Below are 114,608 nucleotides of genomic sequence, written 5' to 3'. Positions count from 1 at the left end.
GCGGCCACCGTCCGGCGCGGGTTGCGGCGCAGGTACTCGCCCTCGAGCCGGGCCATGCGCTCGTTGTGCGTACTGAGCGCGTCGTTCGAGCCGTGGAGCAGCGTTTCGTGCCGGGTGCGGTGGATCGTCTCCAGCTCTTTCATGAGCTGTTGGTCGTCCAACCTGCTGGGGTCGACTCCGGTCATGGTGGTGTCCCGCTCGTCGTGTTCGTTCATGGGCTTCGGGTACCCGCCCGGCAAGCATTACCGCACTGCCCCCGAGCGGCATCCGGGAGGGAACCCATGGATCTCGCCTTTCTGCATCCACTCTACGAACATCCGGGCCCCTGGGCCTCTGTGTACGTCGACGCCCCCCGCCCCACGGAGGACACACTCCACGAACGGCATCTCGCGGCGGTCGCGGTCGCCCGCGAGCTGTCCACGCAGGGGGCCGACGAGGAGACCTGCGTGGCCGTGCGGGAGGCGATCGAGGAACTGCGGCACTCGTCCGAACCACATGGCCGGGCCCTCTTCGCGCGGGCCGGCGAGGTCGTCCTGGACCCGGCGCTGACCAGGTCCCCCGAGGGCAGCCTGGTCCGCTGGGCCCCGCTGCCGCACACCGCGCCGCTGCTGGAGCTGGCCGGCGAGGACCCGGTGTGCGTGGTGGCGTACGTCGACCGCAAGGGCGCCGACTTCGAGCTGCGCGGGCCGCTCGGCCGGCAGGGCGCCGGTTCGGTCACCGGCAAGCAGTGGCCCGTCCACCGGACGAGCAGCTCCGACTGGTCGGAGCGGCACTTCCAGCTGCGGGTGGAGAACACCTGGGAGCACAACGCGGCCGAGATCGCCGACGCGCTCGCCGTCTGCCAGGAGGAGACCGGCGCCGACCTGCTGATCCTGGTCGGTGACGAGCGGGAGAAGCGGTCCGTGCACGAGCGGTTGCCGAAGCGGCTGCAGGGCCGGGTCGTCGAGGCCGAGCACGGTGCCGGCAGCCGGCTGCTCGACGAGGACGTGGAACAGGCCCGTGCCGAGCATGTACGGCAGCGCGCGGAGCGGGAGCTGGAACGGTTCCTCGCGGCCCGCACACCGGGCGACGACGGGCAGCCCGGAGCCGTGGAGGGTGTGCCCGCGCTGGTGGAGGCGGCACGCGAGCACCGTATCGACGCACTCCTGATCCGCCCGGACGGGCCGGATGCGCACCGTGAGGTGTGGGTCGGGGAGGACCCGGACCAGGTGGCGGTCCGCCGCACGGATCTGAAGATCCTCGGCGAACAGAACTCCTGGTCGGCCCGGGCGGACGACGCGCTGATCAGGTCGGCGGTGGCGACGGGAGCTCCGGCGCTCTCGGTGACACCGGCGAGCGAGGAGGCCCCGGTGGGCGGCCTGGGCGCCCTGCTGCGCTGGGTCTGAGGCGCCTCGGGCGGGCCCGGTGACCTGCGGTTACCGGGCCCGTTCCACGCGTCGCTCGTCCCACACCGGCTCCGCCGTCTCGCGCACCCGCCCGTCCGAACCGAAGACCAGGTACCGGTCGAAGGAGCGCGCGAACCAGCGGTCGTGGGTGACCGCGAGGACCGTGCCGTCGAAGGCCTCCAGGCCCTCCTGGAGGGCCTCCGCGGACTCCAGGTCGAGGTTGTCCGTGGGCTCGTCCAAAAGGAGCGCGGTGACGCCCTGGAGCTCCAGGAGGAGGATCTGGAAGCGGGCCTGCTGTCCGCCGGAGAGCCGGTCGAAGCCCTGCTCGGCCTGGCCGGTCAGCTCGTAGCGGCGCAGCCGGGACATCGCGGCGCCCCGGTCCTGGGCGTGCTCCTTCCAGAGGATGTCGAGAAGGGTGCGGCCGAAGAGCTCCGGATGGGCATGCGTCTGCGCGAAGTGCCCGGGCACGACCCGCGCCCCGAGCTTCCACTGCCCGGTGTGCGCCACGGTGGAGTCCCCCGCCAGCAGCCGCAGGAAGTGCGACTTGCCGGAACCGTTCGAGCCGAGGACGGCGACGCGTTCGCCGTAGAAGACCTCCAGGTCGAAGGGCTTCATCAGGCCGGTCAGTTCAAGTCCCGCACAGGTGACCGCCCTTACGCCGGTACGACCACCCTTGAGCCGCATCTTGATGTCCTGCTCGCGCGGCGGCTCGGGCGGCGGGCCGGCCTCCTCGAACTTGCGCAGCCGGGTCTGGGCGGCGCGGTAGCGGGAGGCCATGTCGGGGCTGTTCTCAGCAGCCTGACGGAGCGTCAGCACCAGCTTCTTCAACTGCGCGTGCTTCTCGTCCCAGCGTTTGCGCAGTTCCTCGAAGCGGGCGAACCGGGCCTGCCGCGCCTCGTGATACGTGGCGAAACCGCCGCCGTGCACCCAGGCGTCCGCGCCGGCGGGCGAGGGCTCCACCGACACGATCTTCTCGGCGGCCCGGGAGAGCAGCTCCCGGTCGTGGGAGACGAAGAGAACCGTCTTGCGGGTCTCCTTCAGCCGCTCCTCCAGCCAGCGCTTGCCGGGCACGTCGAGGTAGTTGTCCGGCTCGTCCAGCAGCAGCACCTGGTCCGTGCCGCGCAGCAGCGCCTCCAGCACCAGCCGCTTCTGCTCACCGCCGGACAGGGTCCGCACCTGCCGGAACTGCGCCTTGTCGTACGGCACCCCGAGCGCGGCCATGGTGCACATGTCCCAGAGCGTCTCGGACTCGTAGCCGCGCACCTCGGCCCAGTCGGACAGGGCCTGCGCGTACTTCAGCTGGGCGGCCTCGTCGTCGACGGTCATGATCAGGTGCTCGGCCCGGTCGACCGCCTGCGCGGCCTCCCTGATCCGGGGCGGCGCGACCGACACGAGCAGGTCCCGTACGGTCGTCTCGTCCCGTACGGACCCCACGAACTGGCGCATCACCCCGAGGCCGCCACTCACGGTGACCGTCCCGCCGTGCGGTTTCAGCTCGCCGGAGATCAGCCGCAGCAGGGTGGTCTTGCCGGCGCCGTTGGGCCCGACGAGGGCCACGACGGCCCCTTCTCCCACCCGGAAGGACACATCGCCGAGCAGTGCCCTCCCGTCGGGGAGGTAGTACTCGAGGTGCGCGGCTTCCAGATGTCCCATGGGGCGCATTGTCGGTGCGAGGGCGGGGCCTGGGCAAACGCATATCTCTCGACATACCCGCCACGGCATGAACCCCGACGCCGACCTCACGCTTCACCGCCGCCGTGAAGGCCGCGAACGGCACCCCGTGGGCGGCTGCGTCTGTCGGGCGTCGCACCGGGCACGCTCCGGTGACTGATTGCCCGTCAGTCCATATAGCAATACACGGGTCTCACCATTCGACATACGGGCGTACCGTTCCGTGTACCGACGGACAGGTCGAGAAGGGGAGCTCAGTCATGCCGGAATCGCAGGACAAGGCACAGGACAAGCCGCGGGAGACCGCCGTCTACACGCACGGTCACCACGAGTCCGTGCTGCGCTCGCACACCTGGCGCACCGCCGCCAACTCGGCTGCCTACCTACTCGGTTCGCTGAAGCCCCACATGAAGATCCTGGACATCGGCTGCGGACCCGGCACGATCACCGCCGACCTGGCGGCCCTGGTCCCGGACGGGCATGTCACAGGGGTCGACCACGCGCCCGGCATCCTGGACCAGGCCCGCGCCACGGGCGCCGAGCGCCACCTGACGAACGTCGACTTCGCGGTCGCGGACGTGCACGCCCTGGACTTCGAGGACGACACCTTCTGCGTGGTCCACGCCCACCAGGTGCTGCAGCACGTCGGGGACCCGGTGCGGGCGCTGCGCGAGATGAGGCGGGTCACCAGGCCGGGCGGATTCATCGCGGTACGCGACTCGGACTACGCGGCCATGACCTGGCACCCGGCCTCCGAGGGGCTGGACGACTGGCTGGACCTGTACCGCCGGGTGGCCCGGGCCAACGGCGGTGAGCCGGACGCCGGGCGGCGGCTGAAGTCCTGGGCGCTGCGGGCGGGTCTGACGGACATCACGGCGAGCTCCGGCACCTGGACCTACTCCACCGCCGAGGAGCGGGAGTGGTGGAGCGGGCTGTGGGCGGACCGCACGGTGGCCTCGGCGTACGCGCAGCGGGCCACCGAGGGCGGCCACGCCACGGCGGAGCGACTGCGGGCCGTCTCGGACGCCTGGCGGGACTGGGGCAAGAAGGACGACGGGTGGTTCTGTGTACTGCACGGAGAAATTCTGTGCCGAAAGGAAGTCTGAAACACAGATTCCGGGAAACTCGGAATGCAGGAGGTTCACATTATGATCGCCATCCTGCTCGTGCTGCTTCTGGTGCTGATTCTTTTCGGCGCCGGTTTCGCAGTGAAGATTCTCTGGTGGATCGCACTGGCTGTGCTGGTGCTGTGGTTGCTGGGGTTCCTGATGCGTGGGACGACATCGGCCGGAAGCAGGGGTCGTTGGTACAGGTGGTGACGTTCCCCGCGGAAGTCATTCCCGGGGAAGCAACGGTCCCAGCGGCCCGAGGTCCAGGTTCAGGTCCTCGGGCCGCAGTCCGTACCGCTCGCGCAGTTCGGTCATGCGGTCGTCGAGGAGCATCAGCGTGAGCCCGATCCGCTCCTCCTGCTCCTCGCTCAGGTCGCCCTCGTCGAACCGGCGCAGCGCCTGGCGCTCCATGAGCTGCCGCAGCAACTCCACGACGGTCAGCACGAGCTTGACCAGGTCCCGCTCGACCGTGTCGGGCTCCAGGTCCAGCCGGTTGCGTCGAGCCGTCACGACAACTCCTCCCACGGTGAGGGAACTTGCGCGTTGACCGAGCTGATCAGCGCGTTCAGGTCGATGCGCACGAGGTCGACGTCCGCGATGCGCAGGGTGATGTCCCCCGTGATGACGACCCCGCCGGCCAGCAGCCGGTCGAGCAGGTCGACGAGGGCCACCTCGCGGCGTTCGATGACGGTCACGGCTGCTGTTCCTCCCCCGCGAAGGAATAGGCCGCCCAGGGCCCTGTGAGTTCCACACGCATTCCCGGGACGTCGTCCTTGGTCCGGTCCACCATTTCCACGAATTCCTCGGACTCGCTGCGCGGCACAAGATAGGCGGCATTCAGAACATTCTGTCCTGAGGCCCCCGAAAGCGTGGGGTTCTGCGGGGCGTGCAGCCGCGCGTCCTCGGCGTAAGCGGAAAGCTTTTCGTGCAGCCGGGTCGCGAAAGCCTCCGCCTGCTGCCACATGTCCTCGTGCGAACGCACCCGCTCGCGCCGCTGCCGCAGATAATCCCGGCCCGAGACCGGCTTGGCCGACGTCTCGGTCGTCTCCGCACGGGCCGGGGCCGCCGTCTCGACGTACACCTTGACGCCCCACTCGACCCGGCCCTGAAGCCGGTCGAGGGTGCGCCGGAAGCCTTCCTCGCGTTCCTCGATCATCACCCGGACACCGCTGTCGTCACGGAAGACGGTGCCGAGCCGGAGCGGCAGCGGGGTGGTGACGACGGTGAGCGCGTCGATCACGCTCTGGTGCGCGCGCACGGTCCCGGTCAGCCACTCGAGGTCCTCCAGATGCCTGCGGAGCGGCTCCTCGGCGAAGTCCCGCTCCGGCACATGACTGACGACGGCCACCAGGCCGTGGTGGTGCAGCAGTCTGGGCGGGTCACCGGCCACCCCGGCCAGCTGGGCCTGCAACGGAGTGCCGAAGGGGCGGCAGACGGCGTACACGTACCGCAGTCCGGTCATGAACTCTCCTCCTCGGCACGACGACTGGGCTCCAGCTCCTCCAGGCGCGCGAGCCGCTCGCGCAACTCGGCGTTCTCCCGGGTGAGTTCGTCACGGCGGGCGCGGGTGGACAACGCCGGGTCGTCCTCCCACCAGTCGATACCCATCTCCTTGGCCTTGTCGACCGAGGCGACGATGAGCCGCAGTTTGATGGTGAGCAGCTCGATGTCGAGCAGGTTGATGCGGATGTCGCCCGCGATGACGATGCCCTTGTCCAGCACTCGCTCCAGGATGTCGGCCAGGTTGGCGCCGCTCCCCTGGCCGTACGGATCCGGGAGCCGGCTGGGCATGCTCATCGTCGGCTCCCGCCCTCGGCGTACTCGTATTCCTCTTCCTCTTCTTCCTCGGGCACGTCTTCCTCGTCCGCGGATGCCTCGGCGTCGGGCTCCTCGGCCTCCTCGTCGTACTCCTCGTACTCGTCCTCGGGCTCGCCCTCGTCCTCGGTCTCGTCCTCGGCGTACGGGCCTTCCTGCTCTTCCTCTTCCTCGGTGTCCTCGGCCCCTTCGGCGCCCTCGGACTCCTCCTCTTCCGCCACCGCGTCCTCGTGGCTCTTGACGACCTCGCCGTCCTGGATCTCGCCGCGCCAGCCGTCCTCCGCCTCTCCCTTGAGAGTGATGAAGCGGGCGAAGTGCTTCAGGTCCAGCCGGGCCCGGCGGCCCTGGGCGCGCCAGATGTTGCCGGTCTTCTCGAACAGGCCCTTGGGGTAGTACTCGATCACCAGCAGGACGCGGGTGAGGTTGTCGGCGAGCTTGTGGAAGGAGACGACGCCCTTGGCCGTGCCCTTGGCGCCCTCCGACGTCCAGTGGATCCGGTCGTCGGGGATCTGCTCGGTGGTGGTCGCCTTCCAGCTGCGGTTGGACCAGAAGATCTTCATCTGCCAGTCGGTGTGGGTGTCGTCGGCGCGGTTCGCGCTCTTGACGCCCTTCGCGAAGGTGGAGAAGTCCTGGTACTGGGTCCACTGGTCGTAGGCCGTACGCAGATCGACGCCGACGTCGATGAACTCGATGATCACCGTCGGCTTCTGGCCCGCGCCACCCTTGCGCTTGCCCTTGCCGCCGCCGAGGTTCTTCAGCGCGCCCACCACGTTGTCCTTCGCGCGGGTGGCTCCGACCTCCACCGCCGAGCGCAGCGGTCCCTTGTCCTGGGCGAGCTTGCGGCCGCCGTCGAGGGCGAGCTTGGCGAAGCCGGGGCTGTTGCCCTCGGCGATGTCGTTCAGCTTGCCGGTGGTCTCGCCCAGCTTGCGGCCGACGCCGACCAGCATGCGCTGGGCCTGCGCGGCGACGTAGTCCTGCAGCTCGGCCTTGAGCCGGTCGGCGGCCTCGCTGTGGGCCACGTCCGTGAGCGGGTTGTTCTTCGCCTTGTCGGTCGCGTTGCGGGCGGATCCGAGTGTCTCGGTCATCACTCACCGCCTCCCTTCGGCAGCCGGGACCGGGCGCCCCGGCCGGCTCCCCCGGCAGCGGTCGCCTTGTTGGCGGCCGTCTTCTTCGCCGTGGTCTTCTTGGCCGCGGTCTTCTTGCCGGCCGCGCGGCCCTGGCTCTGCGCCGTCTTCTTCGTGGGCGGCTTCCGGCCCGGCGCCTTCTGCGCGGACTTCTTGGCGGGGGCCTTTTTGGCGGGGGCCTTTTTGGCGGTCTTCCTCGCAGCGGCCGGAGCCTCGTCCTGCTCGTCCTCGGTCTCGTCCGCCTCGTCGTCCTCGTACTCGTCCGAGGGCTCCTCGTCGGCCTCGGCCTCGGTGTCCCCAGTCTCCTCCTCCCGGGCCTCCCCGTCGCCCTCGGACTCCTCGTCCTCGGAGACTCCCGGCACCTCCGGCGCCACGCCCGCGAGCTCGTCGCGGACCTGGGCGGTACGGCCGTGCAGCCGGTCTGCGATCGCCTCGATCTGCCGCTCCACCATGGCACCCGAGGCCGCCTTGCCGACACCTCGCAGGTCCTCGCGGAGCGTGTCCCCTATCTCCTTGAACTGCGGGTTCTTCAGCAGTTGCTGGGAGACCAGGTCGGCCAGCGCCTTGGGGCTCAGATGCATCCGCTTGCCGGCCACGAGCGTGCCGACGGCGAACGCCAGTTTCAGTTTCTTCGTACGTCCGAGGAGGTATCCGGCCCCTACGGCAAGGCCCAGTCCCGTTCGGTTCATCGCATCGTCCCGTCGCCAGTCCCCGCGCCGCCGCGCAGGCCGATCTCCAGTCGTTCGAGGAGTTCGTCCTCCTGTCGGTCGAATTCCTCCTCGTCGATCTCGCCCGCGTCGAGTCGCTCCTCGAGCTGGGCGAGTTCGGCCCGGACCGTCGCCGGGTCGTAGTAGAGACGCTCCGCTTCGTTCAGCACCTGTCTGATCACCCAGGCGCTGCCGCGCACCGGGGCGAACGGCAGCAGCAGCACCTCTCCGATGAGACCCACGGCCGCCTCACTCCTCCGCGTGGTCGATGCCGACCGTGGTGCCCGCGGGTTTGGCCGGACCGGGGTCGACGAAGCTGTACGGCGGCAGCGGGCCGTTGACGCGCAGGTCGAGGTGCGGATGGTCCTTGCGCAGCTGGTCCACCGCCTCCAGGAAGGACGCCGCCGCGTCGCGCTCCACGAGGAAGGACACGTTGGCGAGCCAGCCCGAGGACTCGGGGCCCACGCTGACCGCGTCGGCGACCGCTTCCAGGGCGCGCTGCACCTCGCCGGCGTCCTCGGCCTCGCGGGCCTTGACCGCGGCCACGACCATCTCGCCGAGCCTGAGGCGCTCGTCGTAACTGCCGCCGCCCGCCTTCCGGTTGGCCTCGGTCACGGCGCGGATCTCCGGGTTGTCGGACATCACGCGGTGCAGTACGGCCTCTTCGTCGTGCGTGGCCTTGACGTTGTACTCGACCTTGCCGTCAAGGGCCCTCAGTCGCTCCTTGTAGTGCTCGGAGCGTTCCGCGAGGACACCGGTGACGGTGCCGTCGTCAGGGGCGACGCTGCCGAACCGCATGGGCAGGATGCAGCCGCCCGCGCCCGCCTCGCTCAGGACGTTCTGGTGGGCGAGGAGATCACGGCGCTTGGGCCGCAGCCCTTCGGGGGCGTCGCTGACGATGGCCGCCAGATCGCCCTCCTTCAGCACCCGCACCGGAAGCGCGGGGTCGCCGACCCCTGCCAGGTCCTCGGGCAGCGCGGGGTGGGAAGCGGCGGTGATGCCGTACACGTACGTGCTCACTCCTCTTCCTCCTTCCGGCGCGAGGACGTCGCCTTGCGGGCTCGCGGCCTGGACTCCGTCTGGCCCTCCTCACGGGCCTGCTTGAAAGCACCGGAGATGGTCTCGGCGGCACCGGAGAGCGCTCCCTTGGACTTGCCGCGGGCGCCGGACTCGGTCATCTCGCCGACCAGGTCGGGCAGGCCGGGGTCCTTGCGCGGCCCGGCCTCCAGGTCCAGCCGGTTGCACGCTTCGGCGAAGCGCAGGTAGGTGTCGACGCTGGCCACCACGACCCGGACGTCGATCTTCAGGATTTCGATGCCGACAAGGGAGACCCGTACGAACGCGTCGATGACGAGACCCCTGTCGAGGACCAGTTCCAGAACGTCGTAGAGGCCGCTGGAGCCGCCTCCGCCACCGCTCTGTTGTGCCGGGACAACGGTCATGTCGACCGCGCCTCCTCTTCTGTGTGCTGGTGAACGGATGTCTGTGCGGTGGGGCGGCCTAACGGCCGCCCCGCCTGTGTGCGTCCGCGCGCCCGCGTTCATAACGGCGAACGCGCCGATATCCGGTGAGCTGTCCTTCCGGGTCGAGTTCGACCTGGTAGCTCGCCATCAGGCTCATCGTGTCGGGCACGCGGGGCAGCTCCAGGACCTCGATCTCGAGCGCCCAGCCGTCCTCCGTCTGTTCGAAGGACGACACGTTCTCGGCGGCCATGCCGATCAGCTCGGCCAGCTGGGTGCGCGCGTTGCGCAGCACCTCCATGGGATTCGGCCGCCGGTTTTCCGCCACGCGCTCTTCGGTGTCCTTTTCTGCCCCTTCGGGGGCACTTCGTGAATTCCGTGATTCCGATGAGTTTTTTGTGTTCGACATGGCACCTCTCACCTCGGGTGGCCGCTCGTTCCTTCGCCAAACCTTCAAGAGGGCATCAACGCGTTCAGCCTGCGCCGGGCGGGACCGAGGGCGCGCCCCTTGGCCATGACCCCGGCCCACGGATTGCTGCGGGCCTGTCCGACCGCGTCGGCGATGGTCCAGCGGCGAGCGTCCAGGCCCGGGTCGTCCAGCTGGTCCCAGGCCATCGGGGTGGCCACGGGAGCGCCGGGTTTCGCCCGTACGGTGAAGGGTGCGACGGCGGTCTGCGCGTAGGCGTTGCGCTGTACGTCGAGGTAGAGGCGGTCGCCGCGGTCCTTCTTCCGGGCGGCGGTGGTGAGCCGGTCGGGCCGGCCCGCGACCAGGGTGTCGGCGACGTCCCTGGCGAACTTCCGGACCTCGTCGAAGTCGTGCCGGCCGTTGAGGGGCACGATCACATGCAGCCCGCGCGAGCCGGTGGTCATCAGCGCCGAGGGCAGTTTCAGCTCGTCGAGCAGTTCCCCGAGCAGCCGGGCCGCCTCGTGGACCGCGGCGAAGTCGTCGTCCCCGGCCGGGTCGAGGTCGAAGACCATCCGGTCGGGCCGCTCGACGCTGGCCACCCGGGACAGCCAGCGGTGCAGGGTGAGGGAGGCCTGGTCGGCGAGGTACAGGAGAGTGGCGGTGTCGTCACAGACAGTGTGGCAGACGGTGCCGCCCTCCTTCGGCACCTCGACGCGGCCGATCCACTCCGGGTAGCTGTCCGGGGTGTTCTTCTGCATGAACCGGGGGCCGGTGACTCCGTCCGGATGCCGTTCCAGCATCAGCGGACGGCCCCGCAGGTGCGGCAGCATGAAGGGCGCGACGGACCGGTAGTAGTCGACGAGATCGCCCTTGGTGTACTCCTTGGCGCCGTCGCCGCCGGGGAAGAGCACCTTGTCCGGCCGGTGCACCTCGACGGTGCGCTTCCCCACCCGTACCGACCGTGTGTCGTCCCCGGTCACGGCACGATCGCCTGCTCCACCAGCAGCCGGCCGGCAGCCGCGATCGACTCGGCGTCTATGCCCGCGGCGTGCAGCTGCTCCTCGGGCGAGGCCGAGCCCGGCATCGTACGGACGGCCAGGCGCACCAGGCGCGGTACCGGCCGGCCGTCGGCGAAGGCGTCGAGGACGGCGTCGCCGAGACCGCCCTCCTCGCGGTGGTCCTCCACGGTCAGCAGACAGCCGGTGTCCTCGGCGGCCTGCCGCAGGGTGGCGCGGTCGACGGGCTTGACCGAGTACAGGTCGACGACCCGGACGCGGATGCCCTCCTGGTCCAGCGCCTCGGCGGCCTTCAGTGCCTCGTGCACGGTGACGCCCGCGGCGACGACCGTCAGCCGGTCGCTCTCGGAGGAGCGCAGCACCTTGCTGCCGCCGATCGGGAACTCCTCCTCGGGGCCGTAGATCACCGGGCTCTCGCCGCGACCCGTACGCAGATAGCGGATGCCGTCCAGGCCCGCCATCTCGGCGACCAGGTGGGCGGTCTGGTTGGCGTCGCACGGGTACAGCACGGTCGAGCCGTGGATCGCCCGCATCATCGCCAGGTCCTCCAGGCCCATCTGGCTGGGCCCGTCCTGCCCGATGGCGACGCCCGCGTGCGAGCCGACGAGGTTGATGCCGGCCCCGCTGATGGAGGCCATGCGCACGAAGTCGTAGGCGCGGGTGAGGAAGGCCGCGAAGGTGCCGGCGTACGGCACCCAGCCGCGCGCGGCGAGTCCCACGGCGGCCGCGACCATCTGCTGCTCGGCGATGTAGCACTCGAAGTAGCGGTCGGGGTGTTCCTTGGCGAAGAACTCGGTACGGGTCGAGTCGCCGACCTCGCCGTCGAGGGCGACGACGTCTCCGCGTCCGGTGCCGAGGGCGGTGAGGGCCTGCCCGTAGGCGTTCCGGGTCGCCACTTCCTCGCCGGTGTCCCAGCGGGGCAGTTCGAGGTGCCCTGAGCGGACGGCGTGCAGCATGCGGGCGGCCGGCGGCTCGTGCACCTGGACACGGAGGTCGCGTACGCCGCCGAGCTCCTCGATGGCGTCGTCGGCGTTCTTCAGCGGCTTCCCGTGCAGTCCCTCGCGGTCCTCGACGTCGGCGACGCCCTTGCCCTTGAGCGTGCGGGCGAGGATCGCGGTGGGCTGCCCCTTGGTGGACTCGGCCTCGCCGTACGCGCGGTCGACGGCGTCCACGTCGTGCCCGTCGACCTCGACCGTGTGCCAGCCGAAGGCCTGGAAACGGCGGGCGTAGGCGTCGAGGTCGTGGCCGTGCCGGGTGGGGCCGCGCTGGCCGAGCCGGTTGACGTCCACGATCGCGGTGAGGTTGTCGAGGTGCTCGTGACCGGCGTGCTCGGCGGCCTCCCAGACCGAGCCCTCGGCGAGCTCGCTGTCGCCGCACAGCACCCACACGCGGTAGCCGGTGCGGTCCAGCCGCTTCCCGGACAGCGCGATGCCGACGCCGACCGGCAGTCCCTGGCCCAGCGATCCGGTCGCCGTCTCGACCCAGGGCAGCTTGCGCGGCGTCGGGTGTCCTTCGAGACGGCTGCCGAGCTTGCGGAAGGTCAGCAACTCCTCGTCATCGACGACACCGGCCGCCTTGTACGCGGAGTACAGCAGCGGGGAGGCGTGGCCCTTGGACAGCACGAAGCGGTCGTTGCCGGGGTGTTCGGGGCGGTCGAAGTCGTAGCGGAAGTGGTTCGCGAGAAGTACGGCCATCAGGTCCGCGGCGGACATCGAGGAGGTCGGGTGCCCGGAGCCCGCGGCGGCCGATGAGCGGACACTGTCCACGCGCAACTGCTGGGCGAGTTCGACGAGTTCACCGGTGTTCATGAGTCTCCTTCTGCGGGGTCCGCATCGGTGCGCTTGACGGGTCCGGGGGCTTGAGCCGGCTCACCGTCGGGTTGGCTCTTGGCGGGTTCGGGGGCGGGTTGACTCTTGGCCGGCTCACCGCCGGGCTGGCTCTTGGCCGGTTCGCGGGCGGACTGGCTCTTCGCCGGCTCACCGCCGGGCTGGCTCTTGGCCGGTTCGCGGGCGGACTGGCTCTTCGCCGGCTCACCGCCGGGCTGGCTCTTGGCCGGTTCGCGGGCGGACTGGCTCTTCGCCGACTCACCGCCGGGCTGGCTCGTCGCAGGCTCGGGTGCCTTCTGCTCAGGCGACTTCTGTTCTGGCGCCGGGCGCTCTGGCGCCTCCTGCTCAAGCGCATTCCGCTCAAGCAACTCCCGCTCAGGCAGCCGCCGTTCAGGCGACTCCTGCTCAGGCGCCTGCCGCTCAGACGACTCCTGCCCAGGCGCATTCCGCTCAAGCAACTCCCGCTCGGGCAGCCGCCGTTCAGGCGACTCCTGCTCGGCCGCCTCGCGCGCCTTCGCCTCCGAGATCACCGCCTCGCCCGCGCTCGCCATCACCGTCGGCTCCCGCGCATCGGCCCGCTCTCCCGTTGGCTCCCGCGCATCGGCCCGCTCCACCGCCAGCTCCCGCGCATCGGCCCGCTCCACCGCTGGCACGGCCGGCTCGACCTGCCCCACCACCGGCTCCCCCCGCTCGGCCCGCTCCACCACCGGCTCCCCCGACTCGGCCCGCTCCACCGCTGGCACGGCCGGCTCGACCTGTTCCACCGCCGGCTCCCCCCGCTCGGCCCGCTCCACCGCTGGCACGGCCGGCTCGACCTGTTCCACCGCCGGCTCCCCCCGCTCGGCCTGCTCCACCGCGGACGCGGGCGGCGCGGCCCGCTCGGTCGGCCTCTGTCCCGGCCTCGTCTCCTGCTCCGTCGCCGCCCCGGGCCCGGAGCGTGCGTCGGCCTCCTGGCGTGCCTGTGGTCGTCCCGGGACCCGGGCCAGCTCCGGCGAGGCCGTGTCCAGCGGTACCGACCAGGACCGTACGAGGCCCAACTGGACGGCCTGGCGCGGGAGTACGGCGTCCAGCAACCAGTCGGCGGCGACCCGGACACGGTTGCCCGGCATCGCGGCGAGGTGGTAGCCGCGGGTGACCGCACCGGCCGCGAGGCCGGACAGCGGCACGCCCAGCGGGTTGGCGGCAGCCTTCACTCCGCCGAGGTCCACGACGAAGCCGAGGTCCCGGTGTTCGTAGGGGCGGCGCACACCGGCTCCCAGGGAAGCGGCGACGTTGAGGGCCGCCGTACGCCCCTGGCGCCAGGCGTGCTGCGCCGTCATCGGCGTGAACTGCCCCGGATTCTCCAGATCGGGCACCGCGGCCGCGTCACCGCACGCGAACACCTCGGGCCGCCCCGGTACTTGCAGGTTCGGATCGACGAGCAGCCGGCCGCGCTCCATGGGCAGCCCGAGCGATTCGGCGAGCGGATCGGGCCGTACGCCCACGCACCACACCAGCGACCGTGTCTCGACGAACTCACCGTCGGTCAGCAGCACTCCGTCCGGCGTGGCCTCCTTCACGGAGGTGCCCATCCGCACCTCCACACCCCGTTCCCTGAGCGTGCGGTCGGCGGTGCGAGAGAGGTGCTCGTCGAGTTCGGGCAGGACCCGCTCCGCGACATCGAGGAGGAGCCAGCGCGGCCGCATCCCCTTCCGCAGCGGATGCCTGCGCACCTGCGCGTCAGTGAACAGCTGCCCGTGCGCGGCGACCTCCGTGCCCGTGTAACCGGCGCCGACCACGACGAAGGTGCACCGCGCGGCGCAGGTCGCGGGATCGTCGGCGGCCGCGGCGAGCTCCACCTGCCGGGTCACGTGGTCGCGCAGATACAGCGCCTCGGGCAGTCCGCGGAAGCCGTGCGCGTGCTCGGCGACCCCGGGGATGGGCAGCAGTTTGTTGACGCTTCCTGCGGCCAGCACCAGCCGGTCGTAGCCGAGCGTGCCGCCGCCGCCCTCGGGGTCGGTGTAGTGGACGGTGCGTCCGTCCAGGTCGATGCCGTCGGCCTCGCCGAGCACCAGCCGCACCCGGGGCAGGGTGTCGGAGAGGGAGACGGTCACCCGCCGGGGTTCCAGGATCCCGGCGGCGACCTGGGGCAGCAGGGGCAGATACAGGAAGTAGTCGGTCGGGTTCAGCAGGGTGATGTCGGCCTTGCCGCGGGCCTTTCGGGACAGTTCCTTGGCCGTCCGGTACCCGGCGAAGCCGGCACCGACGATCACGATGCGGGGTCGACTCACGGTTCGCCTCCGGGGCTGTCGCGTACCTCGGGAGCCTTCCGCGTCCCCCTGGCCGGAGCACCCAAACGCCGGTTTCCGTACGGGCCGCCGGGTACTCGGACGAAGCCCCCAATTCATGGAGCCGACGGAGGTACCCCATGCCCGAATACGGCTATTTCCTGTCGTGCGAGGAGTTCGGTCCCGCGGAGCTGGTCGAACAGGCGCGGATGGCGGAGCAGGCGGGCTTCGGCTCACTGTGGATCTCCGACCACTACCACCCGTGGAACGACGCGCAGGGCCAGAGCCCCTTCGTCTGGTCGGTGATCGGCGCGCTCTCGGAGGCGGTGTCACTTCCGATCGAGACGGCCGTGACCTGCCCGACCGTGCGGATCCACCCGGCGGTCGTGGCGCAGGCCGCGGCAACCTCGGCCGTGATGACGAACGGCCGCTTCCGCCTCGGCGTCGGCTCCGGGGAGGCACTCAACGAGCACGTCCTCGGCCATGTCTGGCCGCCCGCGCACATCCGGCTCGAGATGCTGGAGGAGTCGATCCAGGTGATGCGGCGCCTCTTCACGGGCGAAGAGGTCAACCACCACGGCCCGCACTACACGGTGGAGAACGCCCGCCTCTACACGGTCCCCGACGAGCCCGTGCCCATCGACATCTCCGGCTTCGGCCCGGCGGCCACGGCGCTCGCGTCCCGGGTCGGCGACGGCTACATCACGATGACGCCCGACGAGTCGATGGTCGAGCAGTTCCGCAAGGGCGGCGGCGCCGGGAAGCCGGTCATCGGCGGCACGAAGGTCTGCTACGGCGTCGACCGGGACGAGTGCGTCCGTACGGTCCGCAAGCTGTGGTTCAACCAGTTCCTGCCCGGCGAGATGGCCCAGATCCTGCCCTCGCCGAGCCATTTCGAACAGCTGGAGCCGCTGGTCACCGAGGACATGGTGCGCGAGAAGGCGGTGTGCGGGGACGACGTGGACGAGCACGTCGCGGCGCTGAGCGCGTTCGCCGACGCGGGCTTCGACCGTGTCTACGTCAACCAGATCGGACCCGACCAGCGCGCCTTCTTCGACTTCTACCGCACGAAGGTGCTGCCCCAGCTCCAGCAGGGATGAACGATGAAACTCCTCAGGCCGGTCGTCTCGGTGTACACGGTGCCGACCGACGCCCCCGAGGCCGACGGCACGCTGTCCTGGGACACCACGACCATGGTGATCGTCGAGGTGACGACGGGGGATGAGACCGGCACGGGCTGGACCTACGGTCCGGCCGCGGTCGGCGACTTCCTCACCGAGCACCTCGCCCCGCTGGTCGAGGGCCGCAGCGCGCTGGGCATCCCGGCGCTGCACGAGGCGATGTGCCGTTCGGTCCGCAACGCGGGCCGCCCCGGCATCGCGGCCTGCGCGATCTCGGCCCTCGACATCGCCCTGTGGGACCTGAAGGCCCGCCTCCTGGAACTCCCGCTGGCGCACCTGCTCGGCGTCGCCCGCGAACGCGTTCCCGTCTACGGCAGCGGCGGCTTCACGACGTACCACGACACGCATCTGGCCGCGCAGCTCAACGGCTGGGTGCACGGTCAGGGCATTCCCCGCGTCAAGCTGAAGATCGGCGAGAGCTGGGGGCGCGCGGTTCCCCGCGATCTGTCCCGGGTCCGGACGGCCCGCGAAGTCATCGGCTCGGACGCGGAGTTGTACGTCGACGCGAACGGCGCGTACACCCGCAAGCAGGCGATCCGGGTGGGCAACGCCCTGGTGGAGCACGGCGTCGGCTGGTTCGAGGAGCCGGTGTCCTCGGACGACCTGACCGGTCTGCGCCTGGTCCGTGACGCGCTGGTCTGCGATGTCACGGCCGGTGAGTACGGCTATGACCTCCCGTACTTCGCCCGTATGATCGCGGCCGGCGCGGTGGACTGTCTCCAGGTGGACGTGACCCGCTGCGGCGGCATCACCGAGTTCCTGCGCGCGGCGGCCCTGGCCCAGTCCCACGGCCTGGAGATCTCCACCCACTGCGCCCCGCACGCCCACGCGTCAGCGGCCGCCGCGATCCCCAACCTGCGCCACATCGAGTGGTTCCACGACCACGTGCGCATCGAGGACATGTTCTTCGCCGGGGCACTGGATCCGACGGCGGGCACGGTCCGCCCGACGGCGGGCCTCGGTCATGGTCTGACGCTGCGGACGGAGGAAGTGGAGGAGTACCGGGTGGCGTAGGGGCGAACACGTCACGAGCGTCGCGGGAGCGGCGGGGCCGACAACACCCCCGCCGCTCCCGCGACGCCGCTCAACCCCGTCGCCGCAGACCGGAGGTCACCGCGATGCCCAGGCCGCCGGCCGCGGCGGCCACCAGCCCCATGCCCATCCGGGCGCGGTTGCGGGAGACCCAGTCCTGCGGGCTGCTGGACACGGCCTCCTCGTCGAACCGCCCGTGCGCCCCGAAGTCCCGCCCGTGCGGCCCGTCCGCGGGCACCCACAGGTTCCCGGGACCGTCGTGCTCCCCCTCTTCCTGCTGTGCCTCGACGTTGGTGCGGGCGAGGTAACGGTCCAGCGCCCCCGGCGCGACCGCGTTCGCGATGAGCGTGGCCACCGTGGACCCGCCGACCCAGTACTCCCGCCGCCGCGCGTGGAAAGCCGCGTGCACGATGGCGCGAGCGGCGACCTCCGGCTGATACACCGGCGCCACAGGACGCGCCCGCCCCGGCATCCGGTTCAACACCCAGTCGAACTGGGGTGTGTTGACGCCCGGCAGCTGCACCATCGTCGTACGGACACCGCTGCCCGTGTGAAGCAGCTCGCACCGCAGGGACTCGTTGAAGCCCTGGATGGCGTGCTTGGCCCCGCAGTACGCCGACTGCAGCGGAATGCCCCGGTAAGCCAGCGCCGATCCCACCTGCACGATGGTCCCGCGGTCCCGTGGCAGCATGTGGTGGAGGGCGGCCCGGGTGCCGAACACATAGCCCAGGTACGTCACTTCGGTCACCCGCCGGAACTCGTCCGGCGTGATCTGCGTGAACGGTGCGAAGACCCCGGAGAAGGCGTTGTTGACCCAGACGTCGATGTGCCCGAAGGCCTCCACGACCTGCTGGGCCGCGTCGTCGACCGCCTTGGAGTCGGCCATGTCGACGCTCACGACGAGCGCTTCACCGCCCGCCTGCTGCACCTCGTCGGCGGCGGCCGCGAGGCCCTCGCGGCCCCGGGCCAGCAGGGCGACCCGGGCCCCGCGTTCGGCGAAGGCCCGGGCCGTGGCCCGTCCCACACCGCCGCTGGCCCCGGTCACCACGACGACCTTGCCGTGCTTCACGCCCGTTCCTTCCACGCGTCCCGCACCACGCGTCACGCCCGGTGATGCGGCTGCTCAGGGTCGATGTCGTCCTGCCGCGGCGCCGCGGCAGGCTCCGGTGTGCCCGGCGCCCCGGGGGCGACCGGCGGCACGGGCGGATACGGCGTTCCGAGCCCGCTCGGCGGCGCGGCCACCGGTGCCGTTGCGCCGGCGGCCCTGTCCTGCCCGGCCACCGCCTCCGCCCGCCCGGCCGTCGGCCGGGACGCGGCGGGCCTGGCGGCACCGCGCAGCGCATAGGCCACGGCCCCCAGGATCGCGGCGGTGATCAGCGCGGCGGCCCAGTCGGGCAGCCCGAGAGCGAGGGCGAGGCCCACGGCCAGTGCCAGGGCCGCTCCCGCGTACAGCGCGACCGCACCGGACGCGGCGTACAACATGGCCGTGCGGCGCTGCTTGCGCGTCTGCTCGCGCAGCTCGTCCCGTACGGTCTCGCGCGCCACCTGCGCCAGCTCGTCGACCAGATGCCTGTCCAGATGCTCCAGGTGATCCAAGCGCTCCATGGCCGCCGGGTACCCGCACGGGCGTACGCATAACGCCGGGGGTCACCTGTGCGGTGCGGGCGGTCGGGTCGGGAGGATCGCGTGAAACGATCTCCGCGGCCCGGCCGCCGCAACTAGGCTCGTCCGCATGGACATTCTGGGAACCACGCTGCGTGTCTGTGTCGATGACCTGGAGGCCGCGGTCGTCTTCTACGAACGGCTGGCGGGCGCCAAGGCTCTCCGTTTCGAGCGCGGCGGCGTCCAGGTGGCCGCGGTGGGCTGCTTCCTGCTGATGAGCGGCCCCGAGGCCGAGCTGGAGGTGCTGCGCAAGGTCGCGGCGACCATCGCGGTGAAGGACGTCGACGAGGCCCACCAGCTGCTCAGCGAGCTGGGCGCCCGCGTCATCGCCGGCCCCGTGCCGACGCCGGTGGGCCGCAATCTGATCGCGATGCATCCGGACGGCGTGGTGTACGAGTACGTGGACCGCAACGTCGGCTAGAGGGACGGGTTCCCTACGTCTCGGGCCGCATCCGGAAGTCGTGGAACGGCGGCAGCGGTTCGTCGCTGAGGCGACTCCACAGCTCGCTGATCGCCTCGGCACCCTCCCGCAGATCGGCGACCTCGAAGCCCTCCTCGAAGACGGCCCGCGCCGCCTCGGGCCGTTCCTCGGCGAGCAGCAGCCGGGCCTCGATCAGCCGGAACCGGCCGCGCGCCCGGATCACCGGACACAGCCGCTCCCACACGGAACGCGCCTCGGCCGTACGCCCTGCCGCGAGCAGCGCCTCGATCGCCTCGCGGCCCAGCGCGGCGGTGGCCGCCGTCCACGACTCGCCGTCGTCGCGCCGCTCGTGGCACAGGTCGTCGAAGGCGTCGGCGTACAGGTCGCGCAGCCGTTCCCACTCCCACAGGCGGAGCATCTCGCCGCCGTCCGGGGCGGGCACGCGGGCGGCGTGCAGGGGGGCGCAGGAGAGGGTGGTGTGACCGGTGGCGCCGATGTTCCACTCGATGCCGCCGGAGAACCAGGCGCCGTTCAGCGCGAGGTTCGCGGGTTGGAACACCGGGTTGCGGTAAAGGAGTTCACTCCCGGTCGGCTTGTGGACGAGGGAAGCGACCCGGCCGCCGAGGCCGGGGAGGACGGTGGCCCTGAGCCGGTCGTTCTCGATCACGATCGTCTCGAACTCGCGGGGCGCGCGCTCTCTGCCGTAGCCGTCCCGGACGCGGACGGGCAACAGGCTGTGCAGCGGTCCATAACCGGCCTGCCGGGCCATGTCCCGGGGCAGGTCGTCCCGGTCCCGTACGTCGATGCGATGGTCCCCCACTGTCTTAAGGGCGTGGGAGGTACCTCCATCGCGGAGGAGCCGCAGCGGGGGCAGGGGGTTGTCCGGGCCCAGCGGTGCGGCGGGCAGGGTGAGTACGTCTCGCCGGATCGTCGTCACGATCACCATGGGAACCGCTCGGCGGTGAGTCGGCCAGGGGAGCTGCCGGTCAGGATTGTGCAAAGGCGTCCACGACGATGTCGGTGAGCAGCGCGCCGGCCGTGCCCTCGGGGTCCAGATCGGGGTCGTAGATGGTGATGTTGAGGCCGGCGCAGGAGGGGGAGGCGACCAACGGCCTCAGCAGAGAGGTGAGTTCGTCGGGCAGGAGCCCCTCCGGGTCGGGGCTGTCGACGGCGGGCATGACGGACGGGTCGAGGCAGTCGGCGTCCAGGTGCACCCAGAAGCCGTCGATCTCGGGGATCTCGAAGGCCTGGGCGGTGGCCCGGGCGAGGGCGTCCGCGCCCCACTCCCGGAGGTCACCGACGGTCACGACCGGGATCTTCAGGGCGGCGAGCTCGGCCCGGTCCTCCTCGAACTCGTCACGGATCCCGAAGAACCGCACGTCCTCGTCCCGCAGATAGGGCCGCAGGCCTTCCAGGTTCGTCAGGTCCTCCTGCCCGCGCCCGGTGGCCAGCGCGACCTCCTCGCCGCCCGCCGCGCCGATCTGGTCGGAGTTGCCGGTGTGCCGGAAGTCCGGCGAGGCGTCGATCGCGGCCAGGCCGTAGCGTCCAACGCGGCGCAGGGCGAGCGAGGCGCCGAGCTGGATGGAGCAGTCGCCGCCGAGGACGACGGGGAGGTCACCGGCGCGTACATGGCGCTCGATGCGGTCGGCGAGCCTGACGGTGTACGAGGCGATCGCGGCGGCGTTGAAGACGCCGTCACCCTCCTGCCAGTCCCCGCGGTCGTAGCGCGGCGGCACCACCACCCCGCCCTCCAGGGCGTGCAGCCTCTGCACGATCCGCTGCTCACGGAGAGCGCCGGCGAGCTTGTAGCAGCCGGGCACGGTGCCGGGGGCGGGCGGACGCAGGCCGAGGTTGGAGGGTGCGTCCAGCACGACGATATTCCGCATGCGGATCATCCTCGCCGACGTACAGTCGACCGTCCACGAGATTGACGAGGGAGCGACAGTGAGTGAGCAGCACACCTACCGGGTGATCGTGCGCGGAACCTGGGACGGGCTCACCGACGAGGCCCGCGCCCGGCTGCTCGCCGAGGCGGCGGACCACGGCATGGCGAGCATGCGGTTCACCGAGGAGGGCTCGCTGTCGTACGAGCCGGCGCCGCTGAAGCACTTCTCGATGCGGTACGTGGTGGTCTCGGACGCGGCGGACGGCGAGGAGATGGCGGGGGCGATCGCGGAGGACCGCGCCGAGGGCACGCTGCGGGATCTCGGTTACGGCTTCCGGGACCTGAAGTCGACGGTCACGGACCTCGACACCATGAAGATCAACCGGAAGCCCGCATCTCGGCGGTGATGGCCCAGCGCTCGTGGTCCCGCCAGTCCCCGTCGATGTAGATCATCTTCGGTGAGAAGCCTTCGAGGCGGAAGCCGCAGCTGCGGGCGAGGGCGAGGGAGGCGGTGTTCCGGGGCTGCGCGTTGATCTCGAGGCGGTGCAGCCGCATCGGACCGAAGGCGTGGTCGACCACGAGGTTCAGCCCCTCGCGCATCAGCCCGCGTCCGGCGGCGTGCGCGAAGGCGCCGTAGCCCAGGGCCCCGCACCGGAAGCCGCCCTCGACGATGTTGTTGATGTTGATGTACCCGGCGATGGCCCCGTCGCCCCGCTCGCCGTCCTTCTCGCAGACCAGGAACCCTGCTTTGGTCCGGTCCTCGATGAGCCGGCCGGCGTAGGCGAGATAAGCGCTCTCGCTGTCGGGCGGGAACAGCCACGGCTGGTGGAGTTGCTTGCTCTCCCGGGCCCGGGCGGTGAACTCGGCGCCGTCCTCGTAGGTGAAGTGGCGTATGCCCACGCGGGGGCCTTCGGCGAGATAGCGGGAAGCGGTGTGCGGCATCCGGCCACCCTACGATCCGCCGGGCATGATCCTCCGCAGTCCTAACCGCGCCGTTTCATGAAATACGCCCCGCACAGGGCGCCGATGAGGCCGGTGGCGAGCAGAGCCGTCCACAGGGGCATCGTCACCTCGGGCACCAGCAGCCGGATCCTCGTCGCCCCGGTGTTCTCGAAGATGAAGATCAGAGCGAGGACGGCCAGCGGCAGGACGACCATCCTGGCGGGCGTCACCGCCCCGCTCCTGTCCTTGGTGGCGCCGCCTGCGGAGGTCTTCGGGCTCATGCGACCAGGGTGAGCCCGAAGTCCTGGTCACGCACGGTGAGAGCTGCCCTCCGGGTGACTCACCGTCCCGCGACCGGCAGCTCCAGCGCCCGGCCCGCCCGGGCGCGCTCACTTGGAGCCGGTGCCCCGAATCGGCCGGTCGCGGGGCGGGGGTGGACACGGAGACAGCTCCACACTGAGCACACAACCCGACGCTTACCGACCGGTAGTCATGGTGTGACCCGTGTCAGAGGCGGTCGATCGCCCGACCGGGTGTCTCTGACGGCTATTCAGTGGAGGGCTGGTTCCTCCAGCGTCAGCGTGCCCGCGTCGGCGTCGAGCTCGGCAGCCACTCCGAACGGGATCGTCAACGCCCCTTCGCAGTGCCCGAATCCGAACTCCTCGACGACGGGCACGCCGAGTCCCCCGAGCCGGTCGAGGAGCAGCGCGCGCACCTTCTCGTAGGGTTCGCAGCTCTCCCACGACCCGAGGAGCACCCCGCGCACCCCGTCGAGCCAGTCGGCGCGCAGGAGCTGGGTCAGGTAGCGGTCGAGGCGGTACGTCTCCTCGCCGACGTCCTCCAGGCAGAGCAGGCCCCCGCGCGCGCCGGGCCGGGCGTAAGCGGAGCCCAGGTCGGAGGCGAGCAGGCACAGACAGCCGCCCAGGGTGACACCGCGGGCCCGGCCGGGGACGAGGGCCCTGCCGCCGGAGGTGATCGTGCGGACCGTCTCCGGCGCGAACAACGTGGACCTCAGATGCTCCTGGGCCCGCGCGTTCTTGATGAAGTCGATGCCGGCGGCCATCGGACCGTACAGCGTGACCAGGCCGAGCCGGGCGGCGAACGCCTCGTGCAGCGCGGTCACGTCACTGAACCCGACCAGCACCTTCGGACCGGCCGCGCGCATGGCGTTCCAGTCGAGCAGTTCGACCATGCGCATCACGCCGTATCCGCCGCGGGCGCACAGCACGGCGTCCACGGACGGGTCGCACCAGGCGTTCTGGAGATCTGCCGCCCGGTCGGCGTCCGTGCCCGCGAGGTAGCCGAACTCGCCGTGCCGGTCGAGGACATGAGGCCCCACGACGGGTTCCAGATCCCAGCCGCGCAGGACGTCCAGGCCCGCCTGGAGCCGTTCCTCCGGCACCGGCCCACTGGTCGCGACCACGGCCACGCGCGCACCCGGGGTGAGTCTGGACGGCCTGACGAGTTCCTTCACCTGATGAGCTCCAATGTCGGTACGCCGGGCGGCTTCAGCCCGAACACCTGTGCATACAGGGAGAGTTCGGCCTCCAGGGCCCGGATCATCGTCTCGGCCCGACGGAACCCGTGCCCCTCCCCCTCGAAGGCGAGGTACGCGTGCGGCACCTGCCGGCCGGCGATCCGGGACAGGAACCGCTCGCACTGTGCGGGCGGGCAGATCACGTCGTCCAGGCCCTGGAGCAGCAGGAAGGGCACGGTGACCCGGTCCGCGTGCTCGACGGGCGAGCGTTCCGCGTACCGTCCGGGGACCTCGGCGAGCGGTCCGACCAGGCTCTCCAGGTACTGGGACTCGAAGTCGTGGGTCTCCCCCGTGCCCCAGCCGGCCAGGTCGAGGATCGGGTAGACGATCGTGCCGCAGGCGTAGACGTCGGTCGCGGTGAGCGAGGCGGCCGCGGTCCAGCCCCCCGCGCTGCCGCCGCGGATGGCGAGCCGGGCGCGGTCGGCGGTGCCCTCGTCGGCGAGGGCGAGCGCGACGGCGGCGCAGTCCTCGACGTCGACCACGCCCCACTGCTCGCGCAGCCGGTTGCGGTACTCCCGCCCGTACCCGGTCGAGCCGCCGTAGTTGACCTCGGCGACGCCGATGCCGCGCGAGGTGAAGTAGGCGATCGAGAGGTCGAGCACGAGGGGCGCGTGTCCGGTGGGTCCGCCGTGCGCCCAGACGACGTACGGCGGCAGCTCGCCGTCGGGCGCCCGGTGTCCGGGGTGGTGGGGCGGGTAGACGTGGGCGTGGATGTCGCGGCCGTCCGGTCCGGTGAAGGTGCGGATCAGGGGCTCGGGGTAGTACACGGGGTCGACGGGGTCGGCGTGCGGGGCACCGATCACCCGGGCCCGGCCGATGGGGGCGCCCCCACGCGAGGTTGTTCGAGCGTGGGGGAAGGTGTCCAGCTCCACCACCTCGTAGGCGGTGCGGGGGCTGGCGCCGACGGCGACGACCCGCTCGCCGTGCACCGCGAGGGTGGGCGCGAACTCGGTCCAGGGCCCTGCCGCGTCGACGAATTCGCCGGTCTCGGGGTCCAGGATCCCGAGGGCGGTCGAGCCGCCGCCGTGCACGACGGCGATCAGTCCGCTGTCCAGGGGCGCGAACCAGCGGTGGCCGAGCTTCCAGAGGGCGCCGCCGAACTCCTCCTCGCGCGGGCAGAGTTGCTCGCCGTCACGGTAGAGGTTCCACCAGCCGGTGCGGTCGCTCGCGTACAGGAGACGGCCGTCCGGCGACCAGTCGGCCTGGGCGATCGACTCCTCCGGACCGCCGGCCAGGGTGCGGGGCTCGACGAGCGTGCCGTGTGGGCCGATGTCCGCGACGACCAGTTCCGTGCCGTCCCAGGGCATGCGCGGGTGGTCCCAGGCGAGCCAGGCCGCGCGCGAGCCGTCGGGAGAGACGCGGGGGCCGGTGACGAACCGGTGGCGGTCGTCGGTGAGTTCGCGCACCGCGTCCCGGTTGCGCTCGGCCGAGCCGTCGAGCGGTACGGCGGCGAGGACCCGGCGGACGTCGGTGGGTCCGTCGCCGGTGAACTCCTCGAGGACGCACCACACTTCACCCAGGTCGAGCCTCAACTGCGGTTCCACCCAGCGCAGTCCGCCGCCCACCGGGGAGAGGGGTGTCAGGGGACGCGGCTCGCTCCCGGGCTCGTACCGGTACAGCCGCTGGTCGGCGAAGTGCACGAACACGACGAGCGGTTCGCCGGCCACCACCGCGCCGGCCCAGGGGTGACCGCCGTACTCGATGACCCGGCTGCGCACGTTCCACGGCGCGGGCAGCACCGGCTCCTCCTGCCCGTCGGCGCGTCGGCGCACGAGCGTGCGGCGGCCGCCCTCGGTGGGCCTGGGTTCGGTCCACCACACCTCGTCCCCGACGAAGCCCAGCCATTCGGGGTGCCCGTCGTGCGCGGCCGCGAGCGCCGCGTCGATGGGTGAGGGCCAGGAACCGTATGCCGACGTCTGCACGTTCTCCCCCACGTGCTCAGGCCGTTCGCAGGAAGCGGTCGAGTACCCGCACGCCGAAGTGCAGCGCCTCGACGGGGACGCGCTCGTCGACCCCGTGGAACAGGGCCTGGTAGTCGAAGCCCTCCGGGAGCTTCAGGGGCGCGAACCCGTACCCGGTGATGCCGAGGCGGGAGAACTGCTTGGCGTCGGTGCCGCCGGACATGCAGTACGGCACCACGTGCCCCTCCGGCGCGAACTCCTCGACGGCGGCACGCATGTTGGCGTACGTCGGCGAGTCGACCGGTGCCTGGAGGGCGACCTCGCGATGACTGAACTCCCAGTCCACGTCGGGGCCGGTGAGCAGGTCGAGAGTCGCCCGGAACTCGTCCTCGCCGCCGGGCAGATAGCGGCCGTCGACGTAGGCCACGGCCTCCCCCGGGATCACGTTGAGCTTGTAACCGGCCTCCAGCATGGTCGGGTTGGCGCTGTTGCGGACGGTCGCCTCGACCAGCTTGGCGGCGGGGCCCAGCTTCTCCAGCAGCCGGTCCACGTCGGTGAGGTCCGTCTCGATGCCGTAGAGCGCGGCGAGTTCGGCGAGGGCCGCGCGGACGGTCGGGGTGATCCGCAGCGGCCACTCGTGCTCGCCGATGCGGGTGACGGCGGCGGCGAGCCGGGTGACGGCGTTCTCCTTGTTGACCTTGGAGCCGTGCCCGGCCCGGCCGCGCGCGGTGAGCTTCAGCCAGCCTGTGCCGCGCTCCCCCGCGGCGATGGGGTAGATCTCCCGCCCGGCGCCGTCGTGGAAGGTGAACGCCCCGGACTCGCTGATCCCCTCCGTGCACCCCTCGAAGAGCTCCGGTTGCTCGTCGGCGAGGAACCCGGAGCCGTCCACGGCACTGGCCTCCTCGTCGGCGGTGAACGCGATCACGAGGTCCCGCCGGGGCCGTATGCCCTGCCGGGCCCAGCCCCGCACCACGGCCAGGATCATGGCGTCCATGTTTTTCATGTCGACCGCGCCACGCCCCCAGACGACCCCGTCGCGGATCTCACCCGAGAAGGGGTGAACGCTCCAGTCGGCGGCCTCGGCGGGCACGACGTCCAGATGGCCGTGGACGAGCAGCGCGTCCGCCGACGGGTCGCTGCCCTCGACGCGGGCGACGACGTTCGTACGGCCCTTGGTGCGCTCCAGCATCAGGGGCTGAAGGCCCGCCCCGGCCAGCTGCTCGGCCGCGTACTCGGCGGCGGGGCGCTCCTGGCAGTCGCCGCCGCCCCGGTTGGTGGTGTCGATGCGGATGAGGTCGGAGGTGAACCGGACGACCTCGTCCAGTGCCTGCTGGTCAGCCATACTGCTCCTCCACGGCGGCCGAGACGATGGTGGTGACCGCCTTGAAGGTACGGATTCCCGCGTACATGGTCTCGTTCGTGTACGCCACCCTCCGTGTCCCGATCCGCTGCACGCCCGGCACCACGGTGGCGGCCATGGCGAGGTGCTCGGCGTCGAACTCGACCGCGATGGTGAACGGCCCCGCCTGTACGGCTTCCTGACGGATCGCCAGCTGTGCGGCCTCCTTGGCGGCGGCCCGGATGTCGGCGGCCGTGCGGGTCGGCGTGCGGCACACGGCCGCGTAACGCGAGACATGGTCCTTGACCGCGACCTTCAGCGCCCCGGGGGCGTAGCCGAGCGCGTCCTCGCAGGCCACGTCGTCGCCGGTGACGAGGACGACGGGGACGCCGTACTCGGCGACCACGTGCGCGTTGAGATGTCCCTCGCTCGCGGGCACGTCGTTCAGCCACACCCCGGTGATGGAGTTGGCGAGGTAGGTGTGGGCGAGCACGCCCTCCTGGCCCGCGCCCGCGTGGTAGCCGAGGAACGCGATGCCGTCGACGTCGCCGTGCTGGACGCCCTCGACCATGGAGAGCGACTTGTGCCGGCCGGTGAGCATCTGCGCCCGCTCGTCGAGCTGTTCCAGGAGCAGGTTGCGCATGGTCCAGTGGGCCTCGTTGACGAGTACCTCGTCGGCGCCCCCGTCGAAGAAGCCCAGCACGGCGGCGTTCACGTCCGAGGTGAACATCGACCGGCACCGCTCCCACTGCGGTGTGCCCGGCAGCACGTCGGCCGGCCAGGTCACTCCGGTCGCGCCCTCCATGTCGGCGCTGATCAGGATCTTCATGGTCCGCCACGTTACGCGTCGCGGAGGTTTGCGTCGCCCGCAGGTGGTGAGACGAGCCCATGTGCCGCTCCACCCCGCCGCACAGGCATTTCCTGGAAGACGCGTATCCTCCCTCGCGGGTTCCACAGGTGACGGACAGGGAGAAGCGTGAGCGACACCGCACAGCCCGTACAGTCGGCACGACGGACGACGGCGACCAGCGCGCCGGGGAACCCGCCCGGACGCCCGAAGCAGCGCGACGCGTTCTTCGACAACGCCAAGTACCTCGCGATCGTGCTGGTGGCCATGGGGCACGCCTGAGAGCCGCTGCGCTCCGGCAGCCGTAGCGTCACCGCGCTCTACACGATCGTCTACGCCTTCCACATGCCGGCGTTCATCATCGTCTCGGGCTACTTCTCCCGCTCCTTCGACGCGAGCCCGGCGAAGATCAGGCGACTGGTCACCGGGGTCGTCGTCCCTTATGTCGTGTTCGAGACGGCGTACACCTATTTCACCCGGTGGTCCGACGGTGTCCCGGACCGTGAGATCAGCCTCCTGAACCCGCTGTACCTGACGTGGTTCCTGGCCGCCCTGTTCATCTGGCGGCTGACCACCCCGATCTGGCGGAGCGTGCGGTGGCCGCTGCCGATCGCCCTGACCATCGCCGCGCTAGCCACCCTGAGCCCGTCCATCGGCGACGACCTCGACCTCCAGCGCACCCTGCAGTTCCTGCCGTACTTCGTGCTCGGCCTGTGCCTGCGCCCCGCGCACTTCTCGCTGGTACGGCAGTGGCGGGTGCGCCTCCTCGCGGTACCGGTCTTCGCGGCCGCGGTGGTGTTCTCGTACTGGGCGGTCCCGCGCATGGACTACGCCTGGTTCTTCCACCGCGACGCCGCCGAGGACTTCGGTGTGCCCGCCTGGTACGGGCCGTTGATGACGCCGGCCCTCTTCGGCTGCTCGCTCGTCCTGGTCGCCTGCTTCCTGTCCTGGGTGCCCGGCCGCCGGATGTGGTTCACGGCACTGGGCGCGGGCACGCTCTACGGCTACCTGCTGCACGGTTTCGTCGTCCAGGCCGGCAACCACTTCGACTGGGCCGGCCACCACTGGCCGCACACGCCGCTCGGCGAGATCGCCGTGACCGTCGTCGCCGCCGTGGTGGTGACCGCGCTGTGCACCGCGCCCGTGCGGCGGGTCTTCCGGTGCGTGATGGAGCCGAGGATGGAGTGGGCGTTCCGGAAGACCTCGCCCGGCACGGGCGCGGTGCCGGCCCAGGTGCGCCGGTAAGGCCTGCCTCCAGGGAAGAGGTCAACCCGGGTCGTCAGGCGGTGCGTCCCACCGCCCACCACTTCGACGGCAGCTCGATCCGGGTGCCGTCGGACCGGTACTCGGTGGTGACGAGCGGCAGGTCACCGCTGGCCACGATCGTCAGCCCGGCCGCCCCGAGGTACACGGGCACCGCCTCGTCGGCCACCTCACCAGGGGCGATGCCGTGCGCGAAGATGGGCGCCAGCTTGGCGGGCGGCCCGTCGGGGCTCTGCGCGAGGCCCACGAGGGCGGCCTTGGCAGCCTCGGAGAGCTCGACGAGGAAGGCCCGGCCGCGTTCCCCGACGAGCGTGGCGATCCCGTCGACCATCTGCTGCCGGTCCTCGGGCGCGGCCTGGTGCAGCACGCCCCGCATGTAGACGTTGGCGTCCCCGAGTTCGGCGTGCAGGTTCTCCGGCTCGTCCTTGTCGGAGGCGTCCAGCAGCCGGTACGTCACCTGCTCGTCGGGGTCGGCGTCGCGGGCGCGATCGAGGGCGGCGGCGGACAGGTCGACGCCGATCACCTGGGTGAAGTGGGCGGCGAGGAAACGGCTCTGGGTGCCGTTCCCGCAGCCCAGGTCCACGAGTGGCAGCCCGGGATCGACCAGGAGCGGCTCGAAGTGGGCGAGATGGACTCCGGAGGTCAACACCGGCTCCGCATCCCAGAACACGGCCCCCTGCCGTCCCGGGGCCTCCCGCCAGAACCCCTCCCAGGACTCCCGGTACCGACCGCTCACGCTCATGCCCAACTCCCCGATGCGAACACAACCCGCCAAAGCTGACAGGCCAGTACGGTGTATCGCGCCGAGGTTACGCGGACAAGCGCATGGCGCATTCCTTCACTGCCAGTTCGAGCGACCGCGCCCGCAAGCGTACTGACCACCCTGAGTCCCCGCCCGTGCTCATCGGTGGGCCCGGCGCTCAACAGGTTCGGCAGATCATGGTCGTCGTCCACCTCGCACAGCAGGCAGTCCCCCCGCACGAGCCGCAGCTCGACGGGACGGCGGTGGGAGTGCCGCACGACGTTGGTCACCAGCTCGCTCACCATGAGCTCGGCGCCGTCGGCCAGCCTCACGTGAAGCTGTTCCCGCACCACCGCGCGGGCCCGCCCCCCTTCGACCGGATCCAGGGAGATCCGCCACTCGGCCACGTCGTCCGGCTCGATGCCGCCCAGCCGGGCCATGAGCAGCGCCACGTCGTCCTTGCGGCCGCCGCGTGTGTTGAGCGCGCGGATGATGGCAGGCGTCGTCCATGGACGCGGCCGGATGGGCGGCGGACTCGGTGAGCGTCGCGAGACCCACCCCGACGTCCTGGCCCCGCACCTCCACCAGCCCGTCGGTACACATCAGCAGCCGGTCACCGGGCGCCACGCGGAATGGGACCGGACCGGACAGCACCGGCACACCCTCATCCTGACACACCGTCAGTTCGCGTGTTCGAGCTGGAGATCCCGCTCCGTACGGCCGCCTCCGGCCACCTGGAGGACGGTGGCGACCGGCGGGTAGCCGGCGGCGATGACGGTGTACTCGCCGCCGGACAGGTCGACGAAACGGAAGGCGCCGTCGGGGCCGGTCGTGAGGGTGTCCACGACGTTGCCGGCCACGTCCAGGAGCGTCACGCGCGCGTCCTCGACGGACCGTCCGCCACCGGCGCGCACGGTGCCGCGCAGCACCGCGCCGCCCGCGAGTTCGACGTCCTGGCGGGTCTCCCGGGAGGCCTGGACGCTGACGGGGAGCGCCGCGGGGCGGAACGCGGGCGCACTGGCGGCGAGGGTGTACTCCCCGGCGACCAGTTCGGTGACGGCGTAGCCGCCCTCGTCTCCGCTGCGGGTGGTGGCCACGACCTCGCCGTGCACATCGGTGAGGGTGACGGCGGCGTACCGCACGGGCGTGCCGTCGGCGGTCCGCACACGGCCCGCGAGCCGTCCGGCGCCGCCGAGGACGATGTCCAGTTCGACGGGACGTTCGCCGACGGTCACGGAGACGGCCTGCGGCTGGTGACCGCCCGCGGCGGCGATGAGCACGTACGCCCCCGGTCCGGGCGTCGGCAGCGCGTACCTCCCGTCCTCACCGCTGACACCGCGTCCGATCTGTGCTCCGGCCACGTCGATGAGCGTGAGCGCGGCCCGCGGCAGGACGGTGCCGTCGCAGTGCTGCACCGTGCCGTGGACGGGGGCCGCCCCGGCGGTGTCGGTGTACGACGGACCGGCTTGCGGGAGCGTGGCGTTCACCGGCGCGGTCGCCGTCTCGGGGGCGTCGTGGGTCACCAGCGGTTTCTCCTGGAGGAAGAAGGCGATGAGCAGGCCGAGGACGAGCACCGGCACGAGGTAGAGGAAGATCCTCGGCATGGCGTCGGCGTAGGCCCGGATGTAGCCGTCGCGGAGCTCCGGGGGCAGGGTGTGGACGAGCTGCGGGGTGATGGACCCGGGGTCGGGCAGCCCGGCCCCGGTCGGCAGTCGCTCGGTGAGCGCGTGGGCGAGCCGGTCGGTGAAGAGCGTGCCGAAAATCGCCGCTCCGACGCTTCCGCCGATCTGCCGGAAGTAGTTGTTGGCGCTCGTGGCGGTGCCGAGGTCGGCGGGGCGGACGGAGTTCTGCACGGCGAGGATCAGCACCGGCATGACCATGCCGATCCCGGCGCCGAGGACGGCCATCCAGACGCTGTAGTGCAGCCGGGGCGTGTCGACCTCGAGACGGGACAGCAGCCACATGCCCACGACGGAGAGGGCGCTGCCGAGGATCGGCCAGATCCGGTAGCGACCGGTGTGGCTGATGAGCTGCCCGGAGACGATGGAGGCGCCGACGATCCCGGCCATCATGGGCAGCATCAGCAGCCCGGACTCGGTGGCGCTCGCCCCGTCGACCATCTGGAGGAAGGTCGGCAGATAGCTCGCCGTCCCGAAGAGCGCGACGCCGATCACCAGGCCCACCAGACCGGTCACGTTGAAGACGGAGTCCCTGAACAGCCTCAGCGGCATGAGGGGTTCGGCGGCGAAGTGCTCGGCGACGAGGAAGAGCACCGCGGAGACGGCGGCCCCGGCGCCGAGTCCGAGGACGACCCGTGAGTCCCAGGCGTACTCGGTCCCGCCCCAACTGGTCAGCAGCACCAGACAGGTGGAGGCGGCGGCGAGCAGGAGGGTGCCGAGGATGTCGAGCCGGGGTTTGACCCGGGGCTTGGGAAGCTTCAGTACGGCGGTGACGACGGCCAGGGTCAGCAGACCGAAGGGCACGTTGATGTAGAAGCACCACCGCCAGGAGAGGTGGTCCGTGAAGTAGCCGCCGAGCAGCGGGCCCGCGACGGAGGCCAGTCCGAAGGCGGCGCCGATCAGGCCCATGAAGCGGCCGCGCCGCCGGGGCGGCACGATGTCGGCGATGATCGCCTGCACACCGATCATGAGACCGCCCGCGCCGACACCCTGGACCGCGCGGAAGACGATCAGCTGGTCCATGGTCCCGGCCCGTCCGGCGAGCGCGGAGCCGGCGACGAACACGACGATCGCGAACTGGAAGACGCCCTTGCGGCCGAGCAGGTCGCCGAGCTTGCCGTAGACCGGCAGTCCGATCGTGGCGGTGAGCAGGTAGGCGGTGATCGCCCAGGACATCCGGTCCAGGCCGTGCAGCTCACCGACGATCTTCGGGAGCGCGGTGGCGACGATCATCTGCTCCAGCGCGGCGAGGAGCAGCGCGAGCATCAGCCCGAAGAAGACCAACCGCACCCGGCGCGGGCCGAGTTCGACGGGCAGGGCGGGCGGCCCGGGTGGCGCTGCGACCCGTTCCTCGTGCACCGGAGTCGTCACGCCCACGTCTCGCTCCCCTCGTCGCGCCTGTCACGCAATTCCCGCTTTGAGCGACAACTGCGAACAAGCGCGACGAGTTACGACACACCAAGGGGCCCTGCGGAGATCCACTCGATCCGGTGATCGAGATCAACATCCGCCGAGCGCCGGGGACTTACTTCTCGACCTCGGTGGCGAGCCGGCCGAGGAGGGAGTCGTAGATCCGGCCGAGGCCCTTGGGTGCGAAGGTCCTCTCGAAGAAGCCGCCGATGCCGCCGGCGCCGTCCCAGGTGGTGGTCACGACGACCCGGGACCTGCCCTCACCGGCCGGGGTGACCCGCCAGGTGGTGACCATGGAGGAGTTGCGGTCCTTCTCGACGAGCTCGCCGTCGGTGGGTTCGGTGACCTCCAGGAGGCAGTCGCGCACGCGCTTGCTGGTGGCCTGGAGCTTCCAGTGGACGAGGGTGCCCTCGCCGTCACCGCCCTCGCGCACCTCGTACTCGCTGAACTGCTCGGGGAGCACCTTTCCGCGCGTGCCGCTGTAGTCGGCGACGGCGTCGAACACCTTCTCCGCGTCCGCCGCGACGATCCGCTCCGTAGTGGCCTCGACCTGCGCCATCGACTTCCTCCAGGACTTCAAGTTCTCGGGGTCGGAGCAAGCCAACCACCCGCGCCCACGGGCACCCAAATCGGGGGTTGCACAGTAATTCGAACAAGTGTTTCACTCGAGGGGCAGTGCTACCGAGGAGGCCTCATGCGCTGGGAGAACCTCACCGAGTCCGCCGAACACGGACGGGCCGACGCCGCCCTGTTCGGCGCCGACGCGGTGGTCAGCCGTACCTTCGACACGCCCGAGTTCGCCGGGATCACGTTCCACGAGATCCGGGCCCGCTCGATCATCAACCGGGTGCCGGGCGCCTCCCGCATGCCTTTCGAGTGGACGGTCAACCCCTACCGGGGCTGCACGCACGCGTGCGTGTACTGCTTCGCCCGCAAGACCCACAGCTATCTCGACCTCGACACCGGTCTCGGCTTCGACTCGCAGATCGTGGTCAAGGTGAACGCCCCCGAGCTGCTGCGCCGCCAGCTGGGCTCGCGCCGCTGGGCGGCCGACCACATAGCGATGGGCACCAACGTCGACTGCTACCAGCGCGCGGAGGGCCGCTACCGCCTGATGCCGGGCATCCTCTCCGCCCTGCGCGATCACGCGAACCCCTTCTCGATCCTGACGAAAGGCACGCTGATCCTGCGGGACCTCGACCTCCTCACGCAGGCCGCCGAGGTGACGGACGTCGGGATCTCCGTGTCGGTCGGCTTCACCGACCCCGAGCTGTGGCGCACCGTCGAGCCGGGCACCCCGGCTCCGGAGCGGCGCCTGGACGTCGTACGGACACTGGGCGAGCACGGGATCGGGTGCGGGGTGCTGATGGCGCCGGTGATCCCGTTCCTGAGCGACCGGCCGGCACAGCTGCGGGCCACCGTGCGCGCGATCGCCGCCGCGGGGGCCACGTCGGTCACCCCGCTGGTGCTGCATCTGCGGCCGGGCGCCAGGGAGTGGTTCATGGCCTGGCTGAACCGGGAGCACCCGTATCTGGTACGCCGTTACGAGCGGCTCTACGCGGACGGCGCCTACGCTCCGAAGTGGTACCAGCGCCGGATCACCCGTCAGGTACACGAGCTGGCCCAGGAGTACGGCATCGGTCCCGCGGCCGCGGGGATGCCACGACGGATCCGGGAGCCGGAGCCCGAGGTCGAGCCGATGCCCGAACCTACCCAACTCACGTTGATCTGAGAGCGTTCGAGCGCATCGGACGGCCCAATCGGGTCAAGTATTGTCAGAACACGTTCTTCCGGGCGGACTTTCCGGGACGATGCGGCGTGGACCGTGACCCTCGCGGCCCGAAACCCTCCGTCCTGGGAGGACTTCATGAGAAAGCGCGCAGCCGTGCTGTGCGGTGCCGCGATCATCGTGGCCGGGACCTTCACCGCCGTCCCCGCCGACGCCAGCGCCCCGCAGTCCGCACCAACCGCGTCCGCCGCCGAACCCACCTGGAAGAAGTGCGGCACCGCCGACTACCCGACCCTTCAGTGCGCGTCCCTCAAGGTGCCGCTCGACCACGCGAACCCGCGCGGGCGGCAGATCACCCTCGCGCTGTCCCGGGTCCCCCACACCGCGAAGAAGTACCAGGGCCCGCTGCTGGTCAACCCCGGCGGCCCCGGCGGCAGCGGTCTGACCTTCGCCGGGTTCATCGCCTCCGGCCTGCCCAAGGCCGTCGCGGCCCAGTACGACGTCATCGGCTTCGACCCGCGCGGGGTGGGCGCGAGCAAGCCCGCCCTGAACTGCAAGCCGGGCTATTTCAACCCGGTGCGCCCGGACTCCGTGCCGAGCACGCCCGCGATCGAGAAGGCCAACCTCAAGCGGGTGAAGTCCTTCGCCGCGGCCTGCGGCCAGAAGTACGCGAGCGTGCTGCCGTACATCAACACCATCAGCGCCGTACAGGACATGGACTCCATCCGCAGGGCCCTCGGTGCCAAGAGGATCAACTACTTCGGTTACTCGTACGGCACTTACCTCGGCGCGGTCTACGCCAAGCTCTTCCCGCACCAGGTGCGCCGCCTGGTCCTGGACTCGATCGTGGACCCGACGGGCGTCTGGTACGACGACAACCTCGGCCAGGACTACGCGTTCAACGACCGGCACCGCGCGCTGATGGCCTGGATCGCCAAGTACGACGCGACATACAAGCTCGGCACGGACGCCGAGAAGATCGAGGCCAAGTGGTACGCGATGCGGGCGGCTCTCGCCAAGAGGCCCGCGGACGGCAAGGTCGGCGCCTCGGAGCTGGAGGACACCTACGCGCCGGGCGGCTACTACAACGGCTACTGGCCCTACCTGGCCGAGGCGTTCGCGGCATATGTGAACAACAGGAACGACGACCCGTTGGTCGACGCGTACGAGAACTTCGGCGCCGTGGACGCGTCCGGGGACAACGGCTACAGCATCTACACGTCCGTCGAGTGCCGTGACGCCTCCTGGCCGCGAGACTGGCGGCAGTGGCAGAAGGACAACTGGGCCGTGTACGAGAAGGCGCCGTTCATGGCCTGGAGCAATGCCTGGTACAACGCGCCGTGCGCGTTCTGGCCGACCGACTCGCTGAAGCCGGTGAACATCGCCAACGGCCAACTGCCGCCGGCGCTGCTCTTCCAGGCGACGAACGACGCGGCCACCCCGTACGAGGGCGGTGCGACGGTCCACCGTCTGCTGGCCGGCTCCAGCTTCGTCGTCGAGGAGGGCGGCGGCAACCACGGCATCACGCTGAGCGGGAACACCTGCCTGGACAAGTACCTCGCCAGGTATCTGACCGACGGCAAGGTGCCGCGTGGCGGCGGCGAGGCCGACGCGGTCTGCCAGGCGCTGCCCGATCCGAAGCCGCTGACCGCCAAGGCGGCGTCGACGTCCTCGCGCGGCGCGGCGCTGCACCGGTTGCTCGGCGCCCGCGGCTGAGCGCCTGACGCTCCGTCGGGGACGGGTCCTGTCAGTGCCGTGGTCCACCATGGACGCATGAGTGAGCTGACCAGGATTCCCGCCCCCGCCGGGGTCGCCCCCGCGGCCCAGTACTCCCATGTGGTGCTGGGCCGTGGCCGTTTCGTCGCGATCGCGGGCCAGCTGGCCCTCGACGAGGACGGCAAGCTCGTCGGCGAGGGCAACGCCGCGGCCCAGGCCCGCCAGGTCTTCGAGAACCTCCGCCGCTGCCTGACCGCCGCGGGAGCGACCTTCGACGACGTCGTCAAGCTCACCTACTTCGTCACGGACATGGCCCACATGCCGGCGCTTCGCGCGGCCCGCGCCGAGCACATACCCGACGACCGGCTGCCGGCGGCCTCCGCCGTGCAGGTGGCGGCGCTGGTGCGGCCGGAGTTCCTGATGGAGGTGGAGGCGTTCGCGGTGGTGGGCGAATAAATCCGAGGCCGGAGCGGGTGGGTGGTGCCTAGGGTGCCGCCATGGACGACGACCGACTCCTCATCCGCCCGATGGCCCTCGCCGACTGCGACCGCGTGGCCGAGATCCGCGTCCGCGGCTGGCAGAGCGCGTACCGGGGCCTGATCCCGCAGTCGTACCTCGACGCCATGAGCGTGGCGCGGGACGCCGAGCGGCACCGCACCCGCTTCGGGCAGGCGGACGCCAGCGTCGTGAACCTCGTGGCCGAGTGGGACGGCGAGGTCATGGGCTGGGCCTGTCACGGCCCGTACCGGGACGGCGAAGTCCGCACCACCGACGCCGAGTTGTACGCCGTCTACGTGGACCCGCGGAGATACGGCACCGGCATCGGACACGCCCTGCTGCGGGAGGCCCTGCGGAACCGCACCGCCGTGGGCCACGACCGCATGTACCTGTGGGTCCTCAAGGACAACACCCGCGCGCGCCGCTTCTACGAACGGGCGGGCTTCGAGGCCGACGGCACCGAGGAGCCCTTCGAGGCGGACGGCGTCCCGGTGCCGGAGGTGCGGTACGCCAGGACGCTCAACGCCTGACCGCCCGCCCCCTGTGCGGTGGAGCGCGGCCGGCCGACCGAACACGAGGCGCGGACGTCCTCACCCGCGTCCGCAACTCCGCTGTCCGGCAAGGCCCACGGCACACACGCACCGCCGGACACAGCGCTCACCCACGCCCATCCGGCGACCACCCCGCATCCGCACCTCCGCCACCCTGCGAGCCGCGGTGGGCGCCGGCGCCGGCGCCCACCGCGGATGCTCGCCAACTCACCGTCCGCCACCCGCCCCCGCCCCCGCCCCCGACAACTCCCCGCACACCGCCGGCCGACTCACCGCAGCTTCGGGATCCGTGCCAGCGCCCGCACAGCCGCCTCCGCGAGCGCGGGATGCGCGAGTGCCTCGTTCAGTACGGGTCTGGCGCGGGTGTCCGCCAAAGCGCCCAGGCCCTCCACGCAGGCGAGCGCCACGCGGCGGTAGGGGTCGTGCGGGCGCAGCCGGCGTTCCAGCGTGGTGATCAGCGCGGGCGCGGACTCGGGGGCGCGCAGTTCGGCCAGGAGCCGGACCGGGTGCAGGGCGTAGGCGACCCGCAGTTCGTTGGTGGCGAGGGCGGCGGCCGCGCGGGCCGTGCGCGGGTCGTCGAGACGGGCGAGGGCGTACGCGGCGGCGGCGCAGCGCGGCGGATCCCGGTGGTTGAGCAGCAGGACGAGGGACTCGAAGGCCCGGCGGTCCCCGGCCAGGCCGAGCCGGAACGCGGCGAGCTCCCGGGCCCACAGCGGCTGTCCGGGCTCGGTGAGCACCCCCGCCAGCTCGTCGAGGTCTTCGGTCGCCATCAGACGGTCGTAGGCGGCCGACGCTCCCGACTCCTGCTGTAAACGCTCCGTGAGCGATCGCAACTCTTCGTCCATGAACCCGAGGTTAGGCGGCCCGCCCGGAGCGCGGGACGTACATCACAAATCCGGGGGCTGGCGCGCTCGTTACCCACCGGTTAAGCTCAGACGAGCGAGTTACCCACTCGTGGAACTCCTTGCGGTGGCCTGGTGACGCAGCCGCCGCGAGAGCAGTCGGTTCGGTACCTCGGGTACCACCAGTACGACCCGGCCTGGGACAGGGCCGGTCGGATTCCACCGTTCTCCGGACATGTGCAATGCCCGCGACGACGGTCCGGGCGTGTGCGCTCGCAGCCCGGCAACACCCGCATTCAGCAGTTCCTCACGCACCCGGTGCGCCCTCGGCGTACCGGGTCGCGCTCCCAGTCGTCACCCTCATTCCTGGAGTTCCGCGATGGCCACTCCCCTGTCCGACCCCTCCCTGTCCCCGCTCAAGACGATCGCCGTCGTCGGCCTCGGCACCATGGGCACCGGCATCGCCGAGGTCCTCGCCAGGGCCGGCCGCGAGGTCGTCGGCATCGACATCAGCGAGGCCGCGGCCGCCAAGGCCGCCGCCACCCTGGAAACCGCGACCGCCCGTGCCGTGCAGCGCGGCCGGCTGACCGAGCAGGAGCGCGCGGACGTCCTCGCCCGTGTCCGCACCTCCACCGACCTCACGGCCGCGGCCGACGCCGACCTCGTCATCGAGGTGGCTCCGGAGTCGTACGAGATCAAGCACCAGATCTTCCGCGAGCTCGACGGGATCGTGCGCCCCGAGACGATCCTCGCGACGGGCACCAACGCCCTGTCCGTGACCCGTCTGGCCGCCGACTCGGCCCGCCCGGAGCGCGTGCTGGGCCTGCACTTCTTCAACCCCGCGCCCGCGATGAAGCTGGTCGAGGTCGTCTCCTCGGTGCTCACCGCGCCGACGGCGGTCACCGCGGTCACCAACCTCGCCCTGGACCTCGGCAAGGAGCCCGTCGCGGTCGGCGACCGGCCCGGCTTCGTCGCGGACGGGCTGCTGTTCGGCTATCTCAACCAGGCGGCCGCGATGTACGAGGCGAAGTACGCCTCCCGCGAGGACATCGACGCGGCGATGCGGCTCGGCTGCGGTCTGCCGATGGGCCCCCTGGCGCTGCTGGACCTGATCGGCATCGACACCGCGCGGACGGTCCTGGAGGCCATGTACGCCGAGTCCCACGACCGGCTGCACGCCCCCGCCCCGGTTCTCAAGCAGCTCAGCGAGGCCGGCCTGACCGGACGTAAGTCGGGACGCGGCTTCTACACCTACGAGGCTCCTGGCAGCGCAACGGTCGTGCGCGACGCGCTGACGCCCCTGGAGAGCTCCGCGCAGAACCAGGGCCGCGAGGTCCGCTCCGTCGGTGTCGCGGGCTCCGGCACCATGGCGTCCGGTATCGCGGAGGTCTTCGCCAAAGCCGGTTACGAGGTCGTGCTCGCCGCCCGCAGCGAGGAGAAGGCGCAGACGGCGAAGGCCCGTATCGGCAAGTCGCTTTCCCGTTCCGTCGACAAGGGCCGGATGACCGCCGAGGCGGCCGCCCGGACCCTGGACCTGATCACCGCGGCGGGCTCGTACGAGTCCTTCGCGGACGTCGACCTCGCCGTCGAGGCCGTCGCCGAGGACCTGGAGATCAAGCAGCAGCTCTTCCAGGCGCTGGACAAGGTCTGCAAGCCGGGCGCGGTCCTGGCCACCACGACCTCCTCGCTGCCCGTCGTCGCCTGCGCCCGCGCCACCTCGCGGCCGCAGGACGTGATCGGCATGCACTTCTTCAACCCGGCGCCCGCGATGAAGCTGGTCGAGGTCGTCCGTACGGTCCTGACGGGCGAGGACGTCCACGCGACGGTCCGCGAGGTCTGCGTCAAGATCAAGAAGCATGCGGTCGACTGCGGCGACCGGGCGGGCTTCATCGTGAACGCCCTGCTCTTCCCGTACCTCAACAACGCGATCAAGATGGTGCAGGAGCACTACGCGTCCCTCGACGACATCGACGCGGCGATGAAGCTGGGCGGCGGCTACCCGATGGGCCCCTTCGAGCTCCTGGACGTCGTCGGCCTGGACGTCTCGCTTGCGATCGAGAAGGTCCTGCACCGCGAGTTCCGTGACCCGGGCCTGGCTCCGGCCCCGCTCCTGGAGCATCTGGTGGCCGCGGGCTGCCTCGGCCGCAAGACCGGCCGTGGCTTCCGCGAATATGCCCGGCGCTGAGCGTCCCGGCGACTGGTTCGCAGACGGTGAGGACTGGGGTGGACTGCTCGATCCGGGCAGTCATCCCCCGCTGACGGGGTCCGGCCCCTGCCCGCCGGCCCCGGGCGGGCAGGGGCCGGGACACGCGCACCAACCTGCGCACATGCAGTACGTTCGGGTCATGTCCCAGCCCGCCAAGTCCTCCCGTACACCAGCCACGTCCGACGCGCCGGAAAGTGCCGCAGGCAGTCGTGCGGCCGCCCAGCGGCTCAAGATGCGCCGAGAACTGGCGGCCGCCGCGATGGAGCTGTTCTCCACCAAGGGGTACGAGGCAACCACGGTCGACGAGATCGCGGCCGCGGCCGGGGTCGCCCGTCGCACCTTCTTCCGTCACTTCCGCTCCAAGGAAGAGGCGATCTTCCCCGATCACGACGACACGTTGATCCGGGCGGAAGCCGTGCTGAACGCGGCCCCCGCGCACGAGCACCCGCTCGACACGGTGTGCCGCGGCATCAAGGAAGTCATGAAGATGTACGCGGCCCGGCCGGAGATCTCGGTCGCCCGCTACAAGCTGACGCGCGAGGTGCCGACGCTGCGCGAGGCGGAGATCGCCTCGGTGGCCCGCTATGAGCGGCTGTTCACGCGGTATCTGCTCGGACACTTCGACGAGCACGCGCACGACGACGACGCGAACGACGATCCGCTGCTGGCGGAGGTCGCCGCGTCCGCCGTGGTCACCGCCCACAACCATGTGCTGCGGCGGTGGCTCCGGGCCGGGGGGCAGGGGGACGTGGAGGCGCAGTTGGACCACGCCTTCGCGATCGTGCGGAAGACCTTCGGGACGGGGATCGGCGCCGGGCGGGACACCGCTGCGCCGCGGCCGGCCCCGGCTTCCGTGGCCTCTCAGGGAGAGGTCCTGGTAACCGTCGCTCGCACGGACGCGCCGCTCGATGAAGTGATGCGGGCCATCGAGCAGGCACTCAAGGAGCGCTGAGGGCGTGGGCGCGTCGAGTCCGGCGACCGATAGCGCCCGATTGATACCTACTCACCGGTAGGCTTGATCGATCATCGCTCATTTGTTACGTAAAGATTTCATCTGAGGGGAATCTCTGGCACTCAGTGCCTTGCACGGTGGCACGCGGTGTCTTACGTTGAAGGTGTCCGGGCGGCCGGCGTGCAGAGACCATGCGTACGCCGGCTGTCCCAGCAAGTCATCGACCTGCCCGCCCGGACGCCTGCGTCACAGGCAACCTCCCGCGCCACAAAGCGCTGCCGAACAGCATGACCGCCGAACCGACGGCACCGACGTAACCCTCAGCGTCTCCCCTCAAGACGCCATTCGCCGGAGGCAACACCGTGACCGTGAAGGACATCCTGGACGCGATCCAGTCGCCGGACTCGACTCCGGCCGACTTCGCCGCTCTGCCGCTCCCCGAGTCGTACCGCGCCATCACCGTCCACAAGGACGAGACGGAGATGTTCGCGGGCCTGCAGACCCGTGACAAGGACCCACGCAAGTCGATCCACCTCGACGACGTGCCGGTGCCCGAACTGGGCCCGGGTGAGGCCCTGGTCGCCGTCATGGCATCGAGTGTCAACTACAACTCGGTGTGGACCTCGATCTTCGAGCCGCTGTCGACCTTCGGGTTCCTGGAGCGCTACGGCCGCACCAACGACCTGGCCAAGCGGCACGACCTGCCGTACCACATCATCGGCTCCGACCTCGCAGGCGTCGTCCTGCGCACCGGCCCGGGCGTCAACGCCTGGAAGCCCGGCGACGAGGTCGTCGCCCACTGTCTCTCGGTCGAGATGGAGTCCTCGGACGGCCACAACGACACGATGCTCGACCCCGAGCAGCGCATCTGGGGCTTCGAGACCAACTTCGGCGGCCTCGCGGAGATCGCGCTGGTCAAGTCCAACCAGCTGATGCCGAAGCCGCACCACCTCAGCTGGGAGGAGGCCGCCGCCCCCGGGCTCGTGAACTCCACCGCCTACCGGCAGCTCGTCTCCCGCAACGGCGCCGGCATGAAGCAGGGCGACAACGTCCTGATCTGGGGCGCGAGCGGCGGGCTCGGCTCGTACGCCACGCAGTTCGCGCTGGCCGGAGGCGCCAACCCGATCTGTGTCGTGTCCTCGCCGCAGAAGGCGGAGATCTGCCGGGCGATGGGCGCCGAGGCGATCATCGACCGCAACGCCGAGGACTACAAGTTCTGGAAGGACGAGAGCACCCAGGACCCGAAGGAGTGGAAGCGCTTCGGCAAGCGCATCCGCGAACTCACCGGCGGCGAGGACATCGACATCGTCTTCGAGCACCCCGGCCGCGAGACCTTCGGCGCGAGCGTCTTCGTCACCCGCAAGGGCGGCACGATCACCACGTGCGCCTCGACCTCGGGCTACATGCACGAGTACGACAACCGCTACCTGTGGATGTCCCTGAAGCGGATCATCGGCTCGCACTTCGCCAACTACCGCGAGGCCTGGGAGGCCAACCGGCTCATCGCGAAGGGCAAGATCCACCCGACGCTGTCGAAGGTCTACTCCCTGGAGGAGACCGGCCAGGCGGCCTACGACGTGCACCGCAACCTCCACCAGGGCAAGGTCGGCGTGCTCTGCCTGGCCCCCGAGGACGGTCTCGGCGTGCGCGACGAGGAGATGCGCGCCAAGCACATCGACGCCATCAACCGCTTCCGCAACATCTGAGACACCCGGGGTCATAGATGACTGAGCGTCAGTTTGCCGAAGGCAAGCGGGAGAAGGACCGGCCGTGGCTCATGCGCACGTACGCCGGCCACTCCACGGCCGAGGCGTCCAACGAGCTGTACCGGCGCAACCTCGCCAAGGGGCAGACCGGCCTGTCGGTCGCGTTCGACCTGCCGACGCAGACCGGCTACGACTCCGACCACATCCTCGCCCGCGGCGAGGTCGGCCGGGTCGGCGTGCCGATCGCGCACCTCGGTGACATGCGCCGGCTGTTCCAGGACATCCCCCTGGAGCAGATGAACACCTCGATGACGATCAACGCCACCGCCATGTGGCTGCTGGCGCTCTACCAGGTCGTCGCCGAGGAGCAGGGCGCGGACATCACCCAGCTCCAGGGCACGACCCAGAACGACATCGTCAAGGAGTACCTGTCCCGCGGGACGCACGTCTTCCCGCCGGGGCCGAGCCTCCGTCTGACGACCGACATGATCGCGTACACGGTCTCCCACATCCCGAAGTGGAATCCGATCAACATCTGCAGCTACCACCTGCAGGAGGCGGGCGCCACACCGGTCCAGGAGATCGCGTACGCGATGTCGACGGCGATCGCGGTCCTGGACGCCGTCCGGGACTCCGGCCAGGTGCCGCAGGAGCGCATGGGCGATGTCGTCGGCCGTATCTCCTTCTTCGTGAACGCGGGCGTCCGGTTCATCGAGGAGATGTGCAAGATGCGCGCCTTCGGCCGTATCTGGGACAAGGTCACGCGTGAGCGCTACGGCATCGAGAACCCCAAGCACCGGCGCTTCCGGTACGGCGTCCAGGTCAACTCCCTCGGACTGACCGAGGCGCAGCCGGAGAACAACGTCCAGCGGATCGTCCTCGAGATGCTGGCCGTGACCCTCTCGAAGGACGCACGCGCGCGTGCCGTCCAGCTGCCGGCCTGGAACGAGGCCCTCGGTCTCCCCCGGCCCTGGGACCAGCAGTGGTCGCTGCGGATGCAGCAGGTACTGGCGTACGAGAGCGACCTGCTGGAGTACGCGGACATCTTCGAGGGCTCCCACGTCGTCGAGGCGAAGGTGAGCACGCTGGTCGAGGAGTCGCTCGCCGAGATCGAGCGGATCCAGCAGATGGGCGGCGCGATGGCCGCCGTCGAGTCGGGCTATCTGAAGTCGCAGCTCGTCTCCTCGCACGCCGAGCGCCGGGCCCGTATCGAGTCCGGGCAGGAGAAGATCATCGGCGTCAACATCTTCGAGACGACCGAGCCGAACCCGCTGACGGCCGACCTGGACACCGCGATCCAGACGGTGGACCCGGCCGTCGAGGCCCGGGTGATCTCGGGGCTCCAGCACTGGCGCGACACCCGCTACCAGCCGCCCTTCAACCACCCTCGCCCCTGCAAGGCGCTGGAGAAGCTGAAGGAGGCCGCCAAGGGCACCGCCAACCTCATGGAGGCCACCCTGGAGTGCGCCCGCGCGGGCGTCACGACCGGTGAGTGGGCCGGCGCCCTGCGGGAGGTGTTCGGCGAGTTCCGGGCGCCCACGGGCGTCTCCTCCGCGCCGGTGGCGGTTCCCGCGGCGGCGGGCTCGGCCATGGCCGACGTGCGCCGCCGGGTCGAGGTGACCGCCAAGGACCTCGGCGTCGGAAAGCTGCGCTTCCTGGTCGGCAAGCCGGGCCTGGACGGGCACTCCAACGGCGCCGAGCAGATAGCCGTACGCGCGCGGGACGCCGGCTTCGAGGTGGTCTACCAGGGCATCCGGCTCACCCCTGAGCAGATCGTGGACGCGGCCCTCGCCGAGGACGTGCACGCGGTCGGCCTGTCCATCCTGTCCGGCTCGCACGCGCAGCTGGTGCCGGACGTGCTCGAGAGGCTGCACGTGGCAGGCGCCACAGATGTACCTGTCATCGCCGGTGGGATCATCCCCAATGGAGACGCCGAACAGCTCAGGGCTGTCGGCGTGGCCGCGGTCTTCACCCCTAAGGACTTCGACATCACCGGAATCATCGGCCGCATCGTCGACGAGATCCGGAAAGCGAACAAGCTCGACCCCCTGGAGGTCCCCGCATGACCGTCAACCGTCTGCGTCCCCGCCGCTCGTGTCTCGCGGTGCCGGGAAGCAACCCCCGCTTCCTGGAGAAGGCGCAGGGCCTCCCGGCGGACCAGGTCTTCCTCGACCTGGAGGACGCGTGCGCCCCGCTCGCCAAGCCCGAGGCGCGGCACACCATCGTCAAGTTCCTCAACGAGGGCGACTGGACCGGCAAGACGAGAGTCGTGCGCGTCAACGACTGGACGACCGAGTGGACGTACCGCGATGTCGTCACGGTCGTCGAGGGGGCGGGCCAGAACCTCGACTGCATCATGCTGCCGAAGGTGCAGACCGCCGAGCAGATCGTCGCGCTCGACCTCCTGCTGACCCAGATCGAGAAGACGATGGGCTTCGAGGTCGGCAAGATCGGCATCGAGGCGCAGATCGAGAACGCGCAGGGCCTCAACAACGTCAACGAGATCGCGACGGCGTCCCCGCGCGTCGAGACGATCATCTTCGGCCCGGCCGACTTCATGGCGTCGATCAACATGAAGTCGCTGGTCGTGGGCGAGCAGCCGCCCGGCTACCCGGCGGACGCCTACCACTACATCCTGATGAAGATCCTGATGGCCGCCCGTGCCAACAACCTCCAGGCGATCGACGGCCCCTACCTCCAGATCCGCAACATCGACGGCTACCGCGAGGTCGCCCAGCGCGCCGCGGCCCTCGGTTTCGACGGCAAGTGGGTGCTGCACCCGGGCCAGGTCGAGGCGTCCAACGAGATCTTCTCGCCCTCCCAGGAGGACTACGACCACGCCGAGCTGATCCTGGACGCGTACGACTACTACACCTCCGAGGCGGGCGGCAAGAAGGGCTCGGCGATGCTCGGCGACGAGATGATCGACGAGGCCAGCCGCAAGATGGCGCTGGTCATCTCCGGCAAGGGCCGTGCGGCCGGCATGCAGCGCACCAGCAAGTTCGAGATCCCGGAGGCGTAGGCATGCAGTTCGGACGCACCTACGAGGAGTTCGAGGTCGGGGCGGTCTACAAGCACTGGCCCGGGAAGACGGTCACGGAGTACGACGACCATCTCTTCTGTCTCCTGACCATGAATCACCACCCGCTCCACATGGACAGCAACTACGCGGAGAAGACGACCGACTTCGGCAAGAACGTCGTGGTCGGGAACTACGTCTACTCCCTGCTGCTCGGCATGTCCGTGCCGGACGTCTCCGGCAAGGCGATCGCCAACCTGGAGATCGAGTCGCTCAGGCACGTGGCGCCGACCTTCCACGGCGACACGATCTACGGCGAGACGACCGTGCTCGACAAGTGGCCGTCCAAGTCGAAGAACGACCGCGGGATCGTCCACGTCGAGACCAAGGGCTACAAGCAGGACGGCACGCTGGTCTGCGTGTTCCGCCGCAAGGTCATGGTTCCCACCGAGACCTACATCAAGGAGCGCGGCGGCGAGCAGCCCGGCCGCCCGGAACTTCAGGAGGGCTGACCCCCATGGCACGCCTCGCCCAGACCGCCGGTCTGACCGACATCCAGCAGGAGATCCTCTCCACCGTCCGCGACTTCGTGGACAAGGAGATCATCCCGGTCGCGACCGAGCTGGAGCACCGCGACGAGTACCCGCAGCAGATCGTCGACGGCCTCAAGGAGCTCGGCCTGTTCGGGCTGATGATCCCCGAGGAGTACGGCGGTCTGGGCGAGTCCCTCCTGACGTACGCGCTGTGTGTGGAGGAGATCGCCCGCGGCTGGATGTCGGTCTCCGGCATCATCAACACCCACTTCATCGTGGCGTACATGCTCAAGCAGCACGGCACTCAGGAGCAGAAGGACCACTTCCTGCCGAGGATGGCGGCCGGCGACATCCGCGGCGCCTTCTCGATGTCGGAGCCGGCGCTCGGCTCGGACGTGTCCGCCATCACGTCCAAGGCGGTCAAGGACGGCGATGAGTACGTCCTGAACGGTCAGAAGATGTGGCTGACGAACGGCGGAACGTCAAGTCTGGTCGCCGTTCTCGTCCGAAGTGACGAAGGACACCCTGAGGGCACCGCGCCCCACAAGTCGATGACGACCTTCCTGATCGAGAAGGAGCCCGGCTTCGGAGAGGTCCGCCCCGGCCTGACCATCCCCGGGAAGATCGACAAGATGGGCTACAAGGGTGTCGACACCACCGAGATGATCATGGATGGCCTGCGACTTCCGGCCAACCGTGTACTCGGCGGGGCCACCGGCCGAGGTTTTTACCAAATGATGGACGGGGTCGAGGTGGGCCGCGTGAACGTGGCGGCACGTGGCTGCGGCGTCGCTCAGCGTGCCTTCGAGCTGGGCGTCTCGTATGCCCAGCAGCGTCACACTTTCGGCAAGCCGATCGCTCAGCACCAGGCGATTCAGTTCAAGCTGGCCGAGATGGCTACCAAGGTCGAGGCCGCGCATGCGATGATGGTCAACGCGGCACGCAAAAAGGACTCCGGTGAGCGAAACGACCTTGAGGCAGGGATGGCGAAGTACCTCGCCTCCGAGTACTGCAAGGAGGTCGTGGAGGACGCCTTCCGGATCCACGGCGGCTACGGCTTCTCCAAGGAGTACGAGATCGAGCGCCTCTACCGTGAGGCTCCGATGCTGCTGATCGGTGAAGGTACCGCCGAGATCCAGAAAATGATCATCGGTCGCAGGCTGCTCGAAGAGTATCGGTTCCAGGGCTAGATGTCCGAATACGGGGTGTTTTCTTGGAGAAGAAGATCACACCCCGTCAAGGCGGTTCAGCCACCGACTCGGCTTCCTGGCTTGCCCAGTTGTGGCCCACGACCGGTACGATCCCGGAAAGCCGCCGTCCCCCGTCTAGTGCGCGGCATCATCCGCTACGAAGGTCATCCATGCCCCACAGCCAAACCTCTGCACCTCGCGACAGCCTGGCAGGCGTACGCCTCGCGCGCGGAGCATCGCCGTGGCTCCTCCCGACCGTCGCCACCGCAGCACTGAGCCTGGTACGCGCGCGCAAGTCCGGCGCCGCCAAGGCCGTCGCCGTGCCCGCCACCGCGCTGGCGGCGGGCATGCTGTGGTTCTTCCGCGACCCCGAGCGCGAGATCGCCCCGGGCCGGGTCATCTCGCCCGCCGACGGTGTGGTGCAGAGCATCATGCCGTGGAAGGACGGTCGCACCCGGGTCGCGATCTTCATGAGCCCGCTCAACGTCCACGTCAACCGCGCGCCGCTCTCCGGCACGGTGACCTCGGTCGAGCACATCCCCGGTGGGTTCGTTCCGGCGTTCAACAAGGAGAGCGAGAACAACGAGCGCGTCGTCTGGCACTTCGACACCGAACTCGGTGACATCGAAATGATCCAGATCGCCGGCGCGGTGGCCCGCCGCATCGTCCCCTACATCCCGCAGGGCACGAAGGTCGAGCAGGGCGACCGCATCGGTCTGATCCGCTTCGGCTCGCGCGTGGACATCTACCTGCCGGAGGGCGTGGAGGTCGCGGTCGAGGTCGGCCAGAAGACCGTGGCTGGGGTGACTCGCATTGACCGTGATTGATCCTGAGACCCAGGCGGGCTGGGTGCCCGAGGCCGACGAGGTCGACGACGAAGAGGAGATGCCTCTTTCTCTCCGCCTCTCAATAGCGGACACCCTCACCCTCGGCAACGCCACGTGCGGCTTCATGGCGGTGTACTTCACCACCACCGGAATCCTGATCCCGCACCTGACCGACAGCCAGGAGACCGGCATGGCGCGCAACAGCGCGGCCACGGCGGTCATCCTGATGCTGTGCGCGGCGGTCTTCGACCTGTTCGACGGCCTGGTGGCGCGCAAGCTGCGCTCGTCGCCGATGGGCGCGGAGCTGGACAACCTCTCGGACCTGATCAGCTTCGGTCTCGCCCCGGCGTACTTCGTCCTCGTCTACGGCATGGTGGCGGACGACGCGTCCCAGCGGGTGGCGGCGGTGGGCGCCGTCGTGGTGCTGCTGGCGGTGGTACTGAGGCTCGCGAGATTCTCCTGTGTGACGGTGAAGGACGGCACCTTCCAGGGCATGCCCTCGCCGTTCGGCGCGCTGACAGTGGTCTCGATCGTCCTGCTGGAGCTCCCCTTCGTGGCGACGCTCCTGGCGATCCTGGGCACCGCCTGGCTGATGGTGAGCCGGGTCGAGTACCCGAAGCCGCGGGGCCGCCTCGCGGTCGCGATGCTCTCCTGGATCGTCCTGGGGATGGGCCTCCTCGCGGCCTGGGCGTTCGGCGCCCCGGGCGGCCAGCTCCTCCTCCAGACGGGCTGCGCCCTCCAGCTGGTCATGGGTGCGGTGATCCCCCTGTTCGCCACGGCCCGCCGGGTGAACAACTTCCGCGGCAACCGGCGCGAGGCCCGCGCAGCCCAGCTGCCGTAAGGCTCCGCCGTCGCACTTCCGAGGGCCCGAACCGACACCGGTTCGGGCCCTCGCTGTTGTTGTTGCTGCCGCGGCCTCACGCCCCCGGCGTATACCGTTCCTCAACACTGAGCAGGGGTGAGCCCATTCAGCCGCACGCCCCGAACGGTCTTGGGCGAGCTGGTCCCCGGCTTACTCAACCCCGGGCGGCGACACGCATCCTGTGCGTGGTCCGGTCCCGGGAGGCCGGAGGCCCCCGCGGCCGGAGGCCGCTGATGGACGCCGCCCTGCGCGACCTGGCCATGGGGCTACGGCCAGAGGCGACGGGGAGGCCCCGGACCATCTCTCTGGTGGAGCGGGGGCCCCGAACGCTGGCACCGTACCCGGCCCAGGTCGCACGATCACGTCAACCCGATCAGCCCAGGGCCCCGCAAACCCGCGACCGGACCACCACTCGATCGAGCTAACTCGACCTCATGCACGCTCTCCAGCGAGCTACAACCCCTCCGCCACCTTCGAAGCCCCCACCTCCCGTACGACCTTCATGCCGCGCTGGACGCGTACCGGTTGTCGGGCCACGTCAGTGACCTGCGGGGGAGGCGGGACGGATGGTTCGGGTCAGACCAGGAAGTCCCGGCCGATCTGTTCCGCCACGTCCTCCAGGATCGGCCCCGCCTCGGTGATGCACCGCTGGATGTCGGGCTCGGCGTCGGTGAGCGGGTAGACGCGGCGGATGCCCGCCCGGCCCAGGGCCTCCGGGGGCAGCGAGAGGCGGCCGCACACGGCGACGACCTCCTTGCCCTTGGCGCGGGCCGCCGCGGCGACGCCCGCCGGGGCCTTGCCGTGCAGGGTCTGCTCGTCGAGGGAGCCCTCGCCGGTGATCACCAGGTCCGCCCACTCCAGCGCGGGCGCGAAGCCCAGGACATCGAGCATGACCTCGATGCCGGGGCGGAACCGGGCGCCGAGGAGGAGGGCGCCGTAGCCGATGCCGCCGGCCGCGCCCGCACCCGGCGAGGCGGCGTACTCGGCGGCCTTCGCGCCGACGGCATCCTCCAGCACCTTCGCGTAGTGGGCGAGGGCGCGGTCCAGGGCCTCGACGTCGTCCGGGGAGGCGCCCTTCTGCGGGCCGTAGACCGCGGGGGCGCCCTTGGGGCCGGTCAGCGGGTTGTCGACGTCGCTGGCCAGGATGAACTCGACGGACGCGACCCGCGGATCCAGGCCCGACAGGTCGGCCGAGGCGAGATCGGCGAGGCCTCCGCCGCCGGGGGCCACGGGCTCGCCGTCGGCGTCCAGGAAGCGGGCGCCGAGCGCGGAGAGCATGCCGGCACCGCCGTCGGTGGTGGCGCTGCCGCCGACCCCGAACACGATCGTGCGGGCTCCGGCGTCCAGCGCGGCGCGCAGGAGCTCTCCGGAGCCGTACGTCGACGCCGTGAGCGGGGCGAAGACGCCTGCAGGCAGCCGCTGCAGACCGCTGGCCTCGGCCATCTCCACGACGGCGGTGTCCCCGCGGACCGCGAAGGCGGCGGTGGCCTCCTGCCCGAGGGGCCCGGCGACCGGCACTTCCCGGCGCTCGAAACCGGCCGCGACGGCCGCGGCGACGGTCCCGTCACCGCCGTCGGCGACGGGCAGCGCCTCGACCTCCAGGCCCGGCACGACCCGGCGCAGCCCGGCCGTCACCCGCTCGGCGACCTGCACGGCCGTGAGCGAGCCCTTGAACTTGTCCGCGGCGATGAGCACGCGCAGTGTCACGTTTTCCCCTTGCTCTCCGGGCCTCGCGCACGTCAAGGCCAGTCGCGCCGCTGCGACCTTAACCGGAGACGCCCCCCGACGTCATGCACCGCCCGGTCCCTGAGAAGGCCCTGTGAACGCACCGTCGCCGGCCGCGGTCATGAGCTCCGTGCCTCCTGCGCGTCCCGTGTCCCGTCAGCGCGGCTCTCGGATGCTGTCGATGACGCGGGTCCAGTTGTCGCTGCCGTGTCCGTTCTCGATGGCGCGTCGGTAATGGGCCTGGACGGCCAGGGGGAGCGCGAGGTCGAGGCCGAGGGACCTGCTGGTCTCGACGATGTGGTCGGAGGTCGCGCCCATCATGGTGACCGTGCTGAGCTCGCCGGGATGCTCACCGGCGTCCAGCGCGGCACCGGGGGTCTCCTCCCCGGCCCTGACGATGGCGCCGATCGAGTCGGCGAAGGTGAGCAACTCCGGCAGGGCTTCCGTGGCCTTCATTCCCGCGGTGCCCAGCATCGCGGTGGCGTGCATCAGTGCGGACAAGGTGGTCAGGAACACCGCGAGCTGCGCTTGGTACATCATCTGGGCGAGTCCCGGATCCTCGCCCAGATACCTTGGCGTGCCGAGCGTTGCCAGCGTCGCCCGATGGTGCTCCATCACCTCGCCGGGGCCGCTGTAGTAGACATGGGCCGCCTCCGTGCCGACCATCGGCGCCGGGACCATGACACCACCGGTGAGGAAGGCGGCGCCGTGGCCCGCCGCCCAGGTCGCCGCCTCGCGTGTGCGGTCGGGCGTGTCCGAGCTCAGGTTGACCAGCGTCCGGCCGGCAAGTAATGGGGTGGAGCCGTCGAGGATGTCGTACATCGCCCGGTAGTCGGTGAGGCTGAGGATCACGAGGTCACTCGCTTCGACGGCCTCGCCGGGTGTCGCCGCGCGCGTCGCTCCGTCGGCGACGACGCCGTCGGCCCGGGCGGCGGTGCGGTTCCAGACGGTGACCGGGTGGCCTGCGGTGAGGAGGGTGCGGGTCATCGCCTGGCCCATCGGGCCGAGCCCGATCACGGTGACAGCGCTGCCCTGTGTGCTGGTGGAGTTCTGGTGTTCGTTCACCCCTTCATCCTGGAAGAGCGCCCCAGAGCTCGGAAGTACCCACTATTTTCTGCGGTACTTACCTTTTAGTAAGGGGGGTCAGTGATGGCCAAAGGACCGAGGCGCGGGCCTTACATCTGCGGCATCGACGCCGCGCTGGACGTGGTGAGCGGGAAGTGGAAGGGGCTCATCCTCTGGGAACTCGACACTCATCGTGTACGCCGTTTCGCCGAACTCCGCCGCGGTCTGCCCGGAGTGAGCGAAAAGATGCTGACCCAGCACCTGCGGGAGATGGAGGCGGACGGACTCGTCCACCGGGAGGTCTACGCCGAGGTGCCACCGCGGGTGGAGTACTCCCTGACCGAGGACGGGCACACCCTCCATCAGGCGCTCGGACCACTCGGCGTCTGGGGGACTGAACGGACGCGTCGCGAAGGCCTCGAAACGGTCGCCGTGGCCGAGACCTCACCCGGCAGGGCCTGAACCGGTCCCGCGGCCGCAACGACGACACCACCTCGGCGGGGGACTGTGCGGGTCTCCGGAATCGGGTACACCGGAGCTATGACCCCTGTGGGCACCGAACCAGAGCTCGCCGACCGCATCCTCGGGGGCTGGCTCGGCCGGATCGCGGGCAACATGCTCGGCAAGCCGGTCGAGCAGGGCGACCTGTGGACGCGGGACCGGATCGACCGCTATCTCCGCCAGGCCGCCGCCCTGCCCCTGACCGACTACCTTCCCGAACCCGTCGGCGAGAGCGACGGTTTCGAGCTGCGGCCCGAGTGGCGTGAGTGCGTGCGCGGCCGCATCCACGGCAGCTGCCGCGACGACGACGTCGACTACGCCATCCTCGGCCTCGACCTCCTGGAGACCCACGGCTTCGGCTTCAGCACCGAGCAGGTGGGCGATCTGTGGCTGCTGAGGCTGCCGTATCTGCAGACGTTCACCGCGGAGCGGGCCGCCTATCGCAACCTCGCCAACGGGCTGAAACCGCCGCTGACGGCGACGTACGACAACCCCTGCCAGGAGTGGATCGGCGCCCTCATCCGTGCCGACATCTACGGCTGGACCTGCCCCGGCGACCCGCGCCGCGCCGCCGCCCTGGCCCGCCGGGACGCGGTGCTCTCGCACACCGGCAACGGCGTGTACGGGGCGATGTGGGCGGCGGCGCTGATCTCGGCGGCGTTCACGGTCGGCACCGTGCGGCAGGCCGTGGACCAGGCGCTCGCGGTGATCCCCGCGAGCAGCCGCCTCGCGCGCACGGTACGCCGGGTGGTGTCCCTGCACGACACCCGGATGACCTGGGAGGACACCCTGACGACGGTCTCGGAGGAGACCGCCGGGCTCGGCTGGATCCACACCATCCCGAACGCGGCCGTCCTCACCGCCGGGCTGCTCTACGGCGACGGTGACTTCACCCGCACCATCACGCTCACCGTCCGGGGCGGCCTGGACACCGACTCGAACGGAGCCACGGCCGGTTCGGTGGCCGGGGTGCTCACCGGCGCGGACGCGATCCCGGGCCAGTGGAAGGAGCCGCTGGAGGACCGGGTGCGCAGCGCGGTGTTCGGGTTCGACGGGGTGCACATCAGCGAACTGGCCGAGCGGACGCTGCGGTTGGCGGGGGCGGAGGCCTGAGGCAACCGGGCCGAGGCGTACGGAATGGTGACCGTACGCGCCCCCTGGACCCGTGACCACCCGCTGAGCCGGCCAAGGCGGCCGCGGATGCTGGTTACCCTTCGAGGATGACCACCACCCCTGACTTCGCCACGTACATCGCCGGTCTTCCCCGGATCCTCGCCGGTGCCGCCGCTCTCTTCCGTGACGCCTCGGGCCGGGTCCTGCTCGTCGAGCCCAACTACCGTGAGGGCTGGGCGCTTCCGGGCGGCACGATCGAGTCCGACGAGGGCGAGACCCCGCGCCAGGGCGCGCGCCGCGAGACGCTCGAGGAGATCGGGCTCGACCGCGACCTCGGCCGGCTGCTCGCGGTGGACTGGGTGTACCGGCCGACCTGGCCGCCGCTGGTGGCGTACCTGTACGACGGCGGTGTCCTCACCGAGGACGACCTCAAGGCGATCCGGCTCCAGGAGGAGGAGCTGCTGTCGTGGCGCCTCGTGCCGCACGAGGAGCTGGCCGAGTATCTGCCCGACGGGCTCGGCCGCCGGGTCCTGGTCGCGCTGGACGTGCTGGCGGACGGGTCGGGGACGGTGGAGCTGGAGAACGGCCGCCGGGTGGGCTGATCCAGCACGCTGCCGCGTGCACGGTTGCTCGCGCCCAGGCGGTGGGATATCCACTCGCCGCACCCGGATCACCCGCTCTACCCTCGGCAGCATGACCAAGCCCCTCGTCGCGCTCCTCAGCGGTGCCGGAATCTCCACCGACTCCGGGATCCCCGACTACCGCGGTCCGAACGGGCTGTGGCGCAAGGACCCCGAGGCCGAGAAGCTCGTGACGTACGACTACTACATGAGCGATCCGGAGATCCGCCGCCGCTCGTGGCAGATGCGGCGCGCGAACCGGACCCTGAAGGCCGAGCCCAACGCCGCACACGTGGCGGTGGCCGAGCTGGAGAGGTCCGGGGTGCCGGTGCGGGTGATCACGCAGAACGTGGACGGGCTGCACCAGCTCGCCGGAATGCCCGCCCGCAAGGTCCTCGAACTGCACGGCACCGCACGGCAGGTGGTGTGCACGAAGTGCCACGCCCGCGGACCGATGGAGGACGCCCTCGGACGCGTCGAGGCCGGCGAGGCGGATCCGCCCTGCCTGGAGTGCGGCGGCATCCTGAAGTCGGCGACCGTGATGTTCGGCGAGCGCCTGGACCCGGTGGTGCTGGGCGAGGCCGTCGCGATCACCAAGGCCTGCCAGGTGTTCGTCGCCGTCGGCACCACCCTCCAGGTCCAGCCCGCGGCGGACCTCGCGGGTGTCGCCGTCGACCACGGCGCCCGGCTCGTCATCGTCAACGCGGACCCGACACCGTACGACGACCAGGCCGACGAGGTGATCCGCGAACCGATCGGCACGGCACTGCCCGAACTCTTGCGCAGGATCGGGTCGTTCGGGGGGCTGTCATCGATGCACGGAGGACGGAGTCAGTGATCGGCCCCAGCGAGGCCGCGAACGAGGATGTTGTTGATGTCGCCGTGTTGGCTGCCGACAGGGAAGGTCACTGGATGTCCCCTCGCATGAGTCACCGGCGGCGCACCGAGCTGAAGCGGCTGCGCGCTGATCACGCCCCAGCCGTCCTGGCCTTCGAGCTGGCCAACCGCGCCTTTTTCGCCGCGTCGGTCACCGACCGCGGTGATGCCTTCTTCGACCGGTTCGCCGAGCGGTTCGACGCCTTGCTGGCCGAGCAGGAGACCGGCCTCTGCGCCTTTCACGTGCTGCTCGCCGAGGACGGCTCGGTACTCGGCCGGTTCAACCTGGTCGACATCGAGGACGGCACCGCGGACCTCGGCTACCGGGTCGCCCAGCACGCCACCGGCCGCGGGGTGGCGACGGCCACCGTCCGCGAGCTGTGCCGTCTCGCGCCGACCCGGTACGGTCTGGACACACTGTGCGCGGCCACCAGCCACGAGAACACCGCGTCCCAGAGGGTGCTGGCCAAGGCGGGCTTCACCGCGGTCGGCCCGGCCGACCCGGCAGACCTCGGCGGCAAGGCCGGCATCCGGTACCGACGGGACCTGCGCGGCTGAGGGCTCGGCACCCCCGGTCCCGGGGTATCACCGGGTACCGGTCAGAACAGCGCCGCCCCCCGCTCGAAGTCCAGCAACCGCTGCTTGCGTTCCAGTCCGCCGCCGTAGCCCGTGAGGCTGCCGTCGGCGCCCACCACGCGGTGGCAGGGGACGATGATGCCGATCGGGTTCCTGCCGTTGGCGAGGCCGACCGCGCGGGAGGCCTGGGGCTTGCCGAGGGCGGCGGCGAGTTCGCCGTAGGTGCGGGTCTCGCCGTGCGGGATCCGGCGGAGCTGTTCCCAGACCGTGCGCTGGAAAGCCGTTCCCTGCAGGCGCAGTTCCAGGGTGAACTCCTGCAACTCGCCCTCGAAGTAGGCCATGAGCTGGTCCTCGGCCTCCTTCGACCACCCGTCGTCCGGCTCGCCGAAGGTCTCCTGCGGTGGGCGGTGGCGTTGGCCGGTCATGTAGAGGCCGCACAGGATCCCGTCGTCGGCGACGAGGGTCAGAGGGCCGTAGGGACTGTCGATCACAGTGTGCTGTTTCACGGAACGTCCTTATACGGGAAGGAAGTTGATCGGGTGGCTGTCGGTCGCCCACAGGTACTGGACCGCGTAGGCCCGCCAGGGCCGCCAGGCCGCCGCCCGGGCCGTCAGCGCGGCCGGAGTGGAGGGCAGACCCAGCTCCTGGGCCGCGCGCCGGATTCCGAGGTCGGTGGGGAGGAAGGCGTCCGGGTCACCGAGGGCGCGCATGGCGATGACGTCGACCGTCCAGGGGCCGAAGCCGGGGAGGTCGAGGAGACGGGTCCGGGTCTCCGTCCAGTCGGTCTCCACGCCCAACTGGAGGGTTCCTTCAGCCAGTTCGCCGACCAGGGTGGTGAAGGTCGTGCGGCGGGTGCGGGGCATCGCGAGTGCGGCGGGGTCCACCGCGGCCAGTGCCTCGGGGGACGGGAAGAGGTGCGTCAGGCCGCCTTCGGGGTCGTCGACCGGTTCGCCGTGGGCCGTGACCAGGCGGGCCGCGTGGGTGCGGGCCGCCGCCGTGGAGACCTGCTGGCCCAGCACGGCCCGTACGGCGAACTCCGCCTCGTCGACCGTGCGCGGGACGCGTCGGCCGGGCGCCTTGTCCACCAGGGGCGCCAGGAGCGGGTCCGTGCGCAACTGGTCGTCGATCGCGACGGGATCGGCGTCCAGGTCGAGCATGCGGCGGCAGCGGCTGATGGCGACGGTCAGGTCGCGCAGGTCGCTCAACGTCAACCGACAGGCGATGTGGTCGGGCCGGGGCGTGAGGGCCACGATGCCGTGTCCGTACGGCAGCCGTAGCGTGCGGCGGTACGCGCCGTCCCGCCACTCCTCCACCCCCGGGACGGCGGTGGCCGCGAGGTGGCCGAAGAGGTTGTCGGGGTTGAGAGGGACGCGGAACGGCAGGCGCAGGGACAGGAAGCCGGGGGTGTCCGGGGTGGACTTCTTCGCGGCGCGGGTGCGCAGGTCGCTCGGCGAGAGCGCGAAGACCTCGCGCACGGTGTCGTTGAAGGTGCGGATCGCGGAGAAGCCGGCCGCGAAGGCGCTGTCCGCCATCGGGAGCGCGGTCGTCTCGATGAGGATCCTCGCCGTCTGGGCGCGCTGGGCCCGGGCGAGGGCGAGGGGGCCCGCGCCGAGCTCGGCGAGCAGTTGGCGTTCGATCTGCCGGGCGCTGTAGCCGAGCCGGGCGGCGAGGCCGGGCACGCCCTCGCGGTCGACCACGCCGTCGGCGATCAGCCGCATCGCGCGGGCCACGAGGTCGGCGCGCTGGTTCCACTCCGGGGAGCCCGGACTGGTGTCGGGCCGACACCGCTTGCAGGCCCGGAAACCCGCCTGCTGGCAGGCCGCCGCGCTCGGGTAGAAGGTCATGTTCTGGGGCTTGGGCGGTACGACCGGACAGCTCGGCCGGCAGTAGATGCGGGTCGTCAGGACCGCCGTGAAGAACCATCCGTCGAACCGTGCGTCCTTGGACTGCACGGCGCGCACGCAGCGCTCGGTCTCGGTGTACATCCCCGTCTGCATGCGTCCAGCATCGGCCACCGGCCGGGCCCGGGCTGGCGAGAATCCGACATCAACCTCGCCTGCCCTGGAACGGGACCTGGCCCGATCGCCACGCGGACTCGCGCAGCAGCCGCAGTCCGTTGAGGCCGACGAGAACCGTGGAACCCTCATGCCCGGCGACGCCCAGCGGGAGCGGGAGATGGCCGAGGAGGTCCCACAGGACGAGTCCGGTGATGAAGGTACCCGCGATCGCCAGGTTCTGGACGACCAGCCGGCGGGCGGCCCGGGACAGCCGTACGACCGAAGGGACGGTCGCGAGCTCGTCCCGTACGACGACCGCGTCCGCCGTCTCCAGCGCGAGGTCGGAGCCCGCACGGCCCATCGCGATGCCGGAGTGGGCGGCGGCGAGCGCGGGCGCGTCGTTGACACCGTCCCCGACGAACAGCACCTTGCGCCCGGCGTCCTGAAGCTGTCGTACGGCGTCCACCTTGCCCTCGGGCAGCAGGTCCGCGCGGACGTCCACCAGGCCGGTGGCCTCGGCGACCCGCGCGGCGGCCCGGGCGTTGTCACCAGTGAGCAGCACGGGAGCCGTGCCGGTCAAGGCAGTGAGCGCGGCGGTGGTGGCGGGCGCGTGAGGGCGCAGGCGGTCGGTGAGGGCGAGGGTGCCGAGGGGGACGCCGTCGCCGGTCACCAGGACGACGGTGTCGCCGTCCGCGGTACCGGGGGCAGCCGCGCGAGGCGGATCGGCACGCCGCCCACCGACGACCCCGGTCGCATCGGCATCGGCATCCGCGGTCTCGGTCACCGGGTCACCCGCGCGCCCGACCCCGATCACTCGCTCCCCGACCACCGCCGTCACCCCGCGCCCGGGCACGGCGACGAAGTCCCGCGCGTCCGCGATCCGCAGTCCCCGCTCCCGCGCCGCCCTCACCACCGCCCGCCCCAGCGGATGCTCGCTGGGGTGCTCGGCCGCGGCGGCCAGCGCGAGAAGAGCGTCCGGAGTCAGCCCGGAGCCCGGCAGCGGCCGTACAGCCGAGACCTCCGGCGTCCCCTCCGTCAGCGTCCCCGTCTTGTCGAGGGCTACGGCGTCCACCTCGCCCAGCCGCTCCATCGCGACCGCCGACTTGACCAGGACGCCGTGCCGCCCGGCGTTGGCAATGGCGGACAGCAGGGGCGGCATGGTCGCGAGGACCACCGCGCACGGCGAGGCGACGATCATGAAGGTCATCGCGCGCAGCAACGCGTCGGTGAGGTCGGCGCCGAAGACCAGCGGCACGCCGAACACGGCGAGCGTGGCGATCACGATCCCCAGCGCGTACCGCTGCTCGACCTTCTCGATGAACAGCTGTGTCGGCGCCTTGGTCCGGGAGGCCTCCTCGACCAGGGTCACGATGCGGGCGATCACGGAGTCGGCGGGGTCGCGCTCGACGCGGACGCGCAGCATGCCGGTGCCGTTGAGGGTGCCGGCGAAGACCTCGTCGCCGGGGCCCTTGGTGACCGGGAGGGGCTCGCCGGTGATGGTGGCCTGGTCGGCCTCGCTCGCCCCTTCCAGGACCCGTCCGTCCGCGCCGATGCGCTCACCCGGCCGGATCAACAGGACGTCGCCCACGGCGAGTTCACTCGTCGGGACCGGTTCCTCGCCGTTCTCCGTCACCCGGGTCGCCATCGAGGGCGCGAGGTCGAGCAGGCCGCGTACCGAGTCGGCGGTGCGGGCGGTGGCCAGTGCCTCCAGCGCGCCGGACGTGGCGAAGATGACGATCAGCAGGGCGCCGTCCCGGACCTGTCCGATCGCGGCAGCGCCCAGCGCGGCGACGATCATCAGCAGGTCGACGTCCAGGGTTCTGCCGCGCAGCGCCCTGAGCCCCTCGAGGGCCGGTTCCCAGCCGCCGGTGACGTAGGCGACCGCGTACAGCGGGCCGTACGCCCACCACGGCAGGCCGCCGAGGTCCAGGGCGAGGGCCGCCAGGAAGGCGACGGTCGACGCCAGCGCCCAGCGGGCCTCGGGCAGTGCCAGGACGCGGGTGCGGCGGCGGGGTGCCGGGTGGGCGGGCGAGGGGACACGAACGGGGGCGAGAGTCGTGGACACCCGGGCAACCATACAGGAACACATGAAGACTCATTCATCTGTTCATGTGCAGTGGGTAAGATACCGCCCATGGGTCATGGAGCCGTCACCACCGCGCAGGAAACCGCCGAGCGCGTACGTCTGGACGCGGCGAACGTGGCCAAGGTGGCCACCACCCTCCAGGCCCTGTCCACCCCCTCCCGGCTGCTGATCCTCGCGAGACTGCGCGAAGGACCGCTGCCGGCCACGGAGCTGGCCGCCGAGGTGGGGATGGAGCAGTCGGCGTGCTCGCACCAGCTGCGGCTGCTGCGCAATCTGGGCCTGGTCGTGGGCGAGCGCCGGGGCCGGTCGGTGGTGTACGCGCTGCACGACCACCATGTCGCCGAGCTGCTCGACCAGGCCGTGTACCACGTCGAACATCTGCGGCTGGGGCTCAGTGACACCACCGAGTGAGCCGCCCCGGCGTCTGATGTGGCCGCTGTACGCGGCCGGTTTCACCACCGCCTTCGGCGCGCACGGCATCGCCGCGAACCTGGGCGCGGACTCGGCGGACGCGGTCACCTCGCTGCTTGTGCTGGGCGGTCTGCTCGCTCTGTACGACGGCGCCGAAGTCCTGCTCAAGCCGCTGTTCGGCACGATCGCCGACCGGATCGGGGCGCGCCCTGTGCTCCTCGGCGGACTGGTGGCCTTCGCCATGGCGTCCGCGCTCTACGCCCTCGCCGACAGCCCCGGGTGGCTGTGGGCCGCGCGGCTGGGGCAGGGCGCGGCGGCCTCAGCCTTCTCCCCCGCCGCGTCCGCGCTGGTGGCCCGGCTGAATCCGGCCGCCAAACACGGGCGCGCCTTCGGGAGTTACGGCTTCTACAAGTCCGTCGGCTACACCCTGGGCCCGCTGCTCGGCGGGGTGCTGGTGTGGGCGGGCGGGCTGCGGCTGCTGTTCACGGTGCTGGCGATGCTGGGTGCGGCCGTGGCGGTGTGGGCGCTGATCGCCGTACCCGTCGTACCGCCCCTCCCCCGGGCCCGGCAGACGGTCCTCGACCTGGCCCGGCGGCTGGCCGACCCGGTGTTCCTGGTACCGACGGCCGCGCTCGCCGGGGCGACCGCCGCACTCTCGGTGGGCGTGGGCTTCCTGCCCGTGTCGGGCGCGGTGGCAGGACTCGGCACGGTGACGACGGGTGCCGCGGTGTCGGTGCTCGCGGCCTGCGCGGCGGTCGTACAGCCGCGCGCGGGGCGGGCGTTGGACGCGGGGCGGCTCACGGTACGGGGTGGGCTGACCGCCGGATTGCTGCTGGCGGCGGCCGGTCTGGGCTGCGCGATGCTGCCGGGGCTCGCGGGCGTGCTGCTGGGTGCCGCGCTGATCGGCGTGGGGACGGGGCTGATCACCCCGCTGGGGTTCGCGGCGCTCGCCGCCTCGACTCCGCCGGAACGGCTGGGGCAGACGATGGGGGCGGCCGAGCTGGGACGCGAACTGGGAGACGCCGGCGGGCCGTTGCTGGTCGCCGTGGTGGCCACGGCGGCGACTCTGACGTACGGGTACGGCGTGCTGGCGGCCCTCCTGGCGTGCGGTCCCGTGGTGGCGGTGGCCCTGCGTCGCCGACGCGGGTGAGGCGCTCCCGGCGGACCGTTGCTCGCAGCGGGCGTGGCCACGGCGGCGAGTCTGACGTACGGGTACGGCGTGCCGGCGGTCCTCCTCGCGTGCGGTCCCGTGGTGACGGTGGCCCTGCGTCGCCGACGCGGGTGAGGCGTTCCCGGCGGACCGTTGCTCGCAGCGGGCGTGGCCACGGCGGCGAGTCTGACGTACGGGTACGGCGTGCCGGCGGTCCTCCTCGCGTGCGGTCCCGTGGTGACGGTGGCCCTGCGTCGCCGACGCGGGGTGAGGCGTTCCCGGCGGACCGTTGCTCGCAGCGGGCGTGGCCACGGCGGCGACTCTGACGTACGGGTACGGCGTGCCGGCGGCCCTCCTCGCGTGCGGTCCCGTGGTGACGGTGGCCCTGCGTCGCCCGACGCGGGTGAGGCGTTCCCGGGAGTCCGGGGCCGCCCCACCCTCGCGGTGCGCTAGGCGGAGGCCGTCGGCCGCCGTGAGGCCGCCGTCGCACTGGCCACATCCGTCAGCGGACGCAGCCGGTACGTGTACGAGTAGTCCCGGTTGGCGAACAGCTTGTACTCGTCGTGGGTGTGCGCGCCCCAGCTGTTGTCGCCGCCGACGCCCATCTGCCGGTGGTTCACCCGCAGGACGACCGCGTCGCGCGGGGTGAGCTGGTAGTCGTGGCGCACCCCGCCGGACAGGTCCTCCGGGGTGAAGTGCGAGGCGTTGACCTCCAGGAGAGGTTCGCCGGAGACCAGCAGTCCCACGCCGTCGCGGCCGGTCAGGGCGGCCCAGCGGACGTCGGTCTTGTTGCCGTTCTCCTGCGGGCGGATGTAGGGGGTCCACTGCTCGGCGACGGTCCCGGAGTAGAGCCCCACGTCCGTACCGTCGTTGCGGTCCCAGTGGTTCTCCTCGGGTCCGCGGCCGTAGTAGTGCAGCCGGTCCAGGTGGCGCGGCAGGAACAGGATCGTGCCGACCTCCGGGATGTAGGGCAGTGAACTCGCCCCCGGGTGCAGGGTGTTGTCGACCTTGATCTCGCCGTTGCCGAAGACCGTGTAGGTCGTGGTGTACGCCGACTCGGTCGTCGTCGGCAGCGTGCCGCTCACCTTGATCTCGACGGCCCGGTCCTGCAGCGCCCGCACGCTCACGTCGGTGACCTTGCGGTTCGTGCCGGCGTCGCGCCAGGTCTGGTTGCGGGTGTGCTGCCCGTTGCCGTGGTCGTTGTCGGTGGGCGCCCGCCAGAAGTTGGGCACGGGCCCGGAGGTGATCAGGCGGGTGCCGTGGGATTTGTACGATGTGATGGTCCCGCTGCTCCTGTCGACGGTGACGGAGAAGTCCTTGCCGGTGACGGTGACATGCCCGGAGGCGTCCTCGTATGTCAGCGCCGGGACCTTCGCGAGCGGCACCGGGGTCACGGCCGGACTGTCCGCGTCGACGGCGAGCTGCTGCTTGGCCACCTCGAAGCCGGCCTTCGCCCAAGGGGTGGACTCCGGGAGGGTGAAGGAGAGTTGGAGAAAGTACTCGGTGCCGGGCGCGGGGGCGTTCGGGAGCTTGTACGGGACGGTGATGTCCTTGCTCGACAGCGGTGCCAGATTCAGCTGGTCCCGTGTCAGCTTCCCGCGCTGCACCACCTTCCCGTCAGCGGAGAGCGTCCAACTGCCGTCGAGTTCACGGAGGTTGGTGAAGAGGTACTCGTTGGTCAGGGTCACCGACCCGTCCGCGGCCCAGGACGCGTTGACCGCCTGGTAGATCTGCTTGACCTCGGCGGCCTTGCCGGTGTGGCCGCGGTCGGCGGTGACGATGCCGTCGGCGACGAAGGCACCGTCGTTGGGGTTGTCGCCCCAGTCGCCGCCGAACGCGAAGAAGGTCTTCTGGGCGGGCCGCTTCTCGGTGAGCCCCACGGTCGCCGCGTCGAACCAGAACCGCACGCCCTCGTCGCCGGGCCCCCGGCTGCCGGAGGCCAGTTCGGCGGCGCTCAGGGCACGGCCGTACACGCGCGCCTTCCTGATCGTGCCGCTGAACTCCCTTGTGGAGTTGTCGACATCGACGGCCAGCGCGAGCGGCGCGGTGTTGCTGCTCGGCCGCTGTGTCGTGGTCTTGGTCGCCCTCACCTGGCCGTCCACATGGAGGGTCAGCGTGCCCGCGTCCGCGTCGAAGACACCGGCGACATGATGCTCCCTGCCCGTCCAGTCGTCCGGGAGCGCCCAGGTGGCCGTGATCCACTGACCGCCGCCGTAGATGAAGAACTCCAGCGTCTTCCCGGACTGTTTGAGGGCGTACTGCGTGTCGCCCTTGGCGACGATCGGCTGGTGATAGCCCGTCGCCTTCGGGGTGACCCAGGCCTCCAGAGTCAGCGAGCCGGTGAGGTCGAGGCGGGCGTCGCGGGCGAAGACCGTGCCACCGGAGACGCCCTTGTCGCGGTCGAACCTGGCCCTGGCAGGCAGGACTTCGCCCTTCAGCGCGCCGGGCCCGCTCTCGGTCAGCAACTGGCGTACCGGGACGGGCTCGCTGAGGGACTGGTCGACGAAGTCCCAGATCCAGCCGCCCTGGAGGACGGGGTAGCGGCGGACGATGTCCCAGTACTTCTTGAAGTTGCCGTTGGAGTTCCCCATCGCGTGGCAGTACTCGATCATCACGTACGGCCGGGTGTCGGAGGTGTCCTTGGCGCGCTGCTCGACGCGTGCGGGGCTCTCGTACATCTCCGAGCGGATGTCGCTGATGGTGGGCCGGTCGTCGCCCTCGTACTGGACGACGCGGGTGGTGTCGTACGACTTGATCCAGTCCCGCATGTTCACGAAGGTGCTGCCGCCGCCCGCCTCGTTGCCGAGGGACCAGATCACCACCGAGGCGTGGTTCTTGTCGCGGTGGACCATGTTCTGGGCGCGGGCCACACAGGCCGCGCTCCAGTCGGGGTGGTTGCCCGGGTACGCGTCGCGGATGCCGTGGGTCTCCAGGTTGGTCTCGTCGACGAGGTAGAGGCCGTACTCGTCGGCGAGTTCGAGCCACAGCGGGTTGTTGGGGTAGTGGGAGGTGCGGACCGAGTTGATGTTCATCCGCTTGATGATCGTGATGTCCTTCACGAGGTCCGCGCGGGTGAGTGCGGTGCCGCGGTCGGGGTGCATCTCGTGGCGGTTGGTGCCCCGGAAGGAGACGGGTTTGCCGTTGATGCGCATCAGCCCGTCCTTCAGGGCGAACTCACGCAGGCCGACGCGGTGCGAGAGCGTCTCGATCACCTTGCCGGCGGGGTCGCGCAGCCGCAGGACGGCGGTGTAGAGATTCGGCTGCTCGGCCGACCACAGCTTCGGCGCGGGCACGGCCTTCGCCGCCTGTACGGTCGTCTCGTCGCCGGCGTCGAGGGCGACGGCCTGCTGGAGCGGGCGGGCCCAGACCGCGTGGCCGCCCGAGTCGTACAGCTGCGTCTCGACCGTGTAGCGGCCCTGGTTGCCGCCGGCGTAGTCGCGCACGCTCGCGGTGACCGAGAGCTCGGCGGAGGTGTAGTCGTCGCCGAGCGGGGTGTCCAGCTTGAAGTCGCGCAGGTGGACGGCCGGGGTGGAGTAGAGGTAGACCGAGCGGAAGATGCCGCTCAGCCGGATCATGTCCTGGTCCTCCAGCCAGTCGCCGTCGGAATAGCGGTAGACCTCGACCGCGATCTGGTTCGTGCCCGGCTTGAGGTGCGGGGTGATGTCGTACTCGGCGGGCGTGTACGAGTCCTCGTGGTAGCCGACGAGTTCACCGTTGATCCACACGTAGTGCGCGGACTTGACGCCCTCGAAGTGCAGGAAGGTCCGCCGCCCCGACCAGTCCTTCGGGACGGTGAAGGTGCGCCGGTACTGGCCGACGGGGTTGTAGCGGGTCGGGGCGGCGGGCGGCTGTGCCTCCTCGCCGAGGCCGTTGGGGCCCCACCAGGGGTAGGTGATGTTGACGTAGATCGGGAAGTCGTAGCCATGCACCTGCCATACCGAGGGAACGGGAATGGTGTCCCATTCCGTGTCGTCCACGTCGGTGCGGTAGAAGTCGGTGTCGCGATCGGCGGGGCGGTCGGCGTAGGCGAACTTCCACGTGCCGTCGAGGCTCAGCCGGTACGGCGAGCGGGTGCGGTCGGCGGCGAGCGCCTGGCCGACATGGGCGTACGGCATGAGGGTGGTGTGCGGGGGCTGGGTGCCCACCCGGAAGAGATCGATGGCGCCGTTCCACTCCGGCGCGCCCTCCGCCGCGTGGCCGCGACCGGCCAGGGGACCGGAGGACAGCGCGAGGGCACCGAGGACGGCGGCCCCCGACTCCAGCAGACGCCGGCGGCTGATGGGGGCAGGCAGATACGGGTGGGGCATCGGTGGAACCTTCCTCGGGACGACAGTGCGGTGTACGTACTGAGGGAGCGTCAATTCCTGTGTGCTATTGGTGACTTTGAGGCACAGGATGCGACTCAACCTAGATCCCGAAGACTTCCTAGGCAATGACTCTGTCGGACTTTGTGGGGTCCTGGGGACATGACGACATGCGGCAACCCCCGCGTGCGCTCACGCGGGGGTTGATGACCACGTCAGCCCGATCGGCCCAGGACTCCGCAAGCCCGCCAGCAGGCGATCACACGATCGAGCTCATTCGACCTCGTGCGGACTCCCTGGCGAGCAGTGGCCGTACCTGTTTGGCCAGGTCGCGCAGGGCGGCGTCCAACAGCGGCCTCCGGCCGCGGGGGCCTCCCGGGACCGGACCACGCACAGGATGCGTGTCGCCGCCCCGGGGTCGAGTACGCCGGGAACAGCTCGCCCAAGACCGTTCGGGGCGCGCGGCTGAACGGACTCACTCCCGCTCAGTCCGCAGGAACGGTGCCGTGGGATGCCGTGGCGTCAGCTGGTGGCCGGCAAGGAGGGCAGTCCGCCGCCGAGGAACCCGGTGACGGTTCCGACCACGGTGCCCAGGAGGCCGGTGACCGAGCCCACCACGCCGCCCAGATCCAGCGAGGTCAGTGACGTGAGCAGGTCGTCGACCGCGGACTGGAGCGAGGCCAGGAGGTCGGAGACCGGGTCGGCCGCCGCGGTCCGGTCCGTGTCGCTCAGTTTCCGCAGCTGTTCCTGGACATCGGCGTTCGCCGCCTTCACGGCCTTCGCGTGGGCGGCCGCCTCGCTCGCGCCGAGGTGGGTGCCGTCCAGGGCGGTGATGTCGGTGACGGCGTCCAGGAGGGGCTGGAGGACGCTGCCGTGCGCGGAGCGGTCCAGTGCGTCGAGGCGGTCCGTCAGGGTGTCCGCCTCATCGGTGCCGTACCAGGTGGCCGCCTGAGCCACACCGTGGTTCGACGCGCCGCGGCCTGCGTCGACGACCGCGGCCGCGGCGCCGACCGGGCCGAGGATCAGCGCGGTACAGACCAGCGTCGGCAGGAGAAGGCCGCGGGAGACGAGGGGGCGCATGCAGGGTCCTTTCGAAGTGTTTCTTTGGGCCCACCGTGAGAACCGCCCCCGCTCCGCGCAACCGGTCACGAGGCCCCCACGCGGACGAGCATCGGGTCAAGACGCTTCTGACCAGGATTTTCCCCGCCTGCCCCCCCCGCTTTCGGCGCCTGCGGCCATTCGGCCGTCAGAGGAGGAGCCCGGCGAAGGTCAGTCGACCTGCCGCGCGAACGCCTGGTACGCCTTCTCGTCGAACAACACGAACCGCGCCTCCTCCACCGCGGTCTCCGTCTCCCGTACGGTCTCCACGGCGATCCGGGCGGCGTCGTCGATCGGCCAGCCGTAGATGCCGGCCGAGACGGCCGGAAAGGCGACGGTCCGGGCGCCCAGTTCATCGGCGACGCGCAGGGACTCGCGGTAGCAGGAGGCCAGCAGCTCCGAGCGGTCCTCCTCCTGGCTGTAGCGGGGGCCGACGGTGTGGATCACCCAGCGCGCGTCCAGGTCGCCCGCGGTGGTGGCGACCGCCTTTCCGGTGGGCAGCCCCTTGCCGTGGTGACCGGCGCGCAGCTTGCGGCAGTCCGCCAGGATCGCGGGGCCGCCGCGGCGGTGGATGGCGCCGTCGACTCCTCCCCCGCCGAGGAGGGAGGAGTTCGCGGCGTTGACGATCGCGTCGGCGCTCTCCCGGGTGATGTCGCCCTGGACGAGCTTGATGGTGGTCATGAGCACCACTCTTCCAGCCCGCCCCGCCGGGGGCAGCCCGGTCAGATCTGCTGTCGCAGCCTCCGCCATACGGCTTTCGCGGCGTTGTGGCCCGACATGCCGTGCACGCCAGGTCCCGGTGGGGTCGCCGACGAGCAGATGAAGACGGCCGGATGAGGGGTGCCGTACGGGGACAGGGAGAGCCTGGGGCGCAGCATGACCTGGAGTCCGCTGACCGCGCCGGAGCCGATGTCGCCGCCGACGTAGTTGGCGTTGCGGGCGGCCAGTTCGGGGGGGCCGGCGGTGGCGCGGGCGAGGACACGGTCGCGGAACCCCGGGGCGAAACGCTCCAGTTGGCGCTCGATGGCGTCGGTGAGGTCGCCGGTCCATCCGCTGGGCACGTGGCCGTAGGCCCAGAACACGTGCTTTCCGGCGGGGGCCCGGCCGGGGTCGACGACACTCGGCTGCACCGTGATCAAGAACGGCCTGTCGGGTGCGCGGCCCTCCCGGGACGCGGCGCGCAGGGCGGTGCCGATCTCCGCGGTGTCGGCGCCGATCTGCACGGTGCCGGCGCCGCGCGCCTCCTTCGCGGTCCATGGCACGGGGCCGTCGAGGGCGTAGTCGACCTTGAAGACGCCCGGGCCGTATCGGTAGCCCTCGTAGTAGTTGCCGAAGCCGGCGATGCGGGCCAGGGCGGTGGGCGAGGTGTCGAAGACGTACGCGCGCGCGGGCGGCAGGTCGTCGAGCCGTTTGACCTCGTAGTCGGTGTGGACGGTGCCGCCGAGGTCCGTGAGGTACGCGGCGAGCGCGTCGGAGATGGACTGGGAGCCGCCGCGGGCCACGGGCCAGCCGCGGGCGTGTGCGGCGAGGGCGAAGACCAGGCCGATGGCGCCGGTGGCGAACCCGCTGAGCGGGGCCATGACATGCGCGACGAGCCCGGCGAACAGGGTCTTCGCGCGCTCGTCGCGGAACCGGCGCATCAGCCAGGTCGACGGGGGCAGGCCGACGAGACCGAAGCGGGCGAGGGTGACCGGGTCACGGGGCAGCGCGGTCGCGGGCAGGGACATGAAGTCGCGGGCCAGGGTGTCCCACCTGGGCAGGAACGGCTCGACGAGCCGTCGGTAGGTCCCCGCGTCGCGCGGTCCGAACGAGGCGGCCGTCTCGGCGACCGACCTCGACAGCACGGCGGCGGTGCCGTCTGGGAAGGGGTGTGCCATGGGCAGCTCGGCATGCAGCCACTCCAGGCCGTAGCGCTCCAGAGGCAGGGCACGGAACGCCGGGGAGTTGATGCCGAGGGGGTGGGCCGCGGAGCACGGGTCGTGCAGGAAGCCGGGGAGGGTCAGCTCCTCGGTGCGGGCTCCCCCGCCCACGGTGCCGCGCGCCTCGAAGACGGCCACGGAGAAGCCGCGGCGGGCCAGCTCCACGGCAGCCGTCAGTCCGTTCGGCCCCGCACCCACCACGACCGCATCGAGCATCGACGGCACCTTCGGACCCCTTCGTCAGCCGATGGCCAGAGGATCAGGATATGCCGGGGGACCGACAGTCTCGGGGTTCGGGGTTGGTGGCTGCTCACCAGGGAGTGCGCACAAGGCCGGATTAGCTCGATCGCGTGATCGTCCGCTTACGGGATTGCGGAGTCCTGGGCTGTTTGGGCTAGCGTGGTCGTGCGACCTGGGACACCGGGTACGGCGTCTGGGGGCACCCCCTTTGGGGGAGTGCGGGGCCCCTGCTCCACCAGAGGATGGTTCAGGGCCTCCCCGTCGCCTCTGGCCGTACCGACCTGACAGGTCGCACAGGGAACTGGCCTCCCGGGCCCGGACCGCGCACAGGATGCGTGTCGCCGCCCCAGGGTCGAGTACGCCGGGGACCAGCTCGCCCAAGACCGTTCGGGGCGCGCGGCTGAACGGACTCACTCCCGCTCAGTCCACAGGAACGGTAAGTCGGGGCTGGTTCGGGTTCCGGGGCCGCTCGGGTTCCGGCTCCGGCGCCCGACTCTGGTTGGGGGATCCTGCGCGCCGCCCGTCGGGGCCGGTTCTGAGGCCGCTCCGGCGCCGGCTCCCGTTCCCGGCTCCGGCTCCGGCTCGCCCAGCCCTGGCCCGCCCCGGCGGGCGCGTCAGGCCTCGCCCGCCAGCAGCGCCCGCACCCTGCGGGCCGTCGCCGCGTCGCGGGCCGCGGTGAAGGGGAGGGTGTTGCCGCCCTTGATGCGGAACGGTTCGCCGGTGAGGGTCAGATGGGTGCCGCCCGCCTCCTCGACCAGCAGCAGGCCCGCCGCGTGGTCCCAGGCCGCCTCCCAGGAGAAGGCGACGGCGTCCGACTCGCCGCGGGCGACGGCGAGATACTCCAGGCCGGCCGAGCCGCACGCCCGCGGTGCGACGCCGTCCGTCCACAGTCCCAGCAGACCGCGCTTCTGCTCGTCCGTCGTGTAGTCCGGGTGGGAGGTGGCCACTTGGAGGTCGCGGCCCGGGTCTGGGACGCCCGCGTACAACCGCTCGCCGTCGAGGAACGCGCCCCGGCCGCGTATCGCCGTGGCCAGGTGGTCCCGGGCCGGGGCGTACGTCCAGGAAGCGAGCAGAACGCCGCTCTTGGCCAGCGCGACCAGCATGCAGAAGCCGGGTTCGCCGTGCACGAACTGCCGGGTGCCGTCGACCGGGTCGACGATCCAGACCGGGGTGTCGTCCTGCAGCGCCTCGTACGACGCCGGGTTGGCGTGGACCGCCTCCTCTCCGACCACGACCGAGCCGGGCAGGAGGGCGCCGAGCGCCTCGGTGAGATACCGCTCGGCCAGCCGGTCGGCGTCCGTCACCAGGTCGTGCGGGCCGGCCTTCTGGTCGACCTCATGCGCGGCGAGCCGCCTGAAGCGCGGCATGACCTCGGCCGCGGCGGCCTTGCGCACCGCCTCTTCCACGTCGTCCGCGTGCCGGTCGAGAAACTCGTCGATGGTTTCCGTGTCTTCGATCATGACTCCATGAGAGCACGCGGGACTGACAATCCCCACCCGCCCGATGGAGGGTGGGTGGAATCGCCGTGAACACCGAGATCCGGAAGCAACGACGCTTATACCGGGGCAAATTACGCGATCGTGACCGAGACGCTGCCGAGTCGACGGCATCGCCGACCACAGCCGTAGCCAGTCCGCCACGCCCCAGCGCAACGGCAGGCGGCAGGCGGCAGGCGGCAGGCGGCAGGCGGCAGGCGGCAGGCGGCAGGCGGCAAACGCTTCAGCGGCGCCGGCGGCATCCGGCCTCTGGGGAGCAGCTGGCGGGTTGGCCGGGCTGGTGTGTGGCGGGCTGTGCCTGCCGGGTGATCGGCTGACGCCGGACCCGTGTCGCTACCCTGCCGACGCCCCCGCGCAGCTCCGTCACCGCCCCACCGCATACCCCTGCATCCCCCGCGGATTGGCCCCCGCCGACAACACCCCCGTCTCCGGGTCCCGCGCCACCGCGCACAACCGTCCCTCCGACCACGGCTCCCCCACCGTCACGTCGTGGCCTCGCCGCCGTAGCCCTTCGACCACCCCGGGATCCGTCCGCGCCTCCACCGTGACGCTTCCCGGCCGCATCCCCCGGGGATAGAACGACCCCGGGAAGCTGTCGTTGTGCCAGTTCGGGGCGTCGATAGCGCCTTGGAGGTCGAGGCCTCCGCGGACCGGGGAGCGCAGGGCGAGAGCCAGGAAGAAGTGGAGCTGCCACTGGTCCTGCTGGTCTCCGCCGGGCGTGCCGAAGGCCAGAACCGGCACTCCGTCACGCAGGGCGATCGAGGGGGTGAGGGTGGTGCGGGGGCGGCGGCCGGGGGTGAGGGAGTTGGGCAATCCCTCCTCCAGCCAGGTCATCTGGAGCCGGGTGCCCAGCGGGAAGCCCAGTTCGGGTACGACGGGGTTGGACTGGAGCCATCCCCCGCTGGGTGTGGCGGCCACCATGTTGCCCCAGCGGTCGACGACGTCGAGATGGCAGGTGTCGCCCCGGGTCGTGCCGTCGGGGCCGACCTCGGGCTCACCCGGCACGGGAGACGTGGGGTTCTTCGCGACCGTCGGCTCCCCCACGCCCATCGGGCTGAAGCCGGGCTCGTCGGTGACGACCACGCGCGCGTGCGCGCTCAGCCGGGGAACACGCCCACCTGGACTGCCCGGCCGGAGCTCGTGGGAGGCCTTGTCGCCGACGAGCTCACGCCGTTCCGCGTTGTACTGCGCCGACAGCAGCTCACCGAGCGGCACTTCGGCCGCGTCCCCGTACCAGGCCTCCCGGTCGGCCATCGCCAACTTGCAGCCCTCGACCAGCAGATGGACGTACTCGACGGACCCGTACCGCGGCAGCTCGGGTGGCAACAGCGCCAGTTGCTGGAGGAGGACAGGGCCCTGGCTCCAGGGGCCGGCCTTGCACAGGGTCCAGCCGTTCCAGTCGTACGTCGCCGGCGCCTCGTAGGTCGCGGACCACCCGGCGAGATCGGCGGCCGTGAGCGTGCCCGTGTGCCGCGAGCCGCTGGTGTCCATGGTGGGTCGCTGCGCCTGCCGTACGAGCGCCTCGGCGATGAATCCGGTACGCCACACCTCACGAGCCGCGTCGATCTGCGCGGCCCGGTCGCCCGCCCCTGCCACCTCGTCGATCAGCCGCTTCCAGGTGGCGGCCAGGGCGGGGTTGCGGAACAACTCGCCGGACCGCGGGGCCTTGCCGCCCGGCAGGTACACCTCCGCCGACGAGGTCCACTCCGTCTCGAACAGCTCCCGCACACTCTCGACGGTCGCGCCCACGTTCTCCACGGGCGCGTGCCCGTCCTCGGCGTAACCGATGGCGTACTTGAGCACGTCGGCGAGCGACTTGGTGCCGTGGTCGCGCAGGAGCAGCATCCAGGCGTCGAAGGCGCCCGGGACGGCGGCGGCGAGGGGGCCGGTGCCGGGGACGAGATCCAGGCCGAGCCCCTGGTAGTGGGCCACGGTGGCTCCGGCGGGCGCGACCCCCTGCCCGCACAGCACCCGCACCTCCCCACCGGCGGGCGCGAGCAGGATCGGCACCTCACCGGCGGGCCCGTTGAGGTGCGGCTCGACGACGTGCAGCACGAAGGCCCCGGCCACCGCCGCGTCGTACGCGTTGCCGCCGTCCTCCAGTACCGCCATCGCCGACTGCGAAGCCAGCCAGTGGGTGGAGGACACCATGCCGAAGGTGCCTTGAAGAGTGGGACGGGTCGTGAACACGCCTTTCACCTCGCACTTTCCGCGCATCGGCCGGACCGATCGGCGCTCGGGACCAGCCCTGGGGAGCAGGTGGGGAGCCCAAGCCGGCACCCTCCCCCACCCGCTCCCCGACAGGCTATCGATCGCCCCGCGCCCGTATCGACGTCGTCTCTCTGCTGCGCGTGGACACCGCAGTGACTACTCGGGCGGTACGGCCCCGTAGTCACCGCCGGGCGGACGGACGCCCTGTCACGCCGACGGTCGTCTGCCCACCGTGAGCAGATGCCCGCTCGCCCCCAGCAGCGTCGGCTCGGACTCGATGTGCCGGCACGCTGCCAGCACGGTCTCGCGCCGGACCGGGTCGTCCAGCCAGTCCTCGACCCCGCCCATCAGCCAGGCCACGCCCTCGACGCCGTACTGCCCCTCGACGGCCAGCCGCGCGTCCGTGAACTCCGCGGTCACCTCGTCCGGTTGGGCGAACTGGGCGACCGTGAAGAAGCCCTCCTCATGGTAGGGATGCCGACCGTCCGCGAGGACGGCGTCGGTGCGTTCGCGGTGCTCAGGGGTGAAGTAGCGCTCCTCGCGCAGCAGGTCGTGCAGTTGCGCGTACCGGTTGATGGTGGCCGCGACCACCAGCCCGCCCGGCCGGACCACCCGGCCCGCCTCGGCCAACGCCTGTACCCGGTCGGCCTGTTCGGGCAAGTGGTACAAGGGGCCGAGCAGGAGCACCACGTCGTACGAGGAGTCGGACGCGGCCAGCTCACGCGCGTCCCCGAGTCGAGCGGCCACCCCCGGCAGCCGCGAGGCCTGTTCGACGTGGAGCGGTACGGGGTCGACGAGTTCGACCGCGTACCCGTCGCGCGCGAGCCACTCCGCGTGCACCCCGCTGCCGCCGCCGACGTCCAGCACGCGCGCGGGCACGGCCGGCAGCAGCCGTCGCAGTACGTCCTGCGTGCGCCAGAACTCCAGCCGTCCGGACGGGGCACCGCCCGGTCTGAGGCGGGCGTCCTCGGTGCCCTGTGCGTAGTAGGCGAGGATCTCTTCGCGCATCCGCGGTGGTGTCTCGGTCATCGCCTCAGAGTGCTGATCGCAGGCCGTGGCGGGCAAGGGAATATCAGGAGCCGCGCGCCGTCACCAGCCCCGACTCGTAGGCGAAAACGACCAGTTGGGCGCGGTCACGAGCACCCAGCTTCGTCATCGCTCGGCTGATGTGCGTCTTGGCCGTGAGGGGGCTGATCACCATGTGCTCGGCGATCTCCTCGTTGGTCAGGCCGCGGGCGGCCAGGGCGGTCACCTCGCGTTCGCGGCGGGTGAGGCACTCCAGGCCGGGGGCGGTGGACCGGTCGGGTGGGCGGGAGACGAACTCGCCGATCAGGGTACGGGTGACCGCGGGGGACAGCAGGGCCTCGCCGCGGGCCACCACCTCGATGGCCTGGAGCAGGTCGGCCGGTTCGGTGTCCTTCAGCAGAAAGCCGCTCGCGCCCGCCCGCAGTGCCTCGAAGACGTACTCGTCGAGACCGTAGTTGGTGAGGATCACCACGCGGACCCCCGCCAGCTCCGGATCGGCGGCGATCCGCCGCGTCGCTTCGATGCCCGTCATCACCGGCATCTGTACGTCGATCAGCGCGATGTCGGGCACCTGTGCGCGCACCAACTCCACGCCCCGCTCCCCGTCCGCCGCCTCCCCGACCACCTCGATCCCGTCCTCGGCGTCGAGCAGGGCCCGGAATCCGGCCCGCATCAAGGCCTGGTCGTCTACGAGCGCCACCCTGATCACCCGGATACCTCCACGCGCACAGAGAATCCGTCCCCCGCCTCACTCGCACCGTCTCCCCCGAAACCGGCACAGGGCCCACCGTGGAAGCCGCCCCCACCGCGGCGGCCGATCCCGCGTCCGCCGTGAACCCGCCCCGCACCCTCACGGCCGACCCACACCGGCAACCCGCCCTCCACGGTCCCACCCCACACGCGCCCCACCACGAAACCCGCCCCGCACTGTCGCGGCCGACCCCGCACACCGGGCCCCACCGCGGGGGCTGGACGCGACTCCCCGCCAAACCGCCACCCACCTCGCACCCAACCCCGGGGCACCGGAAGCCTTCCCCCGTCCTCAAGCCCCCGCGCCCCGATCACACCGCCTCCCCCGCCCCCAAAGGCAGCTCCGCCCGTACCGAGAACCCGCCCTCCGCGCGCGGGCCGGTGTGCAGCGTGCCGCCCAGGGCCATGACACGTTCGCGCATGCCCGTGAGGCCGTGACCGGGCTGTGGCGGTCGGTCCGGGTCCGCGGCCCCGTCGTCGTCCACTCGGATCGTCAAGTCGTCCTTGCCGTAGGCCAGTTCCACCCGCACCTTGGCCGGTCCCGCGTGCCGGGCCGCGTTCGTCAGGGACTCCTGGACGATCCGGTACACGGCCCGGTCGAGCGGAGCGGGCAGGGCGCACTCCTCGCCCGTCACGCTCAGTTCGACGGTGAGACCCGCCGCCCGTGCCCGCTCCACGAGCAGCGCGGGGGTGCCGGTCGGCTCGTCGGTGCGCAGGACCTCCAGGGTGGCGCGCAGTTCGCGCATGGCCTCGCCGCCCGCCTCCTGGATGGCGAGCAGGGCGGGCGGCACCTCCTCGCCCCGCTTGCGGGCCAGATGGACGGCCACGCCCGCCTGGAGCTTGACAATGGAGATGCTGTGGGTGAGGGAGTCGTGCAACTCCCGGGCTATCCGCAGCCGTTCCTCCCCGGCGCGGCGCAAAGCGGCCTCCTCCCGGGTGCGCTCGGCCTCCAGCGCGCGCTGTTCGGTCTGGCGCAGATACGCCTGCCAGTTACGGCCGGCGAGGCCCGTCACCACCGCGCACACGAACCAGCCCGCGAGCAGCGCGGTCTTCTCGACCGCCTCCTGGACCGTCGGGCCCGTGAGCGCGTACGCCCCGAGGAAGACCCCGCTCGCCGCGGCCGCCCAGCCCCGGTGCCCCAGCTGGGACGCCAGGTGCACGGCGGCGAAGACGGACAGCGCGCCGAGGGATCCCGGGTGGGCGTGCAGGACGTAGGCCGCGCCGCTCACCGTGGTCACGGCCAGCACCACCAGCGGCACCGCGCGGTAGAACACGAGAGCGGCCGCACTCCCCACGAGGAGCGCGTAGTCGAGGGCGGTCGTGTCCGCCTCCAGAGCCGCCGCGACCACGACAAGTGCGCCGACCACGACCACGAGGGCCAGATCGGCGAGTCGTTTGTGGGTGGCCGAGTCGACCGCATGCCCGCTCATGCCCACACGCTAGACCGCGGCACCGTCACCGGCGTCAACCCTGTGGACAACTCCCCCGCTACTCCCCCCGTAGTAGTCCCCGACCCGTCCCGCGCTCACGGATGCAGCGCCAACTCCCTTCGGCCGTACGACGACCAGGGCCGCCGTCGGGGCGCACTCTGCTGTCCATGTCCACACCCTTCCGCTACACCCGGCCCCTGCCGCCCAAGGCCGCCACCGGCCATGTCGCCGAGGTCTACGAGCAGCTGTCCCGCGACTTCGGCATCGACGAACCCGTCACCTTCGTGGTCCTCTCCTCCGCGCCGGAGCTCCTCGCCCCCACGTGGGCGCTGATGCGCGAGTCACTGATCGCGGGCCCCGGCAGCCGCACCGGCAAGGAGCTGGCGGCGCTCGGCGTCTCGCTGGCCAACCGGTGCCCGTTCTGCGTGGACGCGCACACCATGCTGCTGCACGCCACCGGCGACCACGCGCTCGCCGAACGCGTCGCGCGAGGCGAGCGGCCCGAGAACGAGGAGCACGCGCGCGTGCTGGACTGGGGCAGGCACACGCGCGTGCCGGGCGGCCTCGGCGCCGGACCGTACCCGTTCCCGCGCGAGCACGCTCCGGGCTACCTCGGCACGGCGTTCGCCTTCCACTTCATCAACCGGATCGTGTCCGCCCTGCTCACCGAGAACCTGCTGCCGGGCAACGCCCAGCGCTTCCGGGCCGTCCGGAGTCTCGCGGGCCGCACGCTCGCCCGGACCGTGCGCCGACCCGCCCGGCCCGGCGCGTCCCTCGCGCTGCTCGACCTGCCCGACCCCGGTGAAGCCCCGGCGTGGGCGGACGGTACGCCCGTCGGGCTCGCGTACGCGGCGCTGCTCCGGGCGGCCATGCAGGGCGCCCGTCTCCTCGGCATCGAGGACCAGGACCTCGTGGAGGAGACCCTGCTGGACTGGGACGGGTCGCATCCGCCACTCGACCTGAGCGGCTTCCCGGACCGGCGGGAACGCCCCGGCGCGCGTCTGGTGCTGCTGGCCGCGCTCGCGCCGTACCGGATCACCGACGAGGACGTGGCGGCCTGGCGACGGCCCGAGCACACCGACCGGCTTCTGGTGCACCTCGTGGCCTACGGGGCCTTCCTGGCCGTGGACCGCGTCGAATCCGCCCTCTACCGGCCCATCGCCCGGACATAAACGGACACATGACGCATCGACGGCAGGGCGCAGTGACGGCGCAGGTACGGAGCGAGTTCACACTTCCGCCCCACAGGGAGACGTGTGAAACTGGCGTCCCGTCCGCAGTGCGGACTCGTCCGCACCGTCCGTCCCCCACGAAAAGTGCGCCGTGCGAACTCTTTCCCTGCCGCTTGCCCTCACCGCGCGCATCTCGCCCGTCGTCGTGCTCGCCGCGGCGGGCTGGGCGCTGACGTCAGGCCCGGCCACGACGCCGGCCGCCGAGAACGAGTCGGCGCCGCAGTCCGCCGGCGAGACCCCCTCGGGCGCGTCCACGGAAGCAGCCTCGAAGCAGTACGCCGCCGCCCCCGCCCCCTGCGGCAGCATCGGTACGGCTACCATCAAGTCGCTCGTGCCGGGTGCCAAGACGGCCGGCAAGGAGATCCCCTCCACGGACACGTCCCTGCGTCGCACCTGCTCCTGGAACGCGCTCAAGGGGTTCGACTACCGCTGGCTCGACGTCTCCTTCGAGATCACGGAGTCCGACGCGGCGGCCGCCAAGTCGTACAAGGAGAACACCGTCGAGAAGAGCGGCGGCGGGAGTGTGCCCGGGGTCGGCGACGCCGGCTACTCGGTGGTGAACCTCACCACCGAGGACAAGCAGCAGACCCGTGAGGGCGTGGTCATCATCCAGGCGTCCAACGCGCTGGTGACCGTGACGTACAACGGCAGCGACTTCGAGTCGAAGAAGGCGCCCAGCACGGACGAGATCAACAAGGGCGCCATCAAGGCCGCCAAGGAGGCGGTGGCGGCACTGGAGGGCGGCCGGAAGGCCTGAGCCGACAGGCCCGGGCCGAGCCCGACCGCCCTCCACGCGCGCGTGACGCGAACCGTCAGGCCGCGATGCCCTCCTGCTCCCTGCCCTTCGGCAGCATCAGCGCGATGTACAGCAGCAGGGACGCGCTCAGGCCCACCGCCCAGCCGTAGTCGGCCAGTGGCTTGAGGAACGGGATCAGGCCGTCGGTCGGGAAGGGCCCCGTCTTCTTGCCGTCCGCGCCCACCCCCGAGTACGAGCCGCCGACCGCGAGCAGACCGCCCACCACGAAGGCGACGATCGCCCGCCAGTTCCAGCCGTTGGTGTACCAGTAGCGGCCGCCGGGCGTGTACAGGTCTGCGAGGTGCAGGACCGTACGCCGGACGATCCAGTAGTCGGCGATGAGGATGCCCGCGACCGTGCCGAGCAGACCGCCGACCACGCCGAGCCAGGTGAAGATGTAGAACTCCGGCGTGGAGATCAGCTTCCACGGGAAGATCAGGATGCCTACGACACCCGTGATCAGCGCGCCGGTGCGGAAGTTGATGAACTTCGGGGCCAGGTTGGACAGGTCGTACGCCGGTGAGACCACGTTCGCCGCGATGTTCACCGAGATGGTGGCGACCAGCACGATGATCAGCGCGAAGAGCAGCCCGAAGGCGTTGTCCGCCTTGGCCGCCAGCGCGACCGGGTCCCAGATGGCCTCGCCGTAGACGACCTCGGAGCCGGAGGTGACCAGCACGGCGAGGACCGCGAAGAGGGTCATCGTGGTCGGCAGTCCCAGGGACTGGCCCCAGGTCTGCGCCTTCTGACTGGCACCGAAGCGAGTGAAGTCAGGAATGTTCAGGGACAGAGTCGCCCAAAAGCCGATCATTCCCATCAGGGACGGGAAGAAGACCGGCCAGAAGTCGGGGCCCCAGCCCAGCTTCGACGGCTGGTCGAGCAGCGCGCCGAAGCCGTCCGCCTTGACCGCGATCCAGATGAGCAGCACGAGCGCGCCGGCGATCACGAAGGGCGCGGCCCAGTTCTCGAAGTGGCGCAGGAAGTCCATGCCGCGGTAGATGATCGCGATCTGGAGCGCCCAGAACAGCAGGAAGCAGAGCCACAGGGGCCAGGGGTTGCCCGCGATCTTGCTCGCGTTCTCCCAGTGGCCGCCGGTGAGCTTGGAGCCCAGCGCGAAGATGCCGCTGCCGCCGATCCAGGTCTGGATGCCGAACCAGCCGCAGGCCACGGCCGCCCGGATCAGGGCCGGGATGTTGGCGCCGCGCAGCCCGAAGGAGGCGCGGGCCAGGACCGGGAAGGGGATGCCGTACTTGGGTCCGGCGTGCCCGGTGGCCAGCATCGGCAGCAGCACGATGATGTTGGCCAGGGCGATGGTGAACACGGCCTGCTTCCAGTCCATGCCGAGCGCGACCAGGCCGGAGGCCAGGGTCCAGCTGGGGATGCAGTGCGCCATGGAGATCCACAGGGCCGCGAAGTTGTACGTCGTCCACTTGCGCTCGGAGACCGGTACGGGACGCAGGTCCTCGTTGGCGAAGGGGCTGTCGGCGGGGAAGGCCTCGGGGGCTAGCTCGACGCGGCCACCGGCGGGCTGCGATATCGGCGACCCCGTGGGGACTGTTTCGGTCATGGGCAGGCCAATCGATCAGAGCGGGACGGGATAGGCCGTGCGGGGCCTTGGGCCCCTCTCCGCCCCGGGACGGCGGGGAGGAGAGGGGGGAACAAGGTGTGGGGGGTCGCGGGGGGGTTCGGGAGTCAGGCGTTGAGGGCGGGGATGACCTTCGAGCCGTACGCGTCGATGGTCGCCTCCTGGGCGTCGTGCATGTCGTACACGGCGAACTGGTCGACGCCCAGCTCGCGCAGCGCGTTCAGCTTCTCGATGTGCTTCTCGACCGGTCCGACGATGCAGAACCGGTCGACGATCTCGTCGGGCACGAACGCGGTGTCCGGGTTGTCGGCCCGCCCGTGGTGCGAGTAGTCGTACCCCTCACGGGACTTGATGTAATCCGTCAGCTCGTCGGGTACGGCGGCGGAGTGCTCGCCGTACTTGGAGACCAGGTCGGCGACGTGGTTGCCGACCATCCCGCCGAACCAGCGGCACTGCTCGCGCGCGTGGGCGAGTGCCTCGGGGGAGTCGTCCTCGGTGACGTAGGCGGGGGCGGCCACGCAGATCTTGACCTCGTCCGCCGAGCGTCCGGCGGCGACGGCCGCGTCCTTGACCGCCTTCACCATGTACTCGGTCAGGTACAGGTCGGCCAGCTGGAGGATGAACCCGTCGGCCTCCTCACCGGTCATCTTCAGTGCCTTGGGGCCGTACGCCGCCATCCATACCGGGAGTTCGGCGTCCTCCTTGATCCACGGGAACCTGATCACCGTGCCGCCAAGGTCGGCCTCCTGGCCCGAGCCGAGCGCCCTGATGACCTTCATGGCCTCGCTGATCCGCGCCAGTGTGTTGGGCGTACGCCCCGCGACGCGCATCGCGGAGTCGCCGCGGCCGATGCCGCAGACCGTGCGGTTGCCGAACATGTCGTTGAGGGTGGCGAAGGTGGAGGCGGTGACCTCCCAGGTGCGGGTGCCCGGGTTGGTGACCATCGGGCCGACCTTCAACTGCGAGGTGTTCGCCAGGATCTGGCTGTAGATCACGAACGGCTCCTGCCAGAGCACGGCGGAGTCGAACGTCCACCCGTAGGTGAAGCCGTTGCGTTCGGCCCGCTTCATCAGGCTGATGACCTTGGAGGCGGGCGGATCCGTCTGCAGGACGAGTCCGAAGTCCATGTGCGCCACTCCTAGTTGAGGTACTGACAGGTGGAGCGGGGGGTGTAGGTGCCGTGCCCGGCGTGCCCGGTGTACTCCCGCTCGGTGATGACGAGTTCGCCGCGCGAGAGGACCGTCTCGACGCGGCCCGTGAGTCGCTTTCCTTCGTACGCCGAGTAGTCGACGTTCATGTGGTGGGTCTCGGCGGAGATGATCTGCTCGGCGTGCGGGTCGTAGATGACGACGTCGGCGTCGGCGCCCGGGGCGATGGTCCCCTTCTTCGGGTACATGCCGAACATCCGGGCCGGGGTGGCGCAGGCGATCTCGATCCAGCGGCGGCGCGAGATGTGTCCGTCGACGACGGCCTGGTGGAGCAGGTCCATGCGGTTCTCGACGCCGGGGAGGCCGTTGGGGATCTTCGAGAAGTCGCCGCGGCCGAGCTCCTTCTGGCCCACGAAGCAGAAGGGGCAGTGGTCGGTGGAGACGACCTGGAGGTCGTTGGTGCGCAGCCCCTGCCAGAGCTTGGCCTGGTGTTCCTTCGGCCTCAAGGGAGTTGAGCACACGTACTTCGAGCCCTCGAAGTCCGGCTCCGCGAGGTTGTCCGTCGACAGGAACAGATACTGCGGGCAGGTCTCGCCGAAGACGTTGAGCCCCTCGTCGCGCGCGCGGGCCAGCTCGGCCACTGCCTCCATGGCCGAGACGTGCACGACGTACAGGGGCGCGCCGGCGACCTGCGCGAGCTTGATGGCACGGTGGGTGGCCTCGGCCTCGAGGAGGGCCTTGCGTACCTCGCCGTGGTAGCGGGGGTCGGTCTCGCCGCGCGCCAGCGCCTGCTCGACCAGCACGTCGATCGCGATGCCGTTCTCGGCGTGCATCATGATCAGGCCGCCGTTCTCGGCGGAGCGCTGCATGGCGCGCAGGATCTGGCCGTCGTCGGAGTAGAAGACGCCGGGGTAGGCCATGAACTGCTTGAAGGAGGTGACCCCCTCCTCCACCAGCAGGTCCATCTCCTTGAGCGTCTCCTGGTTCACATCGGAGACGATCATGTGGAAGCCGTAGTCGATGGCGCAGTTGCCCTCGGCCTTGGCGTGCCAGGCGTCCAGGCCCTCGCGCAGGGTGTGGCCGACGCTCTGCACGGCGAAGTCGACGATGGTGGTCGTACCGCCCCAGGCGGCGGCCCGGGTGCCGGTCTCGAAGGTGTCGGAGGCGAAGGTGCCGCCGAACGGCAGCTCCATGTGGGTGTGGGCGTCGACGCCACCGGGGATGACGTACTTCCCGGTGGCGTCGATGGTCCGGTCGGCTGTGAACGACTCGGCTGCCGAGGTGCCCGAGGCGGCGAGGGCGGCGATGCGGCCGTCCTCGATCAGCACGTCGGCGTGGATCTCGTCGGACGCGGTGATGACGAGGCCACCGCGGATGACGGTACGGCTGCTCATGTTCCCTCTCCTGCCAGAGTGGACGGTTCGGTCAGGGTGCGGTCAGCGGGGGGTAGGCGTCCGGACGGCGGTCGCGGTAGAACTGCCAGCGGTCGCGGACTTCCCGCAGCTTGGCCATGTCCAGGTCCCGGACGACCAGTTCGGTCTCCTTGTCGCTCGCCACCTCGCCGACGAACTGGGCTTCCGGGTCGACGAAGTACGTCGTTCCGTAGAAGTCGTTGTCGCCCAGCTCCTCGACGCCCACCCGGTTGATGGCGCCGACGAAGTACTCGTTGGCGACGGCCGCGGCCGGCTGCTCCAGCTGCCACAGATAGGCGGACAGACCGCGCGAGGTGGCCGACGGGTTGAAGACGATCTCTGCGCCGGCCAGGCCCAACGCCCGCCAGCCCTCGGGGAAGTGGCGGTCGTAGCAGATGTACACACCGATCCTCCCGACCTTGGTGTCGAAGATCGGCCAGCCGAGGTTGCCGGGGCGGAAGTAGAACTTCTCCCAGAATCCCGGCACTTGGGGTATGTGGTGCTTGCGGTACTTGCCGAGGTACGAGCCGTCCGCATCGATCACGGCGGCGGTGTTGTAGAGGACGCCGGGCTGCTCCTCCTCGTACATCGGCAGGATGAGGACGATGCCCAGTTCCTTGGCCAGCGCCTGGAATCGCTTGACGATCGGGCCGTCCGGAATCTGCTCGGCGTACTCGTAGAACGCCTTGTCCTGGACCTGGCAGAAGTACGGTCCGTAGAACAGCTCCTGGAAGCACAGGACCTGAGCACCCTGCGCGGCCGCGTCCCGGGCCGCCTGCTCGTGTACCTGGATCATCGACTCCTTGTCGCCCGTCCACGCGGTCTGGAAGAGGGCGGCACGAATCACTCTGCTCATCGGGACCTCCGGTCACTCGGTGTGCGAGAAGACTAGGAAGTCCGAAAACCGGCTTTGAGTTGCACGGTGTCACGTCTGCGGACCTTGGGCGTGTCACGGTGTCACCCTGTCGTGAGCCCATGTTTCACCGCCGTTTTCCCAGGTCGTGGCATGTTTCAGCCCTGTTGCGCGTCGTGTGCGAGAAGCGCGATGTGCACCGAGGCCGCCTGTTCGAAGTCGTCGAGGTCGACGCCGAGCCGGCCCTGTATCGCTTCCAGCCGCCGGTAGAGCGCGGGGCGGGAGACGTGGTGGAGCTGGGCGGTGCGGGACTTGTTGCGGCCGGTGGCGAGATAGGTGCGCAGCACCGCCAGCAGATCCTCTCCCGCCCCGCACAGCAGCCCGTCCAGCTCGCGTTCGGCGAAGGACTGGACGTGCGGGTCGTCGCGCAACAGCCGGACCAGACCGCGCAGATGGACGTCCTTGAGGCGGACCACAGGCGGGAGATCGAGGACCCCCGAGGCGACGGCTTCCGCGACATGCCGGGCCTCACGCATACCGGCGGGAACGTCGTCCCAGGCGGTCCTGGGATCCGCTGCCGCCACGACCGTCCGCGACAGCCGGGCCGCGAAGTTCGCCGTGAGCACCGTGGCGTCCTGGTCCCGGGCCAGGCTCAGCAGTACGGCGGTGGCCCCGTCGGCGAGCTCGGCGACGATGCCGGGCAAGCCCAACAGGCGTAGCACCCGGTCGAGTTCGGCCGGATCACCGTCCCGGACGACGAGCGGTACGAAGGTGCGCCGGTTGACCGGCAGTCCGGCCGCCCGCGCGCGGGGCAGTAGCTGCCTCGCCGGTACGACCCCGCTGACCAGGTCGGTCAGCAGGCTCTGCGCGGACTGCTCCTCCCAGGTGTGGGCGGAGGTGCCGCCCAGCATGCGGTGCAGGACGAGGGCCTCGGCGGCACGGTCGGCGAGCAGCCGCCCGGTGGCGGTGTCACCCCGGTAGCCGCACAGCATGATCTGACCCCAGCGCTCCCCGCGCCCGCCCAGTTCGGCGCGGATCCAGCCGTCGCCCTCGCTGCCGCCGGCCTGGCGGGCGATGCGTTCCCAGTCGCGCAGCACGTCGTCCACCGCGGAGCGCTCCCCCGCGGTGGCGAGGACGCGGTGGGCGAGGTTGGTGACGACGACGGGACAGCCGCTGTGGTGGGCGATCTCGTCCAGCATCCGCTGGAGCGGGGCGCCCGCGGTGATGAGTCCGGTGAGGGCGGTGCGGACGGCCTCGGACATGCTGACGGCGGCGAACTTCCGCCGCACGAGCCGGGCTTGGACCTCCTCCGTCAACTCGGCGAAGGGGAAGGGCCGGTGCAGGACGACCATGGGCAGCCCGCACCGCTCGGCGGCCCGGCGCATCACATCCGGCGGGGACGGGAAGGCGCGGCCGAGTCCGAGGACCACGGCCGCGGCCTCCGCGCGGTGCAGGGACCGGATGTACTCGGCCTGCTTGTCGTCGTCCCCGGCGAGCAGCACACCGGTGGTGAGGACCATCTCGCCGCCGCTGAGCATCACGCCGACGTCGGCGGCCTCCGCGACGTGCACCCAGCGCACGGCCCGGTCGAGCTGTCCGGCACCGGCCACCACCTCGGGCTCCCCGGCGAGGACCCGTTCCAGCATGAGGACCTGACGGACCGACAGGGTCGGCGCCAAGGACTCCAGGGGCTCCAAGGTGGTGCTCATGTCGGTGTTCCCTTGCTGTGGACCTACTGGATGGTGCTCCTCAGAGCGTGTTCGAGGATCGCGGCGCCCTCTTCGGCCTCCGCGACGGTCAGGGACAGGGGCGGGGCGATCCGCAGGGCGCTGGTGTTGTGCCCGCCGCCCTTGCCGAGGAGCAGCCCCTCGGCGCGGGCCGCCTCCAGCACGGCGGACGCGGCCTGCGGGTCGGCCTCGTCGGTGCCGGGCTTCACCAGCTCGACGCCGAGCATCAGCCCGCGCCCGCGCACCTCCCGTACGCCCGGGACCTGCGCCGCGACGGCCCGCAGCCGCTCGATCAGCAGCCCGCCGACGCGCCGGGCGTTGCCCTGCAGGTCGTGTTCCAGGAGATACGTCAGGTTCGCGAGGCCGGCCGCCATGGTGATCTGGGTACCGCCGAACGTCGAAATGCTGTTGGAGTCCAGGCAGTTCATGATCTCGGCGCGGGCCACCACCCCGCCGATGGACATGCCGTTGCCGATGCCCTTGGCGAAGGTGAGGATGTCCGGCGGGCCGGACTGCCCGTGCGCCTGCCAGCCCCAGAAGTGGTCGCCGGTGCGGCCCCAGCCGGTCTGCACCTCGTCGGCGATCCACAGGATGCCGTGCTCGTCGAGCACCTCGCGGAAGGCCGCGTAGAGGCCGTCGGGCGGGGAGGTGAAGCCGCCGACACCCTGGATCGGTTCGGCGATCAGGGCGGCGGGCGGGCGGGTGTGGCCGAGCAGGTCCTTGAGGTCGTCGACGCAGGCCGCGGTGAAGTCGTCGTCGCCGAGGGAGGCGTACGGGCCGCGGGTGCGCACGCCTCCGTGGACGTACAGCGTCTGCAGCGGGGACAGCGAGGTGGGTGACCAGCCGCGGTTGCCGGTGATGCCGACCGCGCTGAAGGAGCGGCCGTGGTAGCTGTTGCGCATCGCCAGGATGGTGTTGCTGCGGCGGTAGGTCGTGGCGAGCAGCAGGGCGGTGTCGTTGGCCTCGGTGCCGGACGTGGTGAAGAAGACGCGGGCGTCCGGGATGTCGGACAACTGGGCGATGCGCTCGGCGAGTTCGACCATCGGCCGGTTCAGGTACAGGGTCGACGAGTGGATGATCCGCCCGGCCTGTTCGCTCACCGCCTTGGTGATCTCGGGCAGGGCGTGCGCGGTCATCGTGGTCAGGATGCCGCCGAAGAAGTCGAGGTACTTGTTGCCCTCGGCGTCCCACACGTACCGGCCCTCGCCGTGTGTGATCTCCAGAGGGTCCTCGTAGTAGAGGGCGAGCCAGTCAGGCAGGACGGCACGGTGACGTCCCAGCAGGTCCTCGGTCACGGCTGCACCAGCCCTTCGTAGGCGTCGGGGCGGCGGTCGCGGTAGAACGCCCACTGCTGCCGCACTTCGTCGACGAGGTCGAAGTCCAGGTCGCGGACGACCAGTTCCTCCTCCTTGTCGCTCGCCGTGTCCCCGACGAACTGACCGCGCGGGTCGACGAAGTACGACGTTCCGTAGAAGTCGTTGTCGCCGTACTCCTCGACGCCGACCCGGTTGATCGCGGCGACGAAGTACTCGTTGGCGACGGCGGCCGCGGGCTGCTCCAGGCGCCACAGGTGGGAGGAGAGTCCGCGGTGCGTGGCGGACGGGTTGTAGACGAGCTGGGCGCCGTTCAGGCCCAGCTGCCGCCAGCCCTCCGGGAAGTGGCGGTCGTAGCAGATGTAGACGCCGACCTTGCCGACGGCCGTGTCGAAGACCGGCCAGCCGAGGTTGCCGGGCTTGAAGTAGTACTTCTCCCAGAAGCCCTTGACCTGCGGGATGTGGTGCTTGCGGTACTTGCCGAGGACGCTGCCGTCGGCGTCGATCACGACCGCGGTGTTGTAGTAGAAGCCGGACTGCTCGACCTCGAACACCGGCACGACGATCACCATGCCGGTCTCGCGGGCGAGTTCCTGCATACGACTCGTGGTGGGGCCGTCGGGCACCGGCTCGGCCCAGCGGTAGTGCTCCGGTTCCTGGACCTGGCAGAAGTAGGGGGCGTTGAACACTTCCTGGAACCCGATGATCTTCGCGCCCTGTCGGGCCGCCTCGCGGGCGTGCTCCTCGTGTTTCGCCACCATGGACTCGGTGTCGCCGGTCCAGGTGGCCTGGACCAGAGCGGCACGTACGACGTTGGCCATGAGCTGCTCCTTCGGCGGGACGTCAGAGCCTCTACGCCCGTAGATGTAGCCGTAGAGGGACGAACGTAAGCCTCCTGGAGAGGCTTGCCAAGACCATTGTCGTTAACCCGCGAAGTCGATCACGTTTCACACTCCAGTGGAGGAGTGACGTGGCCGGTCAGCGGGTCGTGGGCGACCTGTCAGGCGGAGAATCCGGCGACCCGCAGCGCGTGGACCAGGTCCCAGTGCCGCTCGTCCGAGACGCCTCGCGCGGCGGCCAGCAGGAGCGGGACGAGGGTCTGCGGGCCGGGCTCGGCGCTGCGGGCGGCCTCCTCGGGGGTGCGGACCCGGACGTAGGCGTCGAGAAGCGCGGAGACCTCGCGACGGCGGCCCTCGGCGACCAGCCCGAGCACGGCGGCGCCGATCTCACCCGCGGGCCGTGCGACGCCCTGCCGGAGCACCTGTTCCCCGTCCGCGCCCCGCCCGGCCGCGACCAGCGCGTCGGCTGCCGCCACCAGCCGGTCGGCGGGCAGCGAGGCGGCCTCCCACAGCAGGCTCGCCCAGTCGGCGCGGAGCCCGGCGTGCTGAAGCTCCGCGGCGATCAGCGGAAAACGGTCGGCGGGCCAGTGGGCGACCTCGGCGAGCAGCGCGTGCGCCTCACCGGTCCGGCCCTCCGCGCGCAGCCGCGTCAGCGTCGCGACGGTGTCGGCGGTCTCCCTCCGCGCAGCCGCGTCCAACGACTCGGCCCGCTGTTCCGACCGCTCCTTCGCCTCCTCCGCGGCCCCGGCGAAACGGGCCCCGCGGAGGGAGCGCCCCGTCGACACGGGCCCCGTGGGCAGATCGGGGACGGCCGCCGGGGGTACGACGACGGGGGCGCCGCCTTCCTCGGCCATACCGGCGAAACGGGCGCTGCCACGGCGGCGCTTGCGCTTGTTCGTCGGGGTGGGGGCCTCCGGCGGTTGGGCGGCGGGGGTCGGCTGTTGCGGGGTCTCCGCGCCGGGCCGGGGTGCGCGGCCGGTGCGCGTGACTGCGGGCGGCGCCTGCTGATACGGGGCGTACGTCGTGTGGGCCGCGTCGGCCTCGCTGTGCTGGTGCGGGCCGGGGCGGCTTGCGTCGGCGGGATGCGGGCTGTATCCCGGACGGGCCGCTTCGGTGGAGCTCGACCACTGCGGGGCACGGCCCGCACTGTCCACCTCAGCGGGAGCCGACCATGGCGGGGTGCGTCCCGCACGGACCGCATCGGCGGAGCCCGACCACAGCGGGGCACGTCCCGCACCGTCCACCTCAGCGGGAGCCGACCCCTGCGGGGGGTGCCCCGCGCCGTCCTCCCCGGCGGGAGCCGACCCCTGCGGGGCGTGCCCCGAGCGAGGGGCTTCGGCAGCACCCGACCAGCGCGGCGCGCGCCCCGGACCGTCCAGCCCAGCAGAAGCCGACCCCTGCACGGCATGGCCCGGACGAGCCTCTTCGGCAGCACCCGACCACCGCGGCGCGCGCCCCGGACCAGTCACCCCGGCAGAAGCCGACCGCTGCGGGGCATGCCCCGAGCGGGCCGCTTCGGCGGGGTCCGGCCACTGCTCGACGGGGCCGCCGCGGGTCGCCTCGGTGCCTGTGGTCGACGTGGTGTCGCGCTGCTGGGGCATGTTGGGGAAGTCGGCGCTTCGGCCGTCGGCTCCGCGGGCGCCCGACTCGTGGCCGCCGAATCCAGTCCCGGCATCCCCGTAGTGGCCGGCTTCACGCCCCCTGACCCCGGTGTCACCGGCTACGTGCCCGCCCCTCTCAGCAACGTCACCCCCGTAGCCGCCCTGCCCACGCCCAGCACCGCCCGCTCCGTGCCCGCTCTCCCCGGACGCGTCGTCCCCGTAGCCGCCCAGCCCACGTCCACCACCCCCGGTACCGCCCGCTCCATTTCCGCCGACCCCAGCGGCCTCACCCCCGTAGCCGCCCAGCCCACGCCCAGCACCGCCCGCTCCGTGCCCGCTCTCCCCGGACGCGTCGTCCCCGTAGCCGCCCTGCCCACGTCCACCACCCGCTCCATCCCCGCCGGCCCCAGCAGCCTCACCCCCGTAGCCACCCGGTCCACGTCCACCACGCCCAGTACCGCCCGCTCCATTTCCGCCGACCCCAGCGACGTCACCCCCGTAGCGGTCCGCAAGCCTGCCGCCCCCGGTGCCCCCGGATGCGGCGTCCCCGTCCCCGTACGCCCCCTGGAACACTCCCCCGTCCGCGACCTGCCCCCGCCGGATCGCCCGGCCCCGGCCGCCGAGCGAACGGCCGTCCAACTCGGCCATCCGGGACTGGAGTTCGGCGCAGCGGCGGACAGCGCGCTCGTGGTCGTCGCGGGCCCAGGCGAGGTCCAGGCGGATGGCGTCGGCTTCCTCCTGGGTGGTGGCGTTGGCGAGCAGGCGGCCCAACTCGGCCTGCCGTTCCGCGGCGTAGCGCTGTTCGCGGAGCATGACGTCGAAGCGGTCGCCGAGGGCGTCCCGGCCGCCGGGGCGGGCGTCGTGGGCGGTCTGGGCAGCGGCGTGCAGGGGGCGGGCCCGCTCCGCCTCGACGTGGGCCACCTCGGGGCCGTACTCCGTGGCGAGGTCCTGCAGGAGCGCCTCGACCACGTCCCAGGGCGGCACTTCGCGGCCGTCGAGGCAGGCTTGCATACCGTCGGGGTCGCGCTGCCAGAACACCGCGCACCAGCCGCCGCCCTGATCCAGGCGCGCGAGCAAGCCGTCCAGGTAGGCCACGAACTCCCGCAGCCGCCCCGGGAGTTGATCCACTGCCATCGCTCAACTCCCGTTAGACCGGAGCACTCCGGTCCGTAAGGCAACACCAGCAGTGTTACGAACGGGCTACAGCCAGTTTGCAAAGGAGCAGCAGGAGCCTCCTGGCGCGATCCCGGACCGGTGAGCGAACTCCCGTCACACGCCCGCCAACTCGCACAGTCCGGCCAGCTCGTCCATGGAGAGCCCGAGGGCCCGGGCAAGCGCGGCCACCGTGAAGAACGCCGGCGTGGGAGCCCGCCCGGTCTCGATCTTCCGGAGGGTCTCCGGGGAGATCCCGGCACTCGCCGCGACCTCGGCCATACTGCGGCCGCCACGGGCTTCGCGCAGCAGCCGGCCGAGCCGCTCGCCGCGTTCGTGTTCTTCGGGAGTAAGAGGGGTGCGCACCATGACGCCCATTCTAATACCGGTATAGTAATTGGCATGGTGGAGCTGAAGACAGACACATCGATCGAGGCCATGTACGAGGCGGGACAGGTGGTCGGGCGCGCCCTGACCGCCGTACAGAAAGCCGCTGACGTGGGCGTTTCCCTGTGGGAACTGGACGAGGTGGCCCGTGAGGTGCTGCGGGAGGCCGGGGCGTCCTCACCCTTCCTCGGTTATCGCCCCACCTTCGCGACCACCCCCTTCCCCGCCGTCATCTGCGCCTCCGTGAACGACGCGATCGTGCACGGCATCCCCACCGGCTACCGGCTGCGCGACGGCGACCTCGTCTCGATCGACTGCGGTGCCCAACTCGGCGGCTGGGCCGGTGATTCGGCGATCAGTTTCACGGTCGGCAGGCCGCGCCCCGCAGACGTCCGGCTGATCGAGACCGCGGAGCAGGCGCTGGCGGCCGGGATCGCGGCGGCGGTCGTGGGCAACCGCATCGGGGACATCGCGCACGCGATCGGCACGGTGTGCCGCGACGGTGGCTACGGCATCATGGACGACTTCGGCGGACACGGCATCGGCCGCCGTATGCACGAGGACCCGCCGGTGCCGAACGAAGGGCGCCCGGGACGGGGTCTCGCCCTGCGGCACGGCATGGTGCTCGCGATCGAGCCGATGCTCATCGCCGGCGGCACGGACGAGTACCACGCCGCGCCGGACGGCTGGACGCTGAAGACCAACGACGGTTCGCGGGCGGCACACACCGAGCACACCGTGGCGATCACGGACGCGGGCCCGCGCGTCCTGACGGCACGCTGAGTCGACTTGCGTCCCCTCGGGGAGTTGAGGGGTGCGTTCCTCCTCAGGGGCGGCCGGAGCACGTACGAGGTCGACACGTGCTCGGCGGAGCCGGGTCAACTCGCCCTGCACACGAGGGCGCGGAGCGGCGGCTCACGTTCTCGCAGCGGCTGCCTCCGGAGACCCCGCCGGGCGAACTCGGCGGACGGGCGCCCGGCGTCGCACTCTCCGTGCGGAGCCGGAGCACGCCCGGCGACGGTGACGACGGCATCGATGTCGACGACGACCTGCTGCACGTCTCGGCACTGCCGGCGTCCGGCCGCCGCGAACCGGGGGAGCAGGGCCGGAGGCCTCGTGCAGCGCGTCGTGCCCGGCGAGCGGTACTGGCAGGACAAGCCACCCCGCCCGCCGCTCGGCCGCCGGCCGACCGCTGAAAGTGCCCCACTCCCCCATCCGTGCGAAGGTGTAACCGGCTGACACCCGGGTTACCCGGCCCCGGCACGTCGATCAGCGAGGGCATCCCCGGCCCTCTTCCAGTCCTCGAACGGGCTCGGCCCGGGGGGACCCCCACGGGGATGCCGGATGGGAACGCCATGACCAGCGGATTCAGCGGACCGGAAGGCTACGACGCCTTCGGAGAGTTTCTCGCCCGTTTCTTCGGCGGACCGCGTCCCGGCCCCCGGCAGATCAACATCGGCCAGCTGCTGAGCCAGCCGGCCCGGGAGCTGGTGCAGGGCGCCGCCCAGTACGCCGCAGAGCACGGCAGCCGGGATCTGGACACCCAGCACCTGCTGCGCGCCGCGCTCACCGCCGAGCCGACCCGGACCCTGCTGAGCCGGGCCGGCGCCGATCCCGACTCCCTCGCCTCGGAGATCGACGAACGCTCCGGCCCCGTGCAGCACCAGCCGGAAGAGGCCCCTCCACCCACCTCGCTGTCCCTCACCCCGGCGGCCAAGCGGGCCCTGCTGGACGCACACGACCTGGCCCGGGCCCGGGGCGCCGGTTACATCGGCCCGGAGCACGTGCTGAGCGCCCTGGCGGCGAATCCCGACTCGGCCGCCGGGCACATCCTGAACTCGGCCCGGTTCGCCTCCACCGGTCTGCCTCCCGAGACGGCCCCGGATTCCGGACAGCCCCGCGGCGAGGCACCACGCAGCACAGGCACGCCCACGCTCGACAAGTACGGCCGAGATCTCACCGACCTGGCCCGCCAGGGCCGTATCGACCCGGTGATCGGACGGGACGAGGAGATCGAGCAGACCATCGAGGTGCTGTCCCGGCGCGGCAAGAACAACCCGGTGCTGATCGGTGACGCGGGCGTCGGCAAGACCGCCATCGTGGAGGGCCTGGCCCAGCGCATCGTCGACGGGGACGTGCCCGACGTGCTGACCGGGCGCCGGGTCTTCGCCCTCGACCTGACCGGAGTGGTGGCCGGCACCCGCTACCGGGGCGACTTCGAGGAGCGCCTGACGAACATCGTGGGCGAGATCCGCGACAACTCCGACCGGCTGATCGTCTTCATCGACGAGCTACACACGGTCGTCGGCGCGGGCGGGGGCGGCGAGGGCGGCTCGCTGGACGCCGGAAACATCCTCAAGCCCGCCCTGGCCCGCGGCGAACTGCACATCGTGGGCGCGACCACGCTGGAGGAGTTCCGCAGGATCGAGAAGGACGCGGCCCTGGCCCGCCGCTTCCAGCCGATCCTGGTGCCGGAGCCCACCGCGGCGGACGCGATCGAGATCCTGCGCGGGCTGCGCGACCGCTACGAGGCCCACCACCAGGTCCGCTACACCGACGAGGCGCTGGTGGCCGCCGTGGAGCTGTCCGACCGCTATCTGCCCGACCGCCGCCTGCCGGACAAGGCGATCGACCTCATCGACCAGGCGGGGGCACGGGTGCGTCTTCGCGCACGGACCAAGGGCACGGACGTACGGGCCCTGGAGCGCGAGGTCGAGCAGCTGACCCGGGACAAGGACCAGGCGGTCGCCGACGAGCAGTACGAGCAGGCCACGCAACTGCGTGACCGCATCGTGGAGTTGAAGCAGCGGATCGGCGAGGCCACCGGGAACGACGAGGCCGACGAGGGCCAGCACCTGGAGGTCACCACGGAGGCCATCGCCCAGGTGGTGTCCCGGCTGACGGGCATCCCGGTCAGCAGCCTCACCGAGGAGGAGAAGGACCGGTTGCTCGGCCTGGAGAGGCACCTGCACGAGCGGGTGGTCGGCCAGGACGAGGCCGTACGGGTCGTCTCGGACGCCGTGCTGCGCTCCCGCGCGGGCCTCGCGAGCCCGGACCGCCCGATCGGCAGCTTCCTCTTCCTCGGCCCGACGGGCGTCGGCAAGACCGAACTGGCCCGCGCCCTCGCCGAGTCCCTGTTCAGCAGTGAGGAGCGCATGGTCCGGCTGGACATGAGCGAGTACCAGGAACGGCACACGGTCAGCCGTCTGGTGGGCGCCCCGCCCGGATACGTCGGCCACGAGGAGGCGGGCCAGCTCACCGAGGTGGTCCGCAGGCATCCCTATTCGCTGCTGCTCCTGGACGAGGTGGAGAAGGCCCACCCGGACGTGTTCAACATCCTCCTCCAGGTCCTGGACGACGGACGGCTGACCGACTCCCAGGGCCGCACCGTCGACTTCACCAACACCGTCATCGTGATGACGAGCAACCTGGGCTCGGAGGCGATCACCCGCAGGGGCGCGGGCATCGGCTTCGGGCCGGGCGGAGCGGACTCGGACGAGGAGGCCCGCCGAGAGCGGATCCTGCGCCCCCTGCGCGAGCACTTCCGCCCCGAGTTCCTGAACCGCATCGACGAGATCGTCGTCTTCCGGCAGCTGACGGGCGATCAACTACGCGAGATCACCAGGCTGTTGCTGGGGCGGACCCGCCGCCTGCTGCACGCCCAGGGGGTCACGGTCGACTTCACCGACAGCGCGGTGAACTGGCTCGCCGAACGGGGCTACCAGCCGGAGTACGGCGCCCGGCCGCTGCGCCGCACGATCCAGCGGGAGGTGGACAACCAACTGTCCCGCCTGCTCCTGGACGGCAGGATCGCGGACGGCGGCCGGGTGACGGTGGACACGGAGGCAGGCGGCTTGACGTTCACCGGAACTCCGTAGGTGCGCGAACAACACCGCGCACCCTCGGACACCTACGGCGCGGGGTGCACCACTTGCGCCGAGCCCCCACCCCGGCGGACGGTCTCAGCGGCCGCCAACCACTTCCCGCCCGGCAACCGCTGCACCCCTGTCGCCGCCCCGATCTCCGGGTTCAGCTTGAACGAGTGCCCGATGGCCTCCAACTGGGACCGCACCCCACTGTTGTACAGCGCCGGCTCCAGCTCGGTCTGCGCGGCATTCCGCTGACTCGCCCGAGGTGCGGCAATCGCGTCCACGAGCGGCAGTCCACGATCCACGAACTCGGTCAGCACCTGCAGCACGGTGGTGATGATGGTCGCCCCACCGGGCGAACCCAGCGCCACCACGGGCTTGTTGTGCCGGTCGAGCACGATCGTCGGCGAGATCGAGGACCGCGGCCGCTTGCCGGGGCCGGGCAGATTCGGGTCATGAACAGCCGGGTTGGCGGGAGCGAAGGAGAAGTCCGTCAGCTCGTTGTTGAGAATGAACCCACGCCCGGGCACGGTGATCGCGCTGCCACCGGTCTGCTCGATGGTCAGCGTGTAGGCGACGACGTTCCCCCACTTGTCGGCCACCGTCAGATGCGTGGTGTTCTCACCCTCGTACGTCGTCGGAGCCGCCGTACCCCCGTCCGAGCAGGCCGCGGGGTCGCGCGGGTCCCCTGGCGCCAGCGGGCTCGTGAGCACCGCGTCGTCCTTGATCAGACAGGCCCGCGAGTCGGCGAACCGCTGCGACAGCAGCCCCTTCGTCGGTACGTCCTCGAAGGCGGGGTCGCCGACCCAGCGCCCCCGGTCCGCGAAGGCGATCCGGCTGGCCTCGATGTAGTGGTGCAGGTACTGGACCTCACTGGCCTTCGACAGGTCGGTGTTCTCAAGGATGTTGAGGGCCTCACCGACCGTCGTGCCGCCGGAGGAGGAGGGCGCGATGGAGTAGACGCCGAGCCCCCGGTAGGAGGTGCTGGTCGGCTTCTGGAGCTTGGCCCGGTAGGCCGCGAGGTCCTTCTCGGACAGGTCCCCCGGCCGCGCGTTCCACCCCGAACCCGGATCCACCGGCGGGTGGTTCACGGTGTCGACGATGTCGTCACCGAGGTCGCCGTGGTAGACCGCGCCGACGCCCTTGCGGCCCAACTCCGCGTAGGTGCGGGCGAGATCGGGGTTCTTGAAGGTGGAGCCGACGACGGGCAGCTGCCCGCCCGGAAGGAACAGCTTCGCCGTGTCCGGGAAGTAGCGGAACCGCGTCTCGTTGGACGCGGTCTGCGAGCGGAAGGTGTCGTCGACGACGAAGCCCTGCCGGGCGATCCGCTCGGCGGGCTTCAGGACGTTGCCGAGCGATCTGCTGCCCCACTGGTCCAACGCCGTGGCCCAGGTGGCCGGCGTGCCCGGGGTGCCGACGCTCAGCCCGCTGCTGACGGCGTCGGCGAAGGCGAGCGGCTTGCCGTTCTCGACGAAGAGGTCGGAGTCGGCGGTCAGCGGTGCCGTCTCGCGGCCGTCGATCGTGTGGACCGTACGGGACTTGGCGTCGTAGTAGACGAAGTAGCCGCCCCCGCCGACGCCGGAGGAGTACGGCTCGGTGACGCCGAGCGCGGCGGCGGTGGCGACGGCCGCGTCGACCGCGTTGCCGCCGTTCCTCAGGACCTCGATGCCCGCGGCGGACGCGTCCGCGTCGACGCTGGAGACGGCGCCGCCGTAGCCGACGGCGACGGGTACTTTCTGGGGTGCCGAGGTGGCTTGCGGCGGCGCTGCCGCCCCCACCGACACCACGGCGGCCGAGACCGCCAGGACCGACAGTTTCCGTGCGACAGGGCGACGCATCCGTACCTCCAGGCCAGGACCGTCCGCGCAGCGTAACCACATCACCGGGGCCCCGACAGCCCTCTTCGGGTCAGGTGTCATGCGAATGCCACACTTCGAACACCGGTACGTACCAACGGTGTCGGCCCGCTACCATGCGCGCACATGACTGACGACGTGCGCAACATCGTCCTGGGCGTGGTGGCGGCCGGCATCAGTGCCGCGCTCGGCTGGCTCGCCCGGACGTATCTGTGGAAGCGGAAGCTCCGCCGCAAGCAGGCCTTCTTCGGGCTGCCGGACAACTCCGAGTCGCTCCTGGTCGTGAACCGCGGCGCGAGCGGCCCGGACCTCGCGGTGATGCGCTACGACGTGTTCGCCCTCCTGGAGCTCGCCGCGCTCATCAAGGACTGCAACGCACACGCCCAGGTCCTGCCGCACGACGCGGCACGGCAGGGCTTCGGCGAGCGCACCGAGTTCTGTGTGGGCGGCCCGGCTTCGAACCGCCGTATGGCCGCGCACCTTTCGTCCCTGCTGCCCGGCGTCCGCGTGAACGTGGACGCCGAACCGAGCCCGGACCGCGGCGCCTTCCACATCGGCACCGAGCGCTACCGGGCGGAGGTCGGCACGACCGAGTACGCGCTCCTCGCCCGGCTCACCGTCGACCAGAGCAACGGCGCCCGGCCCGTCTTCCTCTTCTGCGGCCAGACCGCGATCACCAACCAGGCCGCGACCCGCTATCTGGCCCGCAACCAGGAGCGGTTGACCCGCAAGTACGGCGACAGCACCTTCGTGCTGCTGCTGAAGGTGGTCAACTCCGGGGCCTACGGGCCGGACGTCGTGGAGCTGGTCGCGGACGTGACACGGGAGGCCAAGACCCCCCTTCCGGCGTCCGCTGCTCCACGCAACTCCCACCGCGCCTCCTGAATTGATTCACACCACAACAATCGTTACTCCCACGTAACTTACCGACGGGTTACCTCCGGTAAAGCGTCGAGGTTACCGTCTGGTCACTTTGCAGTGACACGAGTAGGGAGTGACCCGTGGGACACCCTCGCAAGGCCCTGCGTACGACCACCGTGGGCGCCGTCTCCGCGACCCTGATCGCCGGTAGCGCCCTCGGACTCGCCCCCACCGCCCAGGCGGCGGACCCCATCCGCTTCGTCGACATCGCCGGTGACGGCGGCACGGTCCTCAAGGCGAACGTCATCACGCCCGCCGGAGCCGACGGCACCCGGCGCTATCCGCTGCTCGTCCTGCCCACGAGCTGGGGCCTGCCGCAGGTCGAGTACCTCGCCCAGGCCCAGAAACTCGCCAACTCCGGCTACATCGTGGTCACTTACAACGTCCGCGGCTTCTGGCAGTCGGGCGGGGAGATTGAAGTGGCGGGCCCTCCCGACACCGCCGACGCGTCCAAGGTCATCGACTGGGCGCTCGCCAACACCCCCGCGGACGACCGGCACATCGGCATGGCGGGCGTCTCCTACGGCGCCGGCATCAGCCTGCTCACCGCCGCCAAGGACAAGCGCGTCAAGGCGGTCGCGGCCCTCAGCGGCTGGGCCGATCTGATCGACTCCATCTACTCCGGCCGCACCCAGCACGTCCAGGCCGGGGCCCTGCTGGACGGCGCGAGCCTGGTCACCGGCCGTCAGAGCGCCGAAATCCGGCAGATCTTCGACAACTTCTACGCGTCGAACCTGTCGAAGGAGCAGGAGATGATCGATTGGGGGAAGAAACGTTCGGCCGCCACATATGTGGACCAGCTGAACCAGAACGGCGCGGCGGTCATGATGGCCAACGCGTGGGGCGACACGGTCTTCCCGCCCAACCAGTACGCGGACTTCTACGAGAAGCTGACCGGCCCGAAGAGACTGGAGTTCCGTCCCGGCGATCACGCCACCGCCGAGCTGACCGGGCTGTTCGGCCTGCCCAACGACGTGTGGAGCGACACCGAGCGCTGGTTCGACCACTACCTCAAGGGCGCGGACAACGGGATCAACCACGAGGAGCCGGTCCGGCTCAAGTCCCGTTCCACAGGCGGCTACGAGGGCTACCCGGACTGGAAGTCGGTCGGCGCGACCCGCAAGAAGATCGCCCTCTCGGGCACGACCACGATCCACACCAACGTCGACTCGGGCGCCGACGGCGGGATCGTCTTCCTGTCCAGCATCCTCGACCAGATCGCCCAGGCTCCCCCGGTCGCCTCGATCCCCCTGCTCCCCCGCCGCTGGGCCGCCGTATGGCAGTCGGAGAAGTACACGACCGCCCAACAGGTGCGCGGCACCGCGACGTTGCACACCACGGTGACGCCTACGAAGGAGAGCGGCACCCTCGTCGCCTACCTCTACGACGTGGGGCCGCTCGGCCTCGGCAAGCTGGTCTCCCACGCGCCCTACACCTTCCACGGGCAGACGCCCGGGAAGCCGATCGGCGTCGACCTGGAGCTGTTCTCCACGGCCTACGACGTCCCGGCAGGGCACCGGCTGGCCCTGGTGGCCGACACGGTCGACCCGCTCTACATCGAGCACAACCCGTCCGGCGCCCAGCTGACCTTCTCCTCGCCGTCGAACGACCCGTCGTACGTGTCGATTCCGCTGCGCGAGCAGTGATCTCCGGCCGGCGCCGGGCGGGTATGGCTCTGTGACTGCCGCCCCCTGCGGTTCAAGGGCCGTGGGGGGACCCCCGACCCGGCAGCGGCGACCCTGGAGGCGCGGTCGCCGTCACCGTGGGGATGAGCGGACCATCGTAGTCGAGGTTCAAGGACATGGCCGCGCCCCTCTCAGTGTTTGAGGATCTTGGAGAGGAAGTCCCTGGCGCGCTCGCTGTCGGGGTTGGTGAAGAAGTCGTCGGGGGCTCGGTCCTCGACGATGCGGCCGTCGGCCATGAACACCACGCGGTTGGCAGCAGAGCGTGCGAAGCCCATCTCGTGGGTGACGACGACCATGGTCATGCCCTCCTGGGCCAGTTGGCGCATGACCTCCAGCACCTCGTTGATCATCTCCGGGTCGAGGGCCGAGGTGGGTTCGTCGAAGAGCAGGGCCTTGGGCTCCATGGCGAGGGCACGGGCAATGGCCACGCGCTGTTGCTGGCCGCCGGAGAGCTGGGCCGGGTACTTGTCGGCCTGGTCGGCGAGACCCACCCGGTCGAGGAGTTCGCGGGAGCGACGGTCGGCCTGCTCCTTCTTGCGCCCCCGGACCTTGACCTGGGCCAGCGAGACGTTCTGCAGGACCGTCTTGTGGGCGAACAGATTGAAGGACTGGAAAACCATGCCGACCTCGGCACGGAGCTTCGCGAGGGCCTTGCCCTCCTCGGGCAGCGGCTGCCCGTCGAGCGTGATGGAACCGGACTTGATGGTCTCCAGGCGGTTGATCGTCCTGCAGAGCGTGGACTTGCCCGACCCCGAAGGGCCGATGACCACGACCACCTCCCCCTTGCCGACGGTGAGGTTGATGTCCTGCAGGACATGCAGCTCCCCGTAGTACTTGTTGACGTCACGCAGTTCGATCAACGGATCGACGACGGCCATACCCAGCCCTACTCACTCTCAGCTGTGTCGTGGTTGCCGCAACTTATCGAGGCAAGATCGCGCTTAAGGAACGACACGCACTTTTCGGTCATAAGCCGTATTTACGCCGCACTTACGGCCATGGTTTCACTCCTCGGCGACCTCCGCGTAGAGCTGGGACAGCTCGGGCACCCCGCTCGCGGCCCACTCGTGTCCGGAGGCCACGACGTCGAACTCCCGGCCGGATTCCAGCCGGATCACGGGCTGGCCGTCCGAGCGCAGATCCCAGGCCGCCCCGGGGACGGTCCGCACGATGACCGTGCCCAGGTAGAGCCCGGCGTCGTTGCCGAGCCAGAGCAGGATCTCCTCGTCGTCGCGCCAGCCCGGCACCAGCTGATCGAGCGCCTCCAACGAGGCCGCCGTGTCGTCCAGTAGGACACCCGAACGGGACGCGTGGGAGCGCAGGAGCTCGCACTCGGAGAGGAGTTCGGCGATGCCCTCGGGGTCACGGGTCCCGGGCTTCTCACTCCAGCCGCCCAGAAAAGGGATCTTCATACGCCCAGCGTGTCACCCACCCGGCCGCATGCACCACAGGCGCGCGGGCCGCGGTTTCCCGTCCACTGCGCACCGAGTCCGCGCCGGGCGCTGTGACGTGCCGCCGATGTCGCCTTGACATCGCCATGCGTCTTTCGTCCCTCGCGAGCGGGAGGATCCGGCTGTGCGCCGACGCCGTCCGGAGTGGTGCGGTGGCTCTGGGCCGGGGGCGGGGGCGGTGGCGGGGCACAGGCCGGCGCTGCAGCGGTCGTATGTGAGTGTGGCCGGCGATCACACGGGGCGTCGGTACGTACGACCGTGGGGTTCGAGAGCGTCAACGACGTGCGGCGCGCGTCGGCGCAGGAAGTCGTCGAGGGGCTGCGGGGGCGAGGCCCGGTGCACGGCCGCCGTCGACACCGAGCGGGTCGCGGTCAAAACCTGGATCCGGGATTCCGGGGTGTTCGACGGCGTGCTGGACTTCGACCCGGGGCTGCGCCCTGACGCTGCTGTGAGCCCTGTCGTGGGGTCTGGTCGTGGGGTCTAGACGTCCAGGTCCACGACCACCGGCGCATGATCGGACGCGCCCTTGCCCTTGCGCTCCTCACGGTCGACGTACGCGTCGGTGACGGCCTTCGCGAAGGGCTCGTTGCCGTACACCAGGTCGATGCGCATGCCGCGGTTCTTGGGGAAGCAGAGCTGGCGGTAGTCCCAGTACGTGAACGGGTGGTCGTACTTGAGGGGCCGCGGGACGACGTCCGACAGGCCCGCCTCGCGCAGGGAGGCGAGGGCCGCGCGCTCGGCCGGGGTGACGTGGGTGAGGCCCTCGAAGGCGGCCACGTCGTATACGTCGTCGTCCGTCGGCGCCACGTTGTAGTCGCCCAGGACCGCGAAGGGGCGGCTGCCCGCAGCGTCACCGGCCACGGCGGCCCTGAGGGCCTCGAACCACTGGAGCTTGTAGGCGTAGTGCGGGTGGTCGACCTCGCGGCCGTTCGGCACGTAGACCGACCAGACGCGGACCGGGCCGCAGGTCGCGGAGATGGCGCGGGGCTCCGGGGCGCCGTCGTAGCCCGGGTCGCCCGCCAGGCCCTTGACGACGTCCTCCAGGCCCACTCGGGAGATCACCGCCACGCCGTTCCACCGGCCGGTCGCGTGCACCGCCGCCTCGTAACCCGCCTCGCGCAGCTGGTCGAACGGGAACTGCTCCTCGGCGATCTTGGCCTCCTGGAGGCACAGCACATCGGTGCCGGTGCTCTCCAGCCAGGCCAGCAGCCTCGGGAGACGGGCGGTGATCGAGTTGACGTTCCAGGTCGCGATGCGCATGCCCGACAACCTACCGGGCGGCACTGACACTCAGAGTGCCGTGCTCTCCCTCGGCTGCAGCCGCAGGTGCTCCGCGCCGCCGAGGGCGCCGATCTGGTTGTCGTAGATCGGGCGGGCGAGGTCGGTGAGAAGGGCGTCGTGGATGTCGTAGGCGCGCTGGGGCTTGACCTCACGGACGTAGTCGATGACCTCGGAGATCTTGCTCCAGGGGGCCATGACGGGAAGCATCAGCGTCTCGACGGCGTGGTCGGGGACGGTGAGGGCGTCGCCGGGGTGGAAGATCCGGCCGCCGTCGACGAGATAGCCGACGTTGGTGATGCGCGGGATGTCCGGGTGGATCACGGCGTGCAGTTCGCCGTGGACCTGGACGTCGAAACCGGCGGCGGTGAAGGTGTCACCGTGGCCGACGGTGTGCACGCGGCCCGGGAAAGCGGTCGAGATCTTCTCGGCGACCGACTTCAGCGTCCAGATCTCTGCGGCCGGGTTGGCGTCCAGGGCCGTCCGCAGCCGCTCCTCGCTGAAGTGGTCGGGGTGTTCGTGCGTGACGAGGATCGCGTCCGCGCCGAGGGCGGCGTCCTCCTCGCTGAAGGCGCCGGGGTCGAGGACGAGCGTCTGTCCGTCCTTCTCCAGACGGACACAGGAGTGCGACATCTTCGTGAGCTTCATGGGTCCATCCTGCCCCTCGGCGAGGCGCCGCCTCACTCGGCGGGGGTGGTCTCCTCGCGGATCACCTGCTGGGCCACCTTGAAGGCGCTGTTGGCCGCCGGGACACCGCAGTACACGGCCGCCTGGAGGAGCACCTCCTTGATCTCTGACGGAGTGAGGCCGTTGCGCAGGGCGGCCCGGGTGTGGAAGGCGAGCTCGTCCAGATGTCCGCCCGCGACGAGGGCGGTGAGGGTGACGCAGCTGCGCGAGCGGCGGTCGAGGCCGGGCCGGTCCCAGATCTCGCCCCAGGCGTAGCGGGTGATGAACTCCTGGAAGTCGCCGGAGAACTCGTCGGCCTGCGCGAGGGCCCGGTCGACGTGCGCGTCGCCGAGCACCTCACGGCGCACCTTGATGCCGGCGTCGTACGGGTCGGGGCGAGTCCCTGACTGGGGGGCGGGGGCGGGGGCGGCCGGGGCGATCTCGGCGATCGGCACCGGTTGCGGCGGCGCGGCCGTCAGGACCGGCTGGAGCGGGGTCGCGGGGATCGCCGTCTGGCCCGTGGCCGAGTCGAAGGCGGGCTGCCAGGCGGTGGAGAAGTGTCTGACCAGCAGGTCGGTGACGGCCGCGGGCTGCTCGACCGGTACCAGGTGGGAGGCGCCGGGCACGACGGCGAGCCGGGCGTCCGGAATGCCCGCGACCAGGGTGCGGGCCTCGGCGGGGCCGGTGACCTGGTCGTCGGAGCCGACGAGGACGAGGGTCGGCACGCCGACCCTCGCGAGGTCGGCCCGTACGTCGAACGCGGCGAGCGCCTCGCAGGCCGCGATGTAGCAGCCCGGGTCGGTGGTGCGCACCATCTGCACGGCCCACTCGGTGATCGCGGGCTGGGCGGCGGCGAACCCGGAGGTGAACCAGCGCTCGGGCGATGTGCGGGCAATGGGATCGAGCCCGTTCGTCCGTACGATCACCCCGCGCTGGCGGAACTCGTCGGCCGTGCCGAAGCGGGGTGAGGCGGCGATCAGCGCGAGCGAGGCGAGCCGCTCCGGGTGGCGCAACGCCAGCTCGATGCCGACCGCGCCGCCCAGCGCGCAGCCCGCGTAGCCGAAGCGCTGCACGCCGAACTGGTCGAGCGTGGCGAGCAGCCGGTCGGTGAGATCGCGGACGGAGCCCGCCGGGTAGGCGGGCGCGCCGCCGTGCCCCGGCAGGTCGAACCGGAAGATGCGCCACTGCTTGACCAGCTCCGGGACCTGGCGGTCCCACATGTGCCATGTGGTACCCAGTGAGGGACCCAAGATCAGGACGGGAGCCTCTTCTGGCCCGTCAAAGCGGTATTGCAGGGTGTTCGACGGTGTCTCACTCACGCCCCAGACCCTCTCACGTCTCACAGACGCCCCTATAACGCGGGGGTGCTGGACACCTGTCTGACCAGGTTGAAGACCTCGCGGGCTGCGTATCGCTTGAGGCATCGGATGATCTCACGCCGGGTCTTGCCCTCCTGGGTGCGGCGTTAGTAGTACGCCTGGGTGCGGGGGTCGTGACGTAGCCGGGTGAACACGATGCGATGCAGGGCGGCGTTGGCCTGGCGGTCGCCGCCGTAGTTGAGCCGGCGTGTGCTCCGACGACCGGAGGAGTACTCGATGGGGCTGACTCCGCAAAGGGCAGCAAAGGACGCCTCGGTGTTCAGACGCTCAGGGTTATCCCCCATGGTGATCAAGAGAGTGACTGCGCTGTCCGGGCCGATGCCCACCGGTGCGAGTAACTGTGGGGCGTGGCGTTCGACGAGCCGGGTCAAACGTTGATTCAGCTCGTCGATCTGAGCGGTGAGCTGTTCGATACGCTCCGCGAGCATGCGCAACGTCATGTGGGTGGCCTGGGCCACCGCGTCCTCATCTCCCCCACCATCGAGCGGGGCGAGGCGCGCGCAGGTGCGGAACAGCTCGGCATTGCCCAGGCTGGACAGCTCCTCCCGCAGGGCGGGATCAGCGATGACCAGGACAGCCTTAAGCTGGTTGATCGCCTGAGTTCGAGCCTTGACCGCGGAGTCCTTGGCCAGCTTGAACAACCGGGCACTGTGCACCGGACCGTCGCCGGACTTGGCTTGGGCCTGGGCGCGACCGCTGAGCACGGCCCGCGCGGCGGCCTGCGCGTCCAGCGGGTCGGACTTCCCCAGCAGCCGACGGGCCGTACGGTCGGGCCGGTTCACTTCGAACACCTGGATCTGCTGAGCCAGCAGGTAGCGAGACAAGCCTGCGCCGAAGGTGCCGGTGCCCTCCACCCCGGCCCGGCGCACCGTCCCCCGCTTGCGGGCCCAGACGAGCAGCTGGCGGTAGCCGGCCGCCGTGGCCGGAAAGGACTCGGTGCCCAAGATCTTCCCCAGCGAGGAGATCACGGCGGCGACGTGCACCTCACCGTGCGTGTCCACGCCCAGGATGACCTCGCGCCGAACGGGAGGATCCGTGCTCGAGGAGGTGCTGCGCTGTCGGGTCGTCATAATGGTTCGCCTCCCACGTGGTGACGTGCTGGCTGGGGTGAATGGCACCGGCCTGCTCGGGCGGTCTGAACTGTGATGGCGCCTGATCGTCGGCAAGGCCCCTATTGGGACACGCCCTGTGGCTCGGTACCAGCAGGCGCCATCCCGAACTGACAGTCGACAAGCCCGTGACTGGACACTTCGGTCATAGATCTCATGAGTCAGACCCCCGTCCGGGACGGCACTGCGCAACCGTCCCATCGATCCCGGCACAACGGCATGACTCGATCACTGCCGGATGGCTTCGAACGAAGCGGCGCTCAACCTGGCCTGGACGGGCTGACAATGAGTTGACTTTTCGTTCACTCGTGACCGGCATTGACGGACAGCCGGACAGCCGTGTGGTCGCCTTCGTCGGCCGGTCGATGGTCCGCAACATGGGCATCGCCCGTGACCTCGGCTACCTGAAGGTCCCGTCCGGTCTGATCGTGAGCACCAAGGAGCTGGAGAAGCTCCCGGACCACAAGATCGCTCTGGTGTGCACCGGCTCCCAGGGCGAACCGATGGCCGCGCTGTCACGGATGGCCAACCCCGACCAGGTCATCCGCATCGGCAAGGGCGACACCGTTCTGCTCGCCAGCTCCCTCATCCCCGGCAACGAGAACGCCATCTACCGGGTCATCAACGGACTCGCCCGGTGGGGCGCCCACGTCGTCCACAAGGGCAACGCCATGGTGCACGTCTCCGGTCTCGCCAGCGCCAGCGAACTCGTCTACTGCTACAACATCGTCAAACCCCGCAACGTCATGCCCGTGCACGGCGAATGGCGCCATCTGCGGGCCAACGGCGACCTCGCCATCCGTACCGGTGTCGACCCCGACCGGGTCATGATCGCCGAGGACGGTGTCGTCGTCGACCTCGTCGACGGGCGTGCGTCGATCACCGGCAAGGTCCCCGTCGGCAACGTCTATGTGGACGGCATGGAAGTCGGCGGCGCTACCGAAGCCTCCCTCAAGGACCGCCTCACCCTCGCGGAGGAAGGGGTCGTCACGGTGGTGGCGATCGTCGACGCGGACACCGGCGCCCTCGCCGAGGCCCCCGACTTCCTGGCCCGCGGCTTCGTCCACGACGACACCACCTTCGAGCCGGTCATCCGGGCGTTCCGCACCCACCGCCGCAAGCCCCTCATCATCCCCGTCATCATCGACGCCTGAGCCACAGCCCGGCAGCACGGCCCCCGGGTTCCGGTCACGGTCTCGCCAGCATCGCGGCCGGGCACGGGAGTCACCAGCCACCCTAGGAAGCCGAGGCGGCAAGACAGTCCACATGATGAGTCATCGGAAACACGTCACCCCAGGAGGGTTCGATAAACTCGCAGGTCAGAGCGCATTTTTTGACTCTCTCGGGAGCGATCGGACGCCCAGAGCGTCAGATGAGCGTCACGCCGGGCAGCGGTCACGCCGCATGCCGACCTACTGCGCGGCGCGGCCCCTGCCCGCCGCGCGTGCAGGGGCGGGGAGACAAGGCTCGGTCACGAGAGTGGGCGGTCGAGCGGGGCACAGCCCCAGGGCCGATCACTCCGCCGGTATGCCGTCACGGTGACCCGACTCGATCGACCATGACCGGCCGAGCCGGGTCACGTCAGCGCCGCCGCTGGTCAGCCCGCAGCTCGAAGTCTCCGTAGCTGTTGTCGACGGGGTTGACCGTGACTCCGGGGGCGACGATCTCGTCGATGGCGTCGAGCACGTCGGAAGACAGTGTGACGTCGGCGGCGGGCAGGAACGCCTCCAGCTGCTCCATGGTGCGCGGGCCGATGATCGCCGAGGTGACGCCGGGGTGGTTGATGACGAAGGCGACGGCCAGCTCGATCAGGGTGAGACCGGCCTTCTCCGCCAGGACGGCGAGCTGTTCGACGGCGTCGAGTTTGCGCTGGTTGGCGGGGGTGCTCATGTCGAACCGGGCCTGGGGGCGCGCCGCGGAGGCTGGGCCCTCGGAGGCGTTCTTGCGGTAGCGGCCGGAGAGCCACCCGCCGGAGAGCGGACTGTAGGTGAGCGTGCCCATGCCGTGACGGCGCACGGTGGGGAGCACGTCCTCCTCGATACCCCGGACCAGGATCGAGTACGGCGGCTGCTCGGTCACGAACCGCTCCAGGCGCCACTCCCGCGAGGTCCACTGGGCCTCGACGATCTGGGAGCCGGAGTAGGACGAGGAGCCGATGTAGCGGATCTTGCCCTGATGCACCAAGTCGGAGAGGGCGCCGAGGGTCTCTGCCACGTCCGTGTCCTGGCTGGGTCGGTGTACCTGGTAGAGGTCGATGTGGTCGGTGCCGAGCCGCCGCAGGGAGTTCTCGACCTCGCGGATGATCCAGCGCCGTGAGCCGCCTCGCTGGTTGGGGTCGTCCTGGTCCATCGGCATGAAGAACTTGGTCGCCAGGAAGACGTCCTCGCGTCGGTCCTTGAGCGCCTTGCCGACGATCTCTTCGGAGACGCCGGCGGAGTACACGTCAGCGGTGTCGACGAAGTTGATACCCGCGTCGAGGGCGCGGTGGATGATCCGGATCGAGTCGGCTTCGTCCTCGTTGCCCCAGGGGCCGAACATCATCGCGCCCAGGCAGAGCGGGCTGACCTGGACGCCTGTGCGGCCGAGCGGTCGGTACTGCATGAAGTGGTTCTCCTCGATCGAGGGTGGTCAGTCGTTCCGGGAGGGCACGACGGTGCCGGTGCCCGCCCAGCTGGCGAGGAGGCCGAGAGCCTCCTGCTCCCGGGAGTCCGGTTCGGGTGTGTAGAAGTTGAGGCGGAGTCCAGGGTCGGACGGCAGGTCCATCGCCTCCCAGGGCAGGGCGAGATCGCCGACCAGCGGATGGTGCAGGTTCTTCACGCCCGAGCGGTGGAACTTCACGTCGTGGCGGGCCCAGCGGCGTGCGAAGTCGTCGCTCCTGGTGGTCAGCTCCCCGACCAGGTCGGTCAGCGCCCTGTCGTGCGGTGCGCGGCCGGTCTCGGTGCGCAGGAAGGCGACCGCGTCGTCGGCCCCCTTGTCCCAGTCGGCCCAGAATTCCCTGCTCGCGGGGTCCAGGAACATGAAGCGGGCGCTGTTGACCGGCCCGCGTTGCGCGAACAGCGGTGAGTCGTAGACCGGCGCGTACAGTGCCCGCCCCAGGGTGTTGGCGGCCAGGATGTCGAAGCGGGCGTTGCGTACGTAGGCCGGCACCTCGGCCATGGAGTCGAGCAGGCGCAGGATCGTCGGCCGTACCCGGGAGGCGGTCGCCGTGGGGCGTCGGCCCGACGGTGCCGCCGCCCGGGCCAGGTCGTAGAGGTGGGTGCGCTCGGCCTCGTCGAGTTGCAGTGCGTGCGCGAGGGCTTCGAGCACCGAGTCCGAGGCACCGCTGAGGTTCCCGCGCTCGAGCCGGACGTAGTAGTCCACACTCATTCCGGCGAGCAGGGCGACCTCCTCGCGACGCAGCCCCGCCACGCGTCGCTGTCCGCCGTAGACCGGGAGCCCGGCCTGCTGCGGGGTGAGCCGCGCCCGTCGGGTGCTCAGGAACTCGCGCACTTCGGCGGCGAGGTCCTTCTTGGTGCTGTCGGCCATGCTCAGATCCTGGTGTTGTCGTCGGCCGCGCCTACGGCGGACAGCGGCGGGCGCGGATCGGTGTGGAGCGTGCTCGCCCCGAGCCGGGCCCGTGCGCCGTCGCGAAGGACGTCGCCGAAGCGGGAGGGCGGCGCGGGACAGACGGTGCGGCTCAGCCGACGGGCTGGTGTGGATGCCGGGGCCGGGGGCACTGCGACCTCCTTTTGATCGTCCTGTGTGTCGTGCCGAGACCTTCACGTTAGGTCTGTCCGAGCCGGCCTGCGAGGTACTGCTAGTACCTGGAAGAGCAGTGACTCCCACTCGTGGGCCGACGTGCAGTTACCTGGGGAAGGCCAGAACTGGCGGTCCGAGACCGGGCCTGAACTCACAGCCGACTCGAAGGAACACCGTGCGCGCAGCACCCACATGCGAGGCCGGCGACGTCCGTGCCGGGCACGTCGCCGACCCGAGCCGTCCGGGCACCACCCGTGTGCCGAGTGACGCAGGGGTCACCACGCCGTCTCCGCCGACGCGCCGGGACCGGTGCGAGCAGCGCGGGGCCCCGGCCCGCTCGACACTGATCCTCGCGATCATCTGCGTCAGCTACTTCATGGTCATCCTGGACAACTCCATCGTGTTCACCGGGCTGCCGCAGATCCGGTCCGACATGGGCTTCTCCGAAACCGGCCTGTCCTGGATCACCAATGCCTACGTCCTGGTCTTCGGCGGGCTGCTGCTCCTGGGCGCGCGAGCCGGTGACCTGTTCGGACACCGCAGGGTCTTCCTGTTCTCGCTGATCGCCTTCTCGCTGGCCTCGCTCCTGGTGGGCGCCGCGCAGACCGCTTGGTGGCTGATCGCCGCCCGGGCGCTCCAGGGCGTCGGGGCGGCGGTGCTGGCTCCCTCCGCGCTGTCTCTGCTCACGCGCAGTTTCGCCGAGGGCCGGGCCCGCAACCGGGCCATGGCCGCCTACAGTGCTGTGGCCGGTCTCGGTGCGGCCTTCGGCCTGGTCGTCGGGGGGCTCGTCGCCGACCTGGTCTCGTGGCGGGCCGGGTTCTTCCTCAACGTGCCGATCGGCATCGTGATGATGGTGCTGGCCCTGCGGTTCCTGCCCGAGACCGACCGCCGACGGGGCCGCTTCGACATCACCGGGGCTCTGCTGGCGACGCTGGGCTCGACCGCCCTGGTCCTGGGGATCGTCGATGCGGCCGACCACGGCTGGACGGCTTCTGCCACCCTGCTCCCCCTGGGGGCCGGTGCGGTGATGCTGGGCCTGTTCGTGCAGGTGGAGCGGCGGGCCGCGCAGCCGATCGTTCCGTTGCGGCTGTTCGCGAGCCGGGAGCGCAGCGGCGCCTACGTCACCCGGATGCTCTACATGGGCGCGATGATGGGTTTCTTCTTCTTCACCGCGCAGTTCGTACAGAGTGTCTACCACTGGACACCATTGCAGGCCGGGCTCTCCTTCCTGCCGATGACGCTGGTCAACTTCGTCTTCGCCGTCCGGGTGCCGCGACTACTGGAGAGGTTCGGCAGGCCGCGGGTGCTCGCCGCCGGAATCGCTCTGACCACGGTGGGCATGGCCTGGCTGAGCCGCCTCGACCTGCACACGCCCTACCTGACGGGAGTGGCGTTGCCAATGGTGCTCATAGGCGCCGGCCAGGGGCTGGCGCTGGCCCCGCTGACCTCCAGCGGCGTCGACGGCGTCACCCCTGAGGACGCGGGGGCCGGCTCGGGCCTGGTCAACACCGTTCACCAGGTCGGCAGCGCGCTGAGCCTGAGCATCCTGACCGCTGTGGCCGCCGCCGTCTCCACCGGCCATGCGGCCGCCGACATCGCGTCCCGCTCGGGCGCGGCCCTGACCGGCTCCACCGTGCTGCTCGCCCTGGCCGTCGTGACCGTCCTGACATTCATCGTGCCCGTACGGGCCACCCGGAACGAAAGGTCTCTGTGATGCAGACCCTCACCCTCAACAACGGCGTCGAGATGCCCGTCCTCGGGCTCGGCGTCTTCCAGACCCCGCCGGACGAGACCCGGGCGGCCGTCACGGCGGCCCTCGACCTCGGCTACAGGCACATCGACACCGCCGCCGCGTACGGCAACGAACGCGAGGTCGGTCAGGCCATCCGCGAGTCCGCGGTGCCGCGCGAGGACATCTTCGTCGAGACCAAGATCTGGATCAGGGACTACGGCTACGCCGAGACCTTGCACGGCTTCGACAAGAGCGCCGCCAAGCTCGGCGTCGACCGGATCGACCTTCTGATCCTGCACCAGGCCCTGCCGTCGGACTTCGACAAGACCCTCGCCGCCTACCGCGCCTTGGAAAAGCTCCTGGCCGACGGCAAGGTCCGAGCCATCGGCGTCAGCAACTTCATGGTCGATCACCTGACGGCGCTGCTCGACGCGACCTCCGTCGTGCCGGCCGTCAACCAGTTGGAGATCCACCCCTACTTCCAGCAGCGCGCCGTACTCGACTTCGACGACCGGCACGGCATCCTCAACCAGGCGTGGTCCCCCATCGGCGGGATCACCTTCTACCCGGGCTACGGCGAGGACCGCAGGAGCGTCCTTGACGACCCGGCCGTCACCCGCATCGCCGAGGCGCACGGCAAGAGCCCGGCCCAGGTGCTGCTGCGCTGGGGCCTCCAGCAGGGCCGCTCGGTGATCCCCAAGTCGACCAAGCGCCACCGGATCGCCGAGAACATCGACGTCTTCGACTTCGAACTCACCGCGGACGAGTTGAAGGCCCTCGACGGCCTGGAGACCGGCCGTCGCGGAGGTCCCGAGCCGGAGAACGTCACCCTCGCCGACTTCGGCCGTGCCGTCCCCGAAGCCTGACATCACCTCCCATCCGCGAAACGGAATCACCGTGTCGACCACTGTCAACGCGTTCGGCGCCCACGAGGCCGGCCGGCTGCTCGGTCCCGTCACCATCGAGCGCCGCGACGTCGGCCCGCACGACGTCAAGCTCGACATCCTGTTCTGCGGCATCTGCCAATGAGCAACTCCCATCACGTATGGCCCGTACGGCACCGTCCTGCACGAGGGCCTACACGATGACCTTCCCCACTGCCTCAGCCAGGACCTGCTTCCCCAGCTGTGGCCGGTGCTGCGCACTCTGGTCGGTCGCACCGTGCGCACGGTGTGGGAGGACGCTCTTCCCTCAGCTCGCCTCCCGCAATCCGGCAGCAGCGCGACGGACATGCCGGAGCTGCACACGCGGCTCCTGGCGGACGTGATCGCGCTTGCGAGGGCCGGTTCACCACCATGCACATCGGCTCCGGTGAACGCTCCCAGTACGAGCAGACCGGCTTCAAGGGCAGCGGTGACGTCGGCGCCGGCCGTATCGGCGACGATCCGCACGCCTATGTGGCGGCCACGGAGCCGTTCCACGGCAACACCGTCGCCGTGTACGTCAAGGAGGGACCGGGCACCCCGGTCCACGAGGCGACCTGGCGCCGCGTTGTCCTCGACGTGTTCGGCGACCCCAACGAACTCGGCGAAGGCCCCGGCCACCAGATCGTCTGCGCGGACTTCGACAACGACGGCGACGACGAGTTCCTCGTCGCCCTGCGCGGGCCGTGGCCCTGCCAGGACGTCTTCTATGCACTCGACATCCGGGCCGGTGTCTTCGCCAAGTGGCGGGTGTCCTCCGACTCCACCGCACGCATCGCCGTGGGCGACTTCAACGGAGACGGCCGACTCGACTTCGCGACCATCGCCTACAAGGTCGACAAGTACTTCGTCGCCCGAGACGCGAAACTGTCCCTCTTCCGCAACCAGACGGACACCACCGATTCCGCCAGAGACCGCGCGGCACCGGACAGCCCCTGACGACAGGGCGCGGGCTGTCCGGTGCTGGTCGTCCGTGCGCCAAGACGCCACCGAAGGGAGCGACGCGCGGTGACAGATGAGGATCACACCGGCGGGCCTGAGGGCCGTGCCCCGAAGACGGCACCCGGGTACGGCCCCGGCGCCACCGCGGCCGGGCTGCGCCCGCGGTGGGGCCCGCCCCCGCCAAGGGGGTACTGACAGACCCCTGGACGAAGGGGGCCCCCTCCAGCCATCGGCACCGGGTTTGCAAATGCTTTACTTAATTCGAGCAGTGATCACGCCTATCGCGAGCTGTCTGCGTCTTTCGCGCTCAACAATCAGCCTCCTTCAGTGAACCCGATTCGAAGTCAAGAACAAAGAGGAGAAGAACTGTCGTGAACCGCCGTGGATTCATGGCTGCCGGCCTTGGAGTTGGCGCAGTGTCCTTCCTACCTGTTTCAGCCGCGCAGGCGACAACCCCTAAACCTTCCGCGCCCAGTCCACACCCGATGAGCACAGAGCGCCGCATGCTCGGCTCGCTGGAAGTCTCCGCCCTGGGGATGGGCTGCCAGAACTTCGCCGGGATGTACGGGCCGCCGACCGACACCAAGGAAGCGGTCCGGGTGATCCGGGCGGCCTATGACCGGGGTGTCACGTTTTTCGATATCGCCGAAGTCTACGGGCCGTACCTTGGCGAGGAGATAGTCGGCAAGGCACTGAAGCCGGTACGCGACAAGGTGGTGATCGCTACCAAGTTCGGGTTCGACATCGGTCGGGACGGCCAGATTCAGGGCCTCAACAGCCGTCCCGAGCACATCAGGCAGGTGACCAAGGAATCACTCCGGCGCCTGAAGACCGACTACGTCGATCTCATGTATCAACACCGCGTCGATCCCAAGGTGCCCATCGAGGAAGTGGCCGGGACGGTCCAGGAGTTGATCGCCGAGGGCAAGATCCGCCACTTCGGCCTGTCCGCTGCTGGCGGGGCGACCATTCGTCGCGCGCACAAGGTTCAGCGGGTCACGGCGGTGCAGAACGAATACTCCGTCTGGACACGCGATCCGGAGATAGAAGCACTGCGGGCCTGCGAAGAGCTGGGCATCGGGTTCGTGCCGTGGAGTCCGCTCGGAATGGGGTATCTGACCGGCACTGTCACTCCGAGGATGGTGCACGGCCCCGCGGATCTGAGGGCTTCACTGCCACGCTTCACTCCGGAGGCGCGTCGCGCGAACTGGCCCGTTGTCGAACTGCTGCAGCGTGTGGGAGCACGCCACCAGGCGACGCCTGCCCAGACAGCACTGGCCTGGTTGCTCGCCCGCAAGCCGTGGATCGTGTCCATTCCGGGGCCGATCACGCAGGGGCACATGGAAGAAAACATGGACGCTCTGCAGGTCCGGCTGACCACCGCCGACATCGCGGATATCGAGGACGGCTTCGCTCAGATCAAGGTGCAGGGCGCGCGCTTGAGCGAGCCGATGCTCGCCATGATCGACGTCGGGGCCAAGCTGGGGACGAGCTCGGAAGGCGGGCACGGCAACTCGCCCCTGCCGTAGCTTGGGAATTGACATCACAGGTCAATCGACCTGCTGAGATCCCAGGAAACCGACGCACGTGACGTGGCCGTTCTTCACGCTTCGAGATGTCGAGCAACGAAGCGCGAAAGAACGGCCGCTTCCTATGAGGCTCCGCGTCGACGTGCGTCTCGGTCGGCCGCATCGACGCCGTGACGGTGCGTCCATCCCCTGGGAACAGGACGAAATACAGCCCGGGCCGTTCAGCCTGCCGGACTGAGGTTCTCGGCGGCCTCTCGCACACAGGCGTCGAGGAAGCCCGGGAACCGGGCGTTCAGTTCGTCGGCGCGCAGAGCGTTTATCTTGGATGTGCCCGCGTAGTACTGGCGGATGATGCCCGCCGCACGCAGGACGTCGAAGTGGTGCGTGGCGGTGAGCGGGCCACCGGCAGATCGAGGCCTCCGCATCTGACGTGCTGCCCGGCGCGGTACAGCTGGGCAGTGATGCTGCGGCGCACCGGATCCACGAGCGCGTCCAGCACCGCCTGGAGGGTGAACTCGTGCGGCTCGGGTGTGCGGGAATCCGGTCGGTGTACTGGGTCACCCGTACCTCCTTCATGGCGGATGGCTGCTGCGATCCCCGCGTCCTCCGGCAAGACCAGCCGCCACCGCCTCAACCGCGGAGGCGACCGTCAGGCCAACCACGCCCTCTACATGATCACCGTCAGCCGCATGGCCTGGGAGCCACGCACACGCGCCTATGTGGCCCGCAGGACAGCCGAAGGCAAGACGAAGACCGAGATCATCCGCTGCTTGAAGCGACACATCGCCCGTGAGGTCTACGGCCTACTCGTCCCGCGCCCCCCAGCGCACCCACCTGCCCGCGAAGATCTGGCAACCGCAGCCTGACCTTCCTTGACAGCTATAGGAGCATCGGCAAGGCCGAACGCTTCCACCACACCCTGCTCGACGAATGGGCCTACCACCGGCCCCACACCTCAGACGCCGAACGCCGAGCCGCGTTTCCCGACTGACTGGACTGGTACAACTACCACCGACCCCACACCGGAATCAGCGGCCAACCCCCAGCCAGCCGCGTCACCAACCTGTCCGAACAGCACACCTAGGCCCTCGCGACCTCCCCCTTCTCCCCTCCCCCATGTCGCTTCCGGAGCTCCGAGACCACCCCGAACGCGGCCGCGGTCAGCGGCACCGACAGCAGCATGCCGAGGATCCCGGCGACGGAGGCGCCGGCAGTGAGAGCCAGCAGGACCACTGCTGGGTGCATCTGCAGCGTGCGGCTCTGGATCATCGGCTGGAGTACGTTCCCCTCAATGGTCTGCACCGCAAGCACCAGTCCGAGGACCCACAGCGCGGTGCCGAGACCGTCGTCGGCGAACGCTACGAGGACCGCGACCGCGCCCGAGAGAAGCGCACCGAGGTAGGGGATGTACGCACCGATGAACACCAGCGCCCCCAGCCCGGCGGCATTCGGGACCTGGAGGACCAGCAGACCGACGGTGATGCAGACGGCGTTGATGAAGGCGATGATCGTGGTTCCGCGCATGAAGCCCTCGATCGCCTGGAAGGCCCGGCGGGCCATGGCTACGACGGTGTCCCCGGAGCCGCGGGGTGCCAGCGAGTGCAGCGCGGCGACGGCCCTGTCGGAGTCCCGC

The 114,608-nt window shown here is 70.7% G+C and carries 102 protein-coding genes and 6 pseudogenes (2 of these 108 only partly in view); 43 read left to right on the top strand and 65 right to left on the bottom strand.

Annotated features, from left to right (window positions below; translation table 11 throughout):
• Positions 1–215 carry the 5' portion of a DUF6158 family protein gene (locus QF027_RS38980; protein WP_306974240.1) on the bottom strand. It extends 67 nt beyond the left edge of the window, so the window shows 215 of its 282 coding nt (coding positions 1–215); the start codon lies at positions 213–215; its stop codon lies off the left edge, out of view.
• Positions 216–281: 66 nt separating this feature from the next.
• Between QF027_RS38980 and QF027_RS38975 the strand changes: the two genes are divergently transcribed.
• Complete coding sequence (locus QF027_RS38975; RefSeq protein WP_306974242.1) at positions 282–1,385, top strand: baeRF2 domain-containing protein; 1,104 nt, start codon at positions 282–284, stop codon at positions 1,383–1,385.
• Positions 1,386–1,415: 30 nt separating this feature from the next.
• Here the strand turns inward: QF027_RS38975 and QF027_RS38970 are convergent, their stop codons facing one another.
• Positions 1,416–3,038 (bottom strand): ABC-F family ATP-binding cassette domain-containing protein, encoded by a 1,623-nt coding sequence (locus tag QF027_RS38970; RefSeq protein ID WP_307080031.1) that lies wholly within the window; start codon positions 3,036–3,038, stop codon positions 1,416–1,418.
• 278 nt (positions 3,039–3,316) lie between these two features.
• On the opposite strand from QF027_RS38970, the gene QF027_RS38965 reads away from it, so the two are divergent.
• Together QF027_RS38965 and QF027_RS38960 are read left to right on the top strand one after the other, a co-directional pair.
• Complete coding sequence (locus QF027_RS38965) at positions 3,317–4,162, top strand: methyltransferase domain-containing protein (protein WP_307080029.1); 846 nt, start codon at positions 3,317–3,319, stop codon at positions 4,160–4,162.
• A 42-nt stretch (positions 4,163–4,204) separates the two neighbouring features.
• On the top strand, positions 4,205–4,375 hold the full coding sequence (locus tag QF027_RS38960) for a hypothetical protein (RefSeq protein WP_062037266.1): 171 nt from the start codon (positions 4,205–4,207) through the stop codon (positions 4,373–4,375).
• A 15-nt stretch (positions 4,376–4,390) separates the two neighbouring features.
• Here the strand turns inward: QF027_RS38960 and QF027_RS38955 are convergent, their stop codons facing one another.
• The 13 genes and pseudogenes from QF027_RS38955 to QF027_RS50045 all read right to left on the bottom strand — a co-directional run.
• On the bottom strand, positions 4,391–4,675 hold the full coding sequence (locus QF027_RS38955) for a gas vesicle protein K (RefSeq protein WP_306974249.1): 285 nt from the start codon (positions 4,673–4,675) through the stop codon (positions 4,391–4,393).
• Positions 4,672–4,860: a gas vesicle protein gene (locus QF027_RS38950; protein WP_306974251.1), complete on the bottom strand. Its 189-nt coding sequence runs from the start codon at positions 4,858–4,860 to the stop codon at positions 4,672–4,674. The genes QF027_RS38955 and QF027_RS38950 overlap by 4 nt, the downstream gene beginning before the upstream one ends.
• The gene (locus QF027_RS38945) at positions 4,857–5,627 is read right to left on the bottom strand and encodes a GvpL/GvpF family gas vesicle protein (RefSeq protein ID WP_306974252.1); all 771 of its coding nucleotides are present in this window, start codon (positions 5,625–5,627) and stop codon (positions 4,857–4,859) included. Before QF027_RS38945 ends, QF027_RS38950 begins: the two co-directional genes overlap by 4 nt.
• Positions 5,624–5,962: a gas vesicle protein gene (locus tag QF027_RS38940; protein ID WP_057608233.1), complete on the bottom strand. Its 339-nt coding sequence runs from the start codon at positions 5,960–5,962 to the stop codon at positions 5,624–5,626. Before QF027_RS38940 ends, QF027_RS38945 begins: the two co-directional genes overlap by 4 nt.
• Positions 5,959–7,065: an SRPBCC family protein gene (locus tag QF027_RS38935; protein WP_306974256.1), complete on the bottom strand. Its 1,107-nt coding sequence runs from the start codon at positions 7,063–7,065 to the stop codon at positions 5,959–5,961. Before QF027_RS38935 ends, QF027_RS38940 begins: the two co-directional genes overlap by 4 nt.
• Entirely contained in the window at positions 7,065–7,793 is a 729-nt protein-coding gene (locus QF027_RS38930) for a DNA primase (RefSeq protein WP_307080027.1), read from the bottom strand. The genes QF027_RS38935 and QF027_RS38930 overlap by 1 nt, the downstream gene beginning before the upstream one ends.
• Complete coding sequence (locus QF027_RS38925) at positions 7,790–8,053, bottom strand: gas vesicle protein GvpG (RefSeq protein ID WP_306974260.1); 264 nt, start codon at positions 8,051–8,053, stop codon at positions 7,790–7,792. Before QF027_RS38925 ends, QF027_RS38930 begins: the two co-directional genes overlap by 4 nt.
• A 7-nt stretch (positions 8,054–8,060) precedes the next feature.
• The gene (locus tag QF027_RS38920; RefSeq protein ID WP_307080025.1) at positions 8,061–8,831 is read right to left on the bottom strand and encodes a GvpL/GvpF family gas vesicle protein; all 771 of its coding nucleotides are present in this window, start codon (positions 8,829–8,831) and stop codon (positions 8,061–8,063) included.
• The gene (locus QF027_RS38915) at positions 8,828–9,253 is read right to left on the bottom strand and encodes a gas vesicle structural protein GvpA (protein ID WP_306974264.1); all 426 of its coding nucleotides are present in this window, start codon (positions 9,251–9,253) and stop codon (positions 8,828–8,830) included. The genes QF027_RS38920 and QF027_RS38915 overlap by 4 nt, the downstream gene beginning before the upstream one ends.
• 58 nt (positions 9,254–9,311) lie before the next feature.
• A complete protein-coding gene (locus QF027_RS38910) occupies positions 9,312–9,680 on the bottom strand; it encodes a gas vesicle protein GvpO (protein ID WP_306974266.1) in 369 nt (122 codons plus the stop codon).
• Positions 9,681–9,724: 44 nt separating this feature from the next.
• Positions 9,725–10,657, bottom strand: coding sequence for a non-homologous end-joining DNA ligase (gene ligD / locus QF027_RS38905; protein WP_307080022.1), 933 nt, complete (start codon positions 10,655–10,657; stop codon positions 9,725–9,727).
• Complete coding sequence (locus tag QF027_RS38900) at positions 10,654–12,501, bottom strand: transketolase (protein WP_306974270.1); 1,848 nt, start codon at positions 12,499–12,501, stop codon at positions 10,654–10,656. The genes ligD and QF027_RS38900 overlap by 4 nt, the downstream gene beginning before the upstream one ends.
• Positions 12,502–13,478: 977 nt before the next feature.
• Positions 13,479–14,771, bottom strand: a pseudogene (locus QF027_RS50045) (NAD(P)/FAD-dependent oxidoreductase); the annotation flags it as partial.
• Positions 14,772–14,926: 155 nt separating this feature from the next.
• Here QF027_RS50045 and QF027_RS38890 point away from each other — a divergent pair.
• Positions 14,927–15,886, top strand: a complete 960-nt coding sequence (locus tag QF027_RS38890; protein WP_306974275.1) for an LLM class F420-dependent oxidoreductase — start codon at positions 14,927–14,929, stop codon at positions 15,884–15,886.
• A 3-nt stretch (positions 15,887–15,889) separates the two neighbouring features.
• Positions 15,890–16,981: an enolase C-terminal domain-like protein gene (locus tag QF027_RS38885; RefSeq protein ID WP_307080018.1), complete on the top strand. Its 1,092-nt coding sequence runs from the start codon at positions 15,890–15,892 to the stop codon at positions 16,979–16,981.
• Between the two features lie 70 nt (positions 16,982–17,051).
• On the opposite strand, the gene QF027_RS38880 is transcribed toward QF027_RS38885, so the two are convergent.
• The gene (locus QF027_RS38880) at positions 17,052–18,068 is read right to left on the bottom strand and encodes an SDR family oxidoreductase (protein ID WP_306974279.1); all 1,017 of its coding nucleotides are present in this window, start codon (positions 18,066–18,068) and stop codon (positions 17,052–17,054) included.
• 32 nt (positions 18,069–18,100) lie between these two features.
• Positions 18,101–18,604, bottom strand: a complete 504-nt coding sequence (locus QF027_RS38875) for a phage holin family protein (RefSeq protein WP_307080016.1) — start codon at positions 18,602–18,604, stop codon at positions 18,101–18,103.
• A 127-nt stretch (positions 18,605–18,731) separates the two neighbouring features.
• On the opposite strand from QF027_RS38875, the gene QF027_RS38870 reads away from it, so the two are divergent.
• Complete coding sequence (locus QF027_RS38870) at positions 18,732–19,082, top strand: VOC family protein (RefSeq protein WP_057608247.1); 351 nt, start codon at positions 18,732–18,734, stop codon at positions 19,080–19,082.
• Positions 19,083–19,095: 13 nt separating this feature from the next.
• Here the strand turns inward: QF027_RS38870 and QF027_RS38865 are convergent, their stop codons facing one another.
• Positions 19,096–20,028, bottom strand: a complete 933-nt coding sequence (locus tag QF027_RS38865) for a DUF5107 domain-containing protein (RefSeq protein WP_307080014.1) — start codon at positions 20,026–20,028, stop codon at positions 19,096–19,098.
• 40 nt (positions 20,029–20,068) lie between these two features.
• Positions 20,069–20,968 carry an arginase family protein gene (locus QF027_RS38860; RefSeq protein WP_307080012.1) on the bottom strand — a complete coding sequence of 300 codons (900 nt, stop codon included), beginning with the start codon at positions 20,966–20,968 and terminating at the stop codon, positions 20,069–20,071.
• A gap of 58 nt (positions 20,969–21,026) precedes the next feature.
• Between QF027_RS38860 and QF027_RS38855 the strand changes: the two genes are divergently transcribed.
• Positions 21,027–21,374 carry a DUF6204 family protein gene (locus QF027_RS38855; protein ID WP_059209561.1) on the top strand — a complete coding sequence of 116 codons (348 nt, stop codon included), beginning with the start codon at positions 21,027–21,029 and terminating at the stop codon, positions 21,372–21,374.
• Here the strand turns inward: QF027_RS38855 and QF027_RS38850 are convergent.
• The 6 genes from QF027_RS38850 to QF027_RS38825 form a co-directional block, all read right to left on the bottom strand.
• Positions 21,346–21,909: a GNAT family N-acetyltransferase gene (locus QF027_RS38850; RefSeq protein WP_306974288.1), complete on the bottom strand. Its 564-nt coding sequence runs from the start codon at positions 21,907–21,909 to the stop codon at positions 21,346–21,348. The two genes, QF027_RS38855 and QF027_RS38850, sit on opposite strands and share 29 nt — an antisense overlap.
• A gap of 41 nt (positions 21,910–21,950) precedes the next feature.
• Positions 21,951–22,190, bottom strand: coding sequence for a LapA family protein (locus tag QF027_RS38845; RefSeq protein WP_306974290.1), 240 nt, complete (start codon positions 22,188–22,190; stop codon positions 21,951–21,953).
• 269 nt (positions 22,191–22,459) lie between these two features.
• Complete coding sequence (locus QF027_RS38840) at positions 22,460–23,383, bottom strand: S66 peptidase family protein (protein WP_306974292.1); 924 nt, start codon at positions 23,381–23,383, stop codon at positions 22,460–22,462.
• A complete protein-coding gene (locus QF027_RS38835) occupies positions 23,380–25,368 on the bottom strand; it encodes a dipeptidyl-peptidase 5 (RefSeq protein WP_307080010.1) in 1,989 nt (662 codons plus the stop codon). The genes QF027_RS38840 and QF027_RS38835 overlap by 4 nt, the downstream gene beginning before the upstream one ends.
• Positions 25,369–25,384: 16 nt before the next feature.
• The gene (locus tag QF027_RS38830) at positions 25,385–26,689 is read right to left on the bottom strand and encodes a M20/M25/M40 family metallo-hydrolase (protein WP_307080008.1); all 1,305 of its coding nucleotides are present in this window, start codon (positions 26,687–26,689) and stop codon (positions 25,385–25,387) included.
• Positions 26,682–27,515 (bottom strand): M55 family metallopeptidase, encoded by an 834-nt coding sequence (locus QF027_RS38825; RefSeq protein ID WP_307080006.1) that lies wholly within the window; start codon positions 27,513–27,515, stop codon positions 26,682–26,684. The genes QF027_RS38830 and QF027_RS38825 overlap by 8 nt, the downstream gene beginning before the upstream one ends.
• Before the next feature lie 147 nt (positions 27,516–27,662).
• Between QF027_RS38825 and QF027_RS49800 the strand changes: the two genes are divergently transcribed.
• Positions 27,663–27,815 (top strand): hypothetical protein, encoded by a 153-nt coding sequence (locus QF027_RS49800; protein WP_373432457.1) that lies wholly within the window; start codon positions 27,663–27,665, stop codon positions 27,813–27,815.
• 6 nt (positions 27,816–27,821) lie between these two features.
• Positions 27,822–28,778, top strand: a complete 957-nt coding sequence (locus QF027_RS38820; RefSeq protein ID WP_373432518.1) for an acyltransferase family protein — start codon at positions 27,822–27,824, stop codon at positions 28,776–28,778.
• A 34-nt stretch (positions 28,779–28,812) separates the two neighbouring features.
• On the opposite strand, the gene QF027_RS38815 is transcribed toward QF027_RS38820, so the two are convergent.
• The 4 genes and pseudogenes from QF027_RS38815 to QF027_RS38800 all read right to left on the bottom strand — a co-directional run bounded on the left by QF027_RS38815 (position 28,813) and on the right by QF027_RS38800 (position 33,186).
• Positions 28,813–29,538, bottom strand: a complete 726-nt coding sequence (locus tag QF027_RS38815) for a class I SAM-dependent methyltransferase (RefSeq protein WP_307080004.1) — start codon at positions 29,536–29,538, stop codon at positions 28,813–28,815.
• A pseudogene (locus tag QF027_RS38810) lies at positions 29,535–30,186 on the bottom strand (SpoIIE family protein phosphatase); the annotation flags it as partial. The gene QF027_RS38815 and the pseudogene QF027_RS38810, both read right to left, overlap by 4 nt.
• A gap of 32 nt (positions 30,187–30,218) precedes the next feature.
• Positions 30,219–32,594, bottom strand: coding sequence for an MFS transporter (locus QF027_RS38805; protein WP_307080002.1), 2,376 nt, complete (start codon positions 32,592–32,594; stop codon positions 30,219–30,221).
• A gap of 148 nt (positions 32,595–32,742) precedes the next feature.
• Complete coding sequence (locus QF027_RS38800; protein WP_306974306.1) at positions 32,743–33,186, bottom strand: SRPBCC family protein; 444 nt, start codon at positions 33,184–33,186, stop codon at positions 32,743–32,745.
• Between the two features lie 135 nt (positions 33,187–33,321).
• Here QF027_RS38800 and QF027_RS38795 point away from each other — a divergent pair, with 135 nt between their 5' ends.
• From QF027_RS38795 to QF027_RS38780, 4 genes are all read left to right on the top strand, one after another.
• The gene (locus QF027_RS38795) at positions 33,322–34,359 is read left to right on the top strand and encodes an Rv2578c family radical SAM protein (protein WP_307080000.1); all 1,038 of its coding nucleotides are present in this window, start codon (positions 33,322–33,324) and stop codon (positions 34,357–34,359) included.
• 135 nt (positions 34,360–34,494) lie between these two features.
• On the top strand, positions 34,495–36,072 hold the full coding sequence (locus QF027_RS38790; protein ID WP_306974309.1) for an alpha/beta hydrolase: 1,578 nt from the start codon (positions 34,495–34,497) through the stop codon (positions 36,070–36,072).
• A 57-nt stretch (positions 36,073–36,129) separates the two neighbouring features.
• Complete coding sequence (locus QF027_RS38785; RefSeq protein ID WP_307079998.1) at positions 36,130–36,528, top strand: RidA family protein; 399 nt, start codon at positions 36,130–36,132, stop codon at positions 36,526–36,528.
• Between the two features lie 41 nt (positions 36,529–36,569).
• Positions 36,570–37,100, top strand: coding sequence for a GNAT family N-acetyltransferase (locus QF027_RS38780; RefSeq protein WP_307079996.1), 531 nt, complete (start codon positions 36,570–36,572; stop codon positions 37,098–37,100).
• A gap of 290 nt (positions 37,101–37,390) precedes the next feature.
• Here QF027_RS38780 and QF027_RS38775 read toward each other — a convergent pair whose 3' ends face one another.
• Positions 37,391–37,966 (bottom strand): adenylosuccinate lyase, encoded by a 576-nt coding sequence (locus tag QF027_RS38775; protein ID WP_307079994.1) that lies wholly within the window; start codon positions 37,964–37,966, stop codon positions 37,391–37,393.
• A 376-nt stretch (positions 37,967–38,342) separates the two neighbouring features.
• Between QF027_RS38775 and QF027_RS38770 the strand changes: the two genes are divergently transcribed.
• From QF027_RS38770 to pssA, 9 genes are all read left to right on the top strand, one after another.
• A complete protein-coding gene (locus QF027_RS38770) occupies positions 38,343–40,148 on the top strand; it encodes a 3-hydroxyacyl-CoA dehydrogenase family protein (RefSeq protein ID WP_306974318.1) in 1,806 nt (601 codons plus the stop codon).
• A gap of 160 nt (positions 40,149–40,308) precedes the next feature.
• Positions 40,309–41,121 (top strand): TetR family transcriptional regulator, encoded by an 813-nt coding sequence (locus QF027_RS38765; RefSeq protein ID WP_306974319.1) that lies wholly within the window; start codon positions 40,309–40,311, stop codon positions 41,119–41,121.
• A gap of 368 nt (positions 41,122–41,489) precedes the next feature.
• Positions 41,490–42,827 (top strand): crotonyl-CoA carboxylase/reductase, encoded by a 1,338-nt coding sequence (gene ccrA / locus QF027_RS38760; protein WP_306986479.1) that lies wholly within the window; start codon positions 41,490–41,492, stop codon positions 42,825–42,827.
• A 17-nt stretch (positions 42,828–42,844) separates the two neighbouring features.
• Positions 42,845–44,893, top strand: coding sequence for a protein meaA (locus QF027_RS38755; RefSeq protein WP_307079992.1), 2,049 nt, complete (start codon positions 42,845–42,847; stop codon positions 44,891–44,893).
• Positions 44,890–45,849, top strand: coding sequence for an HpcH/HpaI aldolase/citrate lyase family protein (locus QF027_RS38750; RefSeq protein ID WP_307079991.1), 960 nt, complete (start codon positions 44,890–44,892; stop codon positions 45,847–45,849). The genes QF027_RS38755 and QF027_RS38750 overlap by 4 nt, the downstream gene beginning before the upstream one ends.
• A 2-nt stretch (positions 45,850–45,851) precedes the next feature.
• On the top strand, positions 45,852–46,358 hold the full coding sequence (locus QF027_RS38745; RefSeq protein WP_306974324.1) for a MaoC family dehydratase: 507 nt from the start codon (positions 45,852–45,854) through the stop codon (positions 46,356–46,358).
• A 5-nt stretch (positions 46,359–46,363) separates the two neighbouring features.
• Positions 46,364–47,569: an acyl-CoA dehydrogenase family protein gene (locus QF027_RS38740; protein ID WP_266509947.1), complete on the top strand. Its 1,206-nt coding sequence runs from the start codon at positions 46,364–46,366 to the stop codon at positions 47,567–47,569.
• Between the two features lie 170 nt (positions 47,570–47,739).
• Positions 47,740–48,396 (top strand): phosphatidylserine decarboxylase, encoded by a 657-nt coding sequence (locus QF027_RS38735; protein WP_037706416.1) that lies wholly within the window; start codon positions 47,740–47,742, stop codon positions 48,394–48,396.
• Between the two features lie 22 nt (positions 48,397–48,418).
• The gene (gene pssA, locus QF027_RS38730; RefSeq protein WP_057608271.1) at positions 48,419–49,237 is read left to right on the top strand and encodes a CDP-diacylglycerol--serine O-phosphatidyltransferase; all 819 of its coding nucleotides are present in this window, start codon (positions 48,419–48,421) and stop codon (positions 49,235–49,237) included.
• 597 nt (positions 49,238–49,834) lie between these two features.
• Here the strand turns inward: pssA and QF027_RS38725 are convergent.
• Both QF027_RS38725 and QF027_RS38720 read right to left on the bottom strand, forming a co-directional pair.
• The gene (locus QF027_RS38725) at positions 49,835–50,953 is read right to left on the bottom strand and encodes a glycerate kinase (protein WP_307082650.1); all 1,119 of its coding nucleotides are present in this window, start codon (positions 50,951–50,953) and stop codon (positions 49,835–49,837) included.
• A 186-nt stretch (positions 50,954–51,139) separates the two neighbouring features.
• Entirely contained in the window at positions 51,140–52,048 is a 909-nt protein-coding gene (locus QF027_RS38720) for an NAD(P)-dependent oxidoreductase (RefSeq protein WP_306974326.1), read from the bottom strand.
• 84 nt (positions 52,049–52,132) lie between these two features.
• Here QF027_RS38720 and QF027_RS38715 point away from each other — a divergent pair, with 84 nt between their 5' ends.
• The 5 genes from QF027_RS38715 (at position 52,133) to QF027_RS38695 (ending at position 55,716) form a co-directional block, all read left to right on the top strand.
• A complete protein-coding gene (locus QF027_RS38715; RefSeq protein WP_306974328.1) occupies positions 52,133–52,510 on the top strand; it encodes a winged helix-turn-helix transcriptional regulator in 378 nt (125 codons plus the stop codon).
• Positions 52,511–52,588: 78 nt separating this feature from the next.
• Positions 52,589–53,662: an ADP-ribosylglycohydrolase family protein gene (locus tag QF027_RS38710; RefSeq protein WP_306974330.1), complete on the top strand. Its 1,074-nt coding sequence runs from the start codon at positions 52,589–52,591 to the stop codon at positions 53,660–53,662.
• 107 nt (positions 53,663–53,769) lie between these two features.
• Complete coding sequence (locus QF027_RS38705; RefSeq protein WP_306974332.1) at positions 53,770–54,264, top strand: NUDIX domain-containing protein; 495 nt, start codon at positions 53,770–53,772, stop codon at positions 54,262–54,264.
• 91 nt (positions 54,265–54,355) lie between these two features.
• On the top strand, positions 54,356–55,120 hold the full coding sequence (locus tag QF027_RS38700) for an SIR2 family NAD-dependent protein deacylase (RefSeq protein WP_307079989.1): 765 nt from the start codon (positions 54,356–54,358) through the stop codon (positions 55,118–55,120).
• 74 nt (positions 55,121–55,194) lie between these two features.
• On the top strand, positions 55,195–55,716 hold the full coding sequence (locus tag QF027_RS38695) for a GNAT family N-acetyltransferase (protein ID WP_306974336.1): 522 nt from the start codon (positions 55,195–55,197) through the stop codon (positions 55,714–55,716).
• 41 nt (positions 55,717–55,757) lie between these two features.
• On the opposite strand, the gene QF027_RS38690 is transcribed toward QF027_RS38695, so the two are convergent.
• The 3 genes from QF027_RS38690 to QF027_RS38680 all read right to left on the bottom strand — a co-directional run bounded on the left by QF027_RS38690 (position 55,758) and on the right by QF027_RS38680 (position 59,808).
• Positions 55,758–56,240, bottom strand: a complete 483-nt coding sequence (locus QF027_RS38690; protein ID WP_307079987.1) for a methylated-DNA--[protein]-cysteine S-methyltransferase — start codon at positions 56,238–56,240, stop codon at positions 55,758–55,760.
• Positions 56,241–56,249: 9 nt separating this feature from the next.
• Positions 56,250–57,719, bottom strand: coding sequence for an AlkA N-terminal domain-containing protein (locus tag QF027_RS38685; protein WP_307082648.1), 1,470 nt, complete (start codon positions 57,717–57,719; stop codon positions 56,250–56,252).
• Between the two features lie 61 nt (positions 57,720–57,780).
• Positions 57,781–59,808: a heavy metal translocating P-type ATPase gene (locus QF027_RS38680; RefSeq protein ID WP_307082646.1), complete on the bottom strand. Its 2,028-nt coding sequence runs from the start codon at positions 59,806–59,808 to the stop codon at positions 57,781–57,783.
• Between the two features lie 57 nt (positions 59,809–59,865).
• Here QF027_RS38680 and QF027_RS38675 point away from each other — a divergent pair, with 57 nt between their 5' ends.
• Both QF027_RS38675 and QF027_RS38670 read left to right on the top strand, forming a co-directional pair.
• Entirely contained in the window at positions 59,866–60,228 is a 363-nt protein-coding gene (locus QF027_RS38675; RefSeq protein ID WP_123994450.1) for an ArsR/SmtB family transcription factor, read from the top strand.
• Positions 60,229–60,244: 16 nt separating this feature from the next.
• On the top strand, positions 60,245–61,378 hold the full coding sequence (locus QF027_RS38670; RefSeq protein ID WP_307082644.1) for an MFS transporter: 1,134 nt from the start codon (positions 60,245–60,247) through the stop codon (positions 61,376–61,378).
• 449 nt (positions 61,379–61,827) lie between these two features.
• On the opposite strand, the gene QF027_RS38665 is transcribed toward QF027_RS38670, so the two are convergent.
• From QF027_RS38665 to QF027_RS38625, 9 genes are all read right to left on the bottom strand, one after another.
• Positions 61,828–65,685 (bottom strand): glycoside hydrolase family 2 TIM barrel-domain containing protein, encoded by a 3,858-nt coding sequence (locus QF027_RS38665; RefSeq protein WP_307079985.1) that lies wholly within the window; start codon positions 65,683–65,685, stop codon positions 61,828–61,830.
• A gap of 519 nt (positions 65,686–66,204) precedes the next feature.
• Positions 66,205–66,762 (bottom strand): hypothetical protein, encoded by a 558-nt coding sequence (locus tag QF027_RS38660; protein WP_307079983.1) that lies wholly within the window; start codon positions 66,760–66,762, stop codon positions 66,205–66,207.
• 189 nt (positions 66,763–66,951) lie between these two features.
• Positions 66,952–67,461, bottom strand: coding sequence for an O-acetyl-ADP-ribose deacetylase (locus tag QF027_RS38655; protein WP_307079980.1), 510 nt, complete (start codon positions 67,459–67,461; stop codon positions 66,952–66,954).
• A 41-nt stretch (positions 67,462–67,502) separates the two neighbouring features.
• Positions 67,503–68,915, bottom strand: a complete 1,413-nt coding sequence (locus tag QF027_RS38650; RefSeq protein ID WP_307079979.1) for a phytoene desaturase family protein — start codon at positions 68,913–68,915, stop codon at positions 67,503–67,505.
• 638 nt (positions 68,916–69,553) lie between these two features.
• Positions 69,554–70,399, bottom strand: coding sequence for an inositol monophosphatase family protein (locus tag QF027_RS38645; RefSeq protein ID WP_307079977.1), 846 nt, complete (start codon positions 70,397–70,399; stop codon positions 69,554–69,556).
• 399 nt (positions 70,400–70,798) lie between these two features.
• Positions 70,799–72,625, bottom strand: a complete 1,827-nt coding sequence (locus tag QF027_RS38640) for a gamma-glutamyltransferase family protein (RefSeq protein ID WP_307079975.1) — start codon at positions 72,623–72,625, stop codon at positions 70,799–70,801.
• A 228-nt stretch (positions 72,626–72,853) separates the two neighbouring features.
• The gene (locus QF027_RS38635; RefSeq protein WP_306974359.1) at positions 72,854–73,675 is read right to left on the bottom strand and encodes a class I SAM-dependent methyltransferase; all 822 of its coding nucleotides are present in this window, start codon (positions 73,673–73,675) and stop codon (positions 72,854–72,856) included.
• Between the two features lie 43 nt (positions 73,676–73,718).
• On the bottom strand, positions 73,719–74,381 hold the full coding sequence (locus tag QF027_RS38630; protein WP_057608292.1) for a response regulator: 663 nt from the start codon (positions 74,379–74,381) through the stop codon (positions 73,719–73,721).
• Positions 74,382–74,733: 352 nt separating this feature from the next.
• Positions 74,734–75,852 carry a sensor histidine kinase gene (locus tag QF027_RS38625; RefSeq protein ID WP_307079973.1) on the bottom strand — a complete coding sequence of 373 codons (1,119 nt, stop codon included), beginning with the start codon at positions 75,850–75,852 and terminating at the stop codon, positions 74,734–74,736.
• Positions 75,853–76,019: 167 nt separating this feature from the next.
• Between QF027_RS38625 and QF027_RS38620 the strand changes: the two genes are divergently transcribed.
• Both QF027_RS38620 and QF027_RS38615 read left to right on the top strand, forming a co-directional pair.
• Entirely contained in the window at positions 76,020–77,024 is a 1,005-nt protein-coding gene (locus tag QF027_RS38620; RefSeq protein ID WP_307079971.1) for a carboxymuconolactone decarboxylase family protein, read from the top strand.
• A 151-nt stretch (positions 77,025–77,175) separates the two neighbouring features.
• A complete protein-coding gene (locus QF027_RS38615; protein WP_307079969.1) occupies positions 77,176–77,841 on the top strand; it encodes a hypothetical protein in 666 nt (221 codons plus the stop codon).
• 55 nt (positions 77,842–77,896) lie between these two features.
• Here QF027_RS38615 and QF027_RS38610 read toward each other — a convergent pair whose 3' ends face one another.
• The 9 genes from QF027_RS38610 to QF027_RS38570 form a co-directional block, all read right to left on the bottom strand.
• A complete protein-coding gene (locus QF027_RS38610; protein WP_307079967.1) occupies positions 77,897–79,447 on the bottom strand; it encodes an NCS1 family nucleobase:cation symporter-1 in 1,551 nt (516 codons plus the stop codon).
• 125 nt (positions 79,448–79,572) lie between these two features.
• Positions 79,573–80,592, bottom strand: a complete 1,020-nt coding sequence (locus QF027_RS38605; protein ID WP_307079965.1) for a TIGR03842 family LLM class F420-dependent oxidoreductase — start codon at positions 80,590–80,592, stop codon at positions 79,573–79,575.
• 11 nt (positions 80,593–80,603) lie between these two features.
• Complete coding sequence (hydA, locus tag QF027_RS38600; RefSeq protein WP_306974372.1) at positions 80,604–82,007, bottom strand: dihydropyrimidinase; 1,404 nt, start codon at positions 82,005–82,007, stop codon at positions 80,604–80,606.
• Between the two features lie 31 nt (positions 82,008–82,038).
• Entirely contained in the window at positions 82,039–82,881 is an 843-nt protein-coding gene (locus QF027_RS38595; RefSeq protein ID WP_164421243.1) for a nitrilase-related carbon-nitrogen hydrolase, read from the bottom strand.
• 155 nt (positions 82,882–83,036) lie between these two features.
• A complete protein-coding gene (locus tag QF027_RS38590) occupies positions 83,037–84,587 on the bottom strand; it encodes a PucR family transcriptional regulator (protein ID WP_306974375.1) in 1,551 nt (516 codons plus the stop codon).
• A 23-nt stretch (positions 84,588–84,610) separates the two neighbouring features.
• Positions 84,611–85,900 (bottom strand): aspartate aminotransferase family protein, encoded by a 1,290-nt coding sequence (locus QF027_RS38585; RefSeq protein ID WP_307079963.1) that lies wholly within the window; start codon positions 85,898–85,900, stop codon positions 84,611–84,613.
• On the bottom strand, positions 85,897–86,739 hold the full coding sequence (locus tag QF027_RS38580; protein WP_059209607.1) for a nitrilase-related carbon-nitrogen hydrolase: 843 nt from the start codon (positions 86,737–86,739) through the stop codon (positions 85,897–85,899). Before QF027_RS38580 ends, QF027_RS38585 begins: the two co-directional genes overlap by 4 nt.
• Before the next feature lie 179 nt (positions 86,740–86,918).
• The gene (locus QF027_RS38575) at positions 86,919–89,492 is read right to left on the bottom strand and encodes a hypothetical protein (RefSeq protein WP_307079962.1); all 2,574 of its coding nucleotides are present in this window, start codon (positions 89,490–89,492) and stop codon (positions 86,919–86,921) included.
• Positions 89,493–89,627: 135 nt separating this feature from the next.
• Positions 89,628–89,879: a helix-turn-helix domain-containing protein gene (locus QF027_RS38570; protein WP_020119078.1), complete on the bottom strand. Its 252-nt coding sequence runs from the start codon at positions 89,877–89,879 to the stop codon at positions 89,628–89,630.
• 33 nt (positions 89,880–89,912) lie between these two features.
• On the opposite strand from QF027_RS38570, the gene map reads away from it, so the two are divergent.
• Positions 89,913–90,680, top strand: coding sequence for a type I methionyl aminopeptidase (gene map / locus QF027_RS38565; protein ID WP_307079959.1), 768 nt, complete (start codon positions 89,913–89,915; stop codon positions 90,678–90,680).
• Between the two features lie 572 nt (positions 90,681–91,252).
• Positions 91,253–93,775, top strand: a complete 2,523-nt coding sequence (locus tag QF027_RS38560; RefSeq protein WP_307079957.1) for an ATP-dependent Clp protease ATP-binding subunit — start codon at positions 91,253–91,255, stop codon at positions 93,773–93,775.
• Between the two features lie 32 nt (positions 93,776–93,807).
• Here QF027_RS38560 and ggt read toward each other — a convergent pair whose 3' ends face one another.
• The gene (gene ggt, locus QF027_RS38555) at positions 93,808–95,604 is read right to left on the bottom strand and encodes a gamma-glutamyltransferase (protein ID WP_307079956.1); all 1,797 of its coding nucleotides are present in this window, start codon (positions 95,602–95,604) and stop codon (positions 93,808–93,810) included.
• A 144-nt stretch (positions 95,605–95,748) separates the two neighbouring features.
• Here ggt and QF027_RS38550 point away from each other — a divergent pair, with 144 nt between their 5' ends.
• A complete protein-coding gene (locus tag QF027_RS38550; RefSeq protein ID WP_306974391.1) occupies positions 95,749–96,507 on the top strand; it encodes a hypothetical protein in 759 nt (252 codons plus the stop codon).
• Positions 96,508–96,623: 116 nt separating this feature from the next.
• Positions 96,624–98,189 carry a CocE/NonD family hydrolase gene (locus QF027_RS38545; RefSeq protein WP_307079954.1) on the top strand — a complete coding sequence of 522 codons (1,566 nt, stop codon included), beginning with the start codon at positions 96,624–96,626 and terminating at the stop codon, positions 98,187–98,189.
• 170 nt (positions 98,190–98,359) lie between these two features.
• Here QF027_RS38545 and QF027_RS38540 read toward each other — a convergent pair whose 3' ends face one another.
• From QF027_RS38540 to QF027_RS38515, 6 genes and pseudogenes are all read right to left on the bottom strand, one after another.
• Positions 98,360–99,106, bottom strand: a complete 747-nt coding sequence (locus QF027_RS38540; RefSeq protein ID WP_306974395.1) for an amino acid ABC transporter ATP-binding protein — start codon at positions 99,104–99,106, stop codon at positions 98,360–98,362.
• A 126-nt stretch (positions 99,107–99,232) separates the two neighbouring features.
• Positions 99,233–99,640 (bottom strand): DUF6278 family protein, encoded by a 408-nt coding sequence (locus QF027_RS38535; protein ID WP_306974396.1) that lies wholly within the window; start codon positions 99,638–99,640, stop codon positions 99,233–99,235.
• Positions 99,641–100,159: 519 nt separating this feature from the next.
• On the bottom strand, positions 100,160–100,939 hold the full coding sequence (locus QF027_RS38530) for an exodeoxyribonuclease III (protein WP_306974399.1): 780 nt from the start codon (positions 100,937–100,939) through the stop codon (positions 100,160–100,162).
• Positions 100,940–100,969: 30 nt separating this feature from the next.
• Entirely contained in the window at positions 100,970–101,605 is a 636-nt protein-coding gene (locus tag QF027_RS38525; protein WP_306974401.1) for an MBL fold metallo-hydrolase, read from the bottom strand.
• Positions 101,606–101,637: 32 nt separating this feature from the next.
• Positions 101,638–102,942, bottom strand: a complete 1,305-nt coding sequence (gene pcaDC, locus QF027_RS38520; protein WP_307079952.1) for a bifunctional 3-oxoadipate enol-lactonase/4-carboxymuconolactone decarboxylase PcaDC — start codon at positions 102,940–102,942, stop codon at positions 101,638–101,640.
• A 32-nt stretch (positions 102,943–102,974) separates the two neighbouring features.
• Positions 102,975–104,072: pseudogene (locus QF027_RS38515) on the bottom strand (IS110 family transposase).
• A gap of 377 nt (positions 104,073–104,449) precedes the next feature.
• Between QF027_RS38515 and QF027_RS38510 the strand changes: the two are divergent.
• Positions 104,450–105,265: pseudogene (locus QF027_RS38510) on the top strand (ribonuclease J); the annotation flags it as partial.
• Between the two features lie 427 nt (positions 105,266–105,692).
• Here the strand turns inward: QF027_RS38510 and QF027_RS38505 are convergent.
• The 3 genes from QF027_RS38505 to QF027_RS38495 are packed head-to-tail and all read right to left on the bottom strand — an operon-like array spanning position 105,693 to position 107,827.
• The gene (locus tag QF027_RS38505) at positions 105,693–106,712 is read right to left on the bottom strand and encodes an aldo/keto reductase (RefSeq protein WP_307079948.1); all 1,020 of its coding nucleotides are present in this window, start codon (positions 106,710–106,712) and stop codon (positions 105,693–105,695) included.
• Between the two features lie 27 nt (positions 106,713–106,739).
• Positions 106,740–107,636 carry a helix-turn-helix transcriptional regulator gene (locus tag QF027_RS38500; RefSeq protein WP_307079946.1) on the bottom strand — a complete coding sequence of 299 codons (897 nt, stop codon included), beginning with the start codon at positions 107,634–107,636 and terminating at the stop codon, positions 106,740–106,742.
• A 2-nt stretch (positions 107,637–107,638) separates the two neighbouring features.
• Positions 107,639–107,827 (bottom strand): hypothetical protein, encoded by a 189-nt coding sequence (locus QF027_RS38495; protein ID WP_307079944.1) that lies wholly within the window; start codon positions 107,825–107,827, stop codon positions 107,639–107,641.
• A gap of 197 nt (positions 107,828–108,024) precedes the next feature.
• On the opposite strand from QF027_RS38495, the gene QF027_RS38490 reads away from it, so the two are divergent.
• The 5 genes from QF027_RS38490 to QF027_RS38465 all read left to right on the top strand — a co-directional run bounded on the left by QF027_RS38490 (position 108,025) and on the right by QF027_RS38465 (position 112,975).
• Positions 108,025–109,563: an MFS transporter gene (locus QF027_RS38490; protein ID WP_307079942.1), complete on the top strand. Its 1,539-nt coding sequence runs from the start codon at positions 108,025–108,027 to the stop codon at positions 109,561–109,563.
• On the top strand, positions 109,563–110,447 hold the full coding sequence (locus tag QF027_RS38485) for an aldo/keto reductase (protein WP_307079940.1): 885 nt from the start codon (positions 109,563–109,565) through the stop codon (positions 110,445–110,447). Before QF027_RS38490 ends, QF027_RS38485 begins: the two co-directional genes overlap by 1 nt.
• Positions 110,448–110,478: 31 nt before the next feature.
• Complete coding sequence (locus QF027_RS38480) at positions 110,479–110,610, top strand: hypothetical protein (protein ID WP_307079938.1); 132 nt, start codon at positions 110,479–110,481, stop codon at positions 110,608–110,610.
• A 266-nt stretch (positions 110,611–110,876) separates the two neighbouring features.
• A complete protein-coding gene (locus QF027_RS38470) occupies positions 110,877–111,443 on the top strand; it encodes an FG-GAP repeat domain-containing protein (RefSeq protein WP_307079936.1) in 567 nt (188 codons plus the stop codon).
• 506 nt (positions 111,444–111,949) lie between these two features.
• Positions 111,950–112,975 (top strand): aldo/keto reductase, encoded by a 1,026-nt coding sequence (locus QF027_RS38465; protein ID WP_307079934.1) that lies wholly within the window; start codon positions 111,950–111,952, stop codon positions 112,973–112,975.
• A 221-nt stretch (positions 112,976–113,196) separates the two neighbouring features.
• On the opposite strand, the gene QF027_RS38460 is transcribed toward QF027_RS38465, so the two are convergent.
• Positions 113,197–113,400, bottom strand: coding sequence for a helix-turn-helix domain-containing protein (locus QF027_RS38460; protein ID WP_307079932.1), 204 nt, complete (start codon positions 113,398–113,400; stop codon positions 113,197–113,199).
• 168 nt (positions 113,401–113,568) lie between these two features.
• On the opposite strand from QF027_RS38460, the pseudogene QF027_RS38455 reads away from it, so the two are divergent.
• Together QF027_RS38455 and QF027_RS38450 are read left to right on the top strand one after the other, a co-directional pair.
• Positions 113,569–113,841 (top strand): annotated as a pseudogene (locus QF027_RS38455) (transposase); the annotation flags it as partial.
• Between the two features lie 26 nt (positions 113,842–113,867).
• Positions 113,868–114,059, top strand: a pseudogene (locus tag QF027_RS38450) (integrase core domain-containing protein); the annotation flags it as partial.
• Here the strand turns inward: QF027_RS38450 and QF027_RS38445 are convergent.
• A protein-coding gene (locus QF027_RS38445; protein ID WP_307079930.1) for an AI-2E family transporter crosses the window boundary here: on the bottom strand, positions 114,056–114,608 show its 3' portion. Its footprint extends 548 nt past the window's final position; only the last 553 of its 1,101 coding nucleotides appear in the window; the start codon falls outside the window, past its right edge; it ends in the stop codon at positions 114,056–114,058. The pseudogene QF027_RS38450 and the gene QF027_RS38445 overlap by 4 nt on opposite strands.

Origin of the sequence: Streptomyces canus (genome assembly GCF_030816965.1) — a bacterium.
Classification (GTDB): domain Bacteria; phylum Actinomycetota; class Actinomycetes; order Streptomycetales; family Streptomycetaceae; genus Streptomyces; species Streptomyces canus_E.
The sequence above is the reverse complement of the archived record's forward strand: the minus strand, read 5'-3'. Positions and strand labels throughout refer to the sequence as shown.

Coding starts and splice junctions, on each gene's coding strand:
- QF027_RS38930 (WP_307080027.1), bottom strand. CDS start 7,793: ATGAACCGAACGGGACTGGGCCTTGCCGTAGGGGCCGGATACCTCCTC.
- QF027_RS38825 (WP_307080006.1), bottom strand. CDS start 27,515: ATGAAGATCCTGATCAGCGCCGACATGGAGGGCGCGACCGGAGTGACC.
- QF027_RS38795 (WP_307080000.1), top strand. CDS start 33,322: ATGCGCTGGGAGAACCTCACCGAGTCCGCCGAACACGGACGGGCCGAC.
- QF027_RS38910 (WP_306974266.1), bottom strand. CDS start 9,680: ATGTCGAACACAAAAAACTCATCGGAATCACGGAATTCACGAAGTGCC.
- ggt (WP_307079956.1), bottom strand. CDS start 95,604: ATGCGTCGCCCTGTCGCACGGAAACTGTCGGTCCTGGCGGTCTCGGCC.
- QF027_RS38460 (WP_307079932.1), bottom strand. CDS start 113,400: ATGCGGAGGCCTCGATCTGCCGGTGGCCCGCTCACCGCCACGCACCAC.
- QF027_RS38970 (WP_307080031.1), bottom strand. CDS start 3,038: ATGGGACATCTGGAAGCCGCGCACCTCGAGTACTACCTCCCCGACGGG.
- QF027_RS38765 (WP_306974319.1), top strand. CDS start 40,309: ATGTCCCAGCCCGCCAAGTCCTCCCGTACACCAGCCACGTCCGACGCG.
- QF027_RS38845 (WP_306974290.1), bottom strand. CDS start 22,190: ATGAGCCCGAAGACCTCCGCAGGCGGCGCCACCAAGGACAGGAGCGGG.
- QF027_RS38785 (WP_307079998.1), top strand. CDS start 36,130: ATGAGTGAGCTGACCAGGATTCCCGCCCCCGCCGGGGTCGCCCCCGCG.
- QF027_RS38595 (WP_164421243.1), bottom strand. CDS start 82,881: ATGAGCAGAGTGATTCGTGCCGCCCTCTTCCAGACCGCGTGGACGGGC.
- map (WP_307079959.1), top strand. CDS start 89,913: ATGGTGGAGCTGAAGACAGACACATCGATCGAGGCCATGTACGAGGCG.
- QF027_RS38620 (WP_307079971.1), top strand. CDS start 76,020: ATGTCCACACCCTTCCGCTACACCCGGCCCCTGCCGCCCAAGGCCGCC.
- QF027_RS38960 (WP_062037266.1), top strand. CDS start 4,205: ATGATCGCCATCCTGCTCGTGCTGCTTCTGGTGCTGATTCTTTTCGGC.
- QF027_RS38625 (WP_307079973.1), bottom strand. CDS start 75,852: ATGAGCGGGCATGCGGTCGACTCGGCCACCCACAAACGACTCGCCGAT.
- QF027_RS38605 (WP_307079965.1), bottom strand. CDS start 80,592: ATGGACTTCGGACTCGTCCTGCAGACGGATCCGCCCGCCTCCAAGGTC.
- QF027_RS38700 (WP_307079989.1), top strand. CDS start 54,356: ATGACCAAGCCCCTCGTCGCGCTCCTCAGCGGTGCCGGAATCTCCACC.
- QF027_RS38635 (WP_306974359.1), bottom strand. CDS start 73,675: ATGACCGAGACACCACCGCGGATGCGCGAAGAGATCCTCGCCTACTAC.
- QF027_RS38660 (WP_307079983.1), bottom strand. CDS start 66,762: ATGCGCCCCCTCGTCTCCCGCGGCCTTCTCCTGCCGACGCTGGTCTGT.
- QF027_RS38715 (WP_306974328.1), top strand. CDS start 52,133: ATGGCCAAAGGACCGAGGCGCGGGCCTTACATCTGCGGCATCGACGCC.
- QF027_RS38865 (WP_307080014.1), bottom strand. CDS start 20,028: ATGGTGATCGTGACGACGATCCGGCGAGACGTACTCACCCTGCCCGCC.
- QF027_RS38665 (WP_307079985.1), bottom strand. CDS start 65,685: ATGCCCCACCCGTATCTGCCTGCCCCCATCAGCCGCCGGCGTCTGCTG.
- QF027_RS38710 (WP_306974330.1), top strand. CDS start 52,589: ATGACCCCTGTGGGCACCGAACCAGAGCTCGCCGACCGCATCCTCGGG.
- QF027_RS38540 (WP_306974395.1), bottom strand. CDS start 99,106: ATGGCCGTCGTCGATCCGTTGATCGAACTGCGTGACGTCAACAAGTAC.
- QF027_RS38850 (WP_306974288.1), bottom strand. CDS start 21,909: ATGCCGCACACCGCTTCCCGCTATCTCGCCGAAGGCCCCCGCGTGGGC.
- QF027_RS38945 (WP_306974252.1), bottom strand. CDS start 5,627: ATGACCGGACTGCGGTACGTGTACGCCGTCTGCCGCCCCTTCGGCACT.
- QF027_RS38695 (WP_306974336.1), top strand. CDS start 55,195: ATGTCCCCTCGCATGAGTCACCGGCGGCGCACCGAGCTGAAGCGGCTG.
- QF027_RS38535 (WP_306974396.1), bottom strand. CDS start 99,640: ATGAAGATCCCTTTTCTGGGCGGCTGGAGTGAGAAGCCCGGGACCCGT.
- QF027_RS38580 (WP_059209607.1), bottom strand. CDS start 86,739: ATGGCCAACGTCGTACGTGCCGCTCTGGTCCAGGCCACCTGGACCGGC.
- QF027_RS38525 (WP_306974401.1), bottom strand. CDS start 101,605: ATGAAGCTCACGAAGATGTCGCACTCCTGTGTCCGTCTGGAGAAGGAC.
- QF027_RS38735 (WP_037706416.1), top strand. CDS start 47,740: ATGCCCCACAGCCAAACCTCTGCACCTCGCGACAGCCTGGCAGGCGTA.
- hydA (WP_306974372.1), bottom strand. CDS start 82,007: ATGAGCAGCCGTACCGTCATCCGCGGTGGCCTCGTCATCACCGCGTCC.
- QF027_RS38500 (WP_307079946.1), bottom strand. CDS start 107,636: ATGGCCGACAGCACCAAGAAGGACCTCGCCGCCGAAGTGCGCGAGTTC.
- QF027_RS38890 (WP_306974275.1), top strand. CDS start 14,927: ATGCCCGAATACGGCTATTTCCTGTCGTGCGAGGAGTTCGGTCCCGCG.
- QF027_RS38750 (WP_307079991.1), top strand. CDS start 44,890: ATGACCGTCAACCGTCTGCGTCCCCGCCGCTCGTGTCTCGCGGTGCCG.
- QF027_RS38680 (WP_307082646.1), bottom strand. CDS start 59,808: ATGGTTGCCCGGGTGTCCACGACTCTCGCCCCCGTTCGTGTCCCCTCG.
- QF027_RS38940 (WP_057608233.1), bottom strand. CDS start 5,962: ATGAGCATGCCCAGCCGGCTCCCGGATCCGTACGGCCAGGGGAGCGGC.
- QF027_RS38610 (WP_307079967.1), bottom strand. CDS start 79,447: ATGACCGAAACAGTCCCCACGGGGTCGCCGATATCGCAGCCCGCCGGT.
- QF027_RS38650 (WP_307079979.1), bottom strand. CDS start 68,915: ATGCTCGATGCGGTCGTGGTGGGTGCGGGGCCGAACGGACTGACGGCT.
- QF027_RS38875 (WP_307080016.1), bottom strand. CDS start 18,604: ATGGAGCGCTTGGATCACCTGGAGCATCTGGACAGGCATCTGGTCGAC.
- QF027_RS38550 (WP_306974391.1), top strand. CDS start 95,749: ATGACTGACGACGTGCGCAACATCGTCCTGGGCGTGGTGGCGGCCGGC.
- QF027_RS38655 (WP_307079980.1), bottom strand. CDS start 67,461: ATGACCACCATCAAGCTCGTCCAGGGCGACATCACCCGGGAGAGCGCC.
- QF027_RS38530 (WP_306974399.1), bottom strand. CDS start 100,939: ATGCGCATCGCGACCTGGAACGTCAACTCGATCACCGCCCGTCTCCCG.
- QF027_RS38705 (WP_306974332.1), top strand. CDS start 53,770: ATGACCACCACCCCTGACTTCGCCACGTACATCGCCGGTCTTCCCCGG.
- QF027_RS38685 (WP_307082648.1), bottom strand. CDS start 57,719: ATGTACACCGAGACCGAGCGCTGCGTGCGCGCCGTGCAGTCCAAGGAC.
- QF027_RS38745 (WP_306974324.1), top strand. CDS start 45,852: ATGCAGTTCGGACGCACCTACGAGGAGTTCGAGGTCGGGGCGGTCTAC.
- QF027_RS38575 (WP_307079962.1), bottom strand. CDS start 89,492: ATGGCAGTGGATCAACTCCCGGGGCGGCTGCGGGAGTTCGTGGCCTAC.
- QF027_RS38485 (WP_307079940.1), top strand. CDS start 109,563: ATGCAGACCCTCACCCTCAACAACGGCGTCGAGATGCCCGTCCTCGGG.
- QF027_RS38755 (WP_307079992.1), top strand. CDS start 42,845: ATGACTGAGCGTCAGTTTGCCGAAGGCAAGCGGGAGAAGGACCGGCCG.
- QF027_RS38935 (WP_306974256.1), bottom strand. CDS start 7,065: ATGACCGAGACACTCGGATCCGCCCGCAACGCGACCGACAAGGCGAAG.
- QF027_RS38975 (WP_306974242.1), top strand. CDS start 282: ATGGATCTCGCCTTTCTGCATCCACTCTACGAACATCCGGGCCCCTGG.
- QF027_RS38770 (WP_306974318.1), top strand. CDS start 38,343: ATGGCCACTCCCCTGTCCGACCCCTCCCTGTCCCCGCTCAAGACGATC.
- QF027_RS38965 (WP_307080029.1), top strand. CDS start 3,317: ATGCCGGAATCGCAGGACAAGGCACAGGACAAGCCGCGGGAGACCGCC.
- QF027_RS38900 (WP_306974270.1), bottom strand. CDS start 12,501: ATGAACACCGGTGAACTCGTCGAACTCGCCCAGCAGTTGCGCGTGGAC.
- QF027_RS38915 (WP_306974264.1), bottom strand. CDS start 9,253: ATGACCGTTGTCCCGGCACAACAGAGCGGTGGCGGAGGCGGCTCCAGC.
- QF027_RS38570 (WP_020119078.1), bottom strand. CDS start 89,879: ATGGTGCGCACCCCTCTTACTCCCGAAGAACACGAACGCGGCGAGCGG.
- QF027_RS38740 (WP_266509947.1), top strand. CDS start 46,364: ATGGCACGCCTCGCCCAGACCGCCGGTCTGACCGACATCCAGCAGGAG.
- QF027_RS38800 (WP_306974306.1), bottom strand. CDS start 33,186: ATGGCGCAGGTCGAGGCCACTACGGAGCGGATCGTCGCGGCGGACGCG.
- QF027_RS38470 (WP_307079936.1), top strand. CDS start 110,877: ATGCACATCGGCTCCGGTGAACGCTCCCAGTACGAGCAGACCGGCTTC.
- QF027_RS38870 (WP_057608247.1), top strand. CDS start 18,732: ATGGACATTCTGGGAACCACGCTGCGTGTCTGTGTCGATGACCTGGAG.
- QF027_RS38775 (WP_307079994.1), bottom strand. CDS start 37,966: ATGGACGAAGAGTTGCGATCGCTCACGGAGCGTTTACAGCAGGAGTCG.
- QF027_RS38590 (WP_306974375.1), bottom strand. CDS start 84,587: ATGAGCACCACCTTGGAGCCCCTGGAGTCCTTGGCGCCGACCCTGTCG.
- QF027_RS38670 (WP_307082644.1), top strand. CDS start 60,245: ATGTGGCCGCTGTACGCGGCCGGTTTCACCACCGCCTTCGGCGCGCAC.
- QF027_RS38885 (WP_307080018.1), top strand. CDS start 15,890: ATGAAACTCCTCAGGCCGGTCGTCTCGGTGTACACGGTGCCGACCGAC.
- QF027_RS38560 (WP_307079957.1), top strand. CDS start 91,253: ATGACCAGCGGATTCAGCGGACCGGAAGGCTACGACGCCTTCGGAGAG.
- QF027_RS38860 (WP_307080012.1), bottom strand. CDS start 20,968: ATGCGGAATATCGTCGTGCTGGACGCACCCTCCAACCTCGGCCTGCGT.
- QF027_RS38780 (WP_307079996.1), top strand. CDS start 36,570: ATGGACGACGACCGACTCCTCATCCGCCCGATGGCCCTCGCCGACTGC.
- QF027_RS38830 (WP_307080008.1), bottom strand. CDS start 26,689: ATGGCTGACCAGCAGGCACTGGACGAGGTCGTCCGGTTCACCTCCGAC.
- QF027_RS38465 (WP_307079934.1), top strand. CDS start 111,950: ATGCTCGGCTCGCTGGAAGTCTCCGCCCTGGGGATGGGCTGCCAGAAC.
- QF027_RS38505 (WP_307079948.1), bottom strand. CDS start 106,712: ATGCAGTACCGACCGCTCGGCCGCACAGGCGTCCAGGTCAGCCCGCTC.
- QF027_RS38645 (WP_307079977.1), bottom strand. CDS start 70,399: ATGATCGAAGACACGGAAACCATCGACGAGTTTCTCGACCGGCACGCG.
- QF027_RS38675 (WP_123994450.1), top strand. CDS start 59,866: ATGGGTCATGGAGCCGTCACCACCGCGCAGGAAACCGCCGAGCGCGTA.
- QF027_RS38790 (WP_306974309.1), top strand. CDS start 34,495: ATGAGAAAGCGCGCAGCCGTGCTGTGCGGTGCCGCGATCATCGTGGCC.
- QF027_RS38815 (WP_307080004.1), bottom strand. CDS start 29,538: ATGAGCGTGAGCGGTCGGTACCGGGAGTCCTGGGAGGGGTTCTGGCGG.